This is a genomic window from Streptomyces sp. NPDC051310, from assembly GCF_044455245.1.
GTDB lineage: Bacteria > Actinomycetota > Actinomycetes > Streptomycetales > Streptomycetaceae > Streptomyces.
On sequence record NZ_JBITEO010000007.1, the window covers coordinates 192,713 to 298,936 of the forward strand.

A 106,224-nucleotide genomic window follows, 5' to 3' on the forward strand; every position below is an offset into this window, starting at 1 on the left:
AGCCCACCCCCCCCCCCCCCCCCCCCCCCCCCCCCCGCCCCCCCCCCCCCCCCCCCCCCCCCCCGCCCCGCCCCCCCCCCCCCACCGCTGTGCCGGCTACAGGCCGTCCACGAAGTCCACGGCGATCCGGAAGGTCCGCTCGGCGGCGTCCTCGTCGTAGTCCGGCAGGCCGGGGTCCGTGTACAGGTGCCCGGCGCCCTGGTAGCGGTAGACCTCCGGGTCCGCGCCGACCTGCCGCATCCGCAGGTACCAGGCGTTCAGCCAGTCGTCCGGTTCGAAGGGGTCCGGAGCGGCGACGTGCAGCTGGACCGGCAGCTCGTCCACCGACGCGTTGGGCGCGATGTCGGACGTGCCGTGCACCAGCAGCAGCCCGCGGGCCTTCTCGTCGCCGAGGGCCAGTGTCTGGGCGACGGACGCGCCCAGTGAGAACCCGGCGTACACGAGCCCTCGCTCGGAGTACGGGGCGGCGGCGAGGACGGCCCGCTTGAGCAGCTCCTCCTTGCCGATCCGCTCTCTGATCGCCATTCCTTCCTCCACCGTTCCGGCAGTTTGACCGTCGTAGAGGTCGGGCACGTGCACGTGGTGCCCGGCCGCGCGCAGCCGGTCGGCTGCCGTGTGGACGGCCGGGCGCAGACCGTAGGCCGAATGGAAGAGCATGATGTCCATCCGGCCATCCTGCCAGCCGTCGTCGGAGTCCCGGATCCATGGAGAACGTACTGCGCCCAACGACCGTCCTCGGTGGGGCGGCGGTGCTGACCCTGCTCGTCGGCTGGCTGGCCGACGTGCTGCTGCGCCGCATCGACGCCCGGCACCCGGAGACCCCTCTGTGGGACCTGCTGCGCCGCTGCCGCATACCGCTGCAGGTGGTCCTGCTCACCGCCCTGCTGCGCGGCTCGTACCGGCAGACCAGGTGGCAGGTCATCGTCTCCCACCAGGCCGCCATCGGCCAGGTGCTCAGTCTCGTCCTGATCGGGGCCAGCGCCTGGCTGGTGGTGCGGATCGCCGCCGCCATAGTGGAGTCCAGTTACGCCCGTTACGCGTCCTCCACGCGCGACGCGGCCCGGGTGCGCCGGGTCCGCACCCAGGTGACGCTCATCATGCGGATCGTCACCGCCGTGGTCGGTGTGGTGGCGGTCGCGGCGATGCTGCTGACGTTCCCGGACTTCCGCACGATCGGCACGTCGATGCTGGCCTCCGCGGGCATCATCGGCATCGTCGCCGGTGTCGCGGCGCAGTCCACCCTCGGCAACCTCTTCGCCGGCTTCCAGATCGCCTTCGGCGACATGGTCCGCATCGGTGACACGGTCGTCGTGGACGGCGAGTGGGGCGTGGTGGAGGAGGTCACGCTGACGTTCCTGGCCGTACGGACCTGGGACGAGCGCCGGATCACGATGCCCGTGTCGTACTTCACCAGCAAGCCGTTCGAGAACTGGTCGCGCGGCGGCGCCCAGATGACCGGCACGATCTTCTTCCACCTCGACCACACGGCACCGGTCGGCCTGATGCGCGACAAGCTCCAGGACATCCTGCACGCCTGCTCCGCCTGGGACGGCCGCGACTGGTCGCTGGCCGTCACCGACACCACGCCCACCACGATCCAGGTGCGCGCGGTGGTGACGGCGAAGGACGCCGACGACATCTGGACCGTGCGCTGCGCCGTGCGGGAGCAGATGGTCGCCTGGCTGTGCCGGGAGCACCCGTACGCGCTGCCGCGCGTCGCCACGGCCACGGCCGCGCCCGCGCCGTCGCCGGACGGGCAGTGGCACGATGACCGGCCCCCGCGGGCGGCGGAGGTCCACAGCAACAACGTCGACGCGTACGTCGTACGGGACGCGGAGCAGAAACCCGAAGCGGAGCGGAAGCCCGGCGTCCGCACCGGCCGCGGCTGACGGCTCACGGCTCACGGCTCACGGTCGGCACCGGCCTCAGCGCAGGCTGTGGACGTCCAGTTGCCGCAGCACCCGGTCGACGACCTCCGGGTCGGCGCCGGGTTCGCTGCGCGCGGCGAGCACCTCGTGACGGGCGGCGGACAGCATCTCGTGATGGATGCGCTGGATCGCCTTGAAGCGCTCCGCCCGCTGGGCCGCCGATGACCGCCGCTCCTCGTCCAGCACCTCCGGGCTGATCCTCGCTCCCACCTCGAACGCGATGCGCTGGAGCCGCTCCTGGATCTCCTCCGGCAGCTCGTCGACCTCCTGGAGCTCCTTCAGGCGCCGTTTCGCGGCCCGTGCGGCCCGCCGGGCCAGGCTCCGCTCGAACTCCCGCTCGCTGTCCGTGTCGGCGCGTACGCCGAGCTTCCCGACCAGCCACGGCAGGGTCAGGCCCTGGAAGACGAGGGTCGCGACGATGACGCAGAAGGCGATGAAGATGATCTCGTCGCGCCAGGGGAAGGGCGCCCCGTGGTCGTCGCGCAGCGGGACGGCGAGGGCCAGGGCGACCGACGCCACGCCCCGCATGCCCGACCACCACATGACGACGGTCTCCCGCCAGCTGACCGGGATCTCCTCGTCGTAGTCCCGCCGCGTGTGCAGCCGCTTGGCCAGCCAGGTGGCGGGCAGCAGCCACGCCAGCCGTACGCCGACGACGCAGGCGGCGACCGCGCCGCCCCAGCCGAGCATCTCCGGCTCCCGTCCCTCGGCCGTGCCGAAGACGTGGTGCAGCTCCAGGCCGATCAGCCCGAAGGCGATGCCCGTGACCAGGACGTCGACGACCTCCCAGAACGCCCGGCCCGCCAGACGGCCCATCACGTCGTCGGCGTCGACGGCGTGTTCGGCGAGGTAGAGGGCGGTGACGAGGACGGCGAGGACACCGGAACCGAGCAGTCGGTCCGCCAGGACGTAGCCGACGAACGGCACCAGCAGGGTGAGCCCGGTCTGCAAGGTGGGGTCCCCGAGGACGCCCATCAGCTTGTCGGACAGCCAGCCGAGCGCCAGCCCCACGACGACGGCGACCACGGCCGACAGCGCCAGCTCCCCCACGGCCGCCCCCCAGGAGAACGTCCCGGCGAGCGCCGCCCCGATCGCCACGTGGTACAGCACGATCGCGGTGACGTCGTTGAACAGCCCCTCGCCCTCCAGGATCGACACGAGCCGGCGCGGCAGCCCGAGGGACCCCGCGACCGCGGTCGCCGCGACCGGATCGGGCGGCGCGACGAGCGCGCCGAGCGCGACGGCGGCGGCCAGCGGCAGCCCCGGTACGACAGCGCTCGCGACGGCCGCCACGGCGGCGGTGGTCACGAAGACTAGCGCGACGGCGAGCAGGAAGATGGGCCTCCTGTTGGCGGTGAACTGGCGCCAGGAGGTGCGCTGGACGGCCGCGTACAGCAGCGGCGGCAGGACCAGGGGCAGGATGTAGTCGGGCGGGATGTCGACGTTCGGGACGAACGGGAGCAGGGCGAGGCCCATCCCGCCGATCGTCATCAGCACCGGGGCGGGCAGGCCCAGCCGTTCCCCGAGCGGCACGGTCACCACAGCGCCCAGAAGCAGCACGAGAAGCAGAGCCAGTTGGTCCACGGTGTGCCCTTCCGCCCGCGAGGACCCGGTCGGAGGGTCCGGTCAGTCCGAGACGATCAGCACTCCCAACCCTGCCACGTGCGTCAGAGCATCCGCCGCATCGCGAGGTGCGGCATGCCCGCGTCCTGGAACGGCGTGCCGTACGCCTCGTACCCGAGCCGCTCGTAGAACCCCAGTGCCTGCGTCTGGGCGTGGAGGTCCACCGCGGTCAGTCCCCGCGCCCGTGCCGCCTCCTCGATGGCGCGCACGAGCGCCACGCCGATGCCGAGGCCGCGGGCCGCCCTCACCACCGCCAGGCGGCCGAGGGAGCCGACGTCCTCGGCGCCGCCGGTCCTGGCGGCCGCGTCCGGCCCGTGCAGGAGCCGCCCGGTGCCCAGGGCGGTGCCGTCGGAGCGGCGGACGGCCAGGACGTGCACGGCGGTCGCGTCGTGCGCGTCGTACTCGATCTCCTCGGGGACGCCCTGCTCGACGACGAAGACCTCGCGGCGGACGGCGAAGCCGGCCTTCAGGTCCTCGTCGGTCGCTGCCTCCCGGACGAGGAAGGGGCTCATGCGCTCTCCGCGGCGATCGTGTCGAGGGCGTGCTGGAGGTCGTCGGGGTAGCCGCTCGCGAACTCGACCCAGCGGCCGTCCGCCGGGTGCTCGAAACCGAGCCGCACCGCGTGCAGCCACTGGCGGGTCAGGCGCAGGCGCTTGGCCAGCGTCGGGTCGGCGCCGTACGTCAGGTCGCCGACGCAGGGGTGGCGGTGGGCGGACATGTGGACCCGGATCTGGTGGGTGCGGCCCGTCTCCAGCTTGATGTCGAGCAGGGAGGCCGCCCGGTACGCCTCGATCAGGTCGTAGTGCGTCACGGAGGGCTTGCCCTCGGCGGTGACGGCCCACTTGTAGTCGTGGTTCGGGTGGCGGCCGATGGGGGCGTCGATCGTGCCGCTCAGCGGGTCGGGGTGGCCCTGGACGAGCGCGTGGTAGCGCTTGTCGACCGTGCGCTCGCGGAACTGGGCCTTGAGCAGCGTGTACGCCCGCTCCGACTTGGCCACGACCATGAGCCCGGAGGTGCCGACGTCGAGGCGGTGCACGATGCCCTGCCGCTCGGCCGCGCCGGACGTCGAGATGCGGTAGCCGGCCGCGGCGAGGCCGCCGATCACGGTGGTGCCGGTCCAGCCGGGGCTCGGGTGGGCGGCCACGCCGACCGGCTTGACGATCACGACGATGTCATCGTCGTCGTGCACGATCTCCATGCCCTCGACGGGCTCGGCGACGATCTGCACGGGCGCGGCGGGCGCCGGCATCTCCACCTCCAGCCAGGCGCCGCCGCTCACCCGCTCGGACTTGCCGACGACGGCGCCGTCGACGAGCACCTTCCCGGCGGCGGCCAGCTCGGCCGCCTTGGTGCGGGAAAACCCGAACATACGGGCGATGGCGGCGTCGACGCGCTCGCCCTCCAGACCATCGGGAACGGGCAGCGTACGGATCTCGGGAATCGTGCTCACCCGTCGAGTATGCCTTGTCAGTCCTTGTGGACGGTCCCGTCGGGGTCCAGGCCCCTGAACGACAGGATCACGATCAGGAACCCGCCGCACACGATCGCCGAGTCGGCGAGGTTGAAGACGGCGAAGTGCGCGGGGGCGATGAAGTCCACCACCGCGCCCTGGAAGACGCCGGGCGACCGGAAGATCCGGTCGGTGAGGTTGCCGAGCGCCCCGCCGAGCAGCAGACCGAGCGCGATCGCCCACGGCAGGCTGTACAGCTTGCGCGCCAGGCGGATGATCACCACGATCACCGTCGCCGCGATGACCGTGAAGATCACGGTGAAGGCCTCACCGATCCCGAACGCGGCACCCGGGTTGCGCACCGCCTCGAACCTCAGCAGGTCGCCGATCACCTGGATCGGCTCGTGGTGCTCCAGCTTGGCCACCACGACCATCTTGCTGCCGAGATCCAGCAGGTAGGCCACGAGTGCCACGGTGAAGAGCGCGACGATCCGGCGCCTTCCCCTGGGCTGCTCGGCGGGCGCCGCAGCCTCGTCCCCAACATCCGGCGTACCGATGGTGCGCTCCGCCTCTGCCACGTGAGTCCCTCAACCTAGGTGCCTGACTGACCACGAGGGTACGGCACACACGTGCGGGTTCAGCCTCGCCTTTCCTGCTTCTGCTTGTCCTCCACGCACAGGGTGGCCCGTGGGAACGCCTGCATGCGCGCCTTGCCGATGGGCTTGCCGCACACCTCGCACAGGCCGTACGTCCCCGCGTCGAGCCGCTGGAGGGCGTGCTCGATCTGCTCCAGGGTGGCCCGGGCGTTGGCGGCGAGCGCCATCTCGTGCTCGCGCGTGATGTTCTTGGTGCCGGTGTCGGCCTCGTCGTGGCCGGCACCGTCCCCGGAGTCCCGCATCAGGCCGGACAGCGCCTCCTCGGAGGCGGCGAGCTCGGCGTGGAGCCGTGCCACCTCGCCCTCCAGCTCGGCCCGGGCCTCCGCGACCTCCTCGGGGCTCCACGGCTCCTCGCCGGGCCGTACGGCCAGCTCCTCGGGCGCCGCACCGGCGACACCCCGTGCCTGCGGCACCGGCTTCGTGGCCGCCGCCTGCGCCGGGGTCACATCCGCGATCTTCTTCGCTGCCACCGTCCTGGCTCCCGTCTTCTCCGCGGCCTGCGCCGCCCCCTCGGCCGCGGGTGCGGCCTTCCGTGCGGCCGCTTTGACCGCCCGCTTCTTCCCTGCCGCCTTCTCGGCCGGCGCCTCGCCCTTCGCGGCCCTTCCACCCGCGCCGGCCACTGCCTCGCCCGCCCCGCCCGGGATCTTCTTGACGGCTGCCTTCTTGACGGCCCCCTTCTTGGCGGGTGCCTTCTTGGCGGGTGCCTTCTTGGCGGGCGCCTTCTTGGCGGGTTCCTCCGTGGCTGATGCCGTTTCCATGGGCGCCTCCTTGGCGGCTGCCTTCCTGGCGGGCGCCTCCTTGACAGCCGCCTTCCTGGCGGGCGCCTTCTTGGAAGACGCTTCCTTGGCGAGTGCCGTTGTCGTGAGCTCCTCCTTGGCAGCCGCCTTCGTAGCGGGCGCCTTCTTTGCGGCCCCCTTTCCGGAGGACGCTTCCCTGGCCGGTGCCGTTGTCGTGAGCTCCTCCTTGGCAGCCGCCTTCGTAGCGGGCGCCTTCTTTGCGGACGCCCTCTTGGCGGGCATTTCCTTTGCGGACGCCTTCCTGGAGGGCGTTTCCTTGGCCGGTGCCATCTCGGCGACCGCCTGCCTCGCGGGCGCTTCCTTGGCGGCTGCCTTCTTGACGGATGCCTTCTTGACGGCCGACTCTCCGGCGGACGACCTACCCGCGGGCTTTCCGGAGGCTTTTCCGGAGACGGTTTCCCCATCTGCCGCAGCGGCCGCCTTTCCCGCCGCCGTCTTTCCCGCTGCCACCTTCCCGGCCGACGCCTTCCCGGCAACCGCCGCCGCCCGGGCTCCGGCCCCGGACGCCGCCTCGCCCGTCCCAAGCGGCCCGGTGTCCGCGCTCCCGGCCGTCCTCCTGGCGGGAGCCTTCCGCGCAGCGGCGGCACCCGTGGGAGCCCTCTGCGGGGGCGCCGCGTCCACCAGCACCTCGGCGCGAGCCTCCGCGACCGGACCGGGGGCCTTCTTGACGGTGCCCTTCCGCGAGGCGGCCGCCTGCGACCTCGTGGAAACCGTCTTGTGCGCAGGCACCCGCACGGGTGCCTCCGCCGGCGCGGCCCGCGCCGTCTTCGCGGTCGTCTTCCTGGCGGCCGTCTTCTCCGCGGCGGTCTTCTTCGCCACCATGTCGCGGCCCCTTCACATATTGTGATCTTGCTCGCGAATCGTGCTGGGACGATAAATCGACTCCAGCCCCGCGGCAACGGGGCACGCCGCCGGTTCCGGTGGCCCCATGCCCGCGGCAGGACAGCCTGCATCCGTTGTGCCCAGCTCCCCGCGCCGTAATCCGGCCACCTCGGGCGATGCGGAGCGGCCGGCGCGCATGTGGCCATTCGGGTCACACCGCCGCCCCTCGCGGCCCCGGCGAAAAGCGGTCGGCTCCGCACCCGCGGGGCCCTTACACTGGGCGGAGCGAAAGGCGTGGATGGGGACCAGTAGCGTCGTACGCAGCCATGAGCGACCCGGGGACGGTGAGAGCCCGGGGGCGAGCCCGACGTGAAGCATCACCCCGGAGCCGCCGGAAGAACGCCGCAAGGCCAGTAGAACCGGCATCGCGACCCCAATGAGGGGGCTCAGGACGTCCGGCCCGGACGCCCGGGGCCAAGGAGGGTGGTACCGCGGGAGCACGCAAGCGCGCTCTCGTCCCTCCGACGGAACGAGGAACAGTCCGCCGGAGGATTCGATGTCGCAGTACCGCCAGGTACCCGCCCAGGTCGACCTGCCCGCCCTCGAGCACGCCGTGCTCGAGTTCTGGCGCGAGCAGAAGATCTTCGCCAAGAGTCTCGAGCAGTCCGAGGGCCGCCCGGAGTGGGTGTTCTACGAGGGCCCCCCGACCGCCAACGGCATGCCCGGCGCCCACCACATCGAGGCCCGCGTCTTCAAGGACGTGTTCCCCCGCTTCCGCACCATGCGGGGCTACCACGTCGCCCGCAAGGCCGGCTGGGACTGCCACGGCCTGCCGGTCGAGCTCGCCGTGGAGAAGGAGCTCGGCTTCTCCGGCAAGAAGGACATCGAGGCGTACGGCATCGCCGAGTTCAACGCCAAGTGCCGCGAGTCCGTGACCCGCCACACCGACGCGTTCGCCGAGCTGACGACCCGCATGGGCTACTGGGTCGACCTGGACGACGCCTACCGGACGATGGACCCGGAGTACGTCCAGTCGGTCTGGTGGTCGCTGAAGGAGATCTTCGACAAGGGGCTCCTGGTCCAGGACCACCGCGTCGCCCCCTGGTGCCCCCGCTGCGGCACGGGCCTGTCCGACCACGAGCTGGCGCAGGGGTACGAGACGGTCGTCGACCCGTCCGTCTTCGTGCGCTTCCCGCTGACCTCCGGCCCGCTCGCGGGCGAGGCCGCCCTCCTGGTCTGGACGACGACCCCCTGGACCCTCGTCTCCAACACGGCCGTCGCCGCCCACCCCGAGGTCACGTACGTCGTCGCCACCGACGGCGAGGAGAAGCTGGTCGTCGCCCAGCCGCTGCTGGAGAAGGCGCTCGGCGAGGGCTGGGAAGCCACCGGGCAGACGTTCACCGGCGCCGAGATGGAGCGCTGGACGTACGAGCGCCCGTTCGAGCTCGTCGAGTTCCCCGCGCCGGCCCACTTCGTCGTGAACGCCGACTACGTCACCACCGAGGACGGTACGGGTCTGGTCCACCAGGCACCCGCCTTCGGTGAGGACGACCTCAAGGTCTGCCGCGCCTACGGCCTGCCCGTCGTCAACCCGGTCCGGCCGGACGGCACCTTCGAGGAGGACCTCGGTCTCGTCGGCGGCCAGTTCTTCAAGAAGGCCGACGAGGCCCTCACCGCCGACCTCCAGGCCCGTGGCCTGCTCTTCAAGCACATCGCGTACGAGCACAGCTACCCGCACTGCTGGCGCTGCCACACGGCGCTGCTCTACTACGCCCAGCCGTCGTGGTACATCCGTACGACCGCGGTCAAGGACCGGCTGCTGGAGGAGAACGAGAACACCAACTGGTTCCCGGACTCCGTCAAGCACGGCCGCTTCGGCGACTGGCTGAACAACAACATCGACTGGGCGCTGTCCCGCAACCGCTACTGGGGCACCCCGCTGCCGATCTGGCGCTGCGAGGAGGGCCACCTCACCTGTGTCGGCTCGCTCGCCGAGCTGAGCGAGCTGACGGGCTCCGACCAGTCGTCCCTGGACCCGCACCGCCCGTACATCGACGACGTGACCTTCCCCTGCCCGACGTGCCGGGAGACGGCGACGCGCGTCCCCGAAGTCATCGACGCCTGGTACGACTCGGGCTCCATGCCGTTCGCGCAGTACGGCTACCCCTACAAGAACAAGGACCTCTTCGAGAAGCGCTACCCGGCGCAGTTCATCTCGGAGGCCATCGACCAGACCCGCGGCTGGTTCTACACGCTGATGGCCGTCGGCACCCTGGTCTTCGACAAGTCGTCGTACGAGAACGTGGTCTGCCTGGGCCACATCCTCGCCGAGGACGGCCGGAAGATGTCCAAGCACCTGGGCAACATCCTCCAGCCGATCCCGCTCATGGACCAGCACGGCGCGGACGCGGTGCGCTGGTTCATGGCGGCCGGCGGCTCCCCGTGGGCGGCACGGCGCGTGGGCCACGGAACGATCCAGGAGGTCGTCCGCAAGACGCTCCTGACGTACTGGAACACGGTCGCCTTCCAGGCGCTGTACGCGCGGACCTCCGGCTGGGCGCCGTCCGCCGAGGACCCGGCCCCGGCGGACCGGCCGCTGCTGGACCGCTGGCTGCTCTCCGAGCTGCACGCGCTCGTGGACCAGGTGACGCAGGCCCTGGAGGCCTACGACACCCAGCGCGCCGGCAAGCTGCTGTCGTCCTTCGTGGACGACCTGTCGAACTGGTACGTGCGCCGCTCCCGCCGCCGCTTCTGGCAGGGCGACAAGGCGGCCCTGCGCACCCTCCACGACGTCGTGGAGACGATCACGCGCCTGATGGCCCCGCTGACCCCGTTCATCACCGAGCGGGTCTGGCAGGACCTGGTCGTCCCGGTGACCCCGGACGCGCCCGAGTCGGTCCACCTGTCCGGCTGGCCGGAGCCGGACCTGTCCGCCATCGACCCGTCCCTCTCCTCCCAGATGGCGCTCGTGCGCCGCCTGGTGGAGCTGGGCCGCGCCACGCGAGCGGAGTCCGGGGTCAAGACCCGCCAGCCCCTCTCGCGCGCGCTGGTCGCCGCGGCCGGCTTCGAGACGCTCTCGGCCGAGCTGCACGCGCAGATCACGGAGGAGCTGAACGTCTCCTCGCTCGCCTCCCTCTCCGAGGTGGGCGGCTCGCTGGTCGACACGACCGCCAAGGCGAACTTCCGCGCCCTGGGCAAGCGCTTCGGCAAGGGCGTCCAGGACGTGGCCAAGGCGATCGCCGCCACGGACGCGGCGGCGCTGTCCCTGGCGCTGCGCGGCGGGGAGGCAACCCTGGAGGTCAACGGCGAGACGATCACGCTCACGCCGGACGAGGTGATCATCACCGAGACGCCGCGCGAGGGCTGGTCGGTCGCCTCCGACGCGGGCGCGACGGTCGCCCTGGACCTGGAGATCACCCCCGAGCTGCGCCGCGCGGGCCTCGCCCGTGACGCGATCCGCCTGATCCAGGAGGCCCGCAAGAACAGCGGCCTGGACGTCGCGGACCGGATCGCGCTGCGCTGGCGGTCCACGGACCAGGAGGTCGCCTCGGCCCTCTCGGACCACGCGGCCCTGATCGCCGACGAGGTCCTGTGCACGGACTTCGCCGACGCGGAGGCCGACGACAGCTTCGGCGCTCCGTTCTCGGACGAGTCCCTGTCCCTGACGTTCCGCCTCCGCAAGGCGTAAACCGCACGCGGAAGGGCCCGGCCGCACGGTGTGGCCGGGCCCTTCCGCGCTCCGTGGCCCCGAGGGACCGCCCCTGCGCGACGGCCGTCGCACGGCAAAGGGCCGGGGCCCGGGACATGTGTCCCGGGCCCCGGCCCTACAGCCTGCCGGCCGACGGCTACGCGGTCATCGCGCGACCGCCCCCGTCAGTTGTCGTCCTCGTCGATGAGGAAGCCGCGCATCGGCGACGGAGCCTGCTGCATCGGCTGCGGCGCCTGCGGGCGCACCGGCGCCATCGGCTGTGTCATCGCCGGCGACATCTGCTGCTGGCCGCCGTACGACGGGGCACCGCCCATCGTCGGGTTGCCCCCCATCGTCTGGTTGCCACCGTACGACGGAGCGCTCGCACCTGCGGACGCCATCGACGGGGACGGCGGCAGCGACGGCGCGGCGGACGGGGTCCGCGGCGGGGCCAGCGAGTCGTCGGCCTGGGTCTCCAGCTGGCGCAGCTGGCTCTCCAGGTACGACTTCAGGCGGGTGCGGTACTCGCGCTCGAAGCCACGCAGGTCCTCGACCTTGCGCTCCAGCGTGGCGCGGGCCGACTCCAGCGAGCCCATCGCGACGCGGTGCTTCTCCTGCGCGTCCCGCTCCAGGGCGTCCGCCTTGGCACGGGCGTCGCGCTCGAGGCCCTCGGCGCGCGACCGGGCCTCGCCGACGATCTTGTTGGCCTCGGAACGGGCCTCCGCGATCGCCTGGTCGGCGGTCTGCTGGGCGAGGGAGAGGACGCGGGCCGCGCTGTCGCCGCCGGGGCCCTGACCGGGCTGCGGCATCTGCGGGCCGTGACCGCCCATGGGACCACCCATGGGGCCGCCCATCGGGCCACCCATGGGGCCGCCCTGCATGGGCCCGGGGCCGTGCTGGCCCTGCGGGCCGCCGTGGCTGGGACCGGCCGGCAGCTGAGGAGCACCACCGGGCAGCTGGGGGGGACCCATCTGCGGGGGCTGCTGCTGGACCGGCGGACCCGATATCCCGGCGGGTACGGGAGCCCCGGGACCGACGGGCCGGTCCTGCTGCTCCGGAGGCTTGCGCATACTCTGCTGCTGCTGGTTCTGCGCGGCCGCGCGCGTGGCAGCGGCCAGCTTGGCGCGCAGGTCCTCGTTCTCGCGGAGCAGGCGCGTCAGCTCGGCCTCGACCTCGTCGAGGAAGGCATCGACCTCGTCCTCGTCATAGCCTTCTCGGAGGCGGACGGTCGTGAACTGCTTGTTCCGCACGTCCTCGGGGGTCAGCGGCATCTCTTCTTCACCTCTACGTAGTCGTCGGCAGTCGGCAGGACCGTAATCGCTACAACCCTCACACCCTCATCGCGAAGCCACCCACGATGTTGAGGAGGATGTAGACGATGATCATCAGAACGAAGAAGGACAGGTCGAGTGCCACGCCCCCGAGACGCAACGGTGGGATGAACCGCTGCAGAAGCTTCAGTGGTGGATCGGTGACAGTGTAGGTGGCCTCCAGAACGACCACCATCGCCTTGCCGGGTTCCCATGAACGGGCGAACTGGAAGACGTATGTCATGACCAACCGGAAAAACAGCAGGACGAGGAAGCACATCAGAGCGATGTAGATCACCTGCAGTGCGACGCTCATTCCGCGCTTCCCTCTCCCCTGGCCATGTCCGTCGGCCTCCCGGCCGGCCGTTCCCGGTGTCGTGCTCTCAGCTCTGGTTGAAGAATCCGCCCTCTGCGATGCGGGCCTTGTCCTCCGCCGTGACATCGACGTTAGCAGGCGACAACAGGAACACCTTCTGCGTCACTCGCTCAATGCTGCCATGCAGGCCGAAGACCAGACCGGCGGCAAAGTCGACAAGTCGCTTCGCGTCCGTGTCGTCCATCTCTGTGAGGTTCATGATCACAGGCGTGCCCTCGCGGAAGTGTTCCCCGATGGTACGGGCCTCGTTGTAGGTCCGCGGGTGCAGCGTGGTGATGCGGTAGGGCTCCCGCTCGGACACGACCTTGGGCATGATCACCGGTGCGTTCTTCTCCAGGCTCGGGCGTTCAGGTGTGATGGATGCCACGGGGGCGATTCGGGCGGGTCGTCCGCTTTCAGCGGGAAGCGGAACCGGTTCCCGCTGGACCGGTGGTTGCGGTACGACACGTACCGGTTCCTCCCGCTCCGCCTGGAGCGGGGGCTGCGAGTGACGCCGCCGGTCCCGCTCGGGCTCCGGCTCCAGCTCGGGTTCGAAGTCGTCATCGGGGTCGAAGCCCCGGCCGTCGTACCCATCGTCCTCCACGAGGCCGAGGTAGACCGCCATCTTGCGCATCGCGCCGGCCATGCTCTGAGTCCTCCGCTCTGTGGTGGATCGGCAACGTCAGCTCGTGCCCGCGATCCACTGGGCCTGTCCGCTGTTCGGCGGAAATGACCATATTTTCTGCTGTGGTCCGACTTGCTTCGCGACGTTACCCGAGCCGGGGTCGGTCTCCGAGTACCGCCGTACCGATGCGTACATGTGTCGCTCCGGCCGCCACGGCGTCCTCGAGGTCCGCACTCATCCCTGCTGACACCATGTTCGCAGCCGGATGGGCCGCGCGCAGGCTTGATGCGAATTCCATCAGCCGATCGAATGCGGCACGTTCGCGCCCGGCGTACGGGCCGGCCAGCGGCGCCACCGTCATGAGCCCGTCGAGCCGCAGCCCGGGTGCCGCGGCCACCGCGCCGGCCAACTCCTCGATGCCGTCCGGGGCCACCCCGCCCCGCTCCCCCCGTTCGCCCGCCCCGGCGTCGAGGGCGACCTGGATCAGGCACCCCAGCTCGCGCCCGGTGCGTTCGGCGGCGGCCGACAGCGCGGTCACCAGCTTCAGACGGTCGACCGACTGCACCAGATGCGCATAACTCGCTACGGAACGGACTTTGTTGGTCTGGAGCTGACCGACGAAGTGCCAGGTCAGATCGAGATCCGCGCACGCGGCCGCCTTGGGCGCGGCGTCCTGGTCGCGGTTCTCGGCGACGTGCCGGACGCCCAGTTCGTGCAGCAGCCGCACGTCGCTCGCCGGGTAGGTCTTGGTGACCACGATCAGGGTCACGTCCTCCCGCTTGCGCCCGGCGGTCGCGCACGCTGCAGCGATACGTTCCTCCACGCGCGCCAGGTTCTCGGCGAGCTGGGTCTTGCGGTCCGTCATGAGGTATCAGTCCAGCCAGACATATCCGGCGAGCCGCCCGGTGGTGCGGTCGCGGCGGTACGAGTAGTGGTCGCGCGATTCGAGCGTGCAGATCCCCGACACGCGCCGGTCGTGCACCCCCAGCGCGTCGAGCTGCGCGAGTACGCCGGCGGTGACATCCACGGCCGGAGTGCCCCAACTCGTCTCGGAGTGCGCCTCCGGTACGACGGCGGCGACCTCCGCGCGCAGGTCCTCCGGAACCTCGTAGCACCGCCCGCAGACGGCCGGGCCGGTTCGGGCGGTGATGCGGGACGGTTCGGCGCCGAGCGCGATCATGGCCTCGACGGTGGCGGGCACCACGCCCGCGACCATCCCGGGGCGCCCCGCGTGGGCCGCGCCCACCACGCCCGCGACCGGGTCGGCGAGCAGCACCGGGGTGCAGTCCGCGGTGAGCACGGCGAGCGCCAGCCCGCGCCGGGCGGTGACCACGCCGTCCACGGGGGGAACCTCCCCGTCGGTGGCCCAGGGCCCGTCGACCACGGCGACGTCCCGGCCGTGGACCTGGTTCATCCAGACGACCCGCTCCGGGTCGAGCCCCAGCGCCCCGGCCGCGAGCCGCCGGTTGCTCCGCACGGCGGCGGCGTCGCCGACCGCCCCGCCGAGGTTGAGCTCTTCGTACGGAACGGCGCTCACCCCGCCCCACCTGTCGGTGAAGGCGAAGTGCGCGCCGTTCACGGTGTCGCGCTGCCCTATCACGTCACGCGGTCACTTCAGGAAGTCCGGGACGTCCAGCTCTTCGGCGGAGGTGTCCGGGTAGGGGCGGGCCGACGGCACCGCCGTCGGGTTGACCGTGGACAGCGGGGAGTCGGTCGCGAGCGGGGCCGGCTCGACCGGGACGGCCGGCGGCTCCTCGCGGACCGGGACGGCGCCGAGGCCGCCGACGGAGCGGGAGCTCTCACGCTGCACGGGGGCCGGCTCGTCGCGCTTGGCGGTCGACGAGGCGCTGAGGATGTTGTCCCGCCGCGCGGGCGGCTGCCCGCCGTCGAACCCGGCCGCGATGACCGTGACCCGCACCTCGTCGCCCAGCGCGTCGTCGATGACCGCACCGAAGATGATGTTGGCCTCGGGGTGGGCGGCCTCGCTGACCAGCTGAGCGGCCTCGTTGATCTCGAAGAGACCGAGGTCGGAGCCGCCGGAGATGGAGAGCAGCACGCCGCGGGCGCCGTCGATGGAGGCTTCGAGGAGCGGCGAGGAGATCGCCATCTCGGCGGCCGCCACCGCTCGGTCGTCGCCGCGGGCCGAGCCGATGCCCATGAGCGCCGAGCCGGCCTCGGACATGACCGACTTGACGTCGGCGAAGTCGAGGTTGATGAGGCCCGGGGTGGTGATGAGGTCGGTGATGCCCTGGACGCCGGACAGCAGCACCTGGTCGGCGGACTTGAAGGCGTCCAGCACGCTGACCTGGCGGTCCGAGATGGACAGCAGCCGGTCGTTCGGGATGACGATGAGGGTGTCGACCTCTTCGCGGAGCTCGGCGATGCCGTCCTCCGCCTGGTTGGCGCGGCGCCGGCCCTCGAAGGTGAACGGCCGCGTCACCACACCGATCGTCAGGGCGCCCAGGGAGCGCGCGATGTTGGCGACGACGGGCGCGCCGCCGGTGCCGGTGCCGCCGCCTTCGCCGGCGGTGACGAAGACCATGTCGGCCCCCTTGAGGACCTCCTCGATCTCCTCACGGTGGTCCTCTGCCGCCTTGCGGCCGACTGCCGGGTTGGCCCCGGCCCCGAGGCCGCGGGTGAGTTCGCGGCCGACGTCGAGCTTGACGTCGGCGTCGCTCATCAACAGAGCTTGCGCGTCGGTGTTGATGGCGATGAACTCGACGCCCTTGAGACCGACCTCGATCATTCGGTTGATGGCATTGACACCACCGCCGCCGACACCGATGACCTTGATGACTGCGAGGTAGTTCTGCGGTGCTGCCACGTCGAAGGCCTCTCGCCTCGAGTTACGTGTCGCCACTTCGCGGTGGTCTCGCGCCGCGACGACGGATGCCGATGGGACGGTCCAAAACGCCGACCCAAACCCTAACGTTGAAGTTTAGGGTTACCAGTGTCTCTGTTCGCTGGACTCTTCCGAACAGGACACTAAGTCGACAAGTGGCGCACGTTCAACGAACACGCCGAACCTCCCGTTTTTCTTTTCACCCTATGTGATCACCCAGAGCACTGACCAACCAGGGTGCTGGCCAGGGCATATGTGCGTCAACTCCGCGACGCTGCGGGCGCTGTGGGGGCACTCACGTCGAAGTGCCCCGCTTTGGGGGATGCTTTCATGAGTGCGGTGAGCGCACGTGCTTTCGCCTCGCCGGCCTCGCCGCTGCCCCACACGACCGTCCGGTTCCGCGTCAGCTCCAGGGTGATGGAGTCGTACGAGCGGACGCCGACGATCCGGGTGTCCCTGGCCACCGCGGCCGGGAGCTCCCCGGCCACGTCCACCGCCTCCCGGATGAGCCGTTCGGTGTCGAAGCGGCGCAGGCTCGGGGACTGATCGACCGTCAGCCGGAGCAGGGGCACGCCGCGCGGCTGCCGGTCGACCGTGGCGAAACGCACACCCTTCCGGTCCACCTCCACGAACTTCGTGCCCTTCTCCAGCAGCAGGACGGGCCTGCGCTCGGTCACTTCGAGGGCGACCCCGTCCGGCCAGGAGCGGACGACGTCCACGGAGTCGATCCTGGGCAGCTTGCGCCGCAGCCGCTCGGCGATGGCGTCGGTGTCCACCGAGGCGAGCGGCGAGCCCAGCGGTACCGCCGCGACCGCCTCGACCTGGGACGGCGTCAGGACCCGGGTGCCGGAGACGGTGACGTCCCGGACCCGCAGCCACTTCGAGCCGTAGAGCACCCAGACGGTCGAGGCGACGAGGGCGAGCGCGGCCAGGACCACCAGCACGGTCCGGGGCGAGGGCAGCCGGGTGCGGCCGCCCCGTGGCCCCGGACGGGAGGGCCGGGACCGGGCCGACGACGTGCCGTTGGTCCTGCGGGCGCCCCGCTGGGCGGCGGTCGTCGTCGGTCCGGCCATGCTCCCTGCCTCCTGCGGATGCTCCTACGCCCTGTGGCGCGCCGCGATCGCCTCGTAGACCATGCCGACGAGCAGCTGGTCGGCGTCCCGGCGGCCGAACTCGCTCGCGGCCCGGGACATCTCGTACAGCCGGTGCGGGTCGGAGAGCACCGGCAGGACATTGCCCTGGACCCACTCGGGGGTCAGCTCCGCGTCGTCGACCAGCAGGCCGCCGCCGGCCTTGACGACCGGCTGGGCGTTGAGCCGCTGTTCACCGTTGCCGATCGGCAGCGGTACGTACGCGGCGGGCAGCCCGACGGCGGAGAGCTCGGCGACGGTCATCGCGCCCGCGCGGCAGAGCATCATGTCCGCCGCCGCATAGGCGAGGTCCATCCGGTCCACATACGATACCGGGATGTACGGGGGCATACCCGGCATGTTGTCGACGTGCGGCAGTTCGTTCTTCGGGCCGACCGCGTGCAGGATCTGGATGCCGGAGCGCTGGAGCACCGGGGCGACCTGCTGGACCACCTCGTTGAGGCGGCGGGCGCCCTGCGAGCCGCCGGAGACCAGCAGGGTCGGCAGGTTGGGGTCGAGGCCGAAGGCCGCGCGCGCCTCCGGGCGGACCCGGGCGCGGTCGAGCGTGGCGATCGTGTGCCGCAGCGGGATGCCGATGTAGCGGGCGCCCCGGAGCTTGCTGTCGGGGGTGGCGACGCCGACCCCGGCCGCGTACCGCGAACCGATCTTGTTGGCGAGGCCCGGCCGGGCGTTCGCCTCGTGGACCACGATCGGCACACCGAGCCGCTTGGCCGCCAGGTAGCCGGGCAGCGCCACGTACCCGCCGAAGCCGACCACGCAGTCGGCCTTGGTGCGCTCCAGGATCTGCTCGGCGGCCTTGATCGTGCCGCGCAGCCGTCCGGGGACGGTGATCAGCTCGGGTGTGGGCTTGCGGGGCAGCGGGACGGCGGGGATGAGCGCCAGCTCGTAGCCCCGCTCCGGTACGAGACGGGTCTCCAGACCCCGCTCCGTACCGAGGGCCGTGATCCCCACGGTCGGGTCCTGCCTGCGCAGGGCGTCCGCGAGGGCGAGCGCGGGCTCGATGTGGCCGGCGGTCCCCCCACCGGCGAGTACGACATGCACCGAAATTCACCGCTCTCCGGACGGACGCTTCTTGACGCGCCGTCGCATCGACTTCCAACTCACCCCGGCCTTTTTGCCGAACACGGGCTGGCGCATGGCCAGGGCCGCTCTCGCCGCGGGCTCCTCTCGCGCGAAGGCGATCAGCAGACCGACGGCGAACATGGTCGGCAGCAGGGCGGAACCCCCGTAGGAGAACAGCGGGAGGGGGACACCGGCGATCGGCAGCAGGCCGAGCACCGCACCGATGTTGATCACGGCCTGGGCCGTGATCCAGGTGGTCACACCTCCCGCGGCGTACCTCACGAAGGGGTCCTCCGTGCGTCCGGCCACGCGGATACCCGCATAGCCTAGAGCCGCGAACAGAGCGAGCACCGACAGCGTCCCCGCCAGCCCCAGTTCCTCCCCGGTGATGGCGAAGATGAAGTCGGTGTGCGGTTCGGGGAGTTGGCCCCATTTTTCCACACTGGCACCGAGGCCGGAACCGAACCATCCGCCCGACGCCAGAGCATAGATGCCGTGCACCGCCTGCCAGCACGAGTCCCCGGGGCCGGGCTCGGTGGCACCGATGCAGGCGAGCCGGGCCATGCGGTTGTCGCTGGTCCTGATGAGCATCACGCCGATCGCGGCGGCCACGGTTAGGACACCCACGAACATCCGGGTGGGAGCGCCGGCCAGCCACAGCAGGCCGAAGAGGATGGCCGTGAGGATGATCGCGGTGCCCATGTCACCGCCGAGCATGATCAGCCCGAGCAGCAGGAACGCGACCGGCACCAGCGGCACCAGCATGTGCTTCCACTGGGTCAGCAGCCGCTTGCCCTGCTTGCGGGCGAGCAGGTCGGCGCCCCACAGGATCAGGGCGAGCTTGCCGAACTCGCTGGGCTGCAGCTGGAAGGGGCCGCCCAGGTAGATCCAGTTCTGGTTGCCGTTGACGGAATGCCCTATCCCCGGGATCTGGACGAGCACCATCAGGAAGACGGTCCCCACGAGCAGCGGGTAGGCCAGCGCGCGGTGCAGGTTGGCCGGCACCCGGGAGGCGAAGAGCAGCAGCCCGGTCCCGATGGCGGCCGCGAGGAACTGCTTGCGGAAGAAGTACGTGTCGGACAGCGACAGCTCCAGCGCCTTGATCTGGGACGCCGAGTAGACCATCACCAGCCCGAGGACCGTGATCAGCAGGCTGGCCCCGAGGATCACGTAGTACGCCGTCAGAGGCCGGTCCCAGGCCCGGCGCGCCCGCTCGTACCAGCCGCGCACCGTGCTGCCGCGCGGCGGGCGCGGGGCGGGGACCCGGCGGAGCCGGCCCCCCTTGAGCGCGGTGGGGGGCCGGCGCACCCCCGCCGTCCGGCCGCGCAGGGCGAGGCCCGCCCCGATCGGTGCGCGCGGTGCGTACGAGGCGGTGTGATGGGCCCGCAAGGTCGCCGTCCCCTCCAGTCGCTCCAGTCGTGCCCGGCACCGCCGGACCTGGTCGCTGGTCAGGCGCGCCCGGCGGCGAGTGCGCGGACCGCGTCCGCGAACGCCTCGCCGCGCTTGTTGTAGTTGGCGAACATGTCCATCGAGGCACAGGCCGGGGCGAGCAGAACCGTATCCCCTGGCTGGGCCAGCCGTGCCGCCTCCTGGACCGCCGCGGACATCGCCCCAGTGTCGGTCCGGTCGAGGTCGACGACGGGTACCTCGGGGGCGTGTCGCGCGAGGGCTTCGCGGATCAGGGCGCGGTCCGCGCCCATGAGGACCACCCCGCGCAGCCGCTCCGCGGACGCGCCGACCAGCTCGTCGAAGGTCGCGCCCTTGGCGAGGCCGCCCGCGATCCAGACGATCGGGTCGTAGGCGGCCAGCGACGCCTCGGCGGCGTGCGTGTTGGTGGCCTTGGAGTCGTCGACGTAGCGGACGCCGCCGACCTCCTCGACGAGCTCGATGCGGTGCGGGTCGGGCCGGAAGGCGCGCAGTCCCTCGCGCACGGCCTTGGCCTCGACGCCGAAGGCGCGGGCGAGGGCGGCCGCGGCGAGCGCGTTGGCGATGTTGTGCGGCGCCGGCGGGTCGATGTCCGACACCTGGGCGAGCTCCTGGGCCTGCTTCTGCCGGTTCTCGACGAAGGCGCGGTCCACCAGGAGGTCGTCCACGATGCCGACCTGGGAGGGGCCGGGCGTGCCGAGGGTGAAGCCGATGGCGCGGCACCCCTCCTCGACGTCCGCCTCCCGGACCAGGTCCTCGGTGGCGGGGTCCTGCACGTTGTAGACGCAGGCGACCTGGTTGCCCTCGTAGATGCGGCCCTTGTCGGCGGCGTAGGCCTCCATGGAGCCGTGCCAGTCCAGGTGGTCCGGCGCCAGGTTCAGCACGGCGGCGGAGTGCGCGCGCAGGGACGGCGACCAGTGCAGCTGGTAGCTGGACAGCTCGACGGCGAGGACGTCGTACTCCTCCTCGCCGAGCACGGCGTCGAGGAGGGAGACGCCGATGTTGCCGACGGCCGCCGTCCTCAGGCCGGCGGCCGTGAGGATGGACGCGAGCATCCGCACCGTCGTGGTCTTGCCGTTGGTGCCGGTGACCGCCAGCCAGGGTGCCGGCTTCCGGCCGGTCCGCCCGCGCAGGCGCCACGCCAGCTCCACGTCGCCCCAGACGGGGACGCCCGCTGCTGCGGCCGCGGCGAACAGCGGTTTGCCGGGCGCCCAGCCGGGCGTGGTGACGACGAGTCCGGTGCCCTCCGGCAGGGTCGCGCCGTCGCCGAGGCGGACGGTGATGCCCTCCGCCTCCAGCTGCGCGGCCTGCGCGCGGGAGCGCTCGTCGTCGCCGTCGTTGACGACCGTGACGCGCGCGCCGAGGCCGTGCAGGACCCGGGCGGCGGGGATGCCGCTCACGCCCAGGCCGGCGACGGTGACGTTCTTGCCCTGCCAGGTGGTACTCACTTGTCGGCTGCCCATCCCGCGTAGAAGAGCCCCAGACCCACGATGACGCACATGCCCTGGATGATCCAGAACCGGACCACGACCAGCACCTCGGACCACCCCTTGAGCTCGAAGTGGTGCTGCAGCGGAGCCATCCGGAAGACCCTCTTGCCGGTCATCCGGAAGGAGCCGACCTGGATGACCACGGAGAGGGTGATGAGGACGAAGAGGCCGCCCAGGAGGGCCAGCAGCAGCTCGGTGCGGGAGCAGATGGCCAGACCCGCCAGCGCGCCGCCCAGGGCGAGCGAGCCGGTGTCGCCCATGAAGATCTTCGCGGGCGAGGTGTTCCACCACAGGAAGCCGAAGCAGGCGCCCATGAGGGCGGAGGCGACGACGGCCAGGTCGAGCGGGTCGCGCACCTCGAAGCAGGCGTTGGGGTTGGTCAGGGTCATGGCGTTGGCGCACGACTCCTGGAACTGCCACAGGCCGATGAAGGTGTACGCGCCGAAGACCATCACGGAGGCGCCGGTGGCCAGACCGTCCAGACCGTCCGTGAGGTTCACGCCGTTGGACATGGCCAGGATCATGAACAGCGCCCAGACCACGAACAGCACCGGGCCGATGGACCAGCCGAAGTCGGTGATGAAGGAGAGCCGGGTGGAGGCCGGGGTCTGGCCGCGGGCGTCCGCGAACTGGAGTGCGAGCACGGCGAAGGCGATGCCGACGATCAGCTGGCCGGCCATCTTCGCCTTGGCCCGCAGACCGAGCGAACGCTGCTTGACGATCTTGATGTAGTCGTCGAGGAAGCCGACGAGACCCATGCCGGCCATCAGGAACAGCACCAGGACGCCCGAGTACGTCGGGTCCTCGCCGGTGATGACCTTGGCGAGGGCGTACGCGATGAGCGTGGCCAGGATGAAGGAGATGCCGCCCATGGTGGGCGTGCCCTTCTTGCTGCCGTGCGTGCGGGGGCCGTCGTCCCGGATGAACTGCCCGTATCCCTTGCGGGCCAGGAGCTTGATCAGCAGCGGGGTGCCGATCAGGGTCAGGAAGAGCCCGATGGCCCCCGCGAAGAGGATCTGCCTCATCGGCCGGCGACCTCGCCCTCGGCGGTGTTCTCCAGCAGTGCCTGGGCCACCCGCTCGAGCCCCACCGACCTGGATGCCTTCACCAGCACGACGTCTCCCGGGCGCAGCTCACTGCGCAACAGGTCGATCGCCGCCTGCGCGTCGGACACGTGCACCGACTCCTCACCCCACGAACCCTCGTTATATGCGCCCAGTTGCAGCCAGGACGCTTCCCTGCCCCCGACTGCGACGAGCTTGCTGACGTTGAGCCGGACGGCGAGCCGTCCGACCGCGTCGTGCTCGGCGAGCGACTCGTCGCCGAGCTCGGCCATCTGACCGAGCACCGCCCACGTACGGCCCCCCTTGGCCTGTGCGGCCTTGCCCATGGCCGCGAGCGCGCGCAGGGCCGCCCGCATGGACTCGGGGTTCGCGTTGTAGGCGTCGTTGACGATCGTCACACCGTCCGGACGCTCGGTGACCTCCATGCGCCAGCGGGAGAGGGTGCCCGCCTCGGAGAGCGCGGTGGCGATCTCGTCGACGGACATGCCCAGCTCATGGGCGACGGCGGCCGCGGCGAGCGCGTTCGACACGTGGTGCTCACCGTACAGGCGCAAGGTCACGTCGCTGCACCCGGTGGGTGTGTGAAGCCGGAAAGAGGGCTGTCCGTTCTCCGTGAGCCGGACATTCTCGGCACGTACGTCGGCGTCGTCGGCCTCGCCGAACAGGGTCACGCGCGCGCGGGTCCGGCTCTCCATGGCCCGTACGAGCGGGTCGTCCGCGTTCAGCACGGCGATCCCGCCCTCCTCCGCGGACGGCAGGGACTCGACGAGCTCGCCCTTGGCCCGGGCGATCTGCTCCCGGCCGCCGAACTCGCCGATGTGGGCGCTGCCCACGTTCAGGACGAGCCCGATGCCCGGCGGGGTCAGCTCGGTCAGGTAGCGGATGTGGCCGATTCCGCGCGCTCCCATTTCCAGCACGAGGTGCTCGGTGTCCTCGGTGGCGCGCAGCGCGGTGAGCGGCAGGCCGATCTCGTTGTTGAGGGAGCCCGGCGTCCAGACGGTGGGCCCCTTGCGCTGGAGCACCTGGGCGATGAGGTCCTTGGTGCTGGTCTTGCCGGCCGAGCCGGTCAGCGCGACGACCCGGGTGCCCAGGCGTGCGACGACCGCGCGGGCGAGGGCGCCGAGGGCCGACTGGACGTCGTCGACGACGACGGCGGGCACGCCGACCGGGCGGGTCGCGAGGACGGCCACCGCGCCGGCCTCCAGGGCCTGGCGCGCGTAGTCGTGGCCGTCGACGCGTTCGCCGACGAAGGCGACGAAGAGGCTGCCGGGTTCGATCTCGCGGGAGTCGCGGACGACGGGCCCGGTGACCTGGACGGCCGGATCCGGTATGTCGTGCGACTGCCCGCCGACGATTTCGGCGATCTCGGCGAGGGAGAGGGCGATCACTACTTCATCCCTGACTGTTCTCGTGTCGATTGGCGCGCTCCACGATGGCCTCGCGCAGCACCTGCCGGTCGTCGAAGGGGCGTACCACCCCTGCGGTGTCCTGGCCCTGCTCGTGGCCCTTGCCCGCGACCAGCACGGTGTCCCCGGGCCGGGCGCGTGCGACGGCGGCGGCGATCGCGGCGGCCCGGTCCTCGAACACGACGACCTCGCCGCGCTCGTGGACGGGCACTTCCGCGGCGCCCGCGAGCATCGTGGCGAGGATCGCGAGCGGATCCTCGGAGCGGGGGTTGTCGGAGGTCAGTACGGCGGTGTCGGCGAGGCGTGCCGCGGCGGCGCCCATGGGGCCGCGCTTGGTGACGTCCCGGTCGCCGCCGCAGCCCAGCACGATGTGCAGCCGGCCCTCGGTGACCTTGCGCAGGGCGCGCAGGACCGATTCGACGGCATCGGTCTTGTGGGCGTAGTCGACGACCGCGAGGTAGGGCTGGCCCGCGTCGACGCGCTCCAGCCGGCCGGGGACGCCGGGAACCGCCGCGATGCCGTCGGCGGCGGTCTGCGGGTCCACGCCGGCGACGGCGAGGGTGACGACGGCGGCGAGGGTGTTGGCGACGTTGAACGGACCGGGCAGCGGCGCCCTGGCGGTCACCCGCTCGCCCTTGGGGCCCAGGATGGTGAACGTGCTCCCCAGGGGGCCGATCTCGACGTCCTGGGCACGCCAGTCGGCGTCGGGGTGGCCCTCGGCGGAGAAGGTCACGACCGGGACGGACGCCTCCTCGGTGAGCCTGCGTCCGTACGTGTCGTCGAGGTTGACCACGCCCTGGCGGGAGCGGCGCGGGGTGAACAGCTGCGCCTTGGCCTGGAAGTAGTCCTCCATGCCGGAGTGGAACTCCATGTGCTCCGGGCTGAGGTTGTTGAAGACGGCGACGTCGAAGACGCAGCCGTCGACCCGGCCGAGCACGAGGGCGTGGCTGGAGACCTCCATGGCGACCGACTCGACGCCGCGTTCGCGCATCACGGCGAACAGGGCCTGCAGGTCGGTGGCTTCGGGGGTGGTGCGCTCGGACTTGATGCGCTCGTCCCCGATGCGCATCTCGACGGTGCCGATGAGTCCGGTGCGGTGTCCGGCCGCCTTGAGGCCGCCCTCGACGAGGTAGGCGGTGGTGGTCTTGCCGGAGGTGCCGGTGATGCCGATCTGGAGCAGGTCGCCGCCGGGCCGTCCGTAGATGTCGGCGGCGAGCTCCCCCATCCGGCCGCGGGGGTCGTCGGTGACGAGCACCGGCAGGCCGGTGGCGGCCGCGCGCTCGGCGCCGGTCGGGTCGGTGAGGATCGCGACGGCGCCGAGGTCGGCGGCCTGGCCGGCGAAGTCCGCGCCGTGGAGGCGGGCGCCCGGGAGCGCGGCGTACACGTCCCCGGGGCGTACGGCCCGGGAGTCGTGGGTGATGCCGGACACCTCCGCGCTGCCCGGGGACGGGATGTCCAGCCGGGCGGCGAGTTCGCCCAGGGGTGTGGGGCGGACCCGGGCCGGACGGGGAGTCCCCGGCTGTTTCGCGGGGGCGTCCTTCGGGGTGGTTCGGGACTGATCAGCGTGTGGCACGGCGGTGAGCGTACCGGGCGCACCCGTCATCGGGCCAAAAGAGGCCGCCGGTGCGGTACGGGTGCCGGAGCGGCCCGCGGGGTCGGGGGTGGTGGATGTCACTGGGGGCTCCCGTCGGCTCACTCACCGGGTTCGAAGGTGACCGGCAGCCGGGCGGCTTTCTTGCCGGTCGGGGGGATCTGCAGGGTCTTCAGGGCGAATTCCATGACCTTCTTGTAGATGGGGCCGCAGATCTGGCCGCCGAAGTAGCTTCCCCGGGTGGGGTTCTGAATGGCGCAGTAGACCGTGACGCGCGGTGCGTCGGCGGGTGCGAAGCCGGCGAAGGAGGCGGTGTAGCCCTTGTAGCGGCCGAGTTCGGGGTCGACGCGGTTGGCGGTGCCGGTCTTGCCGGCGACGCGGTAGCCGGGGATGGCGGCCTTGGTGCCGGTGCCTTCCTCGTTGCCGACCACCGACTCCAGCATCGCGGCGAGGGTCTTGGCCGTCTTCTCGCTGACCACGCGGGTCTTCCCGGGTGCGGGGGCCGGGGTGAACCGGCCGTCGGGGCCCCTGGTGCCGCGGACCAGGGTCGGTTCGATGCGGACGCCGCCGTTGGCGATGGTCGAGAACACGGACGCCGCCTGCATGGCGTTGATGGACAGGCCCTGGCCGAAGGGGATCGTGTACTGCTGCGAGGTGGACCAGTCCTGCGGCTTGGCGAGGATCCCGGACGTCTCCCCGGGGTAGCCGAGGCCGGTCGGGCGCCCGATGCCGAACTTGCGCAGGTAGGAGTGGAGGATGCGGTTCGACTCGGCCTGGGTGTCGCCGAGCTGGCCGGTGGCCAGGATGGTGCCGATGTTGCTGGACTTGGCCAGGACGCCATTGAGCGTCAGGTACCAGGTGGGGTGGTCGATGTCGTCCTTGAAGAGCCGGTCGCCGCGGTGCAGCCGGTTGGGCACGACGACGTGGGTGGAGGGTGTGGCGACGCCTTCCTCCAGGACGGCGGCCATCGACATGACCTTGCTGGTGGAGCCGGGCTCGTACGCGTCCTGGAGCGCGGCGTTGCCCATGGCGGCGGCGTCGGCCCGGGAGAGGTCGTTGGGGTCGAACCCGGGCGCGTTGGCCATGGCCAGCACCTCGCCGGTCCGCACGTCCTGCACTATCACGTAGCCGCGGTCGGCCGCGGAGGCCTCGACCTGCTCGGTGATGGCCTGCTGGGCGGCCCACTGGATGTCGCGGTCGATGGTCAGCTCGATGTCCGAGCCGGGGACGGCGGGCGTCTCGCGGGCGCCCGCGGTGGGCACCCGGCGGCCGCCGGACTGGGCGTAGGTGATCTCGCCGTCCTTGCCGGCCAGTTCCTCGTCGAGCATGGACTCCAGGCCGCCGCCGCCGTGGCCGTCGGCGTTGACGTACCCCAGTATCCCGGCGGCCAGGTTGCCGTTGGGGTAGACACGGGTGCTGCTGGGCTCGTTGAAGACGCCGGCGAGGACGCTGACGCCGGTGCCGCCCTTGGCCTTCTCGGCGCGGGCCTTCTCGGCGAAGACGTTCTTCAGGTCCTTGATCTGGTTCCAGACCTGGGGGGTCTGGCGGCGGGCCAGCAGGGCGTAGCGGGACTTGGGCGCCTTGAGCTTCTTGACCAGCTCGGCGGGGTCCTTGCCGAGGATGGGGGCGAGGAGGGCGGCGGCCTGTTCGGGGGCGTCGGGGGCCTTGCTCTCCTCGGGCGTGAACATCTTGGGGTCGGCGGTGATGTCGTACGCGTCGACGCTGGCGGCGAGCGCGATGCCGGCGCGGTCGGTGATCTCGCCGCGCTCGGCGGTGAGCTCGTGGCTCAGGTAGCGGTTCTTCCCCGCCTTGGCGGCGTACGCGTCGGCGTCGACGGCCTGGACCTGGAGCAGCCGCACGACGAAGGCCAGCATCACGAGCGTCAGGCCGAGGCTGACCAGGCGCAGCCGCGGGCGGGGGCTGGCGAGGCGCATGGTGCGCGGGCGGGCCTTGGCGGGCGTTCTGCCGGACGTGCCGGGGGTGCGGCGCGGGCGGCGGCCGTCGGGGCGCGCGGGGGCCGGTACGCGTCGGCGCGGGGGCTGCGTCGGGGGCACTGCGTCACCTGCCGGGGGTCGTGGAGGCGGGCGGGGACGCCGCGGGGGCGGGGACGCCGCGGACGGTGCCGTCGGGGTCGAGGAAGACGGGGCTGCCGCCGGGCACCATGCCGAGCTCCCTGGCCCGGCGTTCGAGCGCGTCGGGGGCGGAGCGGTCGTCCACGTCCCGCTGGAGCTCCTGCTCCTGGTCGGTGAGTTCGGTGGTCCTCTTCTTGAGCTCGCTCAGCTTGAAGGAGCCCTCGTTGAGGGACGAATTGAGCAGCAGCAGGGTGATCAGGCCGCCGCCGAGGAGCAGGACGACCAGCAGGACGAAGGGGGTGCGGGCCGCGGTGGTGGGCCCGGACGGCATGAACCGCGCGAGCCGCGCGGCCCGTCCCTTCAGAGGTCCCGCTCCGGTCACCTGAACGCCCCGTTCACCCCGCCGCGGCAGCGGCCGGTGTCGCAGCCGTGGTTCACCGTACGTCCTCCCTGATCCGTTCGGCCGCCCGGAACCGGGCCGGGGCGGCGCGGCGGTTCTCGGCGATCTCCTCCTCGGTGGGGAGTTCGGCGCCGCGCGTCAGCAGCTTGAGCCGCGGCTGGTACTGCTCCGGCACGACGGGCAGGCCGGGCGGGGCCGTGCTGGTGGCGCCCGCCGTGAACACCTGCTTGACCAGCCGGTCCTCCAGCGAGTGGTACGACAGCACGGCGATGCGGCCGCCGACGGCGAGGGCCTTGACGGCTGCCGGGATCGCCCGCTCCAGGACCGAGAGCTCGCCGTTGACCTCGATGCGCAGGGCCTGGAAGGTCCGCTTGGCGGGGTTGCCCCCGGTGCGCTTGGCGGCTTGCGGCAGGGCGTCGCGGATCAGCTCGACGAGCCGGGCGCTGGTGGTGAAGGGCTCCTTCTCCCGCTCCCGTACGACCGCCGCCACGATCCGCTTGGCCTGCTTCTCCTCGCCGTACTGGCGCAGGATGCGCACGAGCTCGCCGGGCGGGTAGGTGTTGAGGACCTCGGCCGCGCTGATGCCGGTCGTCTGGTCCATGCGCATGTCGAGCGGGGCGTCCTGGGCGTAGGCGAAGCCGCGGTCCGCCTCGTCGAGCTGCATGGAGGAGACGCCGAGGTCGAACAGGACGCCCTGGACGCGGGGCACGCCGAGGCGTTCGAGCACGGCGGGGAGCTCGTCGTACACGGCGTGGACGAGGGTGGCGCGGTCGCCGAAGCGGGCGAGCCGTTCGCCGGAGAGCCGCAGCGCCTCCTTGTCCCGGTCGAGGCCGATCAGGCGGGCCTCGGGGAACCGGGTCAGCAGCGCCTCGCTGTGGCCGCCGAGGCCGAGCGTGCAGTCGACGACCACCGCACCCGGCTCCCCCAGCGCCGGGGCCAACATGTCCAGGCACCGCTGGAGCATCACCGGGACGTGTCGGGTCTCGCTCATGCGCCCTTCCAGATTCGGCGCGGCCGCACGTACTGCCGGGCCGGGCCGGGTCGGGCGTCGGCCGACCGGCGAGCGGAAGGAGGCCGAGCCGTACGTACCGCCGCACACGCGGGGGAGAAACTGCGGAATTCTCTGTGATTCGCTCAATGTCTCCGTGAACTTCGCGTCACTTTAGTCCACTCCCCCGTCCGGTCAATCAACCGGCCAGCGCGTCGCACGGGGCGCGAACGCAAGCCGGATCATTGCGGACGTCTCACCCGTACGAGCCCCTGCACACCGGCCTGTGGGTTACCTCACAACAAGACACGTTGATGTTCTTTGTCCCGTCTCACTGCGGGCTTCCGGCCACTGTGACCATTAACGTCGGTGGCATGTCGACTTCCGCGCACACCTCGACCACCGATGTCCGCACCGGCGGTACGGTCACCGACCGTCTCGTCGAGGCGAACAAGCGCTACGCCGCCGGCTTCGAAGACCCCGGGATGGACGCCCGCCCCGTGCAGCAGGTCGCCGTCGTCGCCTGCATGGACGCCCGGCTCGATCTGCACGCCGCCCTCGGCCTGGAGCTGGGCGACTGCCACACCATCCGCAACGCCGGCGGCGTGGTCACCGACGACGTGATCCGCTCGCTCACCATCAGCCAGCGCGCGCTGGGCACCCGCAGCGTGATGCTGGTGCACCACACCGGCTGCGGCCTGGAGAAACTGACCGAAGAGTTCCGCCAGGACCTGGAGGAAGAGGTCGGGCAGCGTCCGACGTGGGCCGTCGAGGCGTTCCGCGACGTCGACCAGGACGTACGGCAGTCCATGCAGCGGGTCCGCACCTCGCCGTTCCTGCTGCACACCGAGGACGTGCGGGGCTTCGTGTTCGACGTGCACACGGGTCTGCTGCGCGAGATCGACCCCGCTTCCTGACCGATTCCCGACCGATTTCCGGAGCCCGGCACCACCCGGAACGCCACAACCTCCGACATATCGCCCAGGGTTATCCACAGCCGAGTGACACGCACGGGTAACGCCAACAAGAATGCGGGGAGACACCGTCGCTGAATGGTTCGGAGACGGTGTCCGTGTTTCAAGGGTGGGCCGGGCCGTCAGCCGCGCACGGCCCATGGAACGGGCCGAGGAGGGCCGGGTGACGACCTATGACGATCGAGCGAGCCTCACAGATCTGACCACCACAGCGGAGCGTGTCCGCAGGTCGGTCGAGGCTGTGATCGAGGGCAAGCCTGAGGTCGTACGGCTTTCGCTGACCGTGCTGCTCGCCGAGGGACACCTCCTCATCGAGGACGTGCCCGGCGTCGGCAAGACCATGCTGGCCAAGGCGCTGGCACGGTCCATCGACTGTTCGGTCCGGCGGATCCAGTTCACGCCCGACCTGCTGCCGTCGGACATCACCGGCGTCTCGATCTACGACCAGCAGCGCCGCGACTTCGAATTCAAGCCGGGCGCGATCTTCGCGCAGATCGTGATCGGCGACGAGATCAACCGCGCCTCGCCGAAGACGCAGTCGGCGCTGCTGGAGTCGATGGAGGAGCGGCAGGTCACCATCGACGGGCAGAGCTACGAACTGCCCAGCCCCTTCATGGTGGTGGCCACGCAGAACCCGGTCGAGATGGAGGGCACCTACCCGTTGCCCGAGGCGCAGCGCGACCGCTTCATGGCCCGTGTCTCGATCGGCTACCCGAGCCCCGAGGCGGAACTGCAGATGCTCGACATCCACGGTTCCGTGTCCCCGCTGGACGACCTCCAGCCGGTGGCGCACGCCCACGACATCGTGAAGCTGATCGACGCTGTGCGCACGGTGCACGTGGCCGAGGCGATCCGGCGGTACGCCGTGGACCTGGTCGGGGCCACCCGCAGCCATCCCGAGCTGCGGCTGGGCGCCTCGCCGCGCGCCACGCTGCACCTGCTGCGCGCCGCGAAGGCGTCGGCGGCGCTCCAGGGCCGGGACTACGCCCTGCCGGACGACGTCCAGGCGCTGGCGGTGCCGGTCCTCGCGCACCGGCTGCTGCCCACGTCGCAGGCCCAGCTGAACCGGCGCACCTCCGAGCAGGTCGTGATCGAGATACTCCAGCGCACCCCGGTGCCGACGGCCGCCCGGCAGCCCGTGGCCCCCGCCCCGCTCTACGGCCGGCCGCAGCCCGGCGTCCGGCGGATCTGATGGCGGCCCCCGTGCCCGCCGCCGCGGACGGCGAGAGCCGGGGCGGCGGTGTCCGGGACGCCCTCGGCGGGCTCACCACGCGCGGCCGGTCGTTCCTCGCGGCCGGTGTCGCGGCGACGGTCTGCGCGTACGTGCTGGGGCAGGGCGACCTGTTGCGGGTCGGCCTGCTGCTCATGGTGCTGCCGCTGGTGTGCGTGCTCGTGCTGTACCGCACCCGCTACCGGGTGACGGCCGGCCGGGGGCTGTCCCCGCGGCGCGTGCCGGCGGGCGGCGAGGCGCGGGTGCACCTGCGGATGGAGAACGTCTCCCGGCTGCCCACCGGGCTGCTGATGCTCCAGGACCACGTGCCGTACGTCCTGGGGCCGCGGCCCCGGTTCGTGCTGGACCGGGTCGAGGCGGGCGGGCGGCGCGAGGTGTCGTACCGGGTCCGGTCCGACCTGCGCGGCCGGTATCCGCTGGGCCCGCTCCAGCTGCGGCTGAACGACCCCTTCGGGATGTGCGAGCTGACCCGCTCCTTCAGCGCGTACGACACGCTCACGGTGATACCCCGCACCGAGTCGCTGCCGCCGGTGCGGCTGGCCGGTGAGGGCGCGGGGTACGGCGACGGCCTGCAGCACTCGCTGGCCCTGGCCGGTGAGGACGACGTGATCCCGCGCGAGTACCGCTACGGCGACGACCTGCGGCGGGTGCACTGGCGGTCCACCGCGCGCCTCGGCGAGCTGATGGTGCGGCGCGAGGAGCAGCCGCAGCGTGCCCGGTGCACGGTGCTGCTGGACACCCGCGCGGTGGCCTACCAGGGGGCGGGGCCGGACTCCGCCTTCGAGTGGGCGGTCTCGGGCGCCGCCTCGGTGCTGGTGCACATGCTGGAACGGGGCTTCGCGGTGCGGCTGCTGACGGACACCGGGAGCGTGCTGCCCGGGGAGGGCGCCGACGGGTTCGCCGGGGCGACGCAGGACTCCGCGGACGCCGCCGGGCTGCTGATGGACACGCTCGCGGTCGTCGACCACTCCGACGGGGCGGGGCTGTCGCGCGCGTACGACGTGCTGCGGAGCGGGGGCGAAGGGCTGCTGGTGGCCTTCATCGGTGACCTGGACGAGGAGCAGGCGGCGATGGCCGCCAGGATGCGGCGGGGCAGCGGCGGTGCCGTCGCCTTCGTACTGGACAGCGGCTCGTGGTCGAACGGGCGCCCGGCGGGCGGGGCCGCCCTCGACAGCGTGTGCCGGCTGCGCGAGGCCGGGTGGACCGCGGTGGCGGTGCCGCCGCGGGCATCGCTCGCCGAGGTGTGGCGGCACGCCGGTTCGGCGCCGCTGGAGCCGGGCGCGCCGGGCGGCGGTGCGACGGCATTCGCAGGGGGTTGGTCATGAGCGGTCGCGCGAGGCTCGCGCTGTGCGCGTACGCCGCCACGCTGATGGCGTCGGGCGCGCTGGTGCCGCTGGTCGACAAGGTCGACTGGATCGCCCATGCGGCCCTGCTGCTGGGGATCCAGAGCGTCGTGGGCGCGCTGGCGCGGCGGGTTCCGCTGCCCCGGCCGCTGATCGTGGTGGTCCAGGCCGTGCTGGCCGTGGTGATGCTGACCGTGGTCTTCGCGCGGGAGCAGGCGCTCGCGGCCGTGGTGCCGGGGCCCGAGGCGATCCAGCGGCTCGGCGAGCTGCTGCAGGCGGGTGCCGACGACGTGGGCCAGTACGCGATACCGGCCCCGGCGAGCGCCGGCATCCGGCTGATGCTGATCGGCGGTGTGCTGCTGATCGGGCTGGCGGTCGACGCGCTCGCGGTGACCTTCCGCAGTGCGGCGCCCGCGGGCCTGCCGCTGCTGGCGCTGTACTCGGTGGCCGCCGGCCTTTCGGGGGGCGGGGCGACCTGGCTGTGGTTCCTGCTGGCGGCCTCCGGCTACCTGCTGCTCCTGCTGGCGGAAGGCCGGGACCGGCTCTCCCAGTGGGGCCGGGTGTTCGGCGGCGCGGCGCCGTCCCGGGGCAACGGCCCGTCCGGGCTGCTGACACCGGGAGGCGGCGCGACCGCCCCGGTGCGCACCGGGCGGCGGATCGGTGTGGTCGCCCTGGGCATCGCGATGGTGGTGCCGGCGGTGCTGCCGTCGCTCAGCGGCGGGCTGCTGAACACCGCGGGCAACGGCCGGGGTGAGGGCGGCGGGGGCACCATCTCGGCGGTGAACCCGCTCGTGTCCCTCCAGGACAACCTGAACCAGCCCGAGGACCGGGAGGTGCTGCGGTACCGCACCAACGCCCAGGACCCCTCCGGCATGTACCTGCGCATGGTCGCGCTCGACCAGTTCGACGGCACGTCGTGGCGGTCGTCGGTGCGCAAGGTCGAGGACGTCCCGGCGCAGCTGCCCCGCCCGGAAGGGCTGAGCGAGGCGGTGGGCGGCGTGTCGGTCACCACCAACATCTCGGCCGCCGACTCCTACGAGCAGAAGTGGCTGCCGCTGCCCTACCCGGCGACCTCCGTCGCCATCGAGGGGCGCTGGCGGTACGAGCCGGCTGGACGGATGCTCGTCGGCGACGACGGTCAGACCACACGCGGCAAGCAGTACACGGTGACGAGCCTGCTCGTGCAGCCGACGCCGAAGCAGCTGGCCGACGCCCCGGCGCCGCCCGGGACACTGGCGCGCGAGTACACGAACGTGCCGGATGCGCTGCCGCGGGACGTGAAGGCCACGGCGCTGAAGGTGACCGCGGGCGCGGCCAACGACTACGAGCGGGCCGTGAAGCTGCAGGACTGGTTCGCGGCGGAGGGCGGCTTCACCTACGACACCCAGGTGTCGTCGGGCACCGGGGTCGCGGCCATCTCCCGGTTCCTGACCGCGAAGAAGGGCTTCTGCGTCCACTTCTCGTTCTCGATGGCGGCGATGGCCCGGACGCTGGGGATACCGGCGCGGGTCGCGGTCGGCTTCACACCCGGGACCCAGCAGGGCGGCGGCGTCATGTCGGTGGGCATCCGGGACGCGCACGCCTGGCCGGAGCTGTACTTCGAGGGCGTGGGGTGGCTGCGGTTCGAGCCGACGCCGACGCGGGGCTCGGTGCCCGAGTACACACGGCCGGAGGCACCCTCGGGCGAGGCGCCCGCGCCAGCGCAGCCCGAGGCGAGCGCCTCGGCCGCGCCGTCCGCGGCACCGTCGGCCGACCCCACCTGCACCCCGCAGATGCGGCGCCTGGGCGAGTGCGGCGAGACCGCGGCGCCGGGCGCCGTGACGCCCGCCGACCCCGGTACGCCGCTGACGACGGTCCTGCTGGCCGCGCTGGGCGTGGCGGCGGCCCTGCTGGTACCGCTGCTTCCGATGCTCTGGCGGATGCGGGTGACCTCACGCCGGCTGGGTCCGGGCGGGCGCACCGCCGAGGACGCGGCGGCCCGGACGCTGGCGGCCTGGCGGGAGGTCATCGACACGGCCTGGGACCACGGTGTCGCGCCGGACGAGTCGCAGACGCCCCGCAGGACCGCCGAGCGCATCGTGCGGCTGGGCCGGCTGGAGGGTCCGGCGGCGGAGGCGGTGCACCGGACGGCGGGCGCGGTGGAGCAGGTGCTCTACGCCCCGCGGCCGCGGCCCGCGACCGGGCTCGCCGAGGACGTGGCGCGGATCCGGACCGGCCTGCGGGCCCCGCTGGGCGCGCTACCGCGGTTGCGGGCCACGCTGGCACCGCGCTCGGCCGTCCAGGTGCTGTGGGCGCTGTCGGCCCGCTGGGCCGCGGTCGCCGGACGCTGGGCGGCGGCGCGCCACCGTCTGACCACCCGCTGGTCGGGCGCCCTGCGCCGTCCTTCCCGCCAACGCGGCTGAGGCCGTCGCCCGTGGCCCCCGGTCCACGGGCGGCGCCCCGGCACCGGCGGGCGGCGGCTGCGTCTGTTGCCTCTGCCAGGGCCTGTGCCTGCGGGGCCCGGTGGCCGAGGAACGCCCTGCCCGGCGGCGAGCGCCGAGCCGTACCCAGCCGGGCCAAGCAGAGCCGAGCCGATGGCTTCGCGTCACCGCTCCGAGGGGGCGGCTCGTGAGCCCCGGCGCCGCACAGCCGCGCCGCCGCCGGGCCGATGGCGCGGTCTGCGCACCAAGAGGGCATGGCTGAGGGGTGACCGCTCGGAAGCGGTCACCCCTCAGCCCTATGCACGCGCACGCGCGTGCTCACGATGCGGTTGTCCTGCGCGCTGCCGCACAGGTGACGGCCGTCTGCGCGCTCAGTGGCCCTGTTCGTCGCGGCGGCGCTGCCACCGCTGCTCGATCCGGTTCATCATCGAACGGCGCTGCCTGGCCTGCCGGCCGGGAGCCGGAGCGCCCGCCGGTGACTGCTGCTCGCCCGGCTTGGGAGCCTTGCGCCAACCGGTGACCGCCAGGACCGCGCAGCCGAGCATGACGAGAAAACCCACCACGCTGATCCAGATCTGCTGGGCGACCATTCCGGCCATGAGGAGCGCGATACCCACAAGGAAGCCTGCGACCGCCTGGTAGACCCGTCGCCGGGTGTACGTACGCAGCCCGCTTCCCTCGAGCGCTGTCGCGAACTTGGGATCTTCGGCGTACAGCGCTCGCTCCATCTGCTCGAGCATTCGCTGCTCGTGCTCCGAGAGCGGCACGGAGTCCTCCTCGTCGTCGGTCGCGGGGGGCGACCGGTATGCGGCCCTTTCAGGATAGGCAGGGAATCGCCCCCGTGAAACCCGCCCTCTGTCCCGATTCACCGATCGGGCCGCCATGCCGGTTCGGCTGGTGAGGCGTTGATTCCCCGTCCTCCGATCCGTCATGCCGGATGGTGTCCCTCGATCATACGGGGATCCGACGGCGATCGGGGGGTGTGTGACGTACTCCGTCTGCCGCTGCGCCGCTGATCAGCCCGCTGCCCGCGTCAGCCCCGCTTTTCGCCCAGGACGTGCAGCTGCGTGGCGACCGAATGGAACGCGGACAGCTCGGCCGCCGCCGCCTCCAGCCGCAGCAGCGCGTCCAGCGCACCCGGCTCGGTGTCGACCAGAACACCGGGCACCAGGTCGGCGAAGACCCGCACGCCGTGGACCGCCCCGACCTCCACGCCGGCCGCCTCGACGACCTCGGTGAGCTGCTCCACGGTGAAGCGGCGGGGCACGGGGTCGCCCTCGCCCCAGCGCCCGGCCGGGTCGGTCAGCGCGTGCCGCGCCTCCGTGAAGTGCCCGGCGAGCGCGCGGGCGAGGACGGCCCCGCCGAGCCCGGCGGCGAGCAGGCTGAGCGCACCGGCGGGTCGCAGGGCCTCGACGGCGTTGCGGACGCCCTCGGCCGGGTCGTCCACGTACTCCAGGACGCCGTGGCACAGCACCACGTCGTAGCCGCCGCGCTCGACGACGTCGAACAGGCCGTGCACGTCCCCCTGGACGCCGCGCACCCGGTCGGCCACACCGGCCTCGCCGGCCCGGCGCTCCAGGGCGAACAGGGCGTTGGGGCTGGGGTCCACGACGGTGACCCGGTGCCCGAGGCGGGCGACGGGCACCGCGAAGTTCCCGCTGCCGCCGCCGGTGTCGAGGACGTCCAGGCTGTCCTTACCGGTCGCCTTGACCCTGCGGTCGAGGGCGTCCTCAAGGACGTCCCACACCACGGCGGTACGAAGGGAGGCGCGGGGGCGCTGCGGGTCCGACACGGCAGTTGACTCCTCGGGAGGGTGATGAACGTTTCCCACCCTATGGCCTCGCGTGCCGTCGCCGGCCACCCCCCGGCTCACCCCGTGCCGTCCTCCGCACCCGGCTGCCGCACCCTCGGCCGGGGCAGCACCGGCTGGAGCACCAGCAACCGCTCGACCAGCCGCACGAACACGGTCGCGTCGCGTATCAGGTCGTCGGCGGCGCGGGCGCTCGCCGCGCCCTGTATGCCGGCTTCCGCCCGGGCCCGGCGGGCCGCCCCGGAGGCGAACAGGGCGCTCCACTCGGTCAGCTCGGGCGCGATCTCGGGAAGGACCTCCCAGGCGCTGCGGATCTGCTGCCGCTTGCGCGGGGTGGCCTCGGGGCGGCCGCGGGCGGCGAGCACCGCGGCGGCGGCGCGGAGGGCGGCGAGGTGGGCCGTGGCGTACCGCTCGTTGGGCGTCTCCAGGGTGGCCGCCTCGTCGAGGCCGGCGTGCGCCTGGGCGAGCAGGTCCAGTGCGGCGGGCGGCGCCGAGGCGCGGCGGAGCACGGGGTGGACGTCACGCGCTGCTGCGTTCGAACCGGCCATGACGAACCTCCTGTCGTCGCGGGACGGCGCTGTGGCCGTATGGGCCCATCGTGCAGGTCGCCACTGACAATCGGCGCTGAGCTGCGCTTTTGCTTCACGCGTGCGTTCGGATGTAGTTTTTGGACTGACTGGTCAGTTCAAAGAATGTGGGGGGAGGGTCGTGGACAAGGGCATACCCGAGGATCCCGACCGCACCGGCCGTACGGACCTCGGCGACGGCACCGGCAGCACCGACGACATCAAGGGCACGAAGGGCGCCGAGGGCCCCGATCGAGCGCCCGCGGACGGCGCCGCGGACGCGCAGGACCGCGCGGGGGATACGGAGAAGCCGGCCGAGGACGCGAAGGACCGCGCGGACGGCCGTACGGAAGCCGCGGACCACGCGGACGAGCGCACGGCAGCCGAGGGCAGCCGAACGGAAGCCGCGGAGGACGGCCCCGGCGGCGCGTCCGACGACGCCGCCACCGCCGCCGCCGACACCGGCACCGCGACGGGCAGCGGGACCGACACCGGCACCCCGGCCGCCACCGCCTCCGGCACGGACACCGGCACCGCATCCGCCACCGCCCCCGGCACAAAGACCGACATCGGCACCGACACCGCCGCCGGCGACACCGGCACCGGCGCGGGGGCCGCCACCGACGCCGCCCGCGCCCGCGACAGCCGCCCGGCCGCTGCCTCCTCCGCCCAGGAGCCGCGTGGCGCGGCGCTGGTGGCCGAGGGCTTCGGGATGAAGGGGCCGCGCGGCTGGGTCTTCCGGGGCGTGTCCCTGGAGGCCGCGCCCGGTGACCTCGTGACCCTGGAGGGGTCGTCGGGTTCCGGCCGCACCTGCCTGCTCCTGGCGCTCACCGGCCGCATGCGCCCCACCGAGGGCCACGCCGAGGTCGCCGGTCTGCGGCTGCCGCGGAAGATGGCCGCCGTACGCCGTATCAGCGCCCTCGGCCCCGTGCCGGGGGTCAGCGACCTCGACCCGGCGTTCACCGTCGCCGAGCACCTGCGCGAACGCGCGCTGCTGCAGCGCCGGTTCGACGCCTCCCCGCTCGCCCTGCTGCGCCCGCGCGCCGAGCGGGCCGCGGCCTCCCGCGCCCGCATCGAGGCCGCGCTGGAGGCGGCGGGCCTGGAGGTGGAGGCGCTGCCCAAGGGGGAGCGCACCTCCGTGCGCGATCTCGAGCGGTTGGAGGCGCTGCGCCTGTCCGTGGCCCTCGCCCTGATCGGCGCGCCGCGTCTGCTGGCCGTCGACGACGCGGACCTCAAGCTGTCCGGCGCCGACCGGACCGAGGCCTGGCGGATGCTGCGGTCGATCGCCGACGGCGGCACCACCGTGCTGGCGGTGTGCAGCGAGGCCCCCGGGAACACCATCACGATCCGCACCACCGAGGAGGGGACGGCCGATGCGCTCGCCGAAACTGGCCGCGCTTGAGCTGAAGCGGTTCGGCAGGGGGAAGCTGCCGCGCGCCGCGCTCGTCGCGATCCTGCTGCTGCCGCTGCTGTACGGCGCGCTGTACCTGTGGTCCTTCTGGGATCCGTACGGCAGGCTCGACAAGATCCCCGTCGCGCTGGTCAACGAGGACAAGGGCGCCACCGCCGACGGCAAGAAGGTCAACGCGGGCGACGACATCACCGAGGGACTGCGGGAGAGCAAGGTCTTCCAGTGGCACGAGGTGAGCGACGCCGAGGCGCGCGAGGGCGTGGAGAACGGCACGTACTACCTGTCCCTCACCATGCCCGGCGACTTCAGCAAGCGCATCGCCTCCAGCTCGGGCGACGCCCCTGAGACGGGCGCCCTGAAGGTGCGGACGAACGACGCCAACAACTACATCGTCGGGCAGATCTCCCGGACGGTGTTCTCCGAGGTGCGCACCGCCGCCTCGACCAAGTCGTCGCGCTCCTTCCTGGACAGGATCTTCATCTCCTTCTCGGACATCCACGACGCGACCGAGAAGGCCGCCGAGGGTGCCGACCAGGTCAAGGACGGCGTGGGCAAGGCCAAGAAGGGCTCCGCCGACCTGGCGAACGGCCTGAAGAACGCCAAGAAGGGCAGCGGCAAGCTGGCCGGTGGCCTGAAGGAGCTCGACAAGGGCGCCGGGCAGGTCGAGACGGGCGCCCGGCAGGTGGCGGACGGTACGCAGAAGCTGGCCGACAAGGTCAACGGGGTGGCGGCCGACGTCCGCCCGTACCTGAAGGAGAACGGCAAGAAGATCGGCGACTCGGCCCGCCTGGTCTCGGACCTGTCGGCCGCCATGCGCCACAACCTGGATCTGATCGTGAAGACCGGTCCCACCCTGCGCGAGAACGCCCACAGGGACGCCACCGCCCTGGCCGGCCTCCACAAGGAGCGCTGCGAGGACGCGCCGGTCCCGGACCCCCAGTGGTGCCCGGTCATGGAGCGCGCGAAGGTCACCTCCGCCGACGTGGCCAAGATCGCCGACGATGTGCACGAGCTGTCCAAGGACAGCAACGGCGACCTGAAGAAGCTGGACGCGCAGCTCGCCGATCTGGAGAAGAAGGCCGATGCCCTCGCCAAGCGGGCACCCGACCTCGACAGCGACCTCAAGTACGCCGTCACGAAGATCAATGAGCTGAACGCCGGCGCCCACGCGGTCGCCACGGGCGCCGACCAGGTGCACACCGGGGTGACGAGCGCCAAGACCGGCTCCAGCGCGCTGGACACCGGGGTCGGGAAGCTCAAGAAGGGGGCCGGGGAACTGGACGGCGGCCTGTTCAAGCTCGCCGACGGCTCCAGCGAGCTCGCCCAGGGCCTCAACGAGGGCGTCGACAAGATCCCGGACTACGACAAGAAGGACCGCGACCGCCGCACCGAGGTCATGGCCGACCCGGTCGAGCTGGCCTCGCAGTCGCTGCACAAGGCGCCCAACTACGGCACGGGCTTCGCCCCCTACTTCATCCCGCTCTCCCTCTGGGTGGGCGCGATGGTGGCGTACATGCTGATCCAGCCGCTCAACCGGCGGGCCCTGGCCGCCGGGGCCTCGGCCTGGCGCACGGCGCTGGCCGGCTGGCTGCCGGTGGCCGCCATCGGCCTGCTCCAGGTGGCCGCGCTCATGTCGGTACTGCGCTGGGGCCTCGGCCTGAAGATGGCCCAGGCCGCCGGGACGGTCGCCTTCCTCGCGCTGGTGACCTGCTGCTTCGCGGCGATCATCCAGTGGCTGAACGCCCGCTTCGGCGCGGCGGGCCGGATCCTGGTGCTGGCCCTGCTGATGCTCCAGCTCACCTCGGCCGGCGGTACCTACCCCGTCCAGACCAGCCCGGGCTTCTTCAACGCCATCCACCCCTTCCTGCCGATGACGTACGTCGTCGAGGCGCTGCGCCGGCTCATCACGGGCGGCGGCCTCGGTCCGGTCTGGCAGGGCTGCGCGGTCCTGGCCGCCTTCACCCTGGGCGCGCTCGCGCTGACGGCCCTCTCCGCCCGGCGCAAGCAGGTGTGGACCCTGGACCGCCTGCACCCCGAGCTGACCCTGTAGAGGGGGAGAGACCTGTGAGAATCGTCCCCATGGACACCCGGAGCAACAGACGGCAGGCCACTCGCACCAAGTTGTACGAGGCCGCCGTGACCCTCATCGCCGAGCAGGGTTTCTCGGCCACGACCGTGGACGAGATCGCGGAACGCGCCGGAGTGGCCAAGGGCACCGTCTACTACAACTTCAAGAGCAAGACGGAGCTCTTCGAGGAGTTGCTGCGCCACGGGGTGGGACTGCTCACGGCGTCGCTGCGGGCGGCCGCCGACGACACCGCCGCGCGCGGCGGGACGAAGGTCGAGGCCCTGGACGCCATGATCCGGGCCGGCCTGCTCTTCATCGACCGCTACCCGGCCTTCACCCAGCTGTACGTGGCCGAGCTGTGGCGCACCAACAGGGCGTGGCAGTCCACCCTCCTGGTGGTGCGCCAGGAGGCGGTCGCCGTCGTCGAGGCGGTGCTGCGCGAGGGCGTCGCGAACGGCGAGCTGAGCGACGAGATCGACATCCCGCTGACGGCGGCCGCGCTGGTCGGCATGGTGCTGGTGGCGGCGCTGGACTGGCAGGCGTTCCAGAGCGAGCGCTCCATCGACGACGTCCACGCCGCCCTGTCCCGGCTGCTGCACGGCCGGGTGGGCGGCCGGGGGTAGCTCCGGACGACGGAAAGCCGGTGCGCATGGGCTCGATCCCCCCGAGCCCATGCGCACCGGCGCGTGCCCCCGTGCCCCCGGGGCCCCGGGGTGTGCCCCCGCCCCCCCGGGCCCCCGCGGGTTGGCGGTGGCCCCGGAGCGCGGGGGGGGGGGGGGGGGGGGCCGCCCGGCCCCCCCGCCCCGCGCCCCCCCCCCCCCCCCCCCCCCCCCCCCCCCCCCCCCCCCCCCCCGCTTCCCCCGTTCCCCCGTGTCCCGCGGGTTCTCCCCCGTCCCCCCGTTCCCGCGGCGTTTTCCTGCTCCCCCGTTTCCCGGGGCCTTCCGGCCCCGTTTCCCCGTTTCCCGGGGCCTTCCGGCCCCGTTTCCCCGGGTCCCCGTGGTCTTCCGACCCCGTTGTCCCGGGGCCCCCGCCCCCGTTCCCTCTTCCCCGTATCCCCGTTCCGTCAGGCGCGCGGCGCCGTTCCGCCGCCCCGTGCCGGCGGTGCCGGCCCCGCGCCCCTTCCGTGGCCTCCACTCTTCCGTCCGCGCGGGTCCGGCCCCATCCGCCGCCCTACTCATCTCATGACCTAGGTACGGATACTCAGAGCTGCGCGTTCATGCCCAGGCGCGGCGCTGTCGGCGGCGCCGGATAAGGTCCCTGGCATGGCACGGATTGCGGTGATCGGCGCCGGGATGGGCGCCATGGCGGCGGCGGCACGGCTGGCTGTGGCGGGCCACCGGGTGACGGTGTACGAGCGCGCGGGGACGTACGGCGGTGCGGTCGGCCGGTTCGAGCGCGACGGCTTCGCCTTCGACACCGGACCGGGTCTGCTGCACCTGCCCGCGGTCTACCGCGACCTCTTCGTGAAGACCGGCAAGGAGCCGCTGGAGCGGTGCGTCGGGATGACCCAGGTGGATCCGGCGAGCCGGCACGTGTTCGCCGACGGCACGACCGTGTCCCTGCCCAACGCCTCGCGCGCCGGTGTCGTGTCGGCGCTGGACGCGGCGCTCGGCGCGGGCGCGGGCGAACGCTGGGGCGGCTTCCTCAATCGCGCGCGGGACGCGTGGGACCGCTCGCGCCGGCCGCTGCTGGAGGAACCGCTGCCCGCCGACGTGTCGCCGTTCGACCGTGACCCGTACCCGGCGCTCAGGAGCGGTCTGCTGCGCCGTGCGGCGACCACGCTGGCCGGCGTGGGGCGCCGGGAGCTGGGCGATCCCCGGCTGGCGGCGCTGCTGGAGAGCTACGCGCTCTCCTACGGCTTCGACCCGGCCACCGCTCCCCCGTCCGCCGCCGTGCTGCCCTACATGGAGCAGACCTTCGGCAGCTGGTACGTGTCCGGCGGCATCCGGGCGCTGGCCGACGCGGTGTACCAGCGGTGCCTGGCCCGGAAGGTCGAGTTCGTCTTCGGTGCCGAGGTGACCGGGGTCGTGGCGAAGGACGGCCGCGCCGTGGGCGTGGAGCTGACCGGCGGCCGGGTGGCCGAGGCGGACCACGTGGTGGCCGGCGCGCCCGTTCCCTCGCTCTACCGGGACCAGGTCCTGGAGTGGCGCAGCCAGGACGAGTGGCCCCGCTACCAGTCGGCGGTGCGCACCGGGCGCGTGACGGTGTTCCTGGCGCTGCGGGGCGCCCGGCCCGGGGACGCCGTCCACCGCACGGTGGTGCACTCCGCCGACCGTGAGGACGAGCTGGACGCCCTCGCCGCGGGCCGGCTGTGCGACCGGCCGACCGTGACGGTGCTGCGCCCCGACGACGACCTGCTGCGCCCCGACGCCGGGCACGAGGCGGTCACCGTCACCGCGACCGTTCCCGGGGGCGGCGCGTGGGCGTCGGACAACCTGTGGGGCGAGGACCGGGAGGCGGAGGCGGCCGCGTTCGCCGACCGGATGACCGCGGCCGCGGAGGCCGCCGTTCCGGGGCTGCGGGAGCGACTGCTGTGGCGCGTGGTGCGCACCCCCGCCGACACGCTCCGGGAGACGGGCGCGTACGGGGTGCCCGGGCCGGCGCTGGCGGGCGCGGGCGGAACGCTGCTGCCCGCCGCCAACCCGGCACCGCTGGCGGGGCTGTACTTCGCCGGCGGATGGGCCCATCCGGGCGGGGGGCTGGCGCACGCCGGGATGTCGGGTGCGCTGGTGGCCGGGCTGATCGTGGAGGGCGCGGACTTCCGCGGCTCCCGGTAGCCGTACCGCGGGCGGTGCGGCACGGCCCCGGGGCCCGGCTCAGTAGCGGTACTGCGAGTCGTTCGGGTCGTAGCCGTACGGCGAGGACTGCCCGGGCGGCGGCGGGGGGTACTGCTGCTCGCCGTCGCGCTGCTGCGGCACCCAGACGCCGCCGGGTGGCGTGTCGGCGTGGCCGCCGTCGCCGTAGGCGTCCGGGTAGGGCAGCTGGCCGCCGTAGCCGTCGTAGGCGCCGTACGGCTGGGCGCCGGGGGCGCCGCTGGGGCCGATGTACGGGTCGGAGTAGGCGGCGTAGTGCTGCTGTCCGGTGCCGTAGTCGTACGAGGCGGAGTAGGTGTAGGCGTCCTGTGTCTCGTACCCGGGCTGGGCGTGGCTCCCGAAGCCGGAGTCGTACGACGCGTTCCGGTCGGCGTACGCGTCGGTCCCGGTCTGCTCGAACCCGTAGGCAGCGGCGGGCCCGGAGGAGGCGGCGGCGCCGGTGCTGGTGGGACCCGTGTAGACGCCGTACTGCCCGGTCTCGTCCGGCAGGGGCTGGGGTTCGTAGACGGCCGTGGTCTCGGCGGGCGCGGCCGGCGGTTCGGGCGTGTCGTAGTCGAGGTCGGTGACCTGGAGCGTGGGACCGCCCTCCGCCGCGGCGGCGCCGGACTTGCGCCGGCGGCTCGCGCCGGGGCTGCCGCCCAGCGCCCAGCCGGTGGAGAAGCCGCGGCGGAACGAGAGGGTGACGTACGTCTGGCCGACCGCGAACGCGAGCGCGCCGGCGATGATCACCGCGACGGAGGGCAGCAGCACGCCCACGACCACGCCCAGGAAGCCCGCGAAGGCGAGCAGGCGCCAGCGCAGCCGTGCCTTGTACTGCAGGAGCACCTCACCGAGCAGCCACAACGCGACGATTCCGAACGCGATGTAGAGGACCGTCCAGCCCATGCCCGCCCCTCTCGTACGGCCGCCGCCCCGTCACGGAGCGGGTACGGCCGGTCAGGACTGCTCGTGCAGTCCGAGATTTTCGTAGATCTCGAGCGTCGCAGTGGAGTTGTTCAGCGTGATGAAGTGCAGCCCGGGGGCACCCTCGGACAGCAGACGAGCGCCGAACTCCGTTGCGAACTCGATGCCAATGGAGCGTACAGCGGCCGGATCGTCCTGGACGGCGAGGATCCGCTCTTTCAGGGCGGGCGGGAAGTGCGCGTTGCTGAGCCGGGCGAACCGTTCGATCTGCTTCACGCTGGTGACCGGCATGATCTCCGGGATGATCGGCGTGTCGCAGCCCTTGGCCGCCGTCCGGTCGCGCAGCCGGAGATAGTCCTCGGGATCGAAGAACATCTGGGTGATCGCGTAGTCGGCGCCCGCCCGGCACTTGTCCACGAAATGACGAATGTCCGTGTCCCAGTCCGTGGAGCGGGGGTGCATCTCGGGGAAGGCCGCCACGCCCACGCAGAAGTCGCCCGACTCCTTGATCAGCCGGACGAGGTCGGCGGCGTACCGCACTCCCTCGGGGTGCGGGACCCACTCGCCCATCGGGTCGCCGGGCGGGTCACCCCGGACGGCGAGGATGTTGCGGATGTCGGCGTCGGCGTACTGGCCGATCATGTTGCGCAGCTCGGCGATGGTGTGGTTCACCGCGGTGAGGTGCGCGACGGGGGTGAGGGTGGTGTCGGCGGCGATCTGCTCGGTGGCCTTCACCGTCCCGGAGCGGGTGGAGCCGCCGGCCCCGTAGGTCACGGAGACGAAGCTCGGCGCCACCGCCTCGACCCGGCGCAGCGCGTTCCAGAGGTTCCGCTCGCCCTTCTCCGTCTTGGGCGCCCAGAACTCGAAGGAGTACGTCGTCTTGCCGGTCGCGAGCAGATCGCGCACGGTGAGGGCGCGATCCGACCTGGTGGAGGGTGTGCCAAGGGCCATACCCGCAGGTTAGCGAGGGTGGGTCGGCCACCCAACAGGAGAGGGGTGATTTGCCGGATTCGCCGGTTTGTTGTCCACGCCTCGGACAAAACATGGCCGAGCCGCGTCTCCCGGCGTCACGGCTCCGGGTGGCGCGCGGCGCTCCGGCCGCTCAGGCGGACCGCTCGCGCACCCGCTTGGCGAGCGCCGCCGCGGCCGCCGCGGGGTCGTCCGCCTCGGTGATGGCCCGGACGACGACGATCCGGCGGGCGCCGGCGTCCAGCACCTCGTCCAGGTTGTCCGCGTCGATGCCGCCGATCGCGAACCACGGCCGGTCCTGCTCCAGCGAGGCCGCGTACCGCACCAGGTCCAGGCCCGGCGCGTAGCGCCCCGGCTTGGTGGGGGTGGGCCAGCAGGGGCCGGTGCAGAAGTAGTCGACGCCCGGCTCGGCGACCGCCGCGTCCACCTCCGCCGCGGCGTGCGTGGAGCGGCCGATCAGCACCCGGTCGCCGAGAATGGCGCGGGCGGCGGGGACCGGCAGGTCGCCCTGGCCCAGATGCAGTACGTCGGAGCCGATGGCGTGCGCCACGTCGGCCCGGTCGTTCACCGCGAGCAGCTTGCCGTGGCGGCGGCAGGCGTCCGCGAAGACCGCCAGGTGCTCCAGCTCCTCGCCGGCCTCCATGCCCTTGTCGCGCAGCTGGACGACGTCCACACCGGAGGCGAGGACGGCGTCGAGGAACGCGGGGAGGTCCCCCTGCCGCTTGCGGGCGTCCGTGCACAGGTAGAGCCGGGCGTCGGACAGGAGCGCGCGTGCGGTGGACATGAGGTGTTCCCCCCGTGGGTGCGGTGGTGCGCGGGACGGGCGCCGGGCAGCCGGGCCCGTCGCGCGCACCACCTGGTGTCGGTGTGGTTCGGTACGTCGGTTACGTCAGACGGCGAGCGCCTGGGCGCGGCGCTTCACCTCCGTACCGCGATTCTCGCTGAGCGCCTGCGCGGGGGTGCCCGGCAGGGACGGGTCGGGGGTGAAGAGCCACTCCAGCATCTCTTCGTCGGTGAAGCCGTCGTCCTTCAGCAGGGTCAGGGTCCCGGCGAGACCCTTCAGCACCTTGCCGTCCTTGATGAAGGCGGCGGGCACCTGAAGCGTCCGGTTCTCACCGCGGCGCACGGCGATCAGCTGGCCCTCCTTGACCAGCTGCCGCACCCGCGTCACCTCGACACCAAGCAGGTCCGCGATGTCCGGCAGGTGCAGCCAGGCAGGGACGAGAGCATCGGTCTTTGCGTCAATCTCGGTCACGGGACAAGCGTGCCATCCCGGACCGACAGTCGGTACCCGGGCTACGCCGAGGGCGCGCCGGACTACCGCTGGGCCGCGGCCTTCAGGGGGACGGAAGGGTCGGCGACGCGCTGCGGATCGAGCACCGTGCCCGCCTCCATCAGCTTGCGGCCCTGCGCCAGGTCGCGGGGGCGGCCCACCGCCAGCAGCGCCCGCAGCGCGCCGTCGCACAGCCACGCCACGGACCAGGAGGCGCCGGCCGGGTCGCCCCGCCACACCAGGGTGTCGGCGCCCGCGTGATGGCCGGCGTACTGCACGAAGCGGCCGAACTGCTCGGACCAGAAGTAGGGCACCGGGTCGTACGCCCGGGGCGCCTCGCCCACGATGCAGGCCGCGACCGTGCGCGGGCCCTGGAGCGCGTTGTCCCAGTGGTGGACGAGCAGCCGTTCGCCGTAGCGGGCGGAGGGGAAGGAGGCGCAGTCGCCGACGGCGTACACGTCGGGGACGGAGGTGCGCAGATGGTCGTCGGCCACGATCGCACCGTCCTCGCCGAGCTCGATGCCGGAGCCCTTGAGCCAGTCGGTGGCGGGCCGCGCGCCGATGCCGACGACCACGGCCCCCGCGGGCAGCAGCCGGCCGTCGTCCAGAGCCACCTCGCCGGGTTCGACGTGCGCCACGCGCGCGTGCGTGAGGAGGGCGGCGCCGCTCTCCTCGTACCACTCGGCCATGGGGGCCGCGACCTCGGCGGGCAGTGCGCCCGCGAGCGGCCGGCCGGCCGCCTCGACCACCGTGACCGCGCAACCGGCCTCGCGGGCGGCCGTGGTGAACTCGGCCCCGATCCAGCCGGCGCCCACGACCACGATGTCGTGCTGGTCGGCCAGGACGGGGCGCAGCCGCTCGGCGTCGTCGAGCGTGCGCAGCAGGTGGACGCCCCGGATGCCTTCGGTGCCGGGCAGCGTGACGGGCACGGACCCGGTCGCCACCACCAGGACGTCGTACGGAACCGGCCCGGCCTCGGTGTCGACCTCGTGCGCGCCGGGGCGTACGCCGGTGACCTCCACCCCCAGGCGCAGTGTGATGCCGAGGGCTTCGAAGTCGACCTCGAAGGCGGAGCCCTCCGCCTTGCCGAGCAGGACCGCCTTGGACAGCGGCGGCCGGTCGTACGGCTGGTGGGGCTCGGCGCCGATCAGCAGCACCGGGCCGGTGAAGCCCTGTTCGCGCAGTGCCACGGCGGTCTGCACGCCGGCCATCCCGGCCCCGGCGATGACGACGCGCCGCCCGCCCGGCGACGGCCCGCCCCCCGGGACTGCGGCGGAGGACGGCGCGGGCGCCGGCCCGTCCGCCACCGGCGGCTCGGGGGCCGTTCCCCCGGCCGGGGGCCGTGGGGGCGCCGTCGCCCCGCCTGCGGGTCCGGCCGCGGGCTGTCCGGCCGGCGGTCGCCGGTCCGCCGGCCGCTGTCCTGCAGGGTCCTCGGCCGGGGGCCGCTTCGCACTCATCCGCTCGCTCACCCGCTCACCTTACGTAGCTGACGTGACGTCAGGAAGGCGGCTGCTCCACCGCGCTGGAGTCACTGCCCTCCCGGGACTCCCCTTCCCGCGTCCCCTCCGGCCGAACGCGGCCGCCGAGGCGCGGTGCCCCGGACGCCCGTCCGCCCGTCGCTGCGGCCGCTCGTACGCGGCCGCCCCTTTGCGGGTGCTCGGCGGGCTCCTCATGGCGGGTGCTCGGCGGGCTCCTCATGGCGGGTGCTGCGGGTCCGCGTACCCACCTGGCCGGGGGCCGGGCCGGCGGCCGGCGCGAGGACGGCGCCGCCGAGCGGGCGCGCCACGGCGAAGGCCCCTTACTGCGCGTTGCGGAGTGGGGTTAGTCTGGCCACCGCAGAGCACACGCGGGAGCCCGGACGCACCGGGCTGAGAGGGAGGCTGGACGGCCTCCGACCGTACGAACCTGATCCGGGTCATGCCGGCGAAGGGAGGGGCTGGACGCCCATGCATCCACGTACAGGACCGGATGTCCTCGTCATCGGGGGCGGGATCATCGGCCTGGTCACGGCCTGGCGGGCGGCGCAGCGCGGATTGCGCACCGCCGTCGTCGACCCCGAACCGGGCGGCGGGGCCGCCCAGGTGGCGGCGGGCATGCTCGCCGCGGTCACCGAACTGCACTACGGCGAGGAGACGCTCCTCGGCCTCAACCTCGCGTCGGCCCGCCGCTACCCGGACTTCGTCGCCGAACTGCAGGAGGCGGCCGGCGGGGCGGACGTCGGGTACCGGGCGTGCGGCACCCTCGCGGTCGCCCTGGACGCCGACGACCGCGCGCACCTGCGGGAGTTGCACGCCCTGCAGAGCCGTTCGGGCCTGGAGTCGGAGTGGCTGAGCGGACGCGAGTGCCGCCGCCTCGAACCGATGCTGGCGCCCGGTGTGCGCGGCGGGCTCCGGGTGGACGGCGACCACCAGGTCGACCCGCGGCGGCTGGCGGCGGCGCTGGTGGCCGCGTGCGAGCGGGCCGGGGTGGTCCTCCACCGGGCCTGGGCGGAACGGCTGATGGTGGTACGGGACCGGGCGGCGGGTGCCGTCCTGGGCGACGGGACGGAGGTCGCCGCCGGACAGGTGGTGCTGGCCGCGGGCAGCCTGAGCGGGCGGCTGGGCGGCGTGCCGGACGAGGTGCTGCCGCCCGTGCGGCCGGTCAAGGGGCAGGTGCTGCGGCTGACGGTGCCGTCCGCGTACGCGCCGTTCCTGTCGCGCACGGTCCGGGCGGTGGTGCGCGGCAGCCACGTGTACCTGGTGCCGCGGGAGAACGGCGAGCTGGTCGTCGGGGCCACCAGCGAGGAGCTCGGCTGGGACACCACGGTCACGGCGGGCGGGGTCTACGAGCTGCTGCGGGACGCCCACGAGCTGGTGCCCGGCATCACCGAGCTGCCGCTGACCGAGACCCGGGCGGGCCTCCGGCCGGGCTCCCCGGACAACGCACCGCTGTTCGGCCCGACCGCCCTGCCCGGCCTGCACCTGGCGACGGGGCACTACCGCAACGGGGTGCTGCTGACGCCCGTCACCGGCGACGTGATGGCCGAGGTGCTCATGACCGGCGCCCTTCCGGACGAGGCGCTGCCCTTCGCCGCGGCCCGTTTCGCCTCCGCTTCCGGCCCTGCCGATCCCGCTTCCGCTTCCGCTTCCGGATCCGCTCCCGTCTCCGTAGGAGTGTCATGAACGTCTCCGTGAACGGCGAGTCCCGCGAGCTCGCCGCCCCGACCACGCTCGACGCCCTGGTCGCCACGCTCACCACCGCACCGTCCGGTGTGGCCGCCGCGGTCAACGAGGCGGTCGTCCCGCGCGGCCGGTGGGCCGGGACGCTGCTCGGCGAGGGCGACCGGGTCGAGATCCTCACCGCGGTCCAGGGGGGCTGAGACATGGCCGACGACCGTCTGACCATCGCCGGGACCACCTTCGACTCCCGGCTGATCATGGGCACGGGCGGGGCGCCCAGCCTCGACGTGCTGGAACGCTCCCTCGTCGCCAGCGGCACCGAGCTGACGACCGTGGCCATGCGCCGCCTGGACCCCACGGTCCAGGGCTCGGTCCTGTCCGTCCTCGACAAGCTGGGCATCCGCGTCCTGCCGAACACCGCCGGCTGCTTCACGGCCGGCGAGGCCGTGCTGACCGCCCGCCTCGCCCGGGAGGCCCTCGGCACCGACTGGATCAAGCTGGAGGTGGTCGCGGACGAGCGGACGCTGCTGCCCGACCCGGTGGAGCTGCTCGACGCGGCGGAGACGCTCGTCGACGACGGCTTCACGGTCCTGCCGTACACGAACGATGACCCGGTCCTGGCGCGCAGGCTGGAGGACGTGGGCTGTGCGGCGGTCATGCCGCTGGGTTCGCCGATCGGATCGGGCCTGGGCATCCGCAACCCGCACAACTTCCAGCTGATCGTGGAGCACGCGCGCGTGCCGGTGATCCTGGACGCGGGCGCCGGTACGGCGTCGGACGCGGCGCTGGCGATGGAGCTCGGCTGCGCGGCGGTGATGCTGGCGTCGGCGGTGACGCGGGCGCAGGAGCCGGTGCTGATGGCGGAGGCGATGCGGCACGCCGTCGAGGCGGGGCGCCTGGCACACCGCGCGGGGCGGATCCCGCGGCGCCACTTCGCGCAGGCGTCGTCGCCGGCCGAGGGCCGGGCGGCCCTGGACCCGGAGCGCCCGGCGTTCTGAGACGCCGGGCTCCGCGCCTGGTCCGCCCCGGTGTCACAGGTCGGATGCAGTCGTGCGGGGGTGCCGTACGGGGCGGTGGGGGGTCGGTGCGGGCTCGTAGACTCGGGCGGGTGGATACGACCCTGCACGACCCGCTCGCGGGCCGGCTGCTCGACGGCCGCTACCGAGTCGAGGACCGCATCGCCGTCGGTGGCATGGCCACGGTGTACCGGGCCGTGGACACCCGGCTCGACCGCGTGCTCGCGCTCAAGGTGATGCACCCCGCCCTCGCGACCGACGCGACGTTCGTCGAGCGCTTCATCCGCGAGGCCAAGTCGGTGGCGCGGCTGTCGCACCCGAACGTGGTGGGCGTCTTCGACCAGGGCGCCGACGGGGCGTACGTCTACCTGGCGATGGAGTACGTCGCCGGGTGCACCCTCAGGGACGTGCTGCGCGAGCGCGGCGCGCTGCGGCCGCGGGCTGCGCTCGACATCCTGGAGCCGGTCCTCGCGGCGCTGGGGGCGGCGCACCGGGCGGGGTTCGTGCACCGCGACATGAAGCCGGAGAACGTCCTGATCGGGGACGACGGCCGGGTCAAGGTCGCCGACTTCGGTCTCGTACGGGCCGTCGGCGCCGCCACCAACACCACCGGGTCCGTCCTCGGCACGGTCTCCTACCTGGCGCCCGAGCAGATCGAGCACGGCGCGGCCGACACGCGTACCGACGTCTACGCGTGCGGTGTCGTCCTGTACGAGATGCTGACCGGCGCCAAGCCGCACTCCGGCGACACGCCCGCGCAGGTGCTCTACCAGCACCTGAACGCGGACGTTCCGGCGCCGTCGGCCGCCGTGCCGGGGCTGGCCGTGGAGCTCGACGAGCTGGTGGCGAGCGCCACCGCCCGCAACCCCGAGGTCCGTCCGCACGACGCGGTGGCGCTCCTGGCGCAGGCCCGCGAGGCGCGGGCGGCGCTCGCGGACGAGCAGCTGGACCTGGTCCCGCCGCAGGAGCACGCGCCCGCGGCGGACCGGGCCGGAGACCGGGACGGCGACGGCGAGGGGGCCGGCGCGGACGACGTGACGAGCGTGATCGCCCGGCCGCTGCCGCCGCCCGATCCGCAGGACGCGGTGCAGCACACCAGCCGTCTGGAGGCCCCCGCGCCCCCGCCGCCCGCCCCGGTCGGGCCGGGGCCGGTGGTGCGCAACCCGCGCCGCGGGCTGATCGCCGCTCTCGTCGCCGTCTTCCTCGTCCTGGGCGCCGGCGCCGGCGTCTGGTACATCAACTCCGGCCAGTTCACCCGCGTCCCGACGGTCCTCGGCCAGACGCAGGCGCAGGCCGAGAAGCGGCTCGCGGACGCCGGCCTCGAGGTCGAGCAGGTGAAGCGGGACTTCAGCGGCGCCTACGAGCGCGGCACCGTCATGGCCACGGACCCCGCCCCCGGTGAGCGGATCCGCGGCAACGGCTCCGTGACGCTCACCGTCTCGCGCGGCCCTGAGACCGTGAAGGTCCCGGACCTGGAGGGCAAGCCGCTCGCCGAGGCCAAGCGCGAGCTGGCGGGCCTCGGCCTGGCGCCGGGCGTGATCACCAGGGAGTTCAGCCGGGAGATCGAGCGGGGCGCGGTGATCAGCACCGATCCGGCGCCCGGCACGCAGCGGTCCCCGGACTCGGCGGTGGCGCTCGTCGTCAGCAAGGGCGCCCCGGTCGCCGTACCGGACGTCACCGGTGACCGGGTCGAGGACGCCACCCGTACCCTGGAGGACGCCGGCTTCACCGTGAAGGTCGCCGCCGAGCGGGTGCACTCGCCCGAGGCGGCGGGGAGCGTCGCCCGGCAGTCCCCCGCCAGGGGGCGGCAGGCCGCCGAGGGGGACACGGTCACCCTGACCGTCTCCAAGGGGCCGCGGATGGCCGACGTCCCGGACGTCGTCGGGGACAAGATCGACGATGCCCGGCGCGCGCTGGAGTCGGCCGGTTTCCGGGTGGAGGTCGACAAGGCCTTCCCGTTCCTGAGCGACACCGTCTCGTCCCAGTCCGTGCCCGGCGGCGGGCGGGCCCCCGAGGGCAGCACCATCACCATCAAGACCAAGGGAATCTGACCACCCATGCGCAACCCCGTCGGCGGCCACGTCCCCGTGGCCGGCGGCCTCGCCACGACCGGCCTGGCGTACGCCCGTGAGCTCGGCGCCGAGACCGTGCAGGTCTTCGTCGCCAATCCCAGGGGCTGGGCGACGCCCGTCGGCAACCCGGCGCAGGACGAACGGTTCCGGGCCGAGTGCGCCGCCGAGGGCATACCGGCCTACGTCCACGCCCCGTACCTGATCAACTTCGGCTCGCACACCGAGGCGACCGTCGCGCACTCGGTGACGTCCCTGCGCCATTCCCTGCGCCGCGCCCGGCAGATCGGCGCGCTGGGCGTCGTCGTGCACACGGGCTCGGCGACCGGCGGCCGCCCGCGCACGGAGGCCCTCGCACAGGTGCGGACGCACATGCTGCCGCTGCTGGACGAGCTCACGCACGACGACGACCCGTTCCTGCTGCTGGAATCGACCGCCGGGCAGGGCTCCTCGCTCTGCTCGCGGACATGGGACTTCGGCCCGTACTTCGAGGCGCTGGACTCCCACCCCAAGCTCGGTGTCTGCCTGGACACCTGCCACGTCTTCGCGGCCGGGCACGACCTGACCGGGGAGCACGGCATGCGCCAGACGCTCGACCTGCTGGTGGAGACGGTCGGCGAGGGGCGGCTGAAGCTGATCCACGCCAACGACTCCCAGGACGTGGCCGGCGCCCACAAGGACCGCCACGCCAACATCGGCGCGGGCCACATCGGCGAGGACCCGTTCCGGGAGCTGATGCGCCACCCGGCGACGGAGGGCGTACCGCTGGTCATCGAGACCCCCGGCGGGAAGGAAGGCCACGCGGCGGATGTGGAGCGGCTGAAGAAACTCCGGTGACGCGCTGCCCGGCAGCCCGCTCGGGAATACCCCCAGGGGGTATACGGTTTCCCTGTGGTCGACAGGAACCGCTACCGGACGTTGGGGGACTCCCATGCAGCACCACGGCCACACCGGCCACGAGCACCACGGCCACCTCGCACCGCACGGCCGCGCGGAGCACCGGGCCCACGCCGGAGGCCGGCGCGAGGACCACGCCGGACCCCAGGGCACCGGCCACGCAGGACACCAGCCCCCGGTCCACGCCGGGCACCCGCACCACCACGGCGGTCACGGGCGGCACCACCACCACAGCCCCGGCGGCGAGGCCGGCTGGGCCATGGCCGCCCGGGCCACGCTGCACTGCCTCACCGGCTGCGCCATCGGCGAGGTCCTCGGCATGGTCATCGGCACCGCGCTCGGCTGGAACAACATGGCCACCATGGCGCTCGCCATCGCCCTGGCCTTCACCTTCGGCTACGCGCTCACCCTGCGCGGCATCCTCAGGGCCGGGGTCGACTTCCGGACCGCCTTCCGCGTCGCCCTCGCCGCCGACACGCTCTCGATCGCCGTCATGGAGCTGATCGACAACGGCGTGCTCGCCCTCTGGCCGGGAGCCATGGACGCCCACATCACCGACGCCTTCTTCTGGGCGGCCCTGGCCTTCGCCCTGTTCGCCGCCTTCCTGATCACCACCCCGGTCAACAAGTGGATGATCGGGCGCGGCAAGGGCCACGCGGTGGTCCACCAGTACCACCACTGACACACCCCGGAGGGGTATGCGGTGAAGGCGTGCAGGGTCGAAGACGTACGGGGAGAAGGCGTACGCGGAGAGTACCGGGAGGGCGGCCCTACAGCTCGGGGCCGTCCCCCGGCTCCTCCTGGTACGAGTACCGCTGCTCCCGCCAGGGATCGCCGATGTTGTGGTAGCCGCGCTCCTCCCAGAAGCCGCGGCGGTCGGCGGTCATGTACTCCACGCCCCGGACCCATTTGGGCCCCTTCCAGGCGTACAGGTGCGGCACGATCAGCCGCAGCGGGAAGCCGTGCTCGGCGGTGAGCAGCTCACCGTCCTTGTGGGTGGCGAAAATCGTGCGGTCCGACGCGAAGTCCGCCAGGCGCATGTTCGCACTGAAGCCGTACTCGGCCCACACCATGACATGGGTGACGCGCTCGGCCGGCGGGGCCAGCTCCAGGATCGTCCGGGCCGGGACGCCACCCCATTCGGCCCCCACCATGCTGAATTTCGTCACGCAGTGCAGGTCCGCCACGACCGTGGAGAACGGCAGGGCGGAGAACGCCTCGTGGTTCCAGCAGTGCTTGTCGCCGTCCGCCGTGGCACCGAAGACACGGAATTCCCAGCGGTCCGGCTTGAACTTGGGGACGGGGCCGTAATGGGTGACCGGCCAGCCGCGCTGCAGCCGCTGCCCCGGCGGAAGCTCGGACTCCCCTGCTGTCCGGTGTTCCTCGCTCCCTGGCTGACCCATGACTCAATGGTGACAGACGGGGAAGGGTGGTCATGACCAGGAAGTGGGCGCCGGGAGGCCTTTTCGGGCAACTCCTACTAAGCCTCCACTTACTGGACGACCTACGCGGGCGGTGCGAGGATGCGCGGCATCTGCCCCGTTCACACGCGCGGAAGGAGCCTTTGCGATGCAAGGCGACCCCGAGGTCATCGAGTTCCTCAATGAGCAGCTGACCGCCGAGCTGACGGCGATCAACCAGTACTTCCTGCACGCGAAGATGCAGGAGAACTTCGGGTGGACGAAGCTCGCGAAGTACACCCGGGCGGAGTCGTTCGACGAGATGAAGCACGCCGAGGTGCTGACCGACCGGATCCTCTTCCTGGACGGGCTGCCGAACTACCAGCGGCTCTTCCACGTCCGGGTGGGCCAGACGGTGACGGAGATGCTCCAGGCGGACCGGCAGGTCGAGGTGGAGGCGATCGACCGCCTCAAGCGCGGCATCGAGGTGATGCGCACCAAGGGCGACATCACGTCGGCGAACATCTTCGAGTCGATCCTGGCGGACGAGGAGCACCACATCGACTACCTCGACACCCAGCTGGACCTCATCGACAAGCTCGGTGAGGCGCTGTACATCGCCCAGCTGATCGAGCAGCCGGAGAGCTAGGCCCGCCGGATCCGGAAAACAGGCTTTAGGCCGCTTCGGCGACTTCCACGGCCTCGGCGGTGACGTCCGCCGCGAGGGCCGGCTTGCCCTGGTCCACCAGGTCCCGGCGCGGGCAGTTGCCCCGCCCGAGGATCGCCTGGATGCGGCGTACGCAGGAGCCGCAGTCGGTGCCGGCCTTGCAGGCCGACGCTATCTGGCGAGGCGTGCAGGCGCCGGCGTCCGCGTGTGCCTTGACCTGCTTCTCGGTGACGCCGAAGCACGAGCAGACGTACACGCGGCTCACCTCCTGCGGGGATCGTCGGGATCGGGCTCTGTAGTTGCGACCCCATCCCGTTGATCGGTGAGGCTAACCTAACCTTACCCCGGCGCCCCGTCGCGCAAAAGGCGGGGAAACGACGATGGGGCGCGGATCACATGGATCCGCGCCCCACCTTCACGTCAAGGCCCTTTTCGGCCGATCACTGGTCCCGGTACATCTCCGCCACCAGGAACGCCAGGTCCAGCGACTGGCTGCGGTTGAGCCGCGGGTCGCAGGCGGTCTCGTAGCGCTGGTGCAGGTCGTCGACGAAGATCTCGTCGCCGCCGCCCACGCACTCGGTGACGTCGTCACCGGTCAGCTCGACGTGGATGCCGCCCGGGTGGGTGCCGAGCTCCTTGTGGACCTCGAAGAAGCCCTTGACCTCGTCGAGCACGTCGTCGAAGCGGCGCGTCTTGTGGCCGGAGGCGGCCTCGAAGGTGTTGCCGTGCATCGGGTCGGTCACCCACGCGACCGTCGCCCCGGACGCCGTGACCTTCTCGACCAGCGCGGGGAGCTTGTCGCGGACCTTGTCGGCCCCCATCCGGACGATGAAGGTCAGCCGGCCCGGCTCGCGCTCGGGGTCGAGGCGGTCGATGTACGTCAGGGCCTCGTCGACCGTGGTCGTCGGGCCGAGCTTGATGCCGATCGGGTTACGGATCCGCGAGGCGAACTCGATGTGCGCGCCGTCGAGCTGGCGGGTGCGCTCACCGATCCACACCATGTGGCCCGAGGTGTCGTAGAGCTGCCCGGTCCGGGAGTCGACCCGGGTGAGGGCCGACTCGTAGTCCAGCAGCAGGGCCTCGTGCGAGGCGAAGAACTCGACCGTGCGGAACTCCGCCGGGTCGGTCCCGCACGCCTTCATGAAGTTCAGCGCGTTGTCGATCTCGCGCGCCAGCTGCTCGTAGCGCTGCCCCGACGGCGACGACTTCACGAAGTCCTGGTTCCAGGCGTGCACCTGGCGCAGGTCGGCGTAACCGCCGGTGGTGAAGGCGCGCACCAGGTTCAGCGTCGAGGCCGACGCCTGGTACATGCGCTTGAGCCGCTGCGGGTCCGGAATCCGGGCCTCTTCGGTGAACTCGAAGCCGTTGACGGAGTCGCCGCGGTAGGTCGGCAGCGTCACCCCGTCGCGGGTCTCGGTCGGCTTGGACCGCGGCTTGGAGTACTGGCCGGCGATCCGCCCCACCTTCACGACGGGTACGGAGGCGGCGTAGGTCAGGACGGCGCCCATCTGGAGCAGCGTCTTCAGCTTGTTCCGGATGTGGTCGGCCGACACGGCGTCGAAGGCCTCGGCGCAGTCGCCGCCCTGGAGCAGGAACGCCTCGCCCCTGGCGACGGCTCCCATCCGGGCGCGCAGCTGGTCGCACTCGCCTGCGAAGACGAGCGGCGGATACGCCTCGAGGTCCGCGATCACATCGCGCAGAGCCTCGGCATCCGGGTACTCGGGCTGCTGCGCCGCGGGCAGGTCTCGCCAGGTGTTGCCACCGGTAGCGGTGGTCTTAGCGTTCACGGTCACCTGCACAACCTTACGGGGTCTTCCCATGCGTCCATCTGTGAGCTCACCTGATGAGACAAGAAATCATGGGGTAAGGTGCGCCGCATGTACGCGCAGACGAACCGGACGATCCGGAACTGGTGGTGGACCGCTCATCCGGCGGCCCACTGATCGCGCGCACACCGACACACGCGAAGGCTGCCCGAGGGGCGGCCTTTTCTCGTTTCACGGGCTGTTCCTCTCCGCCGGACCACTTCCTGGAAGGAACGCACCATGGACGCCGACCACGACCCCGACCGCACTCCCGGCCGCGACGCCGGCCGCGAGCTCAGCAGGCTGCTCGACCCGTCGGGCCCGGCCTTCGCCCTGCTCCGCAGGCGTACGCCGGGCCGCGACCACGACACCGTCGAGGTGCTGACCGGCGCGGTGCACGAGGCCGGGCGGCTGGCCGACATCCCCGTCGGCGAGCGCCCCGCGCTCGCGCTCGTGCCCTTCCGGCAGCTGCGGGAGCGGGGCTTCGACGTACGGGACGACGGGACGCCGCTATCCGTGCTCGTCGCCGACGAGTCGTACGAGCTGCCGCTCGCCGCGGTTCTGGAGCGGCTGCCCGACCACGACGTGACGGTCGAGGACGGCGGCTTCGACGTCCCGGACGAGGAGTACGCGCGGACCGTGCGCCGGGTGGTCGAGGAGGAGATCGGCCGCGGCGAGGGCGCGAACTTCGTCATCCGCCGCACCTACCGGGGGCGGATCGGGGGCTTCGGGCGGCGGGACGCACTGGCGCTGTTCCGGCGGCTGCTGGCCGGTGAGCGGGGCGCGTACTGGACCTTCGTCGTGTGCACCGGGGAGCGCACGCTCGTGGGCGCGAGCCCGGAGGTGCACGTGCGGATGTCGGGCGGCACGGTCGTGATGAACCCGATCAGCGGCACGTACCGCTATCCGGCTGGGGGGCCGACGCCCGAGGACCTGCTGCGCTTCCTCGCCGACCGCAAGGAGACCGACGAGCTCTCCATGGTCGTGGACGAGGAGCTGAAGATGATGTGCACGGTCGGGGACATGGGCGGGGTGGTGATCGGCCCCCGGCTCAAGGAGATGGCGCACCTGGCGCACACCGAGTACGAGCTGCGCGGCCGCTCCTCGCTGGACGTCCGGGAGGTGCTGCGCGAGACGATGTTCGCGGCGACCGTCACCGGCTCCCCGGTGCAGAACGCCTGCCGGGTGATCGAACGCCACGAGACGGGCGGCCGCGGGTACTACGCGGGTGCCCTGGCCCTGCTCGGCACGGACGCGGGCGGTACGCAGACCATGGACTCGCCGATCCTCATCCGGACCGCCGACATCGCGGCCGACGGCGAGCTGCGGGTGCCCGTCGGCGCCACGCTGGTGCGCCACTCCGACCCGGCGGGTGAGGTCGCCGAGACGCACGCCAAGGCCGCGGGTGTCCTGACGGCACTGGGGGTGCGCCCCGGGCGGCCGCGCGAGGAGTCCGTACGGCCCCGGCTGGCGGACGATCCGCGGGTGCGGGCCGCGCTGGACGCGCGGCGCGCGGACCTGGCGCCGTTCTGGCTGCGCATGCAGGACCGGCCGGCGGAGCCGGCCGCCGGGCACGCCCTCGTGGTGGACGGGGAGGACACCTTCACGGCGATGCTCGCGCACCTGCTGCGCTCCACGGGCCTGGAGGTCACGGTGCGGCGCTTCGACGAGCCGGGGCTGCGGGAGGCGGCACTGGCGCACGAGGGGCCGGTGGTGCTGGGCCCGGGACCCGGGGACCCGGGGGATCCGGGCGATCCGAGGATGCGGTCGCTGCGGTCGCTCGCGGCCGGTCTCGTACGCGACCGGCGGCCGGCGGCCTCCAGGCCCGCGGCCACCGCTCCCCGGGGCGGGCTTCCGAGCGGCCCTCCGGGCCGCGTCACGATGGGTGTGTGCCTGGGCCACGAGCTGATCGCGGCCGAGCTGGGGCTGGAGATCGTGCGCAAGCGGGTGCCGTTCCAGGGGGCGCAGGCGCGGATCGACCTGTTCGGCGCAGCGGAGACGGTCGGCTTCTACAACAGCTTCACGGCCCGCTGCGACGGCGCGTCCGCCGCGGAGCTGGCGGCGCGCGGCGTCGAGGTGAGCCGCGACCCGGCCACCGGCGAGGTGCACGCGCTGCGCGGGCCGGGCTTCGCGGGCGTGCAGTTCCATCCCGAGTCGGTGCTGACGCTGCGCGGCGCGGCCATCGTGCGGGAGCTGCTGCGGGGGTCGGCGGTCAGCCGGCGATGAGGTCGCCGGGCGGCGGGACCAGCACGTTCTCGCTGCGGCGGCCCGCCACGTAGTCGGTGATGTTGCGCACCGTCGTCGCGATGATCTCGTTCACCGCGTCGACGGTGTAGTACGCCTGGTGGGAGGTGACGACCACCTGAGGGAAGGTCATCAGCCGGGCGAGGGTGTCGTCGGTGACGGGCTCCAGGGACTTGTCCATGTAGAAGAGCCCGGCCTCCGCCTCGTACACGTCCAGTCCGACGCCGGTGAAACGCCCGGCGCGCAGCTCGCCGACGAGGGCCTCGGTGTCGATCAGCCCGCCGCGGCTGGAGTTGATCAGGATGGCGTCGTCCTTCATGGCCTTGAGGGCGGCGGCGTCGACCACGTGCCGTGTCGCGGGCAGCAGCGGAACGTGCAGGCTGATGACGTCCGCGGCGGCGAAGAGCTCCTCCTTGTCGACGTACACCATGCCGAGCTCCTCGCACGCCGGGTTGCGCACGGCGTCCCAGCCGAGGAGCCGCATGCCGAAGCCGTGCGCGATCCGGGCGAAGGCCTCGCCGATGCGGCCGGTGCCCAGCACGCCGGCCGTGCGGCCGTGCAGGTCCCGGCCGAGCAGCCCGTCGAGGCGGAAGTCGAAGTCGCGGGTGCGCCGGGCGGCGCGCACGATGCGGCGGTTGACGGCCATGGCCAGCGTCCAGGCGAACTCGGCCACCGAGTACGGCGAGTAGGCGGAGACCCGGGCCACGGTGAGACCCAGCTGCCGGGCGGTGGTGAGGTCGATGTTGTTGAAGCCGGTGGAGCGCTGGGCGATCATCCTGGTTCCGCCCGCCGCGAGGGCGCGCAGCACGCGCCCGTCGAGGTCGGCGTTGACGCTGGTGGAGACGGCCTCGTACCCGGCGGCGATGGGGACGGTGTCCTCGGTGAGGAAGACGTCCAGGCAGCGCAGGTCGTGGTGGCCCGCGAACGCGGCTTCCATCAGCGGCCGCTCGTCGGCCTGCACACCGAACGCGAGGGTGTCCACGGCGTGTCCTCCTGGGTGGGCTCCGGGTCCGGTTCACGGCGTTGTGGCATGTATGTCACCACCTGCACGGTTGTCGCGAATATACGGCCCCCGGCCCGCCGGCCGACGGCAGCGCGTCGGGCGCCCGGCCCGGAGGGACTCAGCCGAAGAAGACCCCGATCTCCTCGTACAGGCGCGGGTCGACCGTCTTCAGCCGTGCGGTCGCCTCGCGGATGGGCACGCGGACGATGTCCGTTCCGCGCAGCGCGACCATGGTGCCGAAGGCGCCGTCGCGGACCGCGTCGATCGCGTGGAGCCCGAACCGGGTGGCCAGCCAGCGGTCGAAGGCGCTGGGCGTGCCGCCGCGCTGGACGTGGCCGAGGACGGTGGTGCGGGCCTCCTTGCCGGTGCGCTTCTCGATCTCCTTGGCCAGCCACTCGCCGACCCCGGAGAGCCGGACGTGGCCGAAGGAGTCCAGCGTCCCGTCCTTGAGCACCATGTCGCCGTCCGCGGGGACGGCGCCCTCGGCGACGACGACGATCGGCGCGTACGACGCCCGGAAGCGGGAGGTCACCCAGGCGCAGACCTGATCGACGTCGAAGCGCTGCTCGGGGATGAGGATGACGTTGGCCCCGCCGGCCAGGCCCGAGTGGAGCGCGATCCAGCCCGCGTGCCGGCCCATGACCTCCACGACGAGCACCCTCATGTGGGACTCGGCGGTGGTGTGGAGGCGGTCGATGGCCTCGGTGGCGATGGAGACGGCGGTGTCGAAGCCGAAGGTGTAGTCGGTGGCGGACAGGTCGTTGTCGATGGTCTTGGGCACGCCGACGCAGGGCACGCCGTGCTCGTCGCACAGGCGGGCCGCGACGCCGAGGGTGTCCTCGCCGCCGATCGCGATGAGCGCGCCCACCCCGCGCTCGGCGAGGTTCTCCCGGATGCGGCGGACCCCGTCCTCCACCGTCAGGGGGTTGGTGCGCGAGGAGCCGAGGATGGTGCCGCCGCGCGGCAGGATGCCCCGCACCGCCGGTATGTCGAGCCGCACGGCGCGCCCCTCCAGGGGGCCGCGCCAGCCGTCCCGGAAGCCGGTGAACTCGTAGCCGTACTCCTGGACACCCTTGCGGACGATGCCGCGGATGACCGCATTCAGGCCGGGGCAGTCGCCGCCCCCGGTCAGTACTCCGACCCGCATGGACCGTTCCCTTCGCCGTCACCACAGACGCACGGAGCCGTACGGGCGCACAGGCCCGCACACGGCCACGGTAAGGGTGACGTGCGTCACTCCGGGATGGTACGAAAGGTGAATTCCGGGTGGGCGTAGGGAAGTTACGCGCGGCTACGCGTCGTCGAGGCCGCGCTCAATCGCATAGCGCACGAGCTCCACCCGGTTGTGCAGCTGGAGCTTGCCGAGCGTGTTCTGCACGTGGTTCTGGACGGTGCGGTGCGAGATGACCAGGCGCTCGGCGATCTGCTTGTAGCTCAGCCCCTTGGCGACCAGGCGCAGCACCTCGGTCTCCCGCTCCGTCAGCCGCGGCGCCCCGGGCTCGTCCGGCCCGGTCGCGGGCGCGGGGTCGGAGGCGAGCCGGCGGTACTCGCCGAGCACCAGCCCGGCCAGGCCCGGGGTGAAGACCGGGTCGCCGACCGCGGTGCGGCGCACGGCGTCGATCAGCTCCGCGGTGCTGGCCGACTTCAGCAGGTATCCGGTCGCGCCGGACTTCACCGCCTCCAGGACGTCCGCGTGCTCACCGCTCGCGGAGAGCACCAGCACCCGCAGCGCGGGGTTGGCGCCGACGAGCTCCTTGCAGACCTGGACGCCCGGCTTGGCGGGCAGGTTCAGGTCCAGGACCAGCACGTCGGGGCCGGCGGCATGGGCGCGGCGCACCGCCTGCTCGCCGTCCCCGGCGGTGGCGACGACGTCGAACCCCGCCTCGGTCAGGTCGCGGGCGACCGCGTCCCGCCACATCGGGTGGTCGTCCACGACCATCACCTTGATCCGCTGCTGCTCGCTCATCGCCCTGCCTTCCCCCGTGGAACCTTCAACTCGACTTCCGTGCCCTGCCCGGGCACCGACACCACATCGGCCGTACCGCCCAGCTCGCGCAGCCGGCCGCGGATGGAGAGGGCCACGCCCATGCGGCCCTCGCCCTCCGCCTGCGCCAGCCGGCCCTCCGGGATGCCCGGCCCGTCGTCCCGCACCGTGACGATCACCTCGTCCGGCCAGTCCTCGACCAGGATCCACGCCGGGGCGTCCTCCCCGACGTGCCTGCGGACATTGTCCAGGGCCGCACCGACGGCGGCCGCCAGTTCACGCGCCGCCGCCGGCGGCACCAGCACCGGAGCGCCCGGTTCCGAGAAGGTGACCCTCGAACCGGCGAACGGGGCCAGCAGTGTGCGCAGGTCGGTGGGGGCACCGTCCTCGTCGGGCTCCTCCACCTCACGGACGACGGCGCCCTGCGACTCGTCCTCCGAGACCCGGGAGGTGCGGGTCAGGCCGCCCGCGACCAGGGTGCGCAGCGCCACCTCCTGCTCCCCCGCCATCCGGCCCAGCTCGGCGGCCTCGCCGCCCAGCGCCGTGCCCCTGCGCTGCACCATGGCCAGCACCTGGAGGACGGAGTCGTGGATGTCGCGGGCCAGGCGCTCGCGCTCGCGGGTGGCCGCCTCGATCTCCAGGGCGCGGGCGAGGGTGCGCTCCGAGGCGCGGGCGACCTCCACCACGTAGCCGATGGCTATGGAGGCGACCCACACCAGCAGCACGTTGTGCAGGGTGTCGCGGCTGGGATCACCACGCTCGATGATGTTGGCGACGGCGACCAGGGACGAGGCGAAGGCGGCCCAGCGCCAGCCGCCCTTGATGGCGTAGGCCAGGACCGAACCGGCCGTCCAGATGGTCGGCAGCGTGGACCCGTCGAACGTCTGGGCGTCCACATCGGCGAGCGGCGTCAGCAGGATGCCGGTGAGCGCGAGGGTGAGGTCGGCGACGAGGAAGGGCCTCGTGCAGCCGGCGGCGCCCGCCACCTTGGGCAGGGTGGCCAGGGTCCACACGGACATCACGGCGAGGAAGGCGACCGCCACCCAGGGGCGCTCGAACATGTCACGGGTGAGCACGAAGAGGCCCACCGCGTACAGCATGGTCAGGACGCGGTACGCGGTGAGGGCACGCCACAGCGGCTGCTCGACGGACATGCGCACGACGCGCTCGCGCTTGGCCAACTCCCCCACCCCCGGATGTACGGCTGGACGTGCCGCGCGCTCAGGCGCCGGGCTGCTCCCGCTCGCCCTGCGCCGCCTCCTTCGCCGCCCCCTTGGCGGCTTCCTTCGCCGCTTCCTTGGCCGCTTCCTTGGCAGCCTTCTCCGCGTCGGCGATCTGGCGCTTGGCCGCCGTGGCGTAGATGTCGACGTACTCCTGGCCCGACAGCTTCATGATCTCGTACATCACCTCGTCGGTGACCGAGCGCAGGATGAAACGGTCGCCGTCCATGCCCTGGTACCGGCTGAAGTCCAGCGGCTTGCCGATCCGGATCCCCGGGCGCATCAGCTTGGGGACGACCTTGCCGGGCGGCTGGATCTTCTCGGTGTCGATCATGGCGACCGGGATGACGGGCGCGCCCGTGGCCAGCGCCACGCGCGCCAGGCCACCCGGCTTGCCGCGGTAGAGCCGGCCGTCCGGCGAGCGGGTGCCCTCCGGGTAGATGCCGAACAGCTCGCCCCGCTCGATGACCTCGATACCGCTGCGGATGGCCGCCTCGCCCGCGCCCCGCGCACCCGAACGGTCCACCGGGAGCTGCCCCACGCCCTTGAAGAACGCGGCCGTGAGCCGGCCCTTCAGGCCCGGCGAGGTGAAGTACTCGGCCTTGGCGATGAAGGTCACCTTGCGATCCAGGACCGCCGGCAGGAAGAAGGAGTCCGAGAAGGAGAGGTGATTGCTCGCGAGGATCGCCGGCCCCTCGGCGGGAATGTTCTCGAGGCCCTCCACCCAGGGCCGGAAGGCGAGCTTCAGCGACCCTCCGATGGAGAACTTCATTGCGCCGTAGATCAAGTTTCGAGTGCCTCTCCTGTGTTCCGTCGATCAGACCATAACCCGTGCGGCGGCTGTGCTCCGCGCCCACGGGCCGCCGCCGGCCCGCCCGCCCCGCTCCCGGGGGAGAACCGGAGGTTCCCCGGTGGGGCAACGACCCTGGTCGGTGTCAGCCCGGTCGCGTACGGTGAAGTACACCTTCCCCGAGACCCACCGATCACCGAACAGGAGACCCCCGTGCCGGTCCTCCCCGGAGCCGAGCCGTACCGCCACGAGGGCGGCGAGGTCGGCGTGCTGCTCTGCCACGGTTTCACCGGCTCGCCGCAGTCCCTGCGGCCGTGGGCCGAGTACCTGGCCGAGCGCGGCCTGACGGTGTCGCTGCCCCTGCTGCCCGGGCACGGCACCCGCTGGCAGGACATGCAGCTCACGACCTGGCAGGACTGGTACGCGGAGGTCGACCGGGAGCTGCGCGCGCTGCAGGCCCGCTGCAGCCGGGTCTTCGTCTTCGGGCTCTCCATGGGCGGGGCGCTCACCCTGCGCCTGGCCGCCAAGCACGGTGACGCGGTCCAGGGCATCGTCCTCGTCAACCCGGCGAACAAGGTGCACGGCATCGCCGCCCACGCCCTGCCGGTCGTACGCCATCTCATCCCGTCGCAGCCCGGCATCACGAGCGACATAGCCAAGGACGGCTCGGCGGAGCTCGGGTACGAGCGGGTGCCGCTGCACGCCGCGCACTCCCTGCGGCAGCTGCTGCGGATGGTCGACGGCGAGCTGCCCCAGGTCACCCAGCCGGTCCTGCTGCTGCACAGCCCGCAGGACCACGTGGTGCCGCCCGCCGACTCGGCCCGCATCCTGAGCCGCATCTCGTCGGTGGACGTCCGGGAAGTCCTCCTGGAACAGAGCTACCACGTCGCGACGTTGGACCATGACGCGGAGCGGATCTTCGAAGAGAGTCACGCGTTCATCAGCCGGCTCGCTCCGACTGTCGGCAACACGGGGTCCCCCATGCCGGAGGCCCGGGGAGGGAGCACCACCGGTGGCTGAGCAGCACGACTCGGACAAGCGGGACGAGCAGCCGTTCGACGAGGAGGCGGCCTGGGCGGCGATCGTCGCCGCGTACGGCGAGGAGCCGGCCGACCCGCCGGGCATCAAGCCCTTCAAGTCGGTCGAGGACCTCGCCCTGCTGGAGGACGACGTCAACGAGGACCCCAAGGCGAGCGGCATGAGCGACACGGCCCCCGACCGGCCGCTGGGCAGCTCCGTGGTCTTCGCACCCGGCGTCGGAGGCGCCGGCCCGCGCGACTACGGGCTCGCCGAGCCGAAGGACGACGACACCGACGACACCGACGAGGGCCACTTCGTCCCGCCGGAGCCGCCGCCGCTGCCGGAAGCCGACACGGCCGCCAAGTTCGCCTGGCTCGGCGTGGTCGGCGGTCCGGTGCTGATGCTGTTCGCCGTCCTGCTCCAGTGGGACATGACCTGGTGGCTCACCACCCTCTGCGTCGGCGGCTTCGTCGGCGGCTTCCTCACCCTGGTCGCCCGGATGCGCCACGGCGACGAGGAGGAGGACGACGACCCCGGCCGCGGGGCTGTGGTGTAGGGCCCCGGTTCTCCTCCGGGGCGCCCCGGTCGGTGTCGGCGGTCGGTCGGGGCGAGGCCATGGGTCACGGACCGGAAGGGGACGGGGGCCGGTGGGGCCCCGGGACGGACGGGGTCAGAGCGGGGGGACCCTGAGGGCCGCCAGGACCGGGAGGTGGTCCGTGGCCGCGCGGAGGTCGGCGTCCGCCAGGCCCGGCAGGCCCTGCGGGACCCCGCAGCCCAGGACCTCGATGCCCTTCGTCGCGAAGACCGCGTCGATCCGCTGGTACGGGTCACCGGGGGCCCAGGTGTGCTCGCCTCCCCAGGGCCGTACCGCCCAGCAGTCCTGCAGCTCGGCCGCGAGGCGGCGGAAGGACGGGCCGGCGGGCCGTTCGTTGATGTCGCCCGCCGCGATCGCGTGCGGCACGTCCAGCGCGGCCAGCCGGTCGAGGAGCATGCCGGCCTGGGCGTACCGCTCGTCGGACCGGAGGCTGAGGTGGCAGCTGACCAGGCCGATGCGGGCGCCGCCGATCCGGACCACCGCCGTCGCGAAGCCGCGGCGGTGCAGGCCGGGCGTCAGCGGCAGCAGGACGTCCTCCGTGCGTTCGACGGTCGCTCTCAGCGAACACAGCAGCAGCGGTCCCGCCGCGGTCGCGCCGCCGCTCAGCACCACCAGCTCGCTCTTCGCCGCGAGCCGCGCCGCGTGCTTGCGCCACCGGAAGAAGCGGGGCGCCTCCTGGACGAAGACCAGGTCGGGCCGGCACGCGCGGATCACGCGGGCCAGGGCGTCCTCGTCGTCGCGCATCGACCGGATGTTGTAGGAGAGGACCCGCACCACGGCCGAACCGTCCGGCTCGGTACGGGAGTCGGGGAGGTCGTCGAGCGTCATGCCAAGACGATAGGACGGTGCCCGCCGCATCCGGGAGAGGACGCGGCGGGCACCGTCGGACGGGCGTGGGGCTCAGCCCTGGCGGGCCAGGTCCGCCGCGCCGACGAGTCCGGCCTTGCCGCCCAGCTGGGCGGCGAGCACCTGGGCGTGCGGGCGGTACTGGCCGCCCACCAGCCAGCGGCGGAACGACTTGCGGATCGGCCCGAGGACCAGTTCGCCCTCGTCCGACACGCCGCCGCCGACGATGAACGCGGAGGGGTCGAACAGCGAGGCGAGGTCGGCCAGACCGGCGCCGGCCCAGCGGGCCAGCTCGCGGAAGGAGTCGACGGCGACGGGGCAGCCCTGCCGGGCGGCGTCGCTGATGTGCTTGCCCTCGATGCCGTCGGGGGTGCCGTCGCCGAGGCTCAGCAGGATCGTGGCGTTCTCCGGCGTGGCGTTGGCACGCTGCTTGGCGTACCGCACGAGGGCCCGGCCGGAGGCGTACTGCTCCCAGCAGCCCTGGCTGCCGCAGCCGCACAGCAGGCCGTCCGGCACCACCCGGATGTGGCCGAACTCGGCGGCCACGCCGAAGCGGCCGCGGCGCAGCTTGTTGCCGATGATGATGCCGCCGCCGAGGCCCGTGCCGAGGGTGATGCAGATGACGTCGTCGTGGCCCTGGCCGGCGCCGAAGCGGTACTCGCCCCAGGCGGCGGCGTTCGCGTCGTTCTCCACGACGACCGGGAGTCCGGTCCGCTGCTCGACCTTGTCCTTCAGCGGCTCGTGCCGCCAGTGGATGTTCGGCGCGAACAGGACGGTGGCGCGCTTGTCGTCGACGTACCCGGCGGCGCCGATGCCGACCGCCTCGATCTCATGGCCCTTGCCGGCCTCGGCGACGGCGGCGCAGATCGCGTCGACGATGCCGTCGGCGGTCGGCGGGGTGGGCACCTTGTGGATGTCGAGGATCGTGCCCTCTTCGTCGACCACTCCGGCCGCGATCTTCGTGCCGCCGATGTCGACGCCGATGGTGAGTCCCATGTGTCCCTCAGTTTTCGGTCGAGCCCCGCTACGGCCAACCGTACCCGAGGGCGGGCGGGGACCTGTCAGTCCAGGTCGATGTGCTCGCTCGGGCCGGGGCCGTCCTCGTCCCGCTTCCCGGAGGGCGGCGCGGGCGGGGTGTCCGGCCCCCGGGTCCAGCGGCGCTCGTGGCCCTCGACGGCGGAACGGTAGGCGGCGAGCAACTCGCTGCCGGCCGCGGCGAGGTGGTCGAAGACCTGGGGATTGCGCTCGATGACCGGCTCGACGGCGGATTTCGCCTGGTCGACGAGGTGCTGCACGGCGTTCTGGGCGCCCGCGCCGAGCAGCGGCGTGCGCAGCGAGGCGACCTTGTCGGCGACCGCGTCGACGAGCTTGCGCAGCTCCTCGGCGGCGGCGCCGGGCGGCGGTCCGGCGGGGCCGCGGCGGCGGGCCCGCTCGGCGTCCAGGTCCTCGGCGCAGGCCCTCGCCCAGGCGTCGGCGTCCGGATGCTGGGTGGCATCGCTCATGGCGTACTCCTGCGGCTGCGTGGCTCGGTCACCCCCGACGTTACCGCGTGCGGGGCCACAAATCCGGGTCGGGTGCGAACCGGACGCTCAGCACGCCGTCCGCCAGTCCCGCGCCCGAGACGGTGCAGCGGCGCAGGACGGAGGGCAGGGGCACGATCCGCCGGAACGGCCCGACGGTGAGGACCAGTTCGTCGCCGCGGCGGACCAGCCCCAGGTCGGGCTTGGCGGCGCCGGGCAGGGGGATGCGCCAGACCAGGACGCCGTCGGGGTCGCGGCGGTCCTCGACGGGCCACTCCGGTGCCGGGGCCGGCGGCGCGGCCGGCAGCTCCAGCAGGGCGAGGTCGTCGGCGGTACGGGGGTCGCGGCCGAGGTGCGGCAGCTCCTGCACCTCGCCCAGCGCCTTGAGGTGGTCCTGTTGCTGGGCGGCGAGGCCGGAGAGCCAGGGGTCCGGCGAGGCGGTGGGCAGCAGCCGGTTGGCGACGACCGGGTCGAGCGCGAGGCCGTGCAGGGCGAGCCCCGTGCGGGCGGTGCGCAGGGCGTCGGCGGCGGCCGGCCCCGGCTCGACGACCAGCCGGACGGACGTCGTCGGGGCCTCGACCAGGGCCTGGACGTTGGCGAGTTCGGCGTCCCAGCGGGCGGCGGTCTCGTAGAGCCACTCGGCGGGCATCGGGACGCCGGCGAGCTGGGCGAGCATCGGCCGCAGCGCGCGGGCGGCCTGCCGTTCGGGCGGCAGCATGCGGCGCAGGTAGCGGCGCAGGTGCTCGGGCAGGGCGAGGACGGCGATGGCGTCGGGCACGGGCGGCAGGTCGACGACGACGAGGTCCCAGTCGCCGGCGGCCGCGTCCCGCAGGGCGCGCAGCAGCGCGAACCGGTCGCTGCCGGGGAGTTCGGTCAGCTCCTCCTCGGCGAACGGCGCGGCGCCGAGCAGGCCGAGGGCGGCGGCGGCGCGCTCCTGGAAGGCGAGGAGCTCGGCGCGGAAGTACGCGCCGGAGTCGAGGCGGCGGACGACGGGTCCGCCGTCACCGGGGGCGAACCGGTCGGCCGGGTCACCGGTGACCAGCAGGGTCCGCTGCCCCTGCCGGGTCCCGGCGAGGGCGGAGGCGGCGGCGACGGTCGAGCGTCCGGCGCCGCCGGGCCCGGTGACGAGGAGGGTGCGCATGCTGCGACACGCTACCGGTCACCCCGGTTCCGGGGCCTTCGCCCCGGGCCGGCGGGCTGCGGTCAGGGCTTCGCGGTCGGGGATTCGACGCGCTTCTTCAGGCCGGCCAGGGCGCGGTCGATGATGACCTTCTCCGCCTTGCGCTTGATCATGCCGAGCATCGGGATCTTGACGTCCACGGTCAGCTGGTAGGTGACCTCGGTGCGGCTGCCGCCCGCGAGCGGCTCCAGGCGGTACGTGCCGTCGAGGGCGCGGAGCATCTGGGACTTCACCAGGGTCCAGCTGACCTCGTGGCCGCCGGTCCAGGTGTACGACAGGGTGTGGTCGTCCTTGATCGCTCCGGCGTCCAGCACCAGGCGGACCTTCTCGGCGCGTCCCGCCGCGTCCGTCGACAGGACCTCGGCCTCCTTCACCTCGCCCGTCCACTCGGGGTAGCGCGCGAAGTCGGCGATCACGCCCATGACGTCGGCCGGCGCCGCCTCGATCTCAATGCTCGAGCTGGTGTGTTCCGCCATCGCTGTGGCTCCTCTGGTGAGTCTGAGGTGGGAAGGTTATCGCGTGGCCGCGGCTCACCATTCCAGGGCCCAGGGCCTTCCGGTGGACGCGAAATGGCCGACGTTCACGCACTCCGTGGGGCCCACCCGCATGCGCTGCGCGAGCGGCTGGTGGACGTGGCCGAAGAGGGCGTAGCGCGGCCGTGTGCGGCGGATCGCGGCGAGCAGGGCCCGGCTGCCGCGCTCGAAGCGCCGCGCCACCGTGTCGTAGGTGAGCTCCGGTACCTCCGGCGGGATGTGGGAGCACAGCACGTCGACATCGCCGAGCGCCTCGACCTTCGCCGCGTACTCCTCGTCGGAGATCTCGTACGGCGTGCGCATGGGGGTGCGCAGTCCGCCGCCGACGAAGCCGAAGACGCGGCCGCCGATCTCGACGCGCTGACCGTCCAGGACGGTGGTCCCGGGGCGGGCGTACTCGTGCCAGAGGCCGGGCATGTCGACGTTGCCGTACGTGGCGTACGTCGGCACCGGGAAGGCGGCGAACAGGGCGGCGTACTGGCGGCGCACCGCCGCCTCGATGGCGCTCTCGCGGTCGACGTCGAGCTGCGCCCAGAGCCGGCGGCCCAGCTCCCGGGCCTCGTCGAAGCGGCGGGCGGTGCGCAGCTCGACGAGGCGGTCGGCGTTCCGGACGCCGAAGAGCTCGGGGAAGATGCCGCGGGAGTGGTCGTGGTAGTCGAGGAAGAGCACCAGGTCACCGAGGCATATCAGGGCGTCGGCGCCCTCCCCGGCCTTCGCCAGGTCCTCGGCGTTCCCGTGCACGTCACTGACCACATGAACTCGCATGGCACCCCACCCTATGCCGTCGCAAGGGGGCCGGACCTGCGGTTACTTTCACCTCGTCACCTGTGTGGACTACTGTGCGCGAAGCACCGCCACACACGTGTGACGCAGGGAACATCTGGCCAGGGCCCCTATCGGGAACCGAGTACTGGTGGGTAACGTCCGGGCAGTCCGGTCGTGCTCACCCCCACCGAGCACCTGCCCGATCTTGGACCGCAACCGGTGCATCACACAGAGCCGTGGCGCCGGCGCCCGATGAGGAGCAGCAGTTTTGCGCGAGTTCAGCCTTCCGGCCCTGTACGAGGTCCCCACGGACGGCAACCTGACGGATCTCATCCGCCGCAATGCCGCTCAGCACCCAGATGTCGCCGTGATGGGCCGCAAGGTCGCCGGCGCCTGGACGGACGTCACCGCCGCCCAGTTCCTCGCCCAGGTGCGGGCCGCCGCCAAGGGCCTGATCGCCGGCGGCGTGCGCCCCGGTGACCGGGTCGCCCTGCTCTCCCGCACCCGCTACGAGTGGGTGCAGATCGACTTCGCGATCTGGAGCGCCGGCGCGGTGACCGTGCCGGTGTACGAGACCAGCTCCGCCGAGCAGGTGCAGTGGATCCTGGGCGACTCGGGCGCGGTCGCGGTGATCGTGGAGACCGCGGCGCACGCGGCGGCGGTGGAGTCGGTGCGGGGGAACCTGCCGGAGCTCCGGCACGTCTGGCGCCTGGACGAGGGCGCCGTCGACGAGCTGACCGCCGCGGGGGCGGGCGTCTCCGACGAGGCCGTCGACGAGGCGATGTCGGTCGCCAAGGCCGACGACATCGCCACGATCGTCTACACCTCGGGCACCACGGGCCGGCCCAAGGGCTGCGTCCTGACCCACCGCAACTTCTTCGCCGAGTGCGGCAACGTCGTGGAGCGCCTGAAGCCGCTGTTCCGCACCGGCGAGTGCTCCGCGCTGCTCTTCCTCCCGGCCGCGCACGTCTTCGGGCGGCTCATCGAGGTCGGCTCGGTCCTGGCGCCGATCCGCCTCGGCTGCGTACCGGACATCAAGGAGCTCACCGACGAGCTCGCCGCCTTCAAGCCGACGCTGATCCTGGGCGTGCCCCGGGTCTTCGAGAAGGTGTACAACGCGGCGCGCGCCAAGGCGCAGGCCGAGGGCAAGGGCAAGATCTTCGACAAGGCCGCGCAGACGGCCATCGAGTACAGCCGCGCCACCTCCACCTCCGAGGGCCCGTCGCTGGGCCTGAAGGTGAAGCACTTCGTCTTCGACAAGCTGGTCTACGGCAAGCTCCGGGCGGTCCTGGGCGGGCGCTGCCAGGCGGCCGTCTCGGGCGGCGCGCCGCTGGGCGAGCGGCTCGGTCACTTCTACCGCGGCATCGGCCTCACCGTCCTGGAGGGCTACGGCCTGACGGAGACGTGCGCGGCGACCGCCTTCAACCCGTACGACCGGCCCAAGATCGGCACGGTCGGGCAGCCGCTGCCGGGCTCGGTGGTCCGCATCGCCGACGACGGCGAGGTGCTGGTCCACGGCGAGCACGTCTTCTCCGGCTACTGGAAGAACGAGTCGGCGACCGCCGACGCGCTGGCCGACGGCTGGTTCCACACCGGCGACATCGGCACCCTGGACGAGGACGGCTACCTGGCCATCACGGGCCGGAAGAAGGAGATCCTGGTCACCGCGGGCGGCAAGAACGTCGCCCCCGCGGTGATCGAGGACCGCATCCGCGGGCACGCGCTGGTCGCGGAGTGCATGGTGGTCGGTGACGGGCGGCCGTTCGTGGGCGCGCTGATCACTCTCGACGAGGAGTTCCTGGGCCGCTGGGCCGCGGAGCACGGCAAGCCGGCCGGGGCGACGGCGGCGGCGCTGCGCGAGGACCCGGAGCTGCTCGCCGAGGTCCAGCGGGCCGTGGACGACGGCAACGCGGCGGTCTCGAAGGCGGAATCGGTGCGGAAGTTCCGCATCCTGGGCTCCCAGTTCACGGAGGAGGCCGGTCACATCACGCCGTCGCTGAAGCTGAAGCGCAATGTGGTGGCCAAGGACTTCGCGGACGAGATCGAGGCGATCTACCGCGCCTGAGCGTCCGCGACGGCACGGTCCATGGTCCGCTCGGCCAGGGCCGTGATCGTCACGAACGGATTGACCCCGATGGAGCCCGGTACGAGGGCTCCGTCGGTCACGTAGACGCCGGGAGCCCCTCTGACCCGCCCGTGGTCGTCGGTCGCCCTGCCCAGGACGCACCCGCCGAGCGGGTGGTAGGTGAAGTCGTCGGCGAAGGGCCTGTTGCCCCCGAAGAGGTCGTACCGGTAGACGGTGGCGTTGCGGGCGTTGAGGCGGTCGAAGAGCTTCTTGGCGGAGGCGGTGGAGACCTGGCTCTGCGCCCTGCTCCAGTGCAGCTGCGCCGCGTCCGTGACCGGGTCGTACGTGAAGCTCCCGCGCTCCGGGTTCCTGGTGATCGCCAGATAGAGGCTCACCCAGTGCTCCAGCCCGGTCGGCAGCGGGGCGATCTCCGCGAAGACGGGGTTGTCCGGGTTGTCGCGGTCGTCGATGCCCAGCACGGGCATGGTGGACTGGTGGGCCCCGACGGTGTCCCACAGGTGGTTGGCGCGCCCCGTCATGACGTTGCCGTTGGGGCCCCAGCCCGTGCCGATGTGAGGGCTCAGCCCGGGCAGGGCGCCGGTCTCGCGGGCCCGCAGCAGCAGCTCGGTGGTGCCGAGGCTGCCGGCGCCCAGGAAGAGCCGGTCGCAGCCGAACTCCCGGGTGGCGACCACCTTCCCGCCGAGGTCGATGCGGTCGGCGGTGACGACGTACCGGCCGTCGGGCTCCCGCCGTACGGCCCTGGCCCGGTGGAGCGTCTCGATGGTGACGTTGCCGGTGCCGAGGGCGGCGGCGAGGTAGGTGCGGTCGAGGCTGCGCTTGCCGTGGTTGTTGCCGTAGATGACCTCGCCGCCGAGCGCGGACCTGGCGGCGCTGCCCTCCGCTTCCCGCCGCATGTACGCGAAGTCGTACACGTTCGGCACGAACGTGGTCCGCAGACCGGTGTTGGCCGCGTGCTTCCGCGAGACGCGGCTGTACCGGTACCACTCGGTGGTCTCGAACCAGGCCGGGTCGATGGTGTTGACGCCCAGCATGGCGCGGGCGCGGGGGAAGTAGGTGCCGTACATCTCGGCGGCGTCGACGCCGGGGAGCACCTCGGTGAAGTACCCGCGGTGCGGGGTGACGGCCATGCCGCCGTTGACGAGGGAACCGCCGCCCACGCCCCGCCCGACGTACACGGACATGTCGGTGAACCGCACCCGGTCGAGGACGCCGGGGTACAGGCCGATGTCCTTGTTGACGACGTCCAGCCACAGGAAGGTGGCGAGCGGCGCCTCGGTGCGGGTGCGGAACCACATGGAGCGGTGGTCGGGCGCGCCGGTGGAGCAGAAGACGCGGCCGTCGGAGCCCGGGGTCTTCCAGAGGGCGCCCATTTCGAGGACGGTCGTGCGGATGCCGGCCTCGCCGAGCCGGAGCGCGGCGACGGCCCCGCCGTAACCGGAGCCGATGACGAGGGCGGGGCTGTGGTCGGAGCGGGCCGCCCCGGCGGCGGTGGCCCTGCCGATCCGGGTGAGGCCGAGGGCGGCGGCGGTCTGGAGTGCGCCGAGCCCCAGGAGGTGACGGCGCGTCAGTTTTGGTGTCATGGGCGGAGCATGGGCGGATTCCGCGCTTCCGCCCAGGGGCCGCGCGCCACAATTCCGCCGCGCCCCGAGCGGGCGGGCCTCCGCCGGGGGCCCGCCGTCAGAGCAGGGCCTGGAGCCGTGTCGCCAGCAGGTCCCAGCGCCACCGCTCCTCGACCCAGGCGCGGCCCCGCTCCCCCATGCGGCGGCGGAGCTCGGGGTCCCGCAGGAGCGTGACGATGCGGTCGGCGCAGTCGGCCGGGGAGCCGCCGCGCACGACCCAGCCCGTCTCGCCGTCCAGGACGGCGTCCGGCGCGCCGCCGGAGTCGCCGGCGACGACGGGCAGCCCCGTGGCGGAGGCCTCCAGGTAGACGATCCCGAGGCCTTCGACGTCCAGGCCGCCCCGACGGGTCCGGCAGGGCATCGCGAAGACGTCGCCGGCGCCGTAGTGGGCGGGGAGCTCCTCCCAGGGCACCGCGCCGGTGAAGCGGACCGATCCGGCCACGCCGGTCTGCGCGGCCAGCCGGCGCAGGTCCGGCTCGTAGGGCCCGCCGCCGACGATCAGCAGGACCGCGTCGGGCACCTGCGCCAGGATCGCGGGCATGGCCCGGATGAGGGTGTCCTGGCCCTTGCGCGGGACCAGGCGCGAGACGCAGACGACGACCGGCCGGTCCGCCAGGCCCAGCCGCTCACGGACCGCGTCACCCCCGGACCCGGGGTGGAACGTCTTCTCGTCGACGCCCGGCGGCAGCTGCACCATGCGCCCGGCCGCCTCCGGTGTCAGCGCCGCCGCGATGCGCGAGCGGGTGTACTCGCCGAGGTAGGTGATCGTGTCCGTGCCCTCGCCGATGCGCCGCAGCAGCTGCCGCGAGCCCGGCAGCTGCGCCCACCCCGCCTCGTGGCCGTGCGTGGTGGCGACGATCCGCCGGGCGCCGGCCTTCCGCAGCGCGGGGGCCATCAGCCCGAGCGGCGCGGCCGCCCCGAACCACACCGACGCGCAGTCGTGCTCCCGCAGCAGCCCGACCGCCCGCGCGGTCACGCGCGGTGTGGGCAACAGCATCGTCGTCCGGTCCCGGACAACCTTGAACGGCTGTTCCGCGTCGAACCGGGCGGTCGCCTCGGCGCCCTCACGGCCCCTTTTCCACGTCGAGGCGTACACGACGAGACGTTCGGGATCGAGCCTGAGCGCCATGTTGTGCAGAAACGCCTGAATTCCACCGGGTCTGGGCGGAAAGTCGTTGGTTACGATCAAGGTCTTGTGCATCGCTGCCGACAGTACCGAACGGCCCCGCTCCACCGCTCACGCGCAGTCCCGCCCCCCACCGGACGACACAGAGGCAAGAGGCAGAGGTAGGTATGAAGGGCCCCATCCCCATATGGCTCCTGACCAGAGCCCTCCTGCTGCTGCTGGTCTTCAGGGTGCTCGTGCTGCCGGGTCCGAACGTCACCACGGACATCGACCAGATATACCGCGGCTGGTACGAGGTGCTCCGTGCCGGTACGTACCCGCTGGACGACGTGACGTGGCAGTACCCGCCGGCCGCGGCGCTGGCCATACTCGCGCCCGGCCTGCTGCCCTTCCTCGACTACGGCCCCGCCTTCTTCCTCCTCGCCTTCGCGTGCGACGCGGCCGCCTTCGGCCTGCTCGTGTACGCGGGGCGCCGCCCCGGCAAGTGCATGTCGGGCGCCTGGGTGTGGGTGGCGGGCGTCCCGCTGCTCGGGCCCACCGCGTACGCCCGCTACGACCTGATGGTCACCGCCGTCGCCGTCGCCGCGCTGCTCGCCGGGGTCCGCCACCCGCGGATCCTCGGCGCGCTGGCCGGTTTCGGCGCGATGCTGAAGGTCTGGCCGGTCCTGCTGCTCGCGGGCACCCCGCGCGGCCGGGCCACCCTGCGGTCGTGGACCACCGCGGGGGTCACGGGCGCCGGGGTGCTGCTGCTCTGCATGGCGGCGATGCCCGGCGCGCTGGCGTTCCTGACCTTCCAGCGGGACCGCGGCACGGAGATCGAGTCCCTGGGCGCGCTGGTCTTCCACGTGGCCCGGCACTTCGGCTGGCAGGGGCGGGCGACGCTCAACTACGGCTCGGTGGAGTTCCTGGGGCCGTACGTCCCGGTGGTGTCGACCGCTGCCATGGCGCTGACGCTGGGGGCGTTCGGCTGGCTGCTGGTGTGGCGGGTGCGGGCGCGGGCCTTCGGCAGGACGACGCTGCCCGACGCGGCGTTCGTGGCGGTGCTGCTGTTCACCACCACGAGCCGGGTGATCAGCCCCCAGTACATGCTCTGGCTGGTCGGCCTGGCGGCGGTGTGCCTCGTCCACCCCATGAGCCGGATGCGCGGGGCGGTGCGGCTGGTGCTGGCGGCGACGGGCGTGACGCTGCTGGAGTTCCCGATCTGGTTCTCGCACGTGGCGGACAGCGACCCGCTGGGCCTGCTCCTGCTGCTGGTGCGCAACGGGCTGCTGGTCGCGGCCACCCTGACCGCCTGCCGGGTGCTGTGGCGCCAGACGGTGACCGAGCCGCGCCTGCGGGAGCGGGAGACCGCGGGGGTCCCGGCGCAGAGCACCCGCGACCGGGTCCTCACCTCCTGACCCGCCCGGCGCCGCGGGGCGGGTCAGCCCAGCCGGCCTCGGAGGTAGCCGCGCCACTGGGCCGTGAAGGCGTCCGGGGTGGTGCCGAGGACGTCGTGCAGGGCCTTCTCCACCGCGCCGTCGCGCGTGCCGTGCGCACCCACCGCCCGGTAGAAGGCCCGCAGCTCCGCCTCGCCCCAGCGGTCGGCGATCAGCGCGCAGGCCAGCCAGCCGCCCTCGTACGCGCGGGCGAGCGCGGCCGGGTCGCCGGAGAACGCGAAGTCCTCGTCGGACGGCAGCCCCGCCGGCGGGCCGCCCGCCCGGACCGCCTCGCGCAGCTCGGGCGCCGCCTGCGCCGGGGTGCGGCCCGACCCCCGGTAGGCCACCCAGTCGGCGAAGCCCTCCGAAAGCCACATCGGGGTCGCCGCCGAGGTGTGCGCCCGGGTCGCCACGTGCGTCGTCTCGTGGGTGAGGACCATGTCCTGGCCGAACTCGCCCAGCACCGGATACGCCTCGGGGTTGACGATCACGCGGTCCGCGGGCGCGTCCGGCCCGCCCCCGGTCTCGCCGGTCGTGACGGCCGCGACGCCCCGGTACCCCGCCGCCGGAGCCCCCAGCAGCGCGCCCATCGCCTCCAGCGACGGCGGCACGACCACCACCACGCGCCGCGCCCACCGCTCCGGCCAGGCGTCCGACACGGCGGGCACCGCACGGTCCGCGGCCGCGGCGACGGCCCGCAGCCGCGCCGGGTCCTGCCCGGCCCCCAGCACCAGGCTCCGGGCGCCGCGGACGGCGTCCACCTCACCCTGGTCCCACAGCTGCTGGGGGGCGCCCGGCGCGGGACGGTCGGACGTCACGTGCCAGTGGCCGTCGCGCTCGGCGAGCTCCAGGGTTCGCTCACCGGTGACCGGGCCGCTGTCGTAGCCGGCCACGCGGTAGCCGAGTTCGGCGCGGACGGTGGCCCGCCCGCCGTCCCGCCGCACCTGGGTGATCCGGTACGACCAGGAGCCCAGCGGTACCCCGGCGAGGTCGCGGTCCCGCAGCTCGGCGGCCCGCCGGTCCACCGCTGCCCGCAGCGCGCCGCCGGGCGCCGCGTCCTCCCGGACCGCGCAGCCGGCCGCTCCCGGGCCGGCGAACAGCAGCAGGCCGAGCGCCACCGCCACCGCACGCCTCCGGACCGCCATTCTCCCGATCGTACGGCCTGAACTCAGACCCGCGTGACCGCCGAGACGGGCATCATGCCGACGGGGTCGTACCGCACGGGCGCACCGGGGTAGGGCGCGTGGACGACCTGGCCGTTGCCCATGTACATCCCCACGTGGCTGGCGTCGGAGCGGTACGTCACCAGGTCCCCGGGGCGCGCCTCGGACAGCGGTACGTGCCGGCCCGCGTTGCGCTGGGCCTGCGAGGTGCGCGGCAGGCTGACGCCCGCCTGGGCGTAGGACCACTGCATCAGGCCCGAGCAGTCGAAGCCGTCCGGGCCGTTGGCGCCCCAGACGTAGGGGCGCCCGACGGCCGAGCGGGCCGCGCGGACGGCGGCGGCCGCCCGCTCGGATGATGCGGCCTCGCCGAGCAGCGGGGGCAGGCTGTCGCGCCCGGAGCGCGAGGCGCGATCGAAGTCCTCGCGCTCCTCGGCGGGCAGGGCGTTCAGCAGCGCGCGGGCCTCGGCGAGCTTGCGCTCGACGATCCGCTTGTGGCGTGCCACGACGGCCCGGCTGCGCTCCAGTTCGGCGAGCTGCCGGCCGGCCTCGGCCCGCTGCTGGCCCAGCAGCCGCTGGGCGCGCCGCAGTTCCACGAGGGCGCCGGCCTGGCGCTCGCTGACCCGGTGCAGGGTGGCGGCCCTGTCGAGGTACGTGTCGGGGTCGGCGGACAGCAGCAGCGCGAGGGCCGGGTCCATGCCGCCGGAGCGGTACTGCGCGCCCGCCACGGTGCCGAGCGCGCCGCGCATGCGGTTGATGCGCTCCTGGCCGCGCGCCACGCTGTCCTGCGTCCGGTCCACCTGCTCGCGCAGGGCGTCGGTCCGCTCGTCGGCCTCGTTGTAGCGCTCGGTGGCCTTCTCCGCCTCCGCGTAGAGCCGGTCGACCTCGGCCCGGGCGGTCTCGCTCCGGCCGGGCTCGGCGGGGGCGCCGGGGGCGGCGCCCGCGGGGGCCGCGCCCAGGGCCGCGGCGGTGACCGCGGCGGCGGACAGGACGGTGACCGTCGCACTCCGGGTGAGATCGGAGAGGCCCGACGGCGAGGACCGGCGATGGGACGCCACGAACCGCGCTCCCTTCAGCTGTACGCAGGTGGACGCAGGCCGCAGTGGTTCACAGTGGTGTTGCGGTGCGCGCCAGACAGTAGCCGGACGGCTACGCACGGGCCAAAGGCCCCGCGGGGCTCGAAACGCCCTCGAACAGCGCCGCCCCGCCGGAGACCACAAGGTCACCGGCGGGGCGGAGCGTCAACGCGGAGTGTTGCGATTCCCCCGAACAGGGGAGTGTGGCGGGCGCGTCAGATGCGGACGCCGAACTGGAACGTGCCCAGCCAGTCCATCGACTCGTACCGGACGTACGCCCCCGGCTTCGGGGCGTGCAGGACCGTGTTGTTGCCCGCGTACAGGCCCACGTGGGACAGGCCGTTGAAGAAGACGAGGTCGCCGGGCTTGAGCTGGCTGCGGCCGATCTTCACGCCGTCGTTCTGCTGGGTGTAGGTGGTGCGGGTGAGGCTCACGCCGGCCTGGCGGTAGGCCCACTGCGTCAGACCCGAGCAGTCGTAGGAGTTGGGGCCCTCGGCGCCGGAGACGTACGGCTTGCCGACCTGGGTGTCGGCGGCGGCGAGAGCGGCGGCGCCGCGCTGGGAGGCGGGGACCTCGTTGCCGAGGTCGACGCGGTCGCCAGCGGCGCGGCTGGCCCGCTGCTCCTCCTCCTGCATCTTGGCGCGCTCTTCCGCGGTGAGCGTGTTGAGGAGCTTCTGCGCCTCGGCGAGCTTGCCCTGGAAGGCCTTCTTCTTCTCGCCCAGCGTCTTGCGGACGTCCTCGAGGTCGGCGAGTTTCGCGGTGGCCTCGGCGCGCTCCTGGGCGAGGGTGCGCTGCTTGCTCTGGATGGTCTCCAGGACCTCGGCCTGCTTGGTGCTCAACTGGTCGACCACGGACGCCTTGTCGAGGTAGCTGTCCGGGTCGGAGGAGAGGAAGAGCTGGAGGGACGGGTCCATGCCGCCGGAGCGGTACTGGGCGCTGGCGACCGAACCGATGCTGTCCCGGAGGGTGTTGAGCTCCTCCTGGCCGCGGGCGACCTTGTCCTGGAGGGCGCCGATCTCCTTCTGGAGCTTCTCGCGCTGCTCCTCGGCCAGGTTGTACTGCTCCGTGGCCTCCTCGGCCTCGTGGTGGAGCTTGTCGACCTTGGCCTTGACCTCGCTCTTGCTCGGCTTGGGGTCTGCCTGAGCGGTCTGGGAGGACAGGGCGACGGCAGCGGCGGCGGTCGCGGTGAGCACGGTCACGCGGGCGCGGCTCGGCGGCTTGGGACGACGGTGGGACGCCACGGAGGCGAGCTCCTTCTCCTTCGAGAGCCGCCCGGCCGTCCGGAATGTGCTCCGTTGTGACGGTGGGGCGGTTCCTTCGCTGTCGCTCCGGATGAACGATCAACTGCGCGAAGGTTCGAGCAGACCCTAGTGACCATGTTGTGATCAGTTCAAATCCTCATGTGCAAAATCTCGCTCGGGAGCCACATTCTTTACACGCATCCCACGCTGCGTCATGAGGAGTTGACGTTGGGTTCGACGGCGGTGCGACCAAACCGGGCAAAAGTCCCAGGGGTTACGAGAGCCGCGAAAGCCGCTTCAGCAACAAGGCGGACGCGACCGGCCGCGCGCCGGACTTGGCCACGCCGTCGGCGACCTCGCGGTCGGTGGAGACCACGACCACCGGCCGGCCCGGCGGCTCGGCCCGGACGAGCTGGCGGATGAGCTCGTCCGCGGTCACGCCGGGCTTGGAGAACAGCACCCGCACCCCGCGCGGCGGCGCCAGCAGCACCGGGGCGGCCAGCTCGGCGCCGTCGAAGACGCACGTCACCTCCGCGCCCGTGCGGGCGGCCAGCCCCGACAGCCCGCCCAGGAGCCGCAGCCGCTGCTTCTCCAGCGGCATGGTCGGATAGCCGGTCTTGGTGACGTTGTAGCCGTCCACGACCAGGTGCGCCTGCGGCAGCGCGAGCAACTGGTCGAGCAGCGCGGGGTCCGTCTCCGACAGGGCGCGCGCCGCGATGTCCTTCGGCGACATCCGGCCCGGTTCGACGGCGTCGACGGTGTCCGCCGGGTGGACGGAGACGGGGGGCAGCGCCAGTTCGCGGCGCAGCCCCTGCGCCGACTCCAGGACGGTGTCCAGGAGCAGCCGCAGACGCATGTCCTCCACCGAGCGCCCCTCCCGGGCGGCCCGGCGGCTGGCCTCCAGGGCGGCCTCGGTCTCGCCGAGCCGCGCCTTGAGCCGGCGCGTCTCGCTCTCGGCGGCGGAGACCTGGGCGGCCGCCTCGGCCCGGATGCCGTCGATCTCGGCCTGGGTGCGGCGCAGCGCCGCCTCGCCGCGCTTGACGTCGCTCTGCGCACTGCGCAGCTTGCGCTGAAGCGATTCGGCTTCCTTGCGGGCCGCGTCCAGCTCCCCGCGCAGCCGCTCGGTCTCGGCCCGGGTCTGGGCGCGGGCCTCGGCGAGCTCGCCGCGCAGCCGCTCCAGCTCCCGCCGGCCTTCCTCGTCGGCGCGCTCGGCGTCCGCGCGCAGGGCCTCCTCGCCGGCCGCGGCGACCAGCTTGGCCCAGCCGGCCGGGCGCAGCACGTAGGCGGCCGCGGCGACGTCCACGGGGTCGGCGGCTGCCGGCGGGGACCCGGCCTCCACGGCCCCGGCCAGCTCGGGCTGGGCCTCCTTGAACCGCTCCCCGATGCGCTGCCGGAAGACCGGGTCGCCCTCGAGGGCGGCGGCCATGGCGTTGCCCGCGAACTTGGCCCGGCGCGACGGGGTGAAGCGGGCGTACTGCCGCAAAGGGGCGGGGAGTTCCGCGACGGTCAGGCCGCCGAAGGCGTCCGCCACCAGGGCGACGACCCGGCGCCGCACTCCTTCGGGCATGGGGCGGTCGAGCGCCTCGGCGGCGTCACCGGCCGCGCCGGCCGGTTCGGCGCCGCTGGCGGGCTGCTCCACGATCGTCACCCCACTACCCGTCGTACATGCCTGCCGGGGCCGCCCCTCAGGAGCCGGCGCCCGGCCTGTCCACCAGCTCGATCCGGTCCACGGCGTTGCACCAGCGGCAGCGGACCGACTCGATGGTCTCACTGACCACCTCGCGCTCCTCGACCTTCGGCTCACCGGCGAGGTCCAGGTGGACGTACTCGACGACCTTCGACGACCGGGTCACGTCGAAGCGCGTCAGATTGCCGCAGAGCGTGCAGCGCCAGCGGGTCGTCGCGGTCGGCAGGGGAACCGTCGTCATCGTGCCGTCCTCTTTCCTGGTCCGTCGTGCCGGGTGAACCGCGGTGCGCCGTCGAACTGCGGATGTACTGCCCGTAACCCTACGGCCTCACGGGTACCCCTGTGGCGCGGCGAGGCACCCTGTCCGGCTCCCTCCCTTTACGTCATGATCTGTCCATGATCGATCGTCGGGGACCGGTACTGCGCGGACCTGTGGTGACGTACGGCGTGATCGGAGCGTGTTGTCTGGTCTTCCTGATCAGTCCGGTGTCCGGCCTGAACCGGGGGCACGGCACGGGCGACGCGCTGCTCGCGGCGCAGACCGCCTACTTCCGGCGGTGGGGCGTGATCCCCGCGGAGCTGCTGACGGGCGCCCCGGACGCGCTGCCGTCCCCGCTGACGGCCCTGTTCGTCCACGGCAGTTGGCTGCACCTGCTGGGCAACATGCTCTTCCTGTACGTCTTCGGCGCGATGGCGGAGGAGCGGCTCGGGCACCTCGGGTTCGGCCTCTTCTACACCGGCTGCGGCTACCTGGCCCTGGTCGGGTACGCCGCCGCGCACGCGCAGTCGGACCAGACGCTCGTCGGGGGGTCGGGGGCGATCTCGGGGGTGCTCGGCGCCTTCCTGTACCTCTTCCCGCAGGCGCGGGTGACCAGCCTCTACCCGTTCCTGTTCTTCCTGCCGCTGCGGTTCCCGGCCTGGATCGTGCTGATCTTCTGGTTCGTGCTGCAGTGGCTGGCGGCCCGGGGCGCCGGCAGCGGTCCGGGGGTGGCGTACCTCGCGCACCTGGTGGGCTTCGCCCTGGGCTTCGTCTACGCCTGGGTACGGTTCGGACGGGGGGCTAGAGTGAAGGCCCGAACAGCGGGCCCCGAGGGAGAAGGACAGCCGTGATCACCGCGATCGTGCTCATCAAGACCAGCGTGGACCGCATCCCGGAGATCGCGGAGTCCATCGCCGCGCTCGACAGCGTGAGCGAGGTCTTCTCCGTCACCGGGACCTACGACCTGATCGCCATGGTGCGGGTGGCCAAGCACGACGACCTGGCGGACGTCATCCCCGGCCGGATCAGCAAGATCCCGGGCGTGGAGGCGACCGACACGCACGTCGCGTTCCGCACGTACTCCCAGCACGACCTCGAGGCGGCCTTCGCCATCGGCCTCGACGCGTAGGGCTCCGACGGGGGGTCCGGGCCCGCCGGTTCGTGCAGCGGTTCATGAAGAAGCCTTCATCCTGTCCTCATTCGGGGCGGGCCGGCCGGCACCCAGGATGGGGCCATGGCCTTCACCCTTCGCATGGCGACGCTCGCCGCGGTCGTCGCCATCCCGCTCGGCATCGCGGCGACGAGTTACCTGCTGACCGAGACGCCCGAGGCGCCCAAGGTGCCGCCCGAGGTGGAGCTGGGCGCCACGCCCCGGCCGGGCGGCTCGAGCGGGAGCCCGGGCACGGATGCCGGCGGCGGCAGTGCGTCCCCCGCGGCGACCTCGCCGGGGAGCACGGCCCCCGGGACCCCGGTGCCCGGCAGCTCCTCACCGTCCGCGGTGCCGCCCGCCGCCGTGCACCCGCCCGGTCCCGCCCCGGCCGGCCCGCGTCCCGGCGGACCGGCCGCCCCGGGGCCGGGGCCCGGTGCCGGGCCCGCCGGGACGCCGACCGACGCGGTCGTGCCCGGACCGCCCGCCGCCGGCGGGGACGACGACGATGACGACTTCGGTGACGACGCCGTTGACGAGAACTGACCGCCGCATCTCCGCCCGCGTACGGATCCTGCTCTGGCTGCTGCTCGTGATGGCCGTGGCGCTCGCCGCCGTCGCCATGACCACCCGGTCGATCCTGCTGCGGGACGTGGACCACCGGATCAGCCAGCTGCTGACGCAGGAGACGCGGGAGTTCGCCAACTTCGTCGACCAGGGCGTGGACCCGCGGACCGGCGCCCCGTTCACCGAACCGCGCCGCCTGCTCCAGGTGTTCCTGCAGCGCCAGTACTCCGATCCCGACGAGGAGCTGCTGGGCCTGACCGCGGGCGCGGACGGCAGGCCGGACGTGCTGCGCCAGCCGCGCGACATCGCGGAGGCGAGCGCGCTCCACCGCGACCGGGAGGCGCTCGCCCGGATCTTCGCCGCCGGCGCGTCCTCCGGCACGATGGAGCGCCCGCAGGGCCAGGTCCGCTGGGCCAAGGTGCCCATCGACCCGGCGGGCGAAGCGGCGCCGGGTGCTTTCGTCGTCGCGTTCCACGCCGGGCACGAGCAGGCCATCGCCGCCGAGGCGTTCCGCACCCAGCTCGCCATCTCGGGCGTCGCGCTGCTGATGACGACCGGCATCGGCTGGGCGGTCGCGGGCCGGATCCTCGCCCCCGTACGACTGGTCCGCCGGGCGGCCGCGCAGCTCACGGAGCAGGACCTGACCCGCCGCATCCCCGTGCGGGGCCGCGACGACATCGCCCTGCTCGCGGAGACGTTCAACGCCATGCTGGACCGCCTGGAGCGGGCGTTCGCCGCGCAGCGGCAGTTCGTCGACGACGCCGGACACGAACTGCGCACCCCCATCACCATCGTGCGGGGGCACCTGGAGCTGATGGGCGACGACCCCGCCGAGCAGCGGGAGACGATCCGCCTGGTCACCGACGAGCTGGACCGGATGAGCCGGATCGTCGAGGACCTGCTGCTGCTGGCGAAGGCCGAACGCCCCGACTTCGTCCGGCCCGAGCCGGTCCAGCTCGGGGAGCTGACCGCCGACGTGTTCGTGAAGGCCCGGGCGCTCGGCGAGCGCGCGTGGGTCCTCGACGGCGTCGCCGACCGCGAGGCCGAGCTGGACGCGCAGCGCATCACCCAGGCGATGGTGCAGCTCGCGCAGAACGCCGTCCAGCACACCGTGCCCGGCCAGCGGATAGGGATCGGCTCGCGCGACCTCGACGACCGGATCGAGCTGTACGTCGCGGACACCGGGCCGGGTGTGCAGGTCGAGGACGCCACCGTGATCTTCGAACGGTTCCGGCGAGGCACGGCCCGGCGCGGCACCCGGTCCGGCGGCGGGGCCGGGCTCGGGCTGTCCATCGTGAAGGCCATCGCCGAGGGCCACCGCGGCCGCGTCGAGCTGCGCCGCACCGAGGGCGGCGGGGCCACTTTCGTACTCGTACTGGAGGAGGGCGACGAGCGGTGAACCGGATTCTGATCGCCGAGGACGAGGAGCGGATCGCCGCCTTCGTCGAGAAGGGGCTGCGCGCCAACGGCTTCACCACCACGGTGGCCGCCGACGGCGACACCGCCCTCGACTACGGCGTCACCGGCGGTTTCGACCTGATGGTGCTGGACATCGGACTACCCGGCCGGGACGGCTTCACCGTCCTGCGCGAGCTGCGTGAGGCGCGGGTGACGCTGCCCGTCATCGTGCTGACGGCGCGGGACTCGGTCGGGGACACGGTCGCCGGCCTGGAGGGCGGCGCCGACGACTGGATGACCAAGCCGTTCCGCTTCGAGGAGCTGCTGGCCCGGGTACGGCTGCGGCTGCGCACCGCCGCCCGCGCGCCGGAGGTGACGGTGCTGCGCAGCGGCGACCTCAGCCTCGACCTGCGCACACGCCGGGCGCGTTCGCAGGAGCGCACCGTGGACCTGACGGCCCGTGAGTTCGTGCTGCTGGAACTGTTCCTGCGCCACCCGGGGCAGGTGCTGTCGCGGGAGCAGATCCTGTCGCACGTGTGGGGGTACGACTTCGATCCCGGCTCGAACATCGTGGACGTGTACGTACGGAACCTGCGCAAGAAGCTGGGCGCGCAGCGGCTGGAGACGGTGCGCGGTATGGGGTATCGCATGCCATAGATGAGTTTTCCTTCACAAAGCGCTCATCGAGGGCTCACGGCCCGGTCCGAGACTGGAGCCGTGACCCTCTCCCCCGGCCGGTCGACAGGGCTCGGCGGTGCGCTCGGGGTGTGCGCGCTGCTGGCCATGCCCTCGCTCTTTCCCGGTCTCGGCGCCGATGCCCGCCTCACCCTCGCCGTGTTCGTCCTCGCCACCGTCGCCTGGACCGCGACGTCCGTCGACGACACGTACATCGCGCTGGGTGCCGGACTGGCCCTCACCGCGACCGGGGTGATCAGCAGTGAGGCTCTCTTCGCCACCCTGGGCGACGAGACGGTCTGGCTGCTGATCTGTGCGTTCGTCCTGGCGGCCGCGGTCACCCGGACGGGGCTCGCGGGGCGGGCGGCGGCGTTCCTGGTCGGCGGTGCCCGCACGGTGCGCCAGCTGGTCCACCTCGCCACCGCCGCGCTGGTGGTGACGTCGTTCGCCGTCCCGGCCACGTCGGGGCGGGCGGCCCTCGCGCTGCCGGTCTTCCTGGCGCTGGCCAAGGTGCTGGAGGACCGGCGGCGGCTGGTGGTGATGCTGGCGCTGCTCTTCCCGACCGTGGTGCTGCTGTCCGCGGTCGCCACGCTGATCGGCGCGGGCGCCCACCTCATCACCGTCAGCGTCCTGTGGGAGCAGGCGGGCCGGCGGCTCGGATTCGTGGAGTGGCTGCTGCTGGGCCTGCCGCTGGCCGTCGTCTCGTCCCACCTGGCGGCCGAGGCGGTGCTGCTGACCACGACCTCGCGCGCCGACCGGCGCGCTCCGGTGGACCTCACCCCCGCCGCGATCGAGGAGCACTCCCCCACCCCCGTCACAGGTCCGCTGACCACCGCCGAGGCGCGCTGCGCGCTGCTGCTGGCGACGGTGGTGGTCCTGTGGTGCAGCGAGCCGCTGCACCGGGTCCCGCCCGCGGTGGTCGCGCTGATCGGCGCGGTGGTGGCCGCGTCGCCGGCGCTCGGCACCGTACGGCTCAAGGAGGCGCTGCGGACGGTGCCGTGGCCGCTGCTGCTGTTCATGGCGGCGACGATGGCGATGGGCGTGGCGCTGGCGGACTCGGGCGCGGCGGCGTGGCTGGTGGCGGGGCTGCCGGCGGACGGGCCGCCGTGGCTGTTCCTCACCGTCGTCGTGCTGGTCAGCACCGTCGCCCATCTCGCCCTGCAGTCCCGCTCGGCCCGCTCCTCGGTGCTCGTGCCGCTGGTGGTGGCGGCCGCGGCGGCCGCCGGGGTCAACCCGGTCACCGCCGCGCTGGCTTCCACCGCCGCGGCCGGGTTCTGCCACACGCTGCCGGCGTCCGCCAAGCCGGTGGCGCTCTTCGCCGACGTCCCGGCGGGCGTGCCCACCTACACGCCCCGCGACCTGCTGCGGCTGTCGGCGGTGCTGGCGCCGCTCACCGCGGGTGTGGTCCTGCTGTTCGCCCTGACCGTCTGGCCGCTGCTCGGCGTGCCCGTCCTCCTGGAGGCCCAGCCGTGAACCCTTCCTACCGCATCGCCGTCGCACCGAGCGGCTTCAAGGAATCGCTGTCCGCGCGGGAGGCCGCGGAGTCCATCGCCGAGGGGGTGCTGCGGGTGCTGCCGACCGCGGAGCTGGACCTGGTCCCGCTGGTCGACGGCGGCGAGGGCACGGCGGAGGCGCTGGCGGCCGCGACGGGCGGGCGCCTCGTGCCGTGCACGGCGACCGGCCCGCTGGGCGACCCCGTCGACAGCCACTTCGCGCTGCTGGGCGACGGCTCGGCGGTGGTGGAGATGGCCGCCGTCGCGGGGCTCGCGCTGGTGGAGCAGGACCGCCGCGACCCGGGCGCCACGACCACGTACGGCGTGGGCGAACTGCTCCGCGCCGCCCTGGACTCCGGCGCCCGCCGCATCCTGGTCGGCTGCGGCGACTCCGGTACGTCCGACGGGGGCGCCGGCGCGCTCCAGGCGCTGGGGGTCCGCCTCCTGGACGCCGACGGCCGCGAACTCCCCCGCGGGGGCGCGGCGCTGTCACGGCTTGCGGTGGTCGACCCGCGGGGGCTGGACCCGCGCCTCGCGGAGACCGAGCTGCTGGTGGCGTGCAACCCCTACAACGTGCTGTGCGGCGAGCGCGGCGTGGCCCGCGTCTTCGGGCCGCAGAAAGGCGCGACACCCGCGCAGGTGGAGGAGCTGTCGGCGGCCCTGGAGCACTGGGCGGCCGCGCTGACGGCGGCGTTCGCCCCGGGCGCCGACCTGCGCGCGGCACCGGGCACCGGCGCCTCCGGCGGCCTGGGCGCCGGGCTCGCGGCGCTCGGGGCCCGCCTGCTGCCGCGCTTCGAGGTGCTGCTCGACGGGCTGGACCTGACCGAACGGTTCGCGGGCGCCGACCTGGTCATCACGGGTGAGGGCGCGCTGGACGAGCAGACCGTGCGCGGCAAGATCCCCGGCGAGGTGGCGCGCCGGGCCCGCGAGGCCGGCGTCCCGGTCCTCGCGCTGGCGGGGACCCTGGGGCCCGGGGCGGGGGACGCGGGGCTGGACGCCTACGAGTCGATCGCCCCCGGTCCCGTACCGCTGTCACACGCCCTGGAGCACGCCGCGGGGCTCCTCGCGGACGCCGCCGAGCGGGCCCTGCGCACGGTCCTGGTCGGCACACGCCTGGTCAGCCGCGGTCGGGCACACAACGCCCGTCCTCCGTACGGTAGTTCCACTTCGCCCCGTCCCGGACGAGCTCCTTCACGGCCCGAACGAACCGGTCGACGTGCTCGTCCGGCGTCCCCGCCCCGAAGCTGACCCGGATCGCGTTGAGGGTGGTGCTCCCGCCGTCCGGCGCGCCGCACTCCCCGACGTCCTCGGGGTCGCTGCCGAGCAGGGTGCGCACCAGCGGGTGGGCGCAGAACAGCCCGTCGCGGACGCCGATGCCGTACTCGGCGGACAGGGCCGCCGCGAAGTGCGAGCTGTTCCAGCCGCGGACGACGAAGGAGAGGACGCCGACGCGCGGCGCGTCGGCGCCGAACAGCGACAGCACCTTCACCTCCGGCACCTCGGCGAGCCCCTCGCGGACCTTGGCGATCAGGTACCGCTCGCGGGCCACCAGCGTGTCGAACCCGGTCTCGGTGAGCGCCTTGCAGGCGGAGGCGACGGCGTACGCGCCGATGACGTTGGGCGAGCCGGCCTCGTGGCGGGCGGCGGTGGTGTGCCACTCGACGTCCACGCCGCCGTCGGCGCGCCGCGCGACCTTGCGGGACGCGCCGCCGCCCGCCAGGTACGGCTCGGCCTCGCTCAGCCAGTCGGCCCGACCGGCGAGGACGCCGGACCCGAACGGCGCGTACAGCTTGTGCCCGGAGAACGCCACCCAGTCGACGTCCAGGTCCCGCACGGAGACGGGGTGGTGCGGGGCGAGCTGCGCGGCGTCCAGCACGATCCGCGCGCCGTGCGCGTGCGCGGCGGCGGCGAGCTCCCGGACGGGCCACAGCTCGCCCGTCACGTTGGACGCGCCGGTGACGCAGACCAGGGCGGGGCCGTGGGGGTCCCGGTCGGCGAGCGCCCGCTCCAGCGTGCGGACCGCCTCCCCGTGCGTGCGGGGCGCGTCGAGGCAGGTGACCCGGTCGTCCCCCCAGGGCAGCAGCGAGGCGTGGTGCTCGGTCTCGAAGACGAAGACCTGGCAGCCGGCGGGCAGCGCCCGGGCCAACAGGTTCAGCGAGTCGGTGGTCGACCGGGTGAAGACGACCTGGTCGCCGTCGCGGCAGTCGAGGAACGCGGCGACGGCGGCGCGGCTGTTCTCGAACAGGTCGGTCGACAGCTGGGACAGGTACCCGGCGCCGCGGTGCACGCTGCCGTAGTAGGGCGCGTACGCGGCCACGTCGTCCCACACCCGCTGGAGCGCGGGGGCGCTGGCGGCGTAGTCGAGCGCGGCGTAGGTGACCTCGCCACCGGTGACGAGCGGCACGGTGACATCCCGCCCCAGAACGGGCAGCGGGGCACAGACGGACTGATCGGCGGCAACCGTGGTGACAGACATGGCGAACTCCCGTACGAAGCAAGCGGAATCCGCACACCGGGGCGCGTCGGCGACATCACGACGCGGCGCCGCGGCGCGTGCGGAGAAGGAGAGGAAGAGGGGTGCCGGAGGAGGGGCGGATACGCCCTATCGCATTCGCTTGCTCACGAGACTGCTCCCTTGAGGACCAGGACCCCAGGGTGTGCAGGGGTCCGCGCTTGCCGCAGACCTCGCTGCCTGCGACCTGGTCTTCACCCGGGGCACCCCGCCACGGACGGAGGGTTGCCGGACAGCGGGCCGGGGCCTCTTCGCTGTCACTCATGACCTGTCGAGAAGCTAAACCACGTGATCGCCTCCGCGCAAGCCGGGCGTCCGGATGGCGGGACGCACGACGGGGCCCGGCCGATGGCCGGGCCCCGTCGGGGGGACACTTCCTACGCGTTGCTCGCCGTCACCCACCGGTCCAGCGCCGCCCGCGCCGCACCCGAGTCGATCGACTCGGCCGCCTTCGCCATGCCCGCCCGGAGCTGCTCCGCGAGCGGCGCGTCCGACGGCTCCAGGGCCACCAGCGCGGCCGCCGCGTTGAGCAGCACCGCGTCCCGCACCGGCCCGGTCTCCCCGGCCAGCAGCCGCCGGGCCACGTCCGCGTTGTACGAGGCGTCCGCGCCCCGCAGCGCCTCGACGGGTACGAGCTCGATGCCGACCTCGCGCGGGTCGAACGCCTCCTCGCGCACCGCCCCGTCCCGTACCACCCACACCTTGGAGGTGGCCGTGGTGGTCAGCTCGTCGAGGCCGTCGTCGCCGCGGAACACCAGGGCGGACGAGCCGCGCTCGGCGAGCACCCCCGCCATGATCGGGGCCATCCGCGCATCGGCGACGCCGGTGGCCTGGGCCCGTACGCGCGCCGGGTTCGTGAGCGGGCCGAGGAAGTTGAAGACCGTGCGGATGCCCAGCTCCTTGCGGGCGATGGCCACGTGCCGCAGCGCCGGGTGGAACTTCACCGCGAAGCAGAAGGTGATGCCCGCCTCCTCGGCGACCTCCGCGACCCGCCGGGGCGTCAGCTCCAGGTTGACGCCCAGCTTCTCCAGCACGTCGGAGGAGCCGGAGGCGGAGGAGGCGGCGCGGTTGCCGTGCTTGACGACCCTGGCGCCGGTGCCCGCCACCACGATCGCGGACATGGTGGAGATGTTGACGGTCCTGGCGCCGTCGCCGCCGGTGCCGACGAGGTCGACCGACGGCCCCGGCACCTCGATCAGGTTGGCGTGCGCGTACATGGTGCGGACCAGGCCGGCGAGCTCGTCGACCGTCTCGCCCTTGGCCCGCAGCGCGACGGCGAAGCCGGCGATCTGGGCGTCGGTGGCCTCGCCGCGCATGATGCGGTCCATCGCCCACGCGGTGTCGTCGGCGCTCTGGTCGCGCCCCTCCAGCAGGCCGTTCAGCACCTCGGGCCAGGAACGACCCGCCGCGTTCGAGCTCCCCCTCGCTTCGCCGGGGGCACCCCCACCCGCGGGTTGCACAGCGCTCATGGTCGCTCCTGGTGTCGTCGGTACGTCGAAGGGTGACTCCACCCTATCGAGACCCGGGGGACGGCAAAGAGCCCCGTCCGGTGAATGGACGGGGCTCGATGCGGTGTGGCGACCCTCGGGTCAGGCGGCGAGCGCCGGGAGATCAGTGGTGGCCGTGGCCACTGGCGATCTCCTTGTACTCCTCCACGGTGGCCTTCGGGACCTGGTTGTCGTCCCCGAAGTAGCCCTTGCTGAGCTTGGCGCGCAGCCGCTGGCCGCGCGACGGCTTGCGCTCGACACCGTTCTCGTCGACCGTGGGGCCGATCTCGACCGGCTTGTACTGCTCGTGCGCCGTGAGCGCGTGCAGCTGCGCCTGGCTGAGCGGCTCGTGGATCTCGACGAACTCACCGTGCGGCAGGCGCTTGATGATGCCGGACTCGCGGCCGTGCAGCACCTTGTCCTTGTCGCGCCGCTGCAGACCCATGCAGATCCGCTTGGTGACGATGAACGCGACGACCGGAGCGGCGAAGAAGGCGATCCGGACGAACCAGGTGATCGCGTTGATCGACATGTGGAACTTGATGGCGAAGATGTCGTTGCCACCACCGATCAGCATGACCATGTACGCGGTCACCCAGGCGACACCGAGGGCGGTACGGGTCGGCGCGTTGCGCGGGCGGTCCAGGATGTGGTGCTCGCGCTTGTCGCCGGTAATCCACGACTCGATGAACGGGTAGAGCGCGATCGCGGCGAGCATGATGCCGAAGACGACCAGCGGGATGAACACGCCCAGGACGAGCGTGTGGCCCCACAGGTTGATCTCCCAGCCCGGCATCACACGGACGAGGCCCTCGGCGAAGCCCATGTACCAGTCGGGCTGCGCGCCGGTGGACACCTGGTCCGGGCGGTACGGGCCGAGCGCCCAGATCGGGTTGATCGTGAACAGCGCGGAGATGATCGCGATGACACCGAAGACCAGGAAGAAGAAGCCTCCGGCCTTGGCCATGTAGACCGGCAGCAGCGGCATGCCGACGACGTTGTTGTTGGTGCGGCCGGGACCCGCGAACTGCGTGTGCTTGTGGTAGAAGACCAGGATCAGGTGCGCCACCACGAGGCCGAGCATGATGCCCGGCAGCAGCAGGATGTGGATCGAGTAGAACCGGGCGATGATGTCGTGGCCCGGGAACTCCCCGCCGAACAGGAACATCGAGATGTACGTGCCGACGATCGGCATGGACAGGATCGCGCCCTGCGTGAAGCGGACACCGGTGCCGGAGAGCAGGTCGTCCGGGAGCGAGTAACCGGTGAAGCCGGTGAACATGCCCAGGACGAACAGCAGGAAGCCGAACAGCCAGTTGATCTCACGCGGCTTGCGGAACGCGCCGGTGAAGAAGACGCGCATCATGTGCACGAACATGCCCGCGATGAAGATCAGCGCGGCCCAGTGGTGGATCTGCCGGATCAGCAGACCACCGCGGACGTCGAAGCTGATGTCCAGGGTCGAGGCGTACGCCTCGGTCATGCGGATGCCCTGCATCGGCACGTACGAGCCGTGGTACTCGATCTCGTTCATGCTCGGGTGGAAGAACAGCGTCAGGTACACACCCGTGAGGATGATGATGATGAAGCTGTAGAGGCAGACCTCACCCAGCATGAAGGACCAGTGGTCCGGGAAGATCTTCCGCATGTTGGCCTTGGCCAGGGAGTAGATCCCCAGCCGGCCGTCGGCCCAGTCGGCGACGCGCTCGCCGGCGGGCGCCTTCCGCTTGGCGTCTGTTGCGGTCGTGGTGCTCATCCGCGCTCCCAGAATGCAGGACCGACGGGCTCGTCGAAGTCGCCGAGCGCCTCGAGGAAGCCCTCGTCATTGACGCCGATCCGCAGCTGCGGGAGGGCGTGACCGGCCGGGCCGAAGATGACGCGGGCGCCGTCGGAGAGGTCGAAGGTGGACTGGTGGCACGGGCAGAGGACGTGGTGGGTCTGCTGCTCGTACAGGGAGATCGGGCAGCCCACGTGGGTGCAGATCTTGGAGAAGGCCACGATGCCCTCGTGCGACCACTCGAGCTCGCGCTTGTCCTTGATGTCCTCCGGCTGGATCCGGACGATCATCAGGGCATCCTTGGCGATCTTCGTGTTGAACTCGTGGTCGCTCTCCTCCAGGCCCTCGGGCTTGGCGAAGGTCAGCGAGCCCACCGCGACGTCCTCGGGACGCAGCGGCTCGTTCGTGTTCATGTTGATGAGCTGCTTGCCCTTGCTCCACGAGGTGTGGAACAGCTTCTTCTCGGGCATCGGGCCCAGCTCGCGCAGCAGCACCACACCGGAGAGCGGCACCATGGCCAGCGCGCCGAACATGGTGTTGCGGATCAGCGGACGCCGGCCGATCGCGGACTCGCGCGCGCCGTCGGCGAAGTCCGACATCACCTTGGCCCTGACGTCCGGGTCCGCCTGGATGGCGTGCCGGTCGTCGGCCATCTCCTCGTCGGACATCAGGGTGCGGGCCCAGTGGACCGCGCCCGCGCCGATGCAGAAGAGGGCGATGCCGAGCGTCATGCCGAGCGACAGGTTCGTCGCGCTGATGTGACCCAGCGGCCAGACGTAGATGATCTTGTCGACCGGGAAGATCACGAACGAGGCGATGAAGCCGATCGTGGCCAGCATCGACAGCGTGAACAGCAGGGCGACCGTGCGCTCGGACCGCTTGGCGGCCCGCTCGTCGATGTCCTGGACACGCGGCTTGTGGGGCGGCAGCCCCGGGTCGGCGAACGGGTTCTCGGCTACCGCCGTGCCGTGCGCGGCGTCCTGCTTGTGGAGCAGGCTCTCTTCGGAAATCTCTTGGCTACTCATGACTTCTTGGCCTTAGCGGTGTGGGCCGCGACCCAGACGGCAATAGCGATCAGCGAACCCAGACCGAAGATCCAGCCGAACAGACCCTCGCTGACCGGACCGAGACCACCCAGCGCGAAGCCGCCGGGGGTGGCGGTCTTGTCGCTGTTGACGGTCTGGATGTACGCGATGATGTCCTTCTTCTCCTGCTCCGGCATGGTCGTGTCGGGGAAGGAGGGCATGTTCTGCGGGCCGGTCTGCATGGCCTCGTACAGGTGCTTCGGGCTCACTCCGTCGAGCTCGGGCGCGTACTTGCCCTCGGTCAGGGCACCGCCCTCGCCGGTGAAGTTGTGGCACTGGGCGCAGTTGGTACGGAACAGGTCACCACCGCGGGCGATGTCGGCGCCCTCGGGGCTGTACTGCTTCTCGGTCGGCACGCTCGGGCCGGCACCGAGGGACGCGACGTACGCCGCGAGCTGGTCGATCTGGGCCTGCGTGTAGATGACCTTCTTGCGGGGCACCTGGGCGCCCGGCTGCTGGGCCGGCATACGGCCGGTGCCCACCTGGAAGTCCACGGCGGCTGCGCCGACGCCGACCAGGCTCGGGCCGTCGGAGGTGCCCTGACCGCCGGTTCCGTGGCAGCTGGCACAGCCGACGGAGTAGAGCTTCTTGCCCTCCTCGATGGCGAGTGACTGGGCGGTTTCGTCGGCCTGCGCCTTGCCCGCGGGTGCGAACGCGGCGTACAGCCCCCCAGTGGCCGCCAGCGCGAGAAGTAGGACGACGACCGCCGCCAGCGGATGGCGTCGTCGTGCGGAGAGCTTTTTCACGGATTACCCCGGTGTCAGGATCTTCTGCGTCGATGCTTGCTGGATGTGTTCGGGTCTACGGAGGTGGACCCGATTACTTGATCATGTAGATCGTGGCGAAGAGGCCGATCCAGACGACATCGACGAAGTGCCAGTAGTAGGACACGACGATGGCGGCGGTTGCCTGCTCGTGGGTGAACCTCCTCGCCGCGTACGTCCGGCCCAGGACCAGCAGGAAGGCGATGAGGCCGCCCGTCACGTGCAGGCCGTGGAAGCCGGTCGTCAGGTAGAACACGGAGCCGTACGGGTCGGAGGACAGGGAGAGCCCCGCCTCCTTGACCAGCTCGGTGTATTCGAGGACCTGGCCGCCGATGAAGATCGCACCCATGATGAACGTGACGATGAACCACGCCCGGAGCTTCTTCACGTCGCCCCGCTCGGCGGCGAACACGCCGAGCTGACAGGTGAGGGAGGAGAGCACCAGGATCGTGGTGTTGGTCGCCGAGAACGGAAAGTTCAGGTGACCCGCCTGCTGGGACCAGAACTCGGCACCCGTCACCGATCGGAGGGTGAAGTACATCGCGAAGAGGGCCGCGAAGAACATCAGCTCGGAACTCAACCAGATGATGGTTCCGACGCTGGTGAGGTTCGGCCGATTGACCGACGGGTGCGCGTGCCCGGTTTCTACTGTCGTTGCTGTCGCCACGACCGACATTATGTCGGTCGCTTATCCCGCCCTCACTCCGGGGGGTGCTGTTCGGTGTGTTGATGCGCTCCGTCCAGCCCGAACGGCCCACCCGAACGGGCTTCGAAGGGGTGTTTCGAAGCGGTGCCGACGCGGGGTGCGGAGGAGTAGCATCCGGCCCATCGGTACCTGCCCCACCTGCCCATGCCGCCGACGTACTCGGAGGAACAATGCAGTCGAGCGCCACCGTCCTGGTCTACAGCGACGACGCCAGCACCCGCGAGCAGGTGCGGCTGGCGGCCGGGCGCAGGCCCGCGGCCGACGTTCCGCCGGTCGAGTACATCGAGTGCGCGACGCTCCCGGCGGTGCTGGAGCACCTGGACGCGGGCGGTGTGGACGTCTGCGTCCTGGACGGCGAGGCGGTGCCGGCCGGCGGCATGGGGGTCTGCCGGCAGATCAAGGACGAGGTCTTCCGCTGCCCGCCCGTGCTGCTGCTCATCGGCCGCCCGCAGGACGCCTGGCTGGCCACCTGGAGCCGGGCGGACGCCGCGGTGACGCTCCCGGTCGACCCGGTGGAGCTGGCGGACGCCCTGGCCGGACTGCTGCGCAGCCGGCTCGCCGTCGAGGCCTGAGCCTCAGGCGGCCGCCGGGCGGATGCGGGCCGCGTCCGCGGGCGTGGCGTGCGGGTGGGAGCCCGTCAGGAGGGCGCTGCCCGTGCGCCACTTGTCCCAGGGCACGTTCCAGTCGCCGAAGCCGTTGCCGAACGGGTCCATCGGGTTGCCGCCGCTGTTCACGACCGTGACGACGTCACCCGGACGGACGGTCTTGAAGAACCAGGCGGCATTGCTGGTGGACATGCCCGTGCAGCCGTGGCTGACGTTGGCGGCGCCGTGCGATCCCACGGACCAGGGCGCGGCGTGGACGTACTCGCCGCTCCAGGTGACCCGGGTGGCGTAGTAGACGGGCAGGTCGTACGACTCGCTGCTGCCGGCCGCGATGCCGACGGTGGTGCTGCGCATCCGGACGAAGTACTCCTTGCCGAGCACCACTTTGATGCCGTTACGGGTGGAGAAGCCCGGCTTTCCGGTGGTCACCGGAATGGTATTGATCACTTCCCCGTTGCGCTTGACCGTCATCCGGTGGGCCGCCGCGTCGGTGATGGCCTCGATGCGGTCGCCGATGGTCAGGCTCAGGGGTTTGACGGGCCCTCCGTACAGGGCGCCTTCTATCCGTACGCCGGCGAGGTTGCCCGTGGCGGTGACCGACGTGCCCGTGGGCCAGAACTCCTTGGGCCGGAAGTGCAGCTTCTTGTCGTCCACCCAGTACCAGGAGCCCTCGACGGCCGGGGTGGAGCGGACCTTCAGGGAGCGCTCGACGGCGGCGCGGCCCGCCTTGGAGGACACCGGGGAGCCGAGCTCGGCGGTGATGGGCTGTCCCACGCCGTACGTGCCCGCCTCCGGGCCGAAACGGACGTTCAGCACCCTCTTGGCCGCTGCCGTGTCGAACGTCAGCGTACGGAGCCCCGGTGCGCCGCTGTCGTCCTCCGTGGCGACCCGGACGGTGTAGCGGGTGGCGGCGACCAGCGGCGCCGTGGAACGCCAGCGGCTGCCGTCGGCGGCGAGCTCGCCCGCCAGGTAGTGGCCCGCGGCGTCGACGGCCGTGACGTCCGTGATGCGGCCGTCCCCGCCCTTGGCCCTGACCTCGAGCGGCTTGTCGAGGGGGGCCTTCCGGGATCCGGCGGGGCCGTTGAACTCGATCTGCTGAGCCGCGTCGTACGGCTCCGCGGAAAGGGGATGGCCCTCCGGGCCACCGCACGCGGTCGCACTCGCTCCGGTGACGGCGACCAGCAGGGTGCAGCTTATGGCGGTGCGCAAACGGATCGTGTGGCTCATGAGCACACCGTAGGAAGTGCTGTCGACAGGGGCACGCCGGATACGCCCGAAAGAGGGGCCCGGTGACCTCCCTGCGGAGGTCACCGGGCCCCTCGACGAGCGTGGACCTGAGCCAGTAGGACTACTGGTTCTGGTTCTCGCCCCGGTAGTACTCGAACACCCAGCCCCAGATGCCGATCAGGATCAGCGGCAGGGCGAAGTACAGCAGCCACCAGCCGAGCGCGACGCCCAGGAAGGCGAAGGCGCCACCGATCGCCAGGGAGAGCGGCTGCCAGCTGTGCGGCGAGAAGAAGCCGACCTCACCGGCCTCGTCCGCGACGTCGGCCTCCTTGTCGTCCTGCGCCATGGCGTCCACGCGCCGGGCCGTGAAGGCCAGGTAGTAGCCGATCATGACCGCCAGGCCGAAGGCCAGGAAGAGCGCCGTCGTACCGGCCGGCTCCTTCGACCACAGGCCGTACACGACGGCCATGGCGAGGATGAAGACGCTCAGCCAGATGAACATCTTGCCCTGGATCTTCACTTGCCGACCTCCTTGCCACCGAGCAGCGCGGTGTCCTTCTGCCCGTGGTTCTCCAGCTGGCCGATCGCGGCGATCTCAGGGTGGTGCAGGTCGAACGCCGGGGATTCGGAGCGGATGCGCGGCAGCGTGAGGAAGTTGTGCCGCGGCGGCGGGCAGGACGTCGCCCACTCCAGCGAGCGGCCGTAGCCCCACGGGTCGTCCACGCCGACCGGCTTGCCGTACTTGGCCGTCTTCCAGACGTTGTAGAAGAACGGCAGGATCGACATGCCGAGCAGGAACGACGCGATCGTCGAGATGGTGTTCAGCGCGGTGAAGCCGTCCGCGGCGAGGTAGTCCGCGTACCGGCGCGGCATGCCCTCGGCACCCAGCCAGTGCTGCACCAGGAAGGTGCCGTGGAAGCCGATGAACAGCGTCCAGAACGTGATCTTGCCGAGCCGCTCGTCCAGCATCTTGCCCGTGAACTTCGGCCACCAGAAGTGGAAGCCGGCGAACATCGCGAACACCACGGTGCCGAAGACGACGTAGTGGAAGTGCGCGACCACGAAATACGAGTCCGAGACGTGGAAGTCCATCGGCGGCGAGGCCAGGATGACACCGGTCAGACCACCGAAGGTGAAGGTGATCAGGAAGCCGATCGTCCACAGCATCGGTGTCTCGAAGGACAGCGAGCCCTTCCACATGGTGCCGATCCAGTTGAAGAACTTCACACCGGTCGGTACCGCGATCAGGAAGGTCATGAAGGAGAAGAACGGCAGCAGCACACCACCGGTGACGTACATGTGGTGCGCCCACACCGTCACCGACAGACCGGCGATCGCGATGGTCGCGGCCACCAGACCGATGTAACCGAACATCGGCTTGCGGCTGAAGACCGGGATGATCTCCGAGACGATGCCGAAGAACGGCAGCGCGATGATGTACACCTCGGGGTGGCCGAAGAACCAGAAGAGGTGCTGCCACAGCAGCGATCCACCGTTGGCGGGATCGAAGATGTGTGCGCCGAACTTGCGGTCCGCCTCCAGCGCGAAGAGCGCGGCGGCGAGGACCGGGAAGGCGAGCAGGACCAGCACACCGGTCAGCAGCACGTTCCAGGTGAAGATCGGCATGCGGAACATCGTCATGCCCGGAGCGCGCATGCAGATGATCGTGGTGATGAAGTTGACCGAGCCGAGGATCGTGCCGAAGCCGGAGAAGGCCAGACCCATGATCCACATGTCGGCGCCGACACCCGGCGACCGGACCGCGTCCGACAGCGGCGTGTAGGCGAACCAGCCGAAGTCGGCCGCACCCTGCGGGGTGAGGAAGCCGGCCACCGCGATGAGCGAGCCGAAGAGGTACAGCCAGTACGCGAACATGTTCAGCCGCGGGAACGCCACGTCGGGCGCGCCGATCTGCAGCGGCATGATCCAGTTCGCGAAGCCGGCGAACAGCGGCGTCGCGAACATCAGCAGCATGATCGTGCCGTGCATCGTGAACGCCTGGTTGAACTGCTCGTTCGACATGATCTGCGTGCCCGGACGGGCCAGCTCGGCGCGCATGAAGAGCGCCAGCAGACCACCGATGCAGAAGAAGACGAACGACGTGACCAGGTAAAGCGTGCCGATCGTCTTGTGATCGGTGGTGGTCAGCCACTTCACGACGACATTGCCGGGCCGCCTGCGCCGTACGGGGTGCTCATTCTCGTACGGCTCGGTCACCGAGCCGTCGGCTGCCGTGGCGGCACCCTGAGGTTCGTTGAGGATGCTCACAGTTGGTTCGTCTCCGAGTTCCTGGCCGGGTCCGTCTGCTCAATGCCCGACGGGATGAAGCCGGTCTGCCCCTTCTCGGCCAGCTCCTTCAGATGCTGCTGGTAGCGCTCCGGAGAGACCACCTTGACGTTGAACAGCATGCGGGAGTGGTCGACGCCGCAGAGCTCGGCGCACTTGCCCTTGAAGGTGCCCTCCTGGGTGGGAGTCACCTCGAAGACATTGGTGTGGCCCGGGATGACGTCCTGCTTGAACAGGAAGGGGACCACCCAGAAGGAGTGGATGACGTCACGGGAGGTCAGGACGAACCGGACCTTCTCCCCCTTCGGCAGCCACAGGGTCGGACCCGGGTTGCCGTTCTGGGGGTTGCGGGTACCGGGGATGCCGTAGTCGTACACGCCCTCGGCGCCGGCGGGGAAGTCCTTCTGGAACCTCTCCGGGATGGCACCGAGTTCCTTGGCGGACTTGGCGTCCGTGTCGGCCTTGCCGTCGACGTTCTCGACGTAGTTGAAGCCCCAGCTCCACTGGTAGCCCACCACGTTGATGGTGTGGGCCGGGTTCTTGGAGCGCTCGAGGAGCTTCGACTCATCGCGCGCGGTGAAGTAGAACAGCACCGAGACGATGATGAGGGGGGTCACCGTGTACAGCGCCTCGATGGGCATGTTGTACCGGGTCTGCGGAGGAACCTCGACCTTGGTGCGGCTGCGCCGGTGGAAGATGACGCTCCACAGGATCAGGCCCCAGACCAGCACGCCCGTGGCGAGCGCAGCCGCCCACGAGCCCTGCCAGAGGGAGAGGATCCGCGGAGCCTCCTCCGTCACCGGGGTGGGCATACCAAGACGGGGGAAGTCCTCCCAGTTGTACGAGCAACCGGAGGCGGTAGCCAGGATCAGGCCCGCAGTCAGCACCTGCGGCAGCTTCCGCCGCATCGGGCGCCGCGACGAGCGGTCGGAGCCGTTGGGACTCACGTAGCGCCTTCCCGAGAGTCTCGCCCGCGCGGTCGGCTGCGGCCGTCACGCTGGTCGGTCGCCGGCCCTGACGCGGGCAGGGGTTTGGATGTTTATGCGGACCAAACCCTACTGGACGCTATTTGGGGTCGCGCGGGGAGGGTACCCAACGCGCCGCCGCGCCCCTCTTTTGGGGAAGTGCGCTCGTCCCCGGGGCGCCCGTCCCCCGCGGCCGGGCTGGGAGAAGAGGGCTCCGGAGTTAGCGTGGGGGCGTGGCCTACTTCGATTCCGCTTCGTCCGCTCCCCTCCACCCCGTCGCACGGCAGGCGCTCGTCGCGGCGCTCGACGAGGGGTGGGCCGATCCCGCGCGGCTCCACCGGGAGGGGCGGCGGGCCCGGTTGCTGCTGGACGCGGCGCGGGAGGCCGCGGCGGAGGCGGTGGGCTGCCGGGCCGACGAGCTCGTCTTCACTCCTTCGGGGACACGGGCGGTGCACTCCGGAGTTGCCGGGGCGCTCGCCGGGCGCCGGCGGGTCGGGCGGCATCTGGTCGTCTCGGCGGTCGAGCACTCGTCGGTGCTGCACGCCGCGGCGGCCCACGAGGCGGACGGCGGCACGGTGACCGAGGTGGCCGTGGACCGGGCCGGGCGCGTGGACGCGGCCGGGTACGCCGCGGCGCTGCGGGACGACACCGCCCTGGCGTGCCTGCAGTCCGCCAACCACGAGGTCGGGACCGAGCAGCCGGTCGCCGAGGTCGCCGAGGAGTGCCGCGCGGCCGGGGTGCCGCTGCTGGTGGACGCGGCGCAGTCGCTGCCCTGGGGTCCGGTGCCGGGCGGCTGGTCGCTGCTGGCGGCGAGCGCCCACAAGTGGGGCGGCCCCTCGGGCGTGGGGCTGCTGGTGGTGCGCAAGGGGGTCCGGTTCGCCCCCCGGGGACCGGTGGACGAGCGGGAGTCGGGGCGGGCCCCCGGCTTCGAGAACATCCCGGCCGTGGTGGCCGCGGCGGCCGCGCTGCGGGCCGTGCGGGCGGAGGCCGAGGCGGAGGCCGGGCGGCTGCGGGAGCTGGTGGAGCGGATCCGGGCGCGCGTTCCGCAGTCGGTGCCGGACGTGGAGGTGGTCGGGGATCCGGTGCGGCGGCTGCCACACGTGGTGACCTTCTCGTGTCTCTATGTCGACGGGGAGACACTGCTGCACGAGCTGGACCGGGCGGGTTTTTCCGTTTCGTCCGGATCGTCGTGCACGAGCTCGACGCTGACGCCCAGCCATGTCCTGCGCGCCATGGGGGTGCTGTCGGAGGGGAACGTACGGGTGTCGCTGCCCTTCGGTACGGCGGCGGAGGAGGTCGAGCGGTTCCTGGAGGTGCTGCCGCGGGCGGTGGCCGGGGTGCGCGAGCGGCTGGGCGCGCCCGCGGCGTCCGCGGCGCCGGGCCCGGAGGGCGGGAGCCTCGTGGTGGACGCACTCGGCAGGCGCTGCCCGATCCCGGTGATCGAGCTGGCGAAGGTGATCGGCGACGTACCGGTGGGCGCGACCGTGACGGTCCTCAGCGACGACGAGGCGGCCCGCCTGGACATCCCGGCCTGGTGCGACATGCGGGGCCAGGAGTACGTGGGCGAGCGCCCGGCCGAGCGGGGCTCGGCGTACGAGGTCCGCCGCCTGGCCTGAGCGCGGGAAGGGCACCCCGGGTGCCCCTCCCGGCGGTGGTCAGGCGAGGTGCGCCTGGACCTCGGCGCCGGCCTCGTCGCCGTACGCCTTGGTGAACCGCTCCATGAAGTGGGCGCGGCGCAGGGTGTACTCCTGGGTGCCGAGCGTCTCGATCACGAGGGTGGCGAGCATGCAGCCGACCTGGGCGGCGCGCTCCAGGCTGACGCCCCAGGACAGGCCGGACAGGAAGCCGGCGCGGAAGGCGTCGCCGACGCCGGTCGGGTCGACCTTCGCCTCCTCGTCGGGGCAGCCGACCTCGATGGCCGGCTCGCCGGCCCGCTCGATGCGGACGCCGCGGGCGCCGAGGGTGGTGACGCGGTGGCCGACCCGGCCGAGGATCTCCGCGTCCGTCCAGCCGGTCTTGTTCTCGATGAGCCCCTTCTCGTACTCGTTGGAGAAGAGGTAGGTCGCACCGTCCAGCAGGATGCGGATCTCGTCGCCGTCCATGCGGGCGATCTGCTGGGAGAAGTCCGCGGCGAACGGGATGCCGCGCGAGCGGCACTCCTCGGTGTGGCGCAGCATCGCCTCGGGGTCGTCCGCGCCGATGAGGACGAGGTCGAGGCCGCCGACGCGGTCGGCGACCGCCTGGAGCTCGATCTGCCGGGCCTCGCTCATGGCGCCGGTGTAGAAGGAGCCGATCTGGTTGTGGTCGGCGTCGGTGGTGCAGACGAAGCGCGCGGTGTGCAGGACCTCCGAGATCCGTACGGAGCCGGTGTCGACGCCGTGCCGGTCGAGCCAGGCGCGGTACTCGTCGAAGTCGTAGCCCGCGGCGCCGACCAGGATCGGGCGGGTCCCGAGCTGACCCATGCCGAAGCAGATGTTGGCGCCGACGCCTCCCCGGCGGACGTCGAGGGTGTCGACGAGGAAGGAGAGGGAGACCGTGTGCAGCTGATCGGCGACCAGCTGATCGGCGAATCGGCCGGGGAAGGTCATCAGGTGGTCGGTGGCGATGGAGCCGGTGACTGCGATACGCACGGCTGGGAGCTCCTGCTGGGAGGTGGAGTTGACGGTTAACGCTACCGGGTCGGCAACCGGCCCCGAAGTGCGGAAACTACCCGATAGTAGGTCTTTTTCCTCGGCGGTCGGCGTGCGTACGGTGCGGACATGACCAAATTCATCGCTTCGCGGGGGCAGTGGGAGTCCGAGACGGGCCGGGAGTTCGGCCTGGCGGAGTTGCGCGGCGACAGCGCCCGGATGGTGCGGCACTGGGTGGTGCCGGCCGAGGAGGCGCCGGCCCCCGTCCCGCCGTCCCTGATCCACGGGGTGGTCGTGCCGCCCGCGTCGGCCCGGCTGATCGCCTCCACCGCGGAGTACGGCACCTGACACCGGGGGAACCGGCCGCTCCCCCGTCCCGTCCCATGGGTGTCCCCCGTCAAGGGGATACGACGGACGAAGGAGCGTTGCGGTGAGCAGCAGTACGGAGCCCGGACCCACACAGGACACCCCCCGTCGGCGGCGTTCGCCGCTGGTCGTCGCCTCGGTGGCGGCGGCGGTGCTGCTCGCCGGGGGTGGCGGTGCGTACCTCGCCACGAGCGCGTCGGACGGCGGGCCGGCCCGGCCCGCGGCGGGGCGCACGAACCCGCCGCCGCTGGTGCTGGACGGGCACCCGGAGGGTTCCGGGATCGCGCCCGGGGAGCCGGATCCCCGCGGGGTGGTCTACCGGGCGGCGGGCGGCCTGCCGGACGGGCCGGACGCGGCGCCCGTGTACCGGGCGCAGGGCGCGGTCGGCGCGGACGAGGTGGCGCGGCTGGCGCGGGCCCTGGGCGTGCCGGGCACGCCGCGGCTGGACGGCGACGCCTGGAAGGTCGCGGAGAAGGACGGCTCGGGCGCGCTGCTCCAGGTCGGCAGGGACGCGCCGGGCACGTGGACCTACGGGGCGGCGCCGACGGGTGACGACTGCGGCAAGGGCACCCGGTGTCCCGCGGGCGGCTCGGCCGCGGGCGGGCGGCCGGTGGGCGAGGACGCCGCTAAGAAGGCGGCCGCGCCGCTGCTGAAGGCGCTGGGCCAGGACGCGGCGAAGCTGGACGCCACGCAGGTGATGGGCTCCGTCCGGGTGGTGAACGCCGACCCGGTGGTCGGCGGGCTGCCGACGTACGGCTGGTCGACGGGGATCCAGGTGGGCCCGGACGGGCGGCTGGTGGGCGGCAGCGGGCGGCTGAAGGAGCCGGTCCGGGGTGCCGAGTACCCGGTGATCGGCGCCGGGGAGGCGCTGAAGCTGCTGAACGAGGGGTCCTCGCGGGACGGCCGCGTCGGGATCGGCGGTTGCGCGACCCCCGCGCCGCTGGAGGGCGAGGCCGGGCGGGACGTGGCGTGCGACCCGCAACGGACGCCCGCCCGGGAGACGGTGACGATCGGGAAGGCCGTCTTCGGCCTGGCGGCGCAGTTCACGCAGGGGCGTCCGGCGCTCGTGCCGTCGTGGCTGTTCCAGGTGGAGCCGGAGGGCGGCGCGCAGCCGTTCACGATCACCTATCCGGCGGTGTCGCCGGAGCATCTGGCCCCGGCGCCCGCGCCGACGCCCACCCCGACCGCCTCGCGGCCGGAGCTGCCCGACGCGTCGGGCCGGCAGGCCGAGTCGTACCGCGTGGACGGCAGCGGGCGGAAGCTCACCGTCACCTTCTGGGCCGGTGTGTGCAGTACGTACACGGCCGAGGCCGAGGAGAGCGCGGGGCAGGTGCGGGTGACGGTGGTCGAGTCGCCGCCGGAGCCGGAGCGCTACTGCATCGCCATCGCCGAGGAGCAGACCGTGACGGTGACGCTCGACGCGCCGCTGGGCGACCGGAAGGTCGTGGACGCGGCGACCGGCGGGACCGTGCCGCGGAAGTAGCCCGTACGCCGGTACGGAGAAGGGGGGGGGGGGGGGGGGGGGGGGGGGGGGGGGGGGGGGGGGGGGGGGGGGGGGGGGGGGGGGGGGGGGGCGGGGGGGGGGGGGGGGGGCGGGGCGGGCGGCCCCCCCCCCGCGCCCGCGGGG

At 72.6% G+C, this 106,224-nt stretch carries 96 protein-coding genes, 1 pseudogene and 2 riboswitches; of the genes and pseudogenes, 35 read left to right on the top strand and 62 right to left on the bottom strand.

What is annotated here, in order from left to right; all coding sequences use genetic code 11:
- Positions 1-96: 96 nt before the first annotated feature.
- Positions 97-666: a dienelactone hydrolase family protein gene (locus tag ACIA79_RS13080; RefSeq protein ID WP_399428281.1), complete on the bottom strand. Its 570-nt coding sequence runs from the start codon at positions 664-666 to the stop codon at positions 97-99.
- Between the two features lie 38 nt (positions 667-704).
- Here ACIA79_RS13080 and ACIA79_RS13085 point away from each other — a divergent pair, with 38 nt between their 5' ends.
- Positions 705-1,889, top strand: coding sequence for a mechanosensitive ion channel family protein (locus tag ACIA79_RS13085; RefSeq protein WP_399428282.1), 1,185 nt, complete (start codon positions 705-707; stop codon positions 1,887-1,889).
- A gap of 36 nt (positions 1,890-1,925) precedes the next feature.
- Here the strand turns inward: ACIA79_RS13085 and ACIA79_RS13090 are convergent, their stop codons facing one another.
- The 5 genes from ACIA79_RS13090 to ACIA79_RS13110 all read right to left on the bottom strand — a co-directional run bounded on the left by ACIA79_RS13090 (position 1,926) and on the right by ACIA79_RS13110 (position 6,415).
- Positions 1,926-3,512, bottom strand: a complete 1,587-nt coding sequence (locus ACIA79_RS13090; RefSeq protein ID WP_399428283.1) for a Na+/H+ antiporter — start codon at positions 3,510-3,512, stop codon at positions 1,926-1,928.
- 83 nt (positions 3,513-3,595) lie between these two features.
- A complete protein-coding gene (locus tag ACIA79_RS13095) occupies positions 3,596-4,063 on the bottom strand; it encodes a GNAT family N-acetyltransferase (protein WP_399428284.1) in 468 nt (155 codons plus the stop codon).
- Positions 4,060-5,001 (bottom strand): RluA family pseudouridine synthase, encoded by a 942-nt coding sequence (locus ACIA79_RS13100; protein WP_399428285.1) that lies wholly within the window; start codon positions 4,999-5,001, stop codon positions 4,060-4,062. The genes ACIA79_RS13095 and ACIA79_RS13100 overlap by 4 nt, the downstream gene beginning before the upstream one ends.
- 17 nt (positions 5,002-5,018) lie before the next feature.
- Entirely contained in the window at positions 5,019-5,579 is a 561-nt protein-coding gene (gene lspA, locus ACIA79_RS13105) for a signal peptidase II (protein ID WP_399428286.1), read from the bottom strand.
- 59 nt (positions 5,580-5,638) lie between these two features.
- A complete protein-coding gene (locus ACIA79_RS13110) occupies positions 5,639-6,415 on the bottom strand; it encodes a TraR/DksA family transcriptional regulator (protein ID WP_399428287.1) in 777 nt (258 codons plus the stop codon).
- On the opposite strand from ACIA79_RS13110, the gene ACIA79_RS13115 reads away from it, so the two are divergent.
- Complete coding sequence (locus ACIA79_RS13115; protein WP_399428288.1) at positions 6,396-7,301, top strand: hypothetical protein; 906 nt, start codon at positions 6,396-6,398, stop codon at positions 7,299-7,301. The two genes, ACIA79_RS13110 and ACIA79_RS13115, sit on opposite strands and share 20 nt — an antisense overlap.
- A 531-nt stretch (positions 7,302-7,832) precedes the next feature.
- Positions 7,833-10,964: an isoleucine--tRNA ligase gene (gene ileS / locus ACIA79_RS13120; RefSeq protein WP_399428289.1), complete on the top strand. Its 3,132-nt coding sequence runs from the start codon at positions 7,833-7,835 to the stop codon at positions 10,962-10,964.
- Between the two features lie 185 nt (positions 10,965-11,149).
- Here ileS and ACIA79_RS13125 read toward each other — a convergent pair whose 3' ends face one another.
- The 16 genes from ACIA79_RS13125 to rsmH form a co-directional block, all read right to left on the bottom strand.
- Positions 11,150-12,235: a DivIVA domain-containing protein gene (locus ACIA79_RS13125; protein ID WP_399428290.1), complete on the bottom strand. Its 1,086-nt coding sequence runs from the start codon at positions 12,233-12,235 to the stop codon at positions 11,150-11,152.
- 58 nt (positions 12,236-12,293) lie between these two features.
- The gene (locus tag ACIA79_RS13130; protein ID WP_031069879.1) at positions 12,294-12,590 is read right to left on the bottom strand and encodes a YggT family protein; all 297 of its coding nucleotides are present in this window, start codon (positions 12,588-12,590) and stop codon (positions 12,294-12,296) included.
- Between the two features lie 67 nt (positions 12,591-12,657).
- On the bottom strand, positions 12,658-13,275 hold the full coding sequence (locus tag ACIA79_RS13135) for a cell division protein SepF (RefSeq protein WP_031069876.1): 618 nt from the start codon (positions 13,273-13,275) through the stop codon (positions 12,658-12,660).
- 124 nt (positions 13,276-13,399) lie between these two features.
- The gene (locus ACIA79_RS13140) at positions 13,400-14,119 is read right to left on the bottom strand and encodes a YggS family pyridoxal phosphate-dependent enzyme (protein ID WP_399428291.1); all 720 of its coding nucleotides are present in this window, start codon (positions 14,117-14,119) and stop codon (positions 13,400-13,402) included.
- Positions 14,120-14,125: 6 nt separating this feature from the next.
- Positions 14,126-14,854, bottom strand: a complete 729-nt coding sequence (gene pgeF / locus ACIA79_RS13145; RefSeq protein WP_399428292.1) for a peptidoglycan editing factor PgeF — start codon at positions 14,852-14,854, stop codon at positions 14,126-14,128.
- Positions 14,855-14,863: 9 nt separating this feature from the next.
- Positions 14,864-16,078 (bottom strand): cell division protein FtsZ, encoded by a 1,215-nt coding sequence (gene ftsZ / locus ACIA79_RS13150; protein WP_399428293.1) that lies wholly within the window; start codon positions 16,076-16,078, stop codon positions 14,864-14,866.
- Positions 16,079-16,356: 278 nt separating this feature from the next.
- On the bottom strand, positions 16,357-17,169 hold the full coding sequence (locus ACIA79_RS13155) for a cell division protein FtsQ/DivIB (protein WP_399428294.1): 813 nt from the start codon (positions 17,167-17,169) through the stop codon (positions 16,357-16,359).
- A gap of 24 nt (positions 17,170-17,193) precedes the next feature.
- Complete coding sequence (gene murG, locus ACIA79_RS13160) at positions 17,194-18,288, bottom strand: undecaprenyldiphospho-muramoylpentapeptide beta-N-acetylglucosaminyltransferase (protein ID WP_031069865.1); 1,095 nt, start codon at positions 18,286-18,288, stop codon at positions 17,194-17,196.
- Positions 18,289-18,294: 6 nt separating this feature from the next.
- Positions 18,295-19,698 carry a putative lipid II flippase FtsW gene (ftsW, locus tag ACIA79_RS13165; RefSeq protein WP_399428295.1) on the bottom strand — a complete coding sequence of 468 codons (1,404 nt, stop codon included), beginning with the start codon at positions 19,696-19,698 and terminating at the stop codon, positions 18,295-18,297.
- A 59-nt stretch (positions 19,699-19,757) separates the two neighbouring features.
- Entirely contained in the window at positions 19,758-21,197 is a 1,440-nt protein-coding gene (gene murD, locus ACIA79_RS13170; protein ID WP_399428296.1) for a UDP-N-acetylmuramoyl-L-alanine--D-glutamate ligase, read from the bottom strand.
- Positions 21,179-22,249, bottom strand: coding sequence for a phospho-N-acetylmuramoyl-pentapeptide-transferase (mraY, locus tag ACIA79_RS13175; RefSeq protein ID WP_399428297.1), 1,071 nt, complete (start codon positions 22,247-22,249; stop codon positions 21,179-21,181). The genes murD and mraY overlap by 19 nt, the downstream gene beginning before the upstream one ends.
- Positions 22,246-23,676, bottom strand: a complete 1,431-nt coding sequence (gene murF / locus ACIA79_RS13180) for a UDP-N-acetylmuramoyl-tripeptide--D-alanyl-D-alanine ligase (protein WP_399428298.1) — start codon at positions 23,674-23,676, stop codon at positions 22,246-22,248. Before murF ends, mraY begins: the two co-directional genes overlap by 4 nt.
- A 4-nt stretch (positions 23,677-23,680) precedes the next feature.
- The gene (locus ACIA79_RS13185; RefSeq protein ID WP_399428299.1) at positions 23,681-25,369 is read right to left on the bottom strand and encodes a UDP-N-acetylmuramoyl-L-alanyl-D-glutamate--2,6-diaminopimelate ligase; all 1,689 of its coding nucleotides are present in this window, start codon (positions 25,367-25,369) and stop codon (positions 23,681-23,683) included.
- 17 nt (positions 25,370-25,386) lie between these two features.
- Positions 25,387-27,339: a peptidoglycan D,D-transpeptidase FtsI family protein gene (locus ACIA79_RS13190; RefSeq protein ID WP_399428300.1), complete on the bottom strand. Its 1,953-nt coding sequence runs from the start codon at positions 27,337-27,339 to the stop codon at positions 25,387-25,389.
- A 4-nt stretch (positions 27,340-27,343) separates the two neighbouring features.
- Positions 27,344-27,739 carry a septum formation initiator family protein gene (locus ACIA79_RS13195; protein ID WP_399428301.1) on the bottom strand — a complete coding sequence of 132 codons (396 nt, stop codon included), beginning with the start codon at positions 27,737-27,739 and terminating at the stop codon, positions 27,344-27,346.
- A 52-nt stretch (positions 27,740-27,791) separates the two neighbouring features.
- Positions 27,792-28,748 (bottom strand): 16S rRNA (cytosine(1402)-N(4))-methyltransferase RsmH, encoded by a 957-nt coding sequence (gene rsmH / locus ACIA79_RS13200; RefSeq protein WP_399428302.1) that lies wholly within the window; start codon positions 28,746-28,748, stop codon positions 27,792-27,794.
- A 371-nt stretch (positions 28,749-29,119) separates the two neighbouring features.
- On the opposite strand from rsmH, the gene ACIA79_RS13205 reads away from it, so the two are divergent.
- The 4 genes from ACIA79_RS13205 to ACIA79_RS13220 all read left to right on the top strand — a co-directional run bounded on the left by ACIA79_RS13205 (position 29,120) and on the right by ACIA79_RS13220 (position 34,695).
- Entirely contained in the window at positions 29,120-29,662 is a 543-nt protein-coding gene (locus ACIA79_RS13205) for a beta-class carbonic anhydrase (protein WP_399428304.1), read from the top strand.
- 220 nt (positions 29,663-29,882) lie between these two features.
- Positions 29,883-30,911, top strand: a complete 1,029-nt coding sequence (locus ACIA79_RS13210; protein WP_399428305.1) for an AAA family ATPase — start codon at positions 29,883-29,885, stop codon at positions 30,909-30,911.
- The gene (locus ACIA79_RS13215; protein WP_399428306.1) at positions 30,911-32,275 is read left to right on the top strand and encodes a DUF58 domain-containing protein; all 1,365 of its coding nucleotides are present in this window, start codon (positions 30,911-30,913) and stop codon (positions 32,273-32,275) included. Before ACIA79_RS13210 ends, ACIA79_RS13215 begins: the two co-directional genes overlap by 1 nt.
- Entirely contained in the window at positions 32,272-34,695 is a 2,424-nt protein-coding gene (locus ACIA79_RS13220) for a DUF3488 and DUF4129 domain-containing transglutaminase family protein (protein WP_399428307.1), read from the top strand. The genes ACIA79_RS13215 and ACIA79_RS13220 overlap by 4 nt, the downstream gene beginning before the upstream one ends.
- Positions 34,696-35,084: 389 nt before the next feature.
- Here ACIA79_RS13220 and ACIA79_RS13225 read toward each other — a convergent pair whose 3' ends face one another.
- From ACIA79_RS13225 to ACIA79_RS13235, 3 genes are all read right to left on the bottom strand, one after another.
- Complete coding sequence (locus ACIA79_RS13225; RefSeq protein WP_399428308.1) at positions 35,085-35,480, bottom strand: DUF3040 domain-containing protein; 396 nt, start codon at positions 35,478-35,480, stop codon at positions 35,085-35,087.
- Between the two features lie 266 nt (positions 35,481-35,746).
- Positions 35,747-36,505: a methyltransferase gene (locus tag ACIA79_RS13230; RefSeq protein ID WP_399428309.1), complete on the bottom strand. Its 759-nt coding sequence runs from the start codon at positions 36,503-36,505 to the stop codon at positions 35,747-35,749.
- 77 nt (positions 36,506-36,582) lie between these two features.
- The gene (locus ACIA79_RS13235; protein WP_399428310.1) at positions 36,583-37,071 is read right to left on the bottom strand and encodes an SAV_6107 family HEPN domain-containing protein; all 489 of its coding nucleotides are present in this window, start codon (positions 37,069-37,071) and stop codon (positions 36,583-36,585) included.
- A gap of 160 nt (positions 37,072-37,231) precedes the next feature.
- Here ACIA79_RS13235 and ACIA79_RS13240 point away from each other — a divergent pair, with 160 nt between their 5' ends.
- The 4 genes from ACIA79_RS13240 to ACIA79_RS13255 all read left to right on the top strand — a co-directional run bounded on the left by ACIA79_RS13240 (position 37,232) and on the right by ACIA79_RS13255 (position 43,345).
- Positions 37,232-38,491: an ATP-binding cassette domain-containing protein gene (locus ACIA79_RS13240; protein WP_399428312.1), complete on the top strand. Its 1,260-nt coding sequence runs from the start codon at positions 37,232-37,234 to the stop codon at positions 38,489-38,491.
- Positions 38,463-40,550, top strand: a complete 2,088-nt coding sequence (locus ACIA79_RS13245; RefSeq protein ID WP_399428313.1) for a YhgE/Pip family protein — start codon at positions 38,463-38,465, stop codon at positions 40,548-40,550. The genes ACIA79_RS13240 and ACIA79_RS13245 overlap by 29 nt, the downstream gene beginning before the upstream one ends.
- A gap of 29 nt (positions 40,551-40,579) precedes the next feature.
- A complete protein-coding gene (locus tag ACIA79_RS13250; RefSeq protein ID WP_399428314.1) occupies positions 40,580-41,191 on the top strand; it encodes a TetR/AcrR family transcriptional regulator in 612 nt (203 codons plus the stop codon).
- 639 nt (positions 41,192-41,830) lie between these two features.
- Entirely contained in the window at positions 41,831-43,345 is a 1,515-nt protein-coding gene (locus ACIA79_RS13255; RefSeq protein ID WP_399428315.1) for a phytoene desaturase family protein, read from the top strand.
- A 39-nt stretch (positions 43,346-43,384) separates the two neighbouring features.
- On the opposite strand, the gene ACIA79_RS13260 is transcribed toward ACIA79_RS13255, so the two are convergent.
- From ACIA79_RS13260 to ACIA79_RS13280, 5 genes are all read right to left on the bottom strand, one after another.
- Positions 43,385-44,266, bottom strand: a complete 882-nt coding sequence (locus ACIA79_RS13260) for a hypothetical protein (protein WP_399428317.1) — start codon at positions 44,264-44,266, stop codon at positions 43,385-43,387.
- A gap of 51 nt (positions 44,267-44,317) precedes the next feature.
- The gene (gene metF / locus ACIA79_RS13265; RefSeq protein WP_399428318.1) at positions 44,318-45,235 is read right to left on the bottom strand and encodes a methylenetetrahydrofolate reductase [NAD(P)H]; all 918 of its coding nucleotides are present in this window, start codon (positions 45,233-45,235) and stop codon (positions 44,318-44,320) included.
- A gap of 151 nt (positions 45,236-45,386) precedes the next feature.
- On the bottom strand, positions 45,387-46,037 hold the full coding sequence (gene thiE / locus ACIA79_RS13270) for a thiamine phosphate synthase (RefSeq protein ID WP_399428319.1): 651 nt from the start codon (positions 46,035-46,037) through the stop codon (positions 45,387-45,389).
- Between the two features lie 105 nt (positions 46,038-46,142).
- The gene (locus tag ACIA79_RS13275; RefSeq protein ID WP_399428320.1) at positions 46,143-46,508 is read right to left on the bottom strand and encodes an Rv2175c family DNA-binding protein; all 366 of its coding nucleotides are present in this window, start codon (positions 46,506-46,508) and stop codon (positions 46,143-46,145) included.
- A 62-nt stretch (positions 46,509-46,570) separates the two neighbouring features.
- Positions 46,571-47,737 (bottom strand): NAD(P)/FAD-dependent oxidoreductase, encoded by a 1,167-nt coding sequence (locus ACIA79_RS13280; RefSeq protein WP_399428321.1) that lies wholly within the window; start codon positions 47,735-47,737, stop codon positions 46,571-46,573.
- A gap of 625 nt (positions 47,738-48,362) precedes the next feature.
- A riboswitch (TPP riboswitch) is annotated at positions 48,363-48,475 on the top strand.
- Here ACIA79_RS13280 and thiO point away from each other — a divergent pair.
- From thiO to ACIA79_RS13310, 6 genes are all read left to right on the top strand, one after another.
- Positions 48,473-49,687, top strand: coding sequence for a glycine oxidase ThiO (gene thiO, locus ACIA79_RS13285; protein ID WP_399428322.1), 1,215 nt, complete (start codon positions 48,473-48,475; stop codon positions 49,685-49,687). It overlaps the preceding riboswitch by 3 nt.
- Positions 49,684-49,884 carry a sulfur carrier protein ThiS gene (gene thiS, locus ACIA79_RS13290; protein ID WP_399428323.1) on the top strand — a complete coding sequence of 67 codons (201 nt, stop codon included), beginning with the start codon at positions 49,684-49,686 and terminating at the stop codon, positions 49,882-49,884. The genes thiO and thiS overlap by 4 nt, the downstream gene beginning before the upstream one ends.
- 3 nt (positions 49,885-49,887) lie before the next feature.
- Positions 49,888-50,682, top strand: a complete 795-nt coding sequence (locus ACIA79_RS13295; RefSeq protein WP_399428324.1) for a thiazole synthase — start codon at positions 49,888-49,890, stop codon at positions 50,680-50,682.
- Between the two features lie 110 nt (positions 50,683-50,792).
- Positions 50,793-52,751: a Stk1 family PASTA domain-containing Ser/Thr kinase gene (pknB, locus tag ACIA79_RS13300; protein ID WP_399428325.1), complete on the top strand. Its 1,959-nt coding sequence runs from the start codon at positions 50,793-50,795 to the stop codon at positions 52,749-52,751.
- 6 nt (positions 52,752-52,757) lie between these two features.
- A complete protein-coding gene (locus tag ACIA79_RS13305; protein WP_399428326.1) occupies positions 52,758-53,606 on the top strand; it encodes a deoxyribonuclease IV in 849 nt (282 codons plus the stop codon).
- A gap of 94 nt (positions 53,607-53,700) precedes the next feature.
- A complete protein-coding gene (locus ACIA79_RS13310) occupies positions 53,701-54,348 on the top strand; it encodes a DUF4396 domain-containing protein (protein WP_399428328.1) in 648 nt (215 codons plus the stop codon).
- An 88-nt stretch (positions 54,349-54,436) separates the two neighbouring features.
- Here ACIA79_RS13310 and ACIA79_RS13315 read toward each other — a convergent pair whose 3' ends face one another.
- Complete coding sequence (locus tag ACIA79_RS13315; RefSeq protein ID WP_399428329.1) at positions 54,437-55,069, bottom strand: sulfite oxidase-like oxidoreductase; 633 nt, start codon at positions 55,067-55,069, stop codon at positions 54,437-54,439.
- 166 nt (positions 55,070-55,235) lie between these two features.
- Between ACIA79_RS13315 and bfr the strand changes: the two genes are divergently transcribed.
- Positions 55,236-55,715, top strand: coding sequence for a bacterioferritin (gene bfr, locus ACIA79_RS13320; RefSeq protein WP_399428330.1), 480 nt, complete (start codon positions 55,236-55,238; stop codon positions 55,713-55,715).
- A gap of 25 nt (positions 55,716-55,740) precedes the next feature.
- On the opposite strand, the gene ACIA79_RS13325 is transcribed toward bfr, so the two are convergent.
- Positions 55,741-55,998, bottom strand: a complete 258-nt coding sequence (locus ACIA79_RS13325) for a bacterioferritin-associated ferredoxin (RefSeq protein ID WP_399428331.1) — start codon at positions 55,996-55,998, stop codon at positions 55,741-55,743.
- Positions 55,999-56,173: 175 nt separating this feature from the next.
- Positions 56,174-57,520, bottom strand: a complete 1,347-nt coding sequence (locus ACIA79_RS13330; protein WP_399428382.1) for a class II 3-deoxy-7-phosphoheptulonate synthase — start codon at positions 57,518-57,520, stop codon at positions 56,174-56,176.
- 90 nt (positions 57,521-57,610) lie between these two features.
- Here ACIA79_RS13330 and ACIA79_RS13335 point away from each other — a divergent pair, with 90 nt between their 5' ends.
- Together ACIA79_RS13335 and ACIA79_RS13340 are read left to right on the top strand one after the other, a co-directional pair.
- A complete protein-coding gene (locus ACIA79_RS13335; protein WP_399428383.1) occupies positions 57,611-57,676 on the top strand; it encodes a trp operon leader peptide in 66 nt (21 codons plus the stop codon).
- A gap of 102 nt (positions 57,677-57,778) precedes the next feature.
- Entirely contained in the window at positions 57,779-59,764 is a 1,986-nt protein-coding gene (locus ACIA79_RS13340; RefSeq protein WP_399428332.1) for an anthranilate synthase family protein, read from the top strand.
- On the opposite strand, the gene ACIA79_RS13345 is transcribed toward ACIA79_RS13340, so the two are convergent.
- The 5 genes from ACIA79_RS13345 to ACIA79_RS13365 form a co-directional block, all read right to left on the bottom strand.
- Entirely contained in the window at positions 59,751-60,764 is a 1,014-nt protein-coding gene (locus ACIA79_RS13345; protein WP_399428334.1) for a 2-hydroxyacid dehydrogenase, read from the bottom strand. The genes ACIA79_RS13340 and ACIA79_RS13345 overlap by 14 nt on opposite strands.
- 139 nt (positions 60,765-60,903) lie before the next feature.
- Entirely contained in the window at positions 60,904-61,932 is a 1,029-nt protein-coding gene (locus ACIA79_RS13350; protein ID WP_399428335.1) for a 6-phosphofructokinase, read from the bottom strand.
- Between the two features lie 144 nt (positions 61,933-62,076).
- Positions 62,077-62,751 (bottom strand): response regulator, encoded by a 675-nt coding sequence (locus ACIA79_RS13355; protein ID WP_399428336.1) that lies wholly within the window; start codon positions 62,749-62,751, stop codon positions 62,077-62,079.
- Complete coding sequence (gene macS / locus ACIA79_RS13360; protein ID WP_399428337.1) at positions 62,748-63,950, bottom strand: MacS family sensor histidine kinase; 1,203 nt, start codon at positions 63,948-63,950, stop codon at positions 62,748-62,750. The genes ACIA79_RS13355 and macS overlap by 4 nt, the downstream gene beginning before the upstream one ends.
- Before the next feature lie 40 nt (positions 63,951-63,990).
- On the bottom strand, positions 63,991-64,776 hold the full coding sequence (locus ACIA79_RS13365) for a lysophospholipid acyltransferase family protein (protein WP_399428338.1): 786 nt from the start codon (positions 64,774-64,776) through the stop codon (positions 63,991-63,993).
- Between the two features lie 216 nt (positions 64,777-64,992).
- Between ACIA79_RS13365 and ACIA79_RS13370 the strand changes: the two genes are divergently transcribed.
- Complete coding sequence (locus tag ACIA79_RS13370; protein WP_399428339.1) at positions 64,993-65,799, top strand: alpha/beta hydrolase; 807 nt, start codon at positions 64,993-64,995, stop codon at positions 65,797-65,799.
- Positions 65,792-66,355, top strand: a complete 564-nt coding sequence (locus tag ACIA79_RS13375; RefSeq protein ID WP_399428340.1) for a hypothetical protein — start codon at positions 65,792-65,794, stop codon at positions 66,353-66,355. Before ACIA79_RS13370 ends, ACIA79_RS13375 begins: the two co-directional genes overlap by 8 nt.
- 114 nt (positions 66,356-66,469) lie before the next feature.
- Here ACIA79_RS13375 and ACIA79_RS13380 read toward each other — a convergent pair whose 3' ends face one another.
- From ACIA79_RS13380 to ACIA79_RS13405, 6 genes are all read right to left on the bottom strand, one after another.
- Positions 66,470-67,222, bottom strand: a complete 753-nt coding sequence (locus tag ACIA79_RS13380) for an endonuclease/exonuclease/phosphatase family protein (RefSeq protein WP_399428341.1) — start codon at positions 67,220-67,222, stop codon at positions 66,470-66,472.
- Positions 67,223-67,294: 72 nt separating this feature from the next.
- Entirely contained in the window at positions 67,295-68,236 is a 942-nt protein-coding gene (locus ACIA79_RS13385) for an ROK family glucokinase (RefSeq protein ID WP_399428342.1), read from the bottom strand.
- 65 nt (positions 68,237-68,301) lie between these two features.
- Entirely contained in the window at positions 68,302-68,742 is a 441-nt protein-coding gene (locus ACIA79_RS13390) for a DUF5304 domain-containing protein (RefSeq protein WP_399428343.1), read from the bottom strand.
- A gap of 40 nt (positions 68,743-68,782) precedes the next feature.
- Positions 68,783-69,901: an ArsA family ATPase gene (locus ACIA79_RS13395; protein ID WP_399428344.1), complete on the bottom strand. Its 1,119-nt coding sequence runs from the start codon at positions 69,899-69,901 to the stop codon at positions 68,783-68,785.
- A 62-nt stretch (positions 69,902-69,963) separates the two neighbouring features.
- Positions 69,964-70,416, bottom strand: coding sequence for an SRPBCC family protein (locus tag ACIA79_RS13400; protein ID WP_399428345.1), 453 nt, complete (start codon positions 70,414-70,416; stop codon positions 69,964-69,966).
- A 54-nt stretch (positions 70,417-70,470) separates the two neighbouring features.
- Positions 70,471-71,238, bottom strand: a complete 768-nt coding sequence (locus ACIA79_RS13405; protein ID WP_399428346.1) for a metallophosphoesterase — start codon at positions 71,236-71,238, stop codon at positions 70,471-70,473.
- 268 nt (positions 71,239-71,506) lie between these two features.
- Here ACIA79_RS13405 and ACIA79_RS13410 point away from each other — a divergent pair, with 268 nt between their 5' ends.
- Positions 71,507-73,303: an AMP-dependent synthetase/ligase gene (locus tag ACIA79_RS13410; RefSeq protein WP_399428347.1), complete on the top strand. Its 1,797-nt coding sequence runs from the start codon at positions 71,507-71,509 to the stop codon at positions 73,301-73,303.
- Here the strand turns inward: ACIA79_RS13410 and ACIA79_RS13415 are convergent.
- On the bottom strand, positions 73,291-74,904 hold the full coding sequence (locus ACIA79_RS13415; protein WP_399428348.1) for a GMC oxidoreductase: 1,614 nt from the start codon (positions 74,902-74,904) through the stop codon (positions 73,291-73,293). The two genes, ACIA79_RS13410 and ACIA79_RS13415, sit on opposite strands and share 13 nt — an antisense overlap.
- Positions 74,905-75,001: 97 nt before the next feature.
- Positions 75,002-76,144: a glycosyltransferase family 4 protein gene (locus tag ACIA79_RS13420; RefSeq protein WP_399428349.1), complete on the bottom strand. Its 1,143-nt coding sequence runs from the start codon at positions 76,142-76,144 to the stop codon at positions 75,002-75,004.
- Between the two features lie 92 nt (positions 76,145-76,236).
- Between ACIA79_RS13420 and ACIA79_RS13425 the strand changes: the two genes are divergently transcribed.
- Positions 76,237-77,466: a glycosyltransferase 87 family protein gene (locus ACIA79_RS13425; RefSeq protein WP_399428350.1), complete on the top strand. Its 1,230-nt coding sequence runs from the start codon at positions 76,237-76,239 to the stop codon at positions 77,464-77,466.
- 23 nt (positions 77,467-77,489) lie between these two features.
- Here ACIA79_RS13425 and ACIA79_RS13430 read toward each other — a convergent pair whose 3' ends face one another.
- The 5 genes from ACIA79_RS13430 to ACIA79_RS13450 all read right to left on the bottom strand — a co-directional run bounded on the left by ACIA79_RS13430 (position 77,490) and on the right by ACIA79_RS13450 (position 82,889).
- Positions 77,490-78,629 carry a hypothetical protein gene (locus ACIA79_RS13430; protein ID WP_399428351.1) on the bottom strand — a complete coding sequence of 380 codons (1,140 nt, stop codon included), beginning with the start codon at positions 78,627-78,629 and terminating at the stop codon, positions 77,490-77,492.
- 23 nt (positions 78,630-78,652) lie between these two features.
- Positions 78,653-79,702 (bottom strand): NlpC/P60 family protein, encoded by a 1,050-nt coding sequence (locus tag ACIA79_RS13435; RefSeq protein WP_399428352.1) that lies wholly within the window; start codon positions 79,700-79,702, stop codon positions 78,653-78,655.
- Between the two features lie 233 nt (positions 79,703-79,935).
- Positions 79,936-80,961: an NlpC/P60 family protein gene (locus ACIA79_RS13440; RefSeq protein ID WP_399428353.1), complete on the bottom strand. Its 1,026-nt coding sequence runs from the start codon at positions 80,959-80,961 to the stop codon at positions 79,936-79,938.
- Between the two features lie 274 nt (positions 80,962-81,235).
- Positions 81,236-82,600: an NYN domain-containing protein gene (locus ACIA79_RS13445; protein ID WP_399428354.1), complete on the bottom strand. Its 1,365-nt coding sequence runs from the start codon at positions 82,598-82,600 to the stop codon at positions 81,236-81,238.
- A gap of 46 nt (positions 82,601-82,646) precedes the next feature.
- Positions 82,647-82,889, bottom strand: a complete 243-nt coding sequence (locus ACIA79_RS13450) for a hypothetical protein (protein ID WP_399428355.1) — start codon at positions 82,887-82,889, stop codon at positions 82,647-82,649.
- A 155-nt stretch (positions 82,890-83,044) separates the two neighbouring features.
- Here ACIA79_RS13450 and ACIA79_RS13455 point away from each other — a divergent pair, with 155 nt between their 5' ends.
- The 7 genes and pseudogenes from ACIA79_RS13455 to ACIA79_RS13485 form a co-directional block, all read left to right on the top strand.
- A complete protein-coding gene (locus ACIA79_RS13455; protein WP_399428356.1) occupies positions 83,045-83,758 on the top strand; it encodes a rhomboid family intramembrane serine protease in 714 nt (237 codons plus the stop codon).
- The gene (locus tag ACIA79_RS13460) at positions 83,755-84,036 is read left to right on the top strand and encodes an Lrp/AsnC family transcriptional regulator (protein ID WP_031069742.1); all 282 of its coding nucleotides are present in this window, start codon (positions 83,755-83,757) and stop codon (positions 84,034-84,036) included. Before ACIA79_RS13455 ends, ACIA79_RS13460 begins: the two co-directional genes overlap by 4 nt.
- Positions 84,037-84,141: 105 nt before the next feature.
- A complete protein-coding gene (locus ACIA79_RS13465) occupies positions 84,142-84,600 on the top strand; it encodes a hypothetical protein (protein WP_399428357.1) in 459 nt (152 codons plus the stop codon).
- Complete coding sequence (locus tag ACIA79_RS13470) at positions 84,563-86,020, top strand: sensor histidine kinase (protein ID WP_399428358.1); 1,458 nt, start codon at positions 84,563-84,565, stop codon at positions 86,018-86,020. The genes ACIA79_RS13465 and ACIA79_RS13470 overlap by 38 nt, the downstream gene beginning before the upstream one ends.
- On the top strand, positions 86,017-86,676 hold the full coding sequence (locus ACIA79_RS13475; RefSeq protein WP_399428359.1) for a response regulator transcription factor: 660 nt from the start codon (positions 86,017-86,019) through the stop codon (positions 86,674-86,676). Before ACIA79_RS13470 ends, ACIA79_RS13475 begins: the two co-directional genes overlap by 4 nt.
- Before the next feature lie 126 nt (positions 86,677-86,802).
- Entirely contained in the window at positions 86,803-88,167 is a 1,365-nt protein-coding gene (locus ACIA79_RS13480; RefSeq protein ID WP_399428384.1) for an SLC13 family permease, read from the top strand.
- A pseudogene (locus ACIA79_RS13485) lies at positions 88,164-89,309 on the top strand (glycerate kinase); the annotation flags it as partial. The gene ACIA79_RS13480 and the pseudogene ACIA79_RS13485, both read left to right, overlap by 4 nt.
- On the opposite strand, the gene ACIA79_RS13490 reads toward ACIA79_RS13485, so the two are convergent.
- The 6 genes from ACIA79_RS13490 to ACIA79_RS13515 form a co-directional block, all read right to left on the bottom strand.
- Positions 89,305-90,663, bottom strand: coding sequence for an aminotransferase class V-fold PLP-dependent enzyme (locus ACIA79_RS13490; RefSeq protein WP_399428360.1), 1,359 nt, complete (start codon positions 90,661-90,663; stop codon positions 89,305-89,307). The pseudogene ACIA79_RS13485 and the gene ACIA79_RS13490 overlap by 5 nt on opposite strands.
- A 188-nt stretch (positions 90,664-90,851) precedes the next feature.
- Positions 90,852-90,968, bottom strand: a riboswitch (SAM riboswitch).
- A 108-nt stretch (positions 90,969-91,076) separates the two neighbouring features.
- The gene (gene trpD, locus ACIA79_RS13495; RefSeq protein ID WP_399428361.1) at positions 91,077-92,168 is read right to left on the bottom strand and encodes an anthranilate phosphoribosyltransferase; all 1,092 of its coding nucleotides are present in this window, start codon (positions 92,166-92,168) and stop codon (positions 91,077-91,079) included.
- 142 nt (positions 92,169-92,310) lie between these two features.
- A complete protein-coding gene (locus ACIA79_RS13500) occupies positions 92,311-93,942 on the bottom strand; it encodes a cytochrome bc complex cytochrome b subunit (protein ID WP_399428362.1) in 1,632 nt (543 codons plus the stop codon).
- Positions 93,939-94,988 (bottom strand): Rieske 2Fe-2S domain-containing protein, encoded by a 1,050-nt coding sequence (locus tag ACIA79_RS13505; RefSeq protein ID WP_399428363.1) that lies wholly within the window; start codon positions 94,986-94,988, stop codon positions 93,939-93,941. The genes ACIA79_RS13500 and ACIA79_RS13505 overlap by 4 nt, the downstream gene beginning before the upstream one ends.
- Complete coding sequence (locus ACIA79_RS13510) at positions 94,985-95,794, bottom strand: c-type cytochrome (protein WP_399428364.1); 810 nt, start codon at positions 95,792-95,794, stop codon at positions 94,985-94,987. The genes ACIA79_RS13505 and ACIA79_RS13510 overlap by 4 nt, the downstream gene beginning before the upstream one ends.
- Positions 95,795-95,867: 73 nt before the next feature.
- The gene (locus ACIA79_RS13515; RefSeq protein WP_391811431.1) at positions 95,868-96,488 is read right to left on the bottom strand and encodes a heme-copper oxidase subunit III; all 621 of its coding nucleotides are present in this window, start codon (positions 96,486-96,488) and stop codon (positions 95,868-95,870) included.
- 200 nt (positions 96,489-96,688) lie between these two features.
- On the opposite strand from ACIA79_RS13515, the gene ACIA79_RS13520 reads away from it, so the two are divergent.
- A complete protein-coding gene (locus tag ACIA79_RS13520; RefSeq protein WP_399428365.1) occupies positions 96,689-97,090 on the top strand; it encodes a hypothetical protein in 402 nt (133 codons plus the stop codon).
- Between the two features lie 3 nt (positions 97,091-97,093).
- Here ACIA79_RS13520 and ACIA79_RS13525 read toward each other — a convergent pair whose 3' ends face one another.
- From ACIA79_RS13525 to coxB, 4 genes are all read right to left on the bottom strand, one after another.
- Positions 97,094-98,350: an Ig-like domain-containing protein gene (locus ACIA79_RS13525; RefSeq protein ID WP_399428366.1), complete on the bottom strand. Its 1,257-nt coding sequence runs from the start codon at positions 98,348-98,350 to the stop codon at positions 97,094-97,096.
- A 121-nt stretch (positions 98,351-98,471) separates the two neighbouring features.
- The gene (locus tag ACIA79_RS13530) at positions 98,472-98,870 is read right to left on the bottom strand and encodes a cytochrome c oxidase subunit 4 (RefSeq protein ID WP_031069716.1); all 399 of its coding nucleotides are present in this window, start codon (positions 98,868-98,870) and stop codon (positions 98,472-98,474) included.
- On the bottom strand, positions 98,867-100,618 hold the full coding sequence (gene ctaD, locus ACIA79_RS13535; protein ID WP_391811429.1) for a cytochrome c oxidase subunit I: 1,752 nt from the start codon (positions 100,616-100,618) through the stop codon (positions 98,867-98,869). Before ctaD ends, ACIA79_RS13530 begins: the two co-directional genes overlap by 4 nt.
- Positions 100,615-101,583 (bottom strand): cytochrome c oxidase subunit II, encoded by a 969-nt coding sequence (gene coxB / locus ACIA79_RS13540; RefSeq protein WP_031069715.1) that lies wholly within the window; start codon positions 101,581-101,583, stop codon positions 100,615-100,617. The genes ctaD and coxB overlap by 4 nt, the downstream gene beginning before the upstream one ends.
- Before the next feature lie 251 nt (positions 101,584-101,834).
- On the opposite strand from coxB, the gene ACIA79_RS13545 reads away from it, so the two are divergent.
- Complete coding sequence (locus ACIA79_RS13545) at positions 101,835-103,217, top strand: cysteine desulfurase/sulfurtransferase TusA family protein (protein ID WP_399428367.1); 1,383 nt, start codon at positions 101,835-101,837, stop codon at positions 103,215-103,217.
- A 39-nt stretch (positions 103,218-103,256) separates the two neighbouring features.
- Here the strand turns inward: ACIA79_RS13545 and ACIA79_RS13550 are convergent, their stop codons facing one another.
- On the bottom strand, positions 103,257-104,231 hold the full coding sequence (locus ACIA79_RS13550) for a carbohydrate kinase family protein (protein WP_399428368.1): 975 nt from the start codon (positions 104,229-104,231) through the stop codon (positions 103,257-103,259).
- 129 nt (positions 104,232-104,360) lie between these two features.
- On the opposite strand from ACIA79_RS13550, the gene ACIA79_RS13555 reads away from it, so the two are divergent.
- A complete protein-coding gene (locus ACIA79_RS13555; protein WP_399428369.1) occupies positions 104,361-104,579 on the top strand; it encodes a hypothetical protein in 219 nt (72 codons plus the stop codon).
- Positions 104,580-104,661: 82 nt separating this feature from the next.
- Positions 104,662-106,080, top strand: coding sequence for a hypothetical protein (locus tag ACIA79_RS13560; protein WP_399428370.1), 1,419 nt, complete (start codon positions 104,662-104,664; stop codon positions 106,078-106,080).
- The last annotated feature ends 144 nt before the right edge of the window (positions 106,081-106,224 follow it).

What these genes read in the sequence shown, in the direction of transcription:
- ACIA79_RS13080 (WP_399428281.1), bottom strand. Translation starts at nt 666, where the DNA reads ATGGACATCATGCTCTTCCATTCGGCCTACGGTCTGCGCCCGGCCGTC.
- ACIA79_RS13085 (WP_399428282.1), top strand. Translation starts at nt 705, where the DNA reads ATGGAGAACGTACTGCGCCCAACGACCGTCCTCGGTGGGGCGGCGGTG.
- ACIA79_RS13095 (WP_399428284.1), bottom strand. Translation starts at nt 4,063, where the DNA reads ATGAGCCCCTTCCTCGTCCGGGAGGCAGCGACCGACGAGGACCTGAAG.
- ACIA79_RS13110 (WP_399428287.1), bottom strand. Translation starts at nt 6,415, where the DNA reads ATGGAAACGGCATCAGCCACGGAGGAACCCGCCAAGAAGGCGCCCGCC.
- ileS (WP_399428289.1), top strand. Translation starts at nt 7,833, where the DNA reads ATGTCGCAGTACCGCCAGGTACCCGCCCAGGTCGACCTGCCCGCCCTC.
- ACIA79_RS13125 (WP_399428290.1), bottom strand. Translation starts at nt 12,235, where the DNA reads ATGCCGCTGACCCCCGAGGACGTGCGGAACAAGCAGTTCACGACCGTC.
- ACIA79_RS13130 (WP_031069879.1), bottom strand. Translation starts at nt 12,590, where the DNA reads ATGAGCGTCGCACTGCAGGTGATCTACATCGCTCTGATGTGCTTCCTC.
- ACIA79_RS13135 (WP_031069876.1), bottom strand. Translation starts at nt 13,275, where the DNA reads ATGGCCGGCGCGATGCGCAAGATGGCGGTCTACCTCGGCCTCGTGGAG.
- ACIA79_RS13140 (WP_399428291.1), bottom strand. Translation starts at nt 14,119, where the DNA reads ATGACGGACCGCAAGACCCAGCTCGCCGAGAACCTGGCGCGCGTGGAG.
- ACIA79_RS13155 (WP_399428294.1), bottom strand. Translation starts at nt 17,169, where the DNA reads ATGGCCGGACCGACGACGACCGCCGCCCAGCGGGGCGCCCGCAGGACC.
- murD (WP_399428296.1), bottom strand. Translation starts at nt 21,197, where the DNA reads ATGGGCAGCCGACAAGTGAGTACCACCTGGCAGGGCAAGAACGTCACC.
- mraY (WP_399428297.1), bottom strand. Translation starts at nt 22,249, where the DNA reads ATGAGGCAGATCCTCTTCGCGGGGGCCATCGGGCTCTTCCTGACCCTG.
- rsmH (WP_399428302.1), bottom strand. Translation starts at nt 28,748, where the DNA reads ATGAGCGAGACCCGACACGTCCCGGTGATGCTCCAGCGGTGCCTGGAC.
- ACIA79_RS13205 (WP_399428304.1), top strand. Translation starts at nt 29,120, where the DNA reads ATGTCGACTTCCGCGCACACCTCGACCACCGATGTCCGCACCGGCGGT.
- ACIA79_RS13215 (WP_399428306.1), top strand. Translation starts at nt 30,911, where the DNA reads ATGGCGGCCCCCGTGCCCGCCGCCGCGGACGGCGAGAGCCGGGGCGGC.
- ACIA79_RS13220 (WP_399428307.1), top strand. Translation starts at nt 32,272, where the DNA reads ATGAGCGGTCGCGCGAGGCTCGCGCTGTGCGCGTACGCCGCCACGCTG.
- ACIA79_RS13235 (WP_399428310.1), bottom strand. Translation starts at nt 37,071, where the DNA reads ATGGCCGGTTCGAACGCAGCAGCGCGTGACGTCCACCCCGTGCTCCGC.
- ACIA79_RS13245 (WP_399428313.1), top strand. Translation starts at nt 38,463, where the DNA reads ATGCGCTCGCCGAAACTGGCCGCGCTTGAGCTGAAGCGGTTCGGCAGG.
- ACIA79_RS13250 (WP_399428314.1), top strand. Translation starts at nt 40,580, where the DNA reads ATGGACACCCGGAGCAACAGACGGCAGGCCACTCGCACCAAGTTGTAC.
- ACIA79_RS13255 (WP_399428315.1), top strand. Translation starts at nt 41,831, where the DNA reads ATGGCACGGATTGCGGTGATCGGCGCCGGGATGGGCGCCATGGCGGCG.
- ACIA79_RS13260 (WP_399428317.1), bottom strand. Translation starts at nt 44,266, where the DNA reads ATGGGCTGGACGGTCCTCTACATCGCGTTCGGAATCGTCGCGTTGTGG.
- metF (WP_399428318.1), bottom strand. Translation starts at nt 45,235, where the DNA reads ATGGCCCTTGGCACACCCTCCACCAGGTCGGATCGCGCCCTCACCGTG.
- thiE (WP_399428319.1), bottom strand. Translation starts at nt 46,037, where the DNA reads ATGTCCACCGCACGCGCGCTCCTGTCCGACGCCCGGCTCTACCTGTGC.
- ACIA79_RS13280 (WP_399428321.1), bottom strand. Translation starts at nt 47,737, where the DNA reads ATGGCCGGCGTGCAGACCGCCGTGGCACTGCGCGAACAGGGCTTCACC.
- thiO (WP_399428322.1), top strand. Translation starts at nt 48,473, where the DNA reads ATGCATCCACGTACAGGACCGGATGTCCTCGTCATCGGGGGCGGGATC.
- thiS (WP_399428323.1), top strand. Translation starts at nt 49,684, where the DNA reads ATGAACGTCTCCGTGAACGGCGAGTCCCGCGAGCTCGCCGCCCCGACC.
- ACIA79_RS13295 (WP_399428324.1), top strand. Translation starts at nt 49,888, where the DNA reads ATGGCCGACGACCGTCTGACCATCGCCGGGACCACCTTCGACTCCCGG.
- ACIA79_RS13305 (WP_399428326.1), top strand. Translation starts at nt 52,758, where the DNA reads ATGCGCAACCCCGTCGGCGGCCACGTCCCCGTGGCCGGCGGCCTCGCC.
- ACIA79_RS13310 (WP_399428328.1), top strand. Translation starts at nt 53,701, where the DNA reads ATGCAGCACCACGGCCACACCGGCCACGAGCACCACGGCCACCTCGCA.
- ACIA79_RS13315 (WP_399428329.1), bottom strand. Translation starts at nt 55,069, where the DNA reads ATGGGTCAGCCAGGGAGCGAGGAACACCGGACAGCAGGGGAGTCCGAG.
- bfr (WP_399428330.1), top strand. Translation starts at nt 55,236, where the DNA reads ATGCAAGGCGACCCCGAGGTCATCGAGTTCCTCAATGAGCAGCTGACC.
- ACIA79_RS13340 (WP_399428332.1), top strand. Translation starts at nt 57,779, where the DNA reads ATGGACGCCGACCACGACCCCGACCGCACTCCCGGCCGCGACGCCGGC.
- ACIA79_RS13350 (WP_399428335.1), bottom strand. Translation starts at nt 61,932, where the DNA reads ATGCGGGTCGGAGTACTGACCGGGGGCGGCGACTGCCCCGGCCTGAAT.
- ACIA79_RS13355 (WP_399428336.1), bottom strand. Translation starts at nt 62,751, where the DNA reads ATGAGCGAGCAGCAGCGGATCAAGGTGATGGTCGTGGACGACCACCCG.
- ACIA79_RS13380 (WP_399428341.1), bottom strand. Translation starts at nt 67,222, where the DNA reads ATGACGCTCGACGACCTCCCCGACTCCCGTACCGAGCCGGACGGTTCG.
- ACIA79_RS13385 (WP_399428342.1), bottom strand. Translation starts at nt 68,236, where the DNA reads ATGGGACTCACCATCGGCGTCGACATCGGCGGCACGAAGATCGCGGCC.
- ACIA79_RS13390 (WP_399428343.1), bottom strand. Translation starts at nt 68,742, where the DNA reads ATGAGCGATGCCACCCAGCATCCGGACGCCGACGCCTGGGCGAGGGCC.
- ACIA79_RS13395 (WP_399428344.1), bottom strand. Translation starts at nt 69,901, where the DNA reads ATGCGCACCCTCCTCGTCACCGGGCCCGGCGGCGCCGGACGCTCGACC.
- ACIA79_RS13400 (WP_399428345.1), bottom strand. Translation starts at nt 70,416, where the DNA reads ATGGCGGAACACACCAGCTCGAGCATTGAGATCGAGGCGGCGCCGGCC.
- ACIA79_RS13405 (WP_399428346.1), bottom strand. Translation starts at nt 71,238, where the DNA reads ATGCGAGTTCATGTGGTCAGTGACGTGCACGGGAACGCCGAGGACCTG.
- ACIA79_RS13415 (WP_399428348.1), bottom strand. Translation starts at nt 74,904, where the DNA reads ATGACACCAAAACTGACGCGCCGTCACCTCCTGGGGCTCGGCGCACTC.
- ACIA79_RS13420 (WP_399428349.1), bottom strand. Translation starts at nt 76,144, where the DNA reads ATGCACAAGACCTTGATCGTAACCAACGACTTTCCGCCCAGACCCGGT.
- ACIA79_RS13425 (WP_399428350.1), top strand. Translation starts at nt 76,237, where the DNA reads ATGAAGGGCCCCATCCCCATATGGCTCCTGACCAGAGCCCTCCTGCTG.
- ACIA79_RS13430 (WP_399428351.1), bottom strand. Translation starts at nt 78,629, where the DNA reads ATGGCGGTCCGGAGGCGTGCGGTGGCGGTGGCGCTCGGCCTGCTGCTG.
- ACIA79_RS13450 (WP_399428355.1), bottom strand. Translation starts at nt 82,889, where the DNA reads ATGACGACGGTTCCCCTGCCGACCGCGACGACCCGCTGGCGCTGCACG.
- ACIA79_RS13455 (WP_399428356.1), top strand. Translation starts at nt 83,045, where the DNA reads ATGATCGATCGTCGGGGACCGGTACTGCGCGGACCTGTGGTGACGTAC.
- ACIA79_RS13465 (WP_399428357.1), top strand. Translation starts at nt 84,142, where the DNA reads ATGGCCTTCACCCTTCGCATGGCGACGCTCGCCGCGGTCGTCGCCATC.
- ACIA79_RS13470 (WP_399428358.1), top strand. Translation starts at nt 84,563, where the DNA reads ATGACGACTTCGGTGACGACGCCGTTGACGAGAACTGACCGCCGCATC.
- ACIA79_RS13480 (WP_399428384.1), top strand. Translation starts at nt 86,803, where the DNA reads ATGCCCTCGCTCTTTCCCGGTCTCGGCGCCGATGCCCGCCTCACCCTC.
- ACIA79_RS13490 (WP_399428360.1), bottom strand. Translation starts at nt 90,663, where the DNA reads ATGTCTGTCACCACGGTTGCCGCCGATCAGTCCGTCTGTGCCCCGCTG.
- trpD (WP_399428361.1), bottom strand. Translation starts at nt 92,168, where the DNA reads ATGAGCGCTGTGCAACCCGCGGGTGGGGGTGCCCCCGGCGAAGCGAGG.
- ACIA79_RS13500 (WP_399428362.1), bottom strand. Translation starts at nt 93,942, where the DNA reads ATGAGCACCACGACCGCAACAGACGCCAAGCGGAAGGCGCCCGCCGGC.
- ACIA79_RS13505 (WP_399428363.1), bottom strand. Translation starts at nt 94,988, where the DNA reads ATGAGTAGCCAAGAGATTTCCGAAGAGAGCCTGCTCCACAAGCAGGAC.
- ACIA79_RS13515 (WP_391811431.1), bottom strand. Translation starts at nt 96,488, where the DNA reads ATGTCGGTCGTGGCGACAGCAACGACAGTAGAAACCGGGCACGCGCAC.
- ACIA79_RS13520 (WP_399428365.1), top strand. Translation starts at nt 96,689, where the DNA reads ATGCAGTCGAGCGCCACCGTCCTGGTCTACAGCGACGACGCCAGCACC.
- ACIA79_RS13525 (WP_399428366.1), bottom strand. Translation starts at nt 98,350, where the DNA reads ATGAGCCACACGATCCGTTTGCGCACCGCCATAAGCTGCACCCTGCTG.
- ACIA79_RS13555 (WP_399428369.1), top strand. Translation starts at nt 104,361, where the DNA reads ATGACCAAATTCATCGCTTCGCGGGGGCAGTGGGAGTCCGAGACGGGC.